Raw genomic sequence first — 115,343 nt, 5'->3', positions numbered from 1 at the left:
CGACCATAAGTCTGCACTAATTAAAGTAATTATACAACATTATAAAAACGATAAAAAAGAATAGTATATTACCTCACGTATCATGAAAACGAGTGGAAACGTTTTGTAAAAACGTCATCCACTCGTTTTTAATACTTAACTTTTCTCGATATTCCGTTGGTATACAATAATAAATCTTAATATCTATAAAAAAATCATTATTTATTCTTTCATCTTAGGACTAAAAATTAATGAAGCAAGATACCCAAAGATAAGTGCAGAGGATATTCCCACAGCAGATGATGTAAAACCACCTTTAAATAGCCCAATAAATCCTTCCTTATCAACCGCTTCCTTAATTCCTTTAAATAACACATTACCAAACCCAACCAAAGGAACGGAAGCTCCTGCTCCCGCCCATTCTACAAACGGCTGATAAACTCCAATCGCTCCTAAGAATGCACCTAAACATACAAGAATAACCATAATACGGCCTGGCATTAATTTTGTATTGTCCATCACAATTTGTACGATTGCGCAGATAGCACCACCAACTAAAAATGAAATCAAATAATCCATGTCTCCTCCTTTCTAGCAAGATTCCAACATCACTGCATGTGCGATTCCAGGAACACTCTGTCCCTCGTTGTAGCTTACCGTAGAAAGAAGTGCACCGGTTGGTACAAACAAAACTCTATTCCAATCTTGTTTTCGTAGTTTTTGTAAAATATATCCTGTTAAAGTGATTGCACTACAGCCGCAACCGCTTCCACCAGCATGAGTATCCTGTGCTTCAGAATCAAAGATTTCAATACCACAATCCATGTGATTACTACTGATGTCATATCCCTTTTGCTTTAATAAATCAATTAGTATATCCTTACCAACCACACCTAAATCACCGGTAATAATACGATCGTAGTAATCTGGTTGTATCTTAAAATCCTTTAGATTTTGTGCAATCGTTTCACACGCTGCTGGCGCCATACAGGCACCCATATTTAAAGAGTCCTTTAATCCAAAATCCACGATTTTTCCTATGGTAACACCCTTTACTTTTATCATAACCGGAGAAAATTGCTTTGCAAATTCACTGTCTTTTTCAGGTTCCTGTCCTAAGATCACTGCACCACTTCCTGTTACTGTCCATGTTGCTGCCTTTGGCCTTTGGCTACCATAAGCAAGCGGAAATCGGAATTGTTTTTCAGCACCAGCAAAATGGCTGGATGTGATTGCGAGTGTTTTATCCGCAAATCCACCATCTATAATCATGGAAGCAACAACGATAGATTCTCCCATCGTAGAGCATGCTCCATAAACTCCCAGAAGAGGTATCTCAAAATTTTCAATACCAAAGCTTGTAGCAATTAATTGTCCTAGCAGGTCACCACCAACTAAGTAGCGGATATCTGACTTTTTTAGTCCAGCATTGTGTATTGCTACATCAACTGCCATCCCTAGCATCTTACTCTCTGCTTCTTCCCATGTTTTTTGCCCAAACATAGGATCTTCTTCCACTACATTAAAAAATGCACCCAATGGTCCCTCACCCTCTTTTTTTCCTGCGATGGAGGCACATCCAATAATAGCGGGTGGATTAGAAAATTGTAGGCTCTGCTTACCTACCATTTTCGATTGTTTGGCTGACGTTTGAGTCATAGGCTGTCCCTTCTTTCTATATAATTTGTTAGCAGGCTGTTAAGCACTATAAATTGTATTCCATTTTATTTCTGAAACAATGTAAAGATATAGTATACAACTCCTAATAGCCAAGAGGAGAAGATACCATATAATATTACAGGACCTGCTATCGTAAATATCTTACAGCCTATGCCAAACACCTGTCCCTCTTTCTTAAACTCGATGGCTGGTGCAGCCACTGAATTAGCAAATCCAGTAATCGGCACTACACTACCTGCTCCGGCAAATTTTGCAATCTTTTGATACCAATTAAAACCGGTAAAAATGATGGCTAGTAAAACCAATGACATTGTAGTATAAGCACCTGCTAATTCTTTTTCAGCACCATAAGAAGAGTATAGATTGATAAATCCCTGACCAATAGCACAGATAATACCACCAGATACAAATGCTTTACACATATTCGCAAACCAACTATGTTTTGGTGTCACCTGTTTTACATACTTATTGTAAAGTTTATCACGTTCTTGTTGATTTTTTTCATTGGCAACCTGGGATGCTGAAACCTTATTCTTATCGTCTGCCATAAAGACCTCCTATATTAAATTTGTCTATGCAGATAAATGTCCCTTCAAATACTTGTTCTGTATTCTGGGTATAATAACATACACATCCTACAACAATTGCAACTGCAAGTAATATAAGTGACATAACACATATTTTTTTCGCTTTCATTCTTACTCCTCCTAACCAGATGTCCAAGCGAATTTCACAATTATTATTCAAGAAAATAGGCTGTTGCAAACCGCTCTTTAAGGTATAACAACAGAACAACTTTTAAGTTCTATCGTATTCCATTCACGATTTGCAACAGCCTCCCTTTATTAAGTGATCTGTTACTATTATCTCTGATTCTATTTATAATATGCTGGTAAATAGTTACTTCTTTAACCTAACATACGTTCTCTCATTGTTCTTAATATTTTTCGTTCCAACCTAGACACCTGTACTTGAGATATCCCTAGTTGCTTTGCAATCTCTGTTTGTGTTTTATCTTTAAAATAACGTAATCGTATGATATCCTTTTCTTTTTCATCAAGTGAATCCATTACTTCCCTTAATGCCATATGATCTATCATTTCTTCACTTGTATCATCGGTTTGCTCGATTTTATCAATTAAAAAAATTGCATTGCCATCACCTTGATAGATTGTTTTATAAAGTGACTCTACCTCAGCACCTGACTCAAGAGCCATAACAACTTCTTCTTTTGCTATCTCTAAAGCTTCCCCAATTTCCTCAATCGTTGGTTCCCTTCCATTTTTTGATTCTAAGGTTTCTCTCATAAGTCGTATTTTCCCTGCTGTTTCTTTTAATGACCGGCTTACCTTGATCATACCATCATCTCGAAGAAATCTTTTTATTTCCCCCGTTATCATAGGAACCGCATAAGTTGAGAATTTTACTTCATAGCTTAAGTCAAATTTATCAATTGCCTTCATAAGCCCAATGCTTCCAATTTGAAATAAATCTTCTGCTTCATGGCCTCGCCCCATAAATCTTCGGACGATACTCCAAACTAAGCCAACATTTTCAGTTACTACACGGTCTCTCGCTGCTTTATCTCCCTGTTTAGACAAACGTATTAAATCCAGTGTGTCCACAAATGACCTCCCTTCTACCTAATCGGCAAAAGAATTTATGTAGTACTGATCCTTTTTCTCATACGGACTGTCGTCCCTATCGAAACCTCAGAATTTACAGTTAGCTCATCCATAAAGGCATCCATAAAGGAAAAGCCCATTCCGGAACGTTCTAATTCTGGCCTGGAAGTAAACATCGGTTCCATAGCAAGTGGTATATTCGCAATCCCAACTCCATAATCCACTATTTCAATCATTAGTTCATCTCCTGTTATGGTACAATGAAGTTTTATCTTTCCCTTCTTGTTATCATAACCATGAATAATACAATTGGTTACTGCTTCCGAAACAGCAGTTTTTATATCTGCAAGTTCCTCTATTGTCGGATTCAACTGAGCTGTAAAGGCGGCAACAACGGTACGAGCAAAACTTTCATTTTTAGAAATAGCGTCAAATTCCAATACCATCTCATTGTCACATTCCATTTCTATGTTATTCCTCATTTCTTTATTCTGTAATTCCTGATCCATATATTTACACCTCCATAAGAATTATCACTCTGCTTGTGACATACGGAAAATTACATACAGTTTAATGCTTCTTGCATATCCTGATATCGGCTCATAATCTTATATAAACCAGAGAGCTTTAGAATACGGTCAATCCGATCAGTTACCCCTATGACAGCAAGGGCACCTCCTCCAACATGAAGCAATTTCTTATAACGTCCCATAATCACGCCAATGCCTGAACTGTCCATAAATGATACTTTACTAAAATCAAAAATAACATTTTTGACATTTTTTTGTTCTATCAACTTGTCCGCTTGCTCCCTGATAAAAATGGCACTATGGTGATCCAAATCCTCCTTCATATGAATAATTAGCGTAGATTTTAGAATTTCAAAATCTGCACAACCAACTTTTTGAAAATCCAACCACATAAATTCGTCCTTAGAATTCATACATAAAATCTTTCCTTTCCATTATTGTAATTTTTTTACATCTCGTACTCAGAAAAAAAGACACTCCTAATGAGAAATGTCTTTTTGTATCTTTTATCTGCATGCAACAAAAAAGCGGTTGCCAATCGTTTCTTTCTTATTCTAAATCTCTCAAACGTTGTTTTGCATATTGCACCAGTGAGGAATTCGGATAATCCGTTAATAGCTGGTTATAATACGTTTTTGCTTCCTCGTATTGCTCTAACTCTTGATGAGTCTTCCCTAAATAATAGAGGGTAGAATCATCTGGATCACCAAGTGAATAGGCCTGTGTTAACAAAGTTAATGCATTCTCGTACTCCTTTTTATCAAATGCTGCTCTTCCCTGCTGGTATGCTTCTTTGGATGCTATAGGAGCTATTTCTTGCTTTACCATCTCATATAACTTAACAGCATCTTGATTTTCTAACTTTGCTGGATCAACCTTTGTTAGCAAATCAGCAACTTCAAGAGAATTTTCTGGAGTCAGACTATTCGATGATTCCAATTCAATATAACGATATACAGCGCTTAATACACTATCGTACATATTTTTATCGTATTCTGGAATCTCGATACTATCTAGTTCTTTCTGCTTTTGGGCAAGTTTTGCTTTTAAGTCTTCCACTTCTCTCTCACTGGAGGTAAGTTTGGTACGATACACTAGAAGTTCGCTATCAAAGTCACGTTGCTTTTGCATGTATTCATTCTGAGCATTTTTCTTTACTGTTGGAACAATTAAGAAAAAGAGTACAGAAACACCAATGATAACGCCTAAAATAAGATTAATAAAGAGCCAAACATTTGGCTTATCTTCCTTATAAGAGGATATTGGAGATATTGGTCTTCCTAATGGTTCTGGATTTACCTCACCATCACTCCAGTATGGCGCAGACGTATTCTCCCCACCACTTACCAACTGATTTAATTCATTTAAGTAGCGTAATGTTGTAGTATTCGCTAAATCTATCTTGTTTGCTTTTACTAAGCACCTTCTTGCACGTTCAAACTCATTGTTTTTCATATAAATCAATGCTAATAATTGAAGTGCACGGATAAAGTGCGGATTTAAGTTGATCACCTTTTTTAATTGAAGAATCGCTAGATCATCGCTACCTTGCTTTGCAGAATCTAACGCAATATTATATTTTTTAATGGCTTGATTCATCGAGTCCAATTTTGTTGGATTCGCCTGCACTGCACCAATATAGACATCGGCATCGTTGTCTTTTGCCTGAAAATGTTTACTAATAACCCATTCACTAAGTGCTGCTACTGTCTCTCCCATCTCAAAAAATACAAGCCCAAGCAAATTTCTAGCATTGGTATTTCTTTTATTCATCTCTAGGCTCTTCTTAAGCATAAGTACAGCACCGGTCAAGTCCCTAACTTTCGCCTTTTCCAACCCTCGATTATAATAAGTGTTGGATATTAGGTCAGCTTTTCTTGCTATCGTTAGATCTTTCCCACAAAATTCACATCTGTTTCTTCGAACTGCGACCACATTGCCGCACTTTGGACAATTCATCGTATTCCCCCCATGGTCCGCTTCTTTGCTGGCTTGCATTTCTTTGCTTGTCCAGCTTGTGACTAACGTCACGTTGTACTAATTTCTCTATCCCTTTTTCTCATTCAGAATAGACTCTATCATGTCTGTGATATCCGTCAAGTCATTATTAAAAATTGCTTCTTCCGCTTGATCTACTTCCAGACTCGGTTGAAATTTCGCTATTTCTTCATCAAAATTAATCATAGGATACCTCTTTTCAACAGAACATTGACTTTTCTTTGATTACATATAATTTCTGCATTCTAGTACTATCATACAGAGAAGACCACGAAAAATCAAGTAGTTAGTGTGAAAATAAAGCATTTTTCACACTTTTTATTTTTAGCAGTATCATATCTACTTTAGAATGTGATATGCACGGGGATTTATGGGAAATAGGACGACTTTTTCTTTATTATAGTATACCTGTCCATGATTGCAATCTTTTTCCATCGCAAAATATTACAGCATTCGTTTAAACTAACGGTATCATCTCTATCTTATCACCATTACGTTGAAAAGATGTGAGAGCGATCTCATCCTTAATTTCCATAGATAAACCATTCACAGCAAGCTTACAACCTGGATACATTAGTTTTTGAACAACGATTTTTGCTTCTTTGCTATTCTTAATAAAGTCCATTAAGTCGCTCCACTCATCTACTTTCTCTGCAATCTCAGAATTTATGTTTATTTTTGTTCTGATTAATCTCAATTTCTGTTCCCGAAGAGGACTAATGCTATCTGGTAGATCTCTCTCTGTAATCATTGCAATTGCTGCTTCTACTTGAGAAAGCCGTTCCTTAAGTTCTTTGATTTCCCCTTCTAATCGTAGGAACTTCTTATGAAAAGCTCCTCGTGCTCCCACTACTAATTCTGTCTTAATGGATGCATAATTACCGATGATGGAAGCTGTTATTTTCTTTCCCGCATAGGCACTACCTCCCAGTAATATTCCTCTTCTCCCTGTCACTATGATTTCATTCCCAGCAATCATCGTACAATTCATTATCGTGTTCGCTGTTATATTTTCCTTTGCCTTCATCAGTACTTGCTCAAAGAATTTACCAGAGATGGAACCTCCACAACTTATACTTCCTTTCCCTGCTCCTTGCATTCCGCTTTCTAAGATAACGTCTCTTCCTGCCCTTATGGTTGCACCCTCTACATGTCCTCGAACAACAATACTACCCTCTGATTCCACAACCTTACCAGATGATATATTACCGTAAATCACCAGATCTCCCTTGAAGTGAATATCACCTTGTAAATAATCGATATCTTCTTTAATCTCTAAAACATTACTAATCGTAATACGATCTCCAAAAAGCTCTATTTTTCCTGTAATCAATGCCGTATAGATTAGTCGATCTTCTGATAACTTAATCCCTTTTACTTTTAGTGGCGGTAACTCCTTACCTTTCTTCGCCTTTCGAAGATACCCACATACATCAATTCCATCCATCCCCTCAATTGCTTTGTGATATCTTACTACAATCTCTCCTTGAGAAACTGTAACAATTCTAGTCATTGCATAATAATCTACAGTACCATCCTCTAAGATTCTAGGTTTGGTATCAACACTTGTATCAAAAAAATAGACAAAGTATCCATCACTTCCATCTACCTCTTCCTTGCCTTTTGCTATTAACATTTCTTTTCCATAGCAAGGTTTTTCGCAAATCCTGTCAATTACCTCATCATCAATACCATAGATAACATGATGGTAGCGTAGAATCTCATATATCATTTCCTTTGTATAACGATCTTTACCCACTGGTGCATATAGAGTAATATATGCTTCCAATTTATTATTGCGAAAATCTACTTTTGTATTTTTAAACATCAATTCTTTGGTTGGTTTTGACCAATCATTCATCATCAGAAAAGGACCCCCTAAGTACCTTCATAAGATTTTTAATAATATATCGGATAAGAATTTAAAAAGCATCAGAGCAATAAACTAATCTAATTGCTCTGATGCCTAATATAACTCTAACGAACTACAATTTAAACTACTTTACAGTATATGTCTTAGTATTGCTCTTATTTCCCGCATTATCTTTCGCATAGACTGCTATCTTATTACCTTTCGTCAATTTGGCTACTTTCAAAGTAAATGTATTATCATCTCTTGCAATAACAGTTTGAGTTTTTGAACCTATTTTGACAAAAACCATAGTTCCTGCATCAGCTTTTCCGCTAATAGAGGTAGCATTTACTTTATAACTTTTTAGTTCTGGGGTTGTTGGCTTTCCTTTTACCACAAAGTAAATTATAGAAAATTCCTACAGGCTTTTATAATTTTATTATTACAATTAAATACTTGATAAGTGTTATGATCTGATTCTAAACATCTATATTATTTCTGAAAATGAGCCAAACGTTCCTCCACCTGAACCATCATAGAATTATATTTCTCTAACTTCGCTCTCTCTTCTGCTAATTTTGCTTCTGGTGCTTTATTAACGAAGTTTGGATTCGCAAGCATTCCATTTACTCTCTTTAGCTCTCCAGCTAAACGCTCTTTTTCCTTATTTAGACGTTCGATTTCTTTTTCTATATCTACTAAGTCAGCGAATGGAATATAGATGGTAGCTACAGCTGTAACAACAGAAACCGCATCAGAATCAATACCATTCTTATCGCTCTGAATAACGATTTCACTTGCATAACCTAAGGTTGCAAAAAATACCTTACTGTCAGCAAAGATTTCTCTTACCTTTTCGTTATCAGAAACAACAATAACTTTTGCTTTTCTACTTGGTGGTACATTCATTTCAGTACGAACATTACGGATTGCCTTTACCGCTTCCTTAATGATTTCAACCGCTTCCTCTTCCTTCGCAAAGTTAAATTCTTCCTTGTACTCTGGCCACTTGGAAACCATAATAGACTCATCCTCAGACAGTCTTCCTTCCATTTCCTTTAAGGTACAGAAGATTTCTTCCGTGATAAATGGCATATAAGGGTGAAGTAACTTTAAGGCAGAACTTAAAACTGTTCTTAAGGTATAGATTGCCGCGGTCTTTGTTTCCTTAGCTTCTCCGTATAATCTAGGTTTTACCATTTCGATATACCAGTCGCAGAACTCTTCCCAGATGAAATCGTAAACTTTCTGTGCTGCAATACCAAGCTCGAACTTTTCGAGATTTTCTGTTACATCTTTAGCCAAAGTATTCACCTTAGAAATAATCCACTTATCCGCGTCTGTTAAAGTAGACATATCCACAGAAGTTACCTTAGCATCCATTCCTGCTTCTTCCATCTGTTGCATGTTCATCATGATGAAACGGGAAGCATTCCATACCTTATTAGCAAAGTTTCTTGCTGCTTCCACACGTTCCATATAGAAACGCATATCATTACCAGGTGCATTTCCTGTAATTAACATAAAACGGAGCGCATCTGCACCATACTGGTCAATAATCTCTAATGGATCAATACCATTTCCAAGGGACTTACTCATCTTTCTTCCCTGTGAGTCACGAACTAAACCATGGAATAATACCGTCTTAAATGGTTTTTCATTCATCTGTTCGTATCCAGAGAAAATCATACGGATAACCCAGAAGAAGATAATATCATATCCAGTAACTAAAACATCGGTTGGATAGAAATATTCTAAGTCTTCTGTTTTATCAGGCCAGCCAAGAGTGGAGAATGGCCATAATGCAGAACTAAACCAAGTATCTAGGGTGTCTGGGTCTTGTGTAAAGTGATCATGTCCACATTCGCAAGCAGTTGGAGCTGTCTTAGAAACTACTACCTTTCCACACTTATCGCAATAATAAGCTGGAATACGATGTCCCCACCATAGCTGACGGCTGATACACCAATCTCTGATGTTATCCGTCCAGTTAAAGTATGTTTTCTCCATACGCTCTGGTACTAACTCAACTTCTTTATTCTTAACGGCTTCCACCGCTGGCTTAATTAACTCCTCCATCTTTACAAACCATTGCTGTTTGATTAATGGCTCAATTGTAGTCTTACAACGGTCATGAGTACCTACATTATGAGAATAATCTTCTACTTTCACAAGTAAACCCATCTCATCTAACTCTTTTACGATTTGCTTTCTCGCAGCATAACGATCCATACCGTTAAACTTGCCACCATTTGCGTTAATCGTAGCATCATCATTCATGATATTGATTTCTGGAAGGTTATGTCTCTTACCAACTTCAAAGTCATTCGGATCATGTGCTGGAGTAATCTTAACAACACCTGTTCCGAAATCTTTCTCAACATAGCTATCTCCGATGATTGGGATTTCACGGTCAACAAAAGGAAGTTTTACCTTCTTACCGATAAGGTGCATGTAACGCTCATCTTCTGGATGAACCGCAACCGCTGTATCACCAAGCATAGTCTCTGGTCTTGTAGTTGCAAAACAAAGATACTCATCTGTACCTACTACCGGATACTTAATATGCCAGAAATGACCTGCCTGATCTTCATATTCAACCTCAGCATCAGAGATAGAAGTATGGCAAACCGGACACCAGTTAATGATACGAGAACCTTTATAAATCATTCCCTTCTCATACATCTTTACAAATACTTCTTCTACTGCCTTTGAGCAGCCTTCATCCATCGTAAATCTTTCTCTGTCCCAGTCACAGGAAGAACCTAATTTCTTAAGCTGTTCAATAATACGTCCGCCGTATTCGTCTTTCCACTCCCAGGCTCTCTTTAAGAAGCCTTCTCGACCAAGCTGGTCTTTATCAATGCCTTCCTTCTTTAGAGCCTCAATAATCTTAACTTCTGTTGCAATGGAAGCATGGTCTGTACCTGGCTGCCAAAGTGCATTAAAACCTTGCATTCTCTTAAAACGGATTAAAATGTCCTGCATGGTATTGTCAAGTGCATGCCCCATGTGAAGCTGTCCAGTGATATTTGGTGGTGGAATCACAATCGTAAATGGTTTCTTTGTCTTATCAACTTCGGCATGAAAATACTTCTTTTCCAGCCATTTCTCATACAATCTGTCTTCTATGTCCTTTGGAGCATAGGTTTTTGCTAACTCTTTCTGCATAAGAATCTCCTTTCCTATCGTTCAAAATTATTCAACTTAATTTACCAATAATATAAACTTACTCTAAACATTAGCTTTCCACAAAGATACTCACATAAAAAAAGGTTCTTCGCCGATAAGGACGAAGAACCGTGGTACCACCTTAATTTGTGAACTAGAACTATTTCTAACCTTGTCACCGATTGTGACAATAAACTATTCTAGAATTCACCTCTTTCGCGTCTTCTAACAAAAACGCTCGTCTATAACGGGACTTCCCGGCATTTCCTACACGCTACTTAAAGTTTCAGAAACACTGTTCCGGAGCTACCTTCGATAAGTACTTCTTGAAACAACCTTACAGCCAATGGATTGTTCTCTCTGACAAGGTTACTTATGTAATCCTCTCCATCACTACATTTATCCTATGAAATTATGACAATTTTTTAGGAAATTTAACTATTTCTTATCATATGCAAACTTCTCTTAATTGTCAAGGCTTTTTCATTATCAGAAGTAAAATTTGCTCCTGAAAATTTTCCCAGAAAAACTATTTTTTCGTTGGAACAATCTCTAACCAATAACCATCTGGATCTACAATAAAGTAAATGTTCATGTTAGGATTTTCATAAATCACACAATTCATTTCTTTATGCTTCTTTAAAGCTGCTTCGTAATCATCAACCACAAAGGCCAAATGAAACTCATTTTCTCCTAAGTTATAAGCTTCTTTGCGGTCATGAAGATAGGTTAACTCGAGGCTATGTGTTGTACTTCCATCTCCTAAGTAAACTAGTGTGAAATCTTTTGACTCATGTCTACGCACTTCCTTTAGTCCTAGCGCTTCCTCATAGAATGCTAATGATTTTTCTAAATCTAATACGTTAAAATTATTATGTGCAAATTTAAAATTCATAAAATCTCCTTTTCCCATTTCTGAATGATCGTTATATTATGGTTCTAATAAAAAAAAGCCTGACTTTTATTAATGTGTTAGCACTCAAACACTTGTCCTGGTTCCACCACATCTAATATTCTATCTCTATAATCTTTCGAAACATCCATCTCTTTTAATTTCTTAATAGCCTCTGGTTTTTCCCAATAATGCATAGGAAATGCATTACAAACCTTCGCTTCTCGCATAACATGATCAAATCCTAGATAAAATCTTTCTTCCTGTCTTCCATCCAGTGGTAGAAATGCAAGATCAAGATGTCGTCCCTTTAGTTTCTTTATTTCAGTTAAGAAACGGTTCGTCATATCCTGATATTCCTCTTCGGTCTCCCCTTTCCAGGTCCACCAATTTAAATCGCCTGCAAAGTAAATGATCTTATCAAATAATGTTACAACAAAAGCTACCCCCTCATCCGTAGAGGTTAAGGTTTCCACCTTTAGATCCTTAGATATCTGATGGGTTTCATTTTTATGCATATATTGTATTTTATCTCTTGCTTCTTGTGGGATTTGAATTCGCTCCATATATTTTTCGTTCATTTTAATGTCATTTGATAATAAAAATGAAATATTCTTATAATCCTTAGCAAGTTCAAATATCATTCTGTTAAAATGATCCGCGTGCTTATGACTGGAAAAAACATAAATCTTCTTCTCATTATCAAACTGAGGTAAGTCACCTTTGAAATAGTCAAAAATTAATACAACATCCTGTTCTTCCACTGTAAAGCAACTGTGATAAATATAGGTTACTTTCATAATTTCTCCAATCTGTGGCATTGACATCAAACCCAAATGATAAGTAGATGCCTTTACTCACACTTAACACTCCAATGCAGCAACTATAATTCTAGGTTTATTATAACTTGTAACTGTAACAAAAAGCAAGACTATAAGAAAAGAGCTAAAAGGTAGAGTTCCAATAATTTGCATGCTCTACCTAATACCTCTTTTATATTACTGTCATTTACGCTGTATATTATTCTGTATTTTGTATTTACGTTGTATTTTGCTTTGTATATTCCCCTATTTTTTTGTTCTTCTATTCTGCCTACAGAAAACTACTTTTTTACTATACTTCATCCACTTTAACCACGACTCATATCACAGGTCTATTTCTATCCCACTATTTTTATATAATATACAATATCTTACTCTCAGGTATCTTCCTCTTTATTACTTCCGTAAAAAACTGCTCCATCTCCTTTAATTGATCTTTGGTGTATTTGTATTTTCCATATCCGAATTGACCATATTGAAATACTCTGTCTTTTTCTTCCATAGGCAACTTAGTTTCTGGGAAAACCTCAAAAATCCTATCTTTAGCTCTTAAGGTATATCGATGAGAAATAACTTCAAAGGTCAGCGTGGAACATAAATTCTTAGAAAACTGTTCACTTAAATAACTAATTAGGTCAGTATACTCTTCCTTCCAGTTTTCATATAGGAAAACCGGTGCAATTAAAAAACCAACCGGATAACCACTTCTTGCTACCTTTGCTGCTGCCTCAATACGATGGACTGCTTTCGGTGTATGATGTTCATAATTTTGGATTATTCTCTCTGTGTTGATACTAAATCTTATTTCCGTATGTCCATTATGTTTTAGCTTAAGAAGGGAATCCACATCCGTATACTTGCTTACAAAACGAAACCTAGTCAGTTCTTGCTCCCCAAAATAAGTGATGCATTTTGAAAGTGCATTCGTATAGTTTTCAACTGGAACTGGATCTGAAGTCGCTGATCCTTCAAATATTGTGATATTAGGTACCCGCTCCCTCGTATATTTCATCGCTTGCTCTAAAATCTCCTCAATATTTACATGGACTTTTACAAAAGGTTTATCACCCAGTTGTGTATTTAAATAACAGTATTCACACTGACCCATACAACCACTAACAATCGGTAATTGATAATGGGCAGAAGGCTTACAGGTTTGAAATTTTAAACTTTTCTTAACACCAACAACTAAGGTTTGCTTTCCCGCACGGTATTTATCAAATAATCCCGCCCCTGGGATATGCGTGTTAATCCGATTCCCAGCTGCTTCATATAGCTCTACCTTGGACTCTGTCAAAAAGCTTTGATAAAGCTTTTGCCCTAAAGGGTATTGTAGGGCTTCTTTTTCAAAAATCACTCTTTCTGGCTGAAACATGTACACTTACCTACCTAACATCATCTATTATAAATTACAATAATCTCTGTTATGTAGTATCTAGGTTTTTCACTATGGTATTCATGGCAGTACGGAATCTTTTCGTAGATTCAATACTGCCATGAAAAAATAATTATTTATGAAATACTACCTTGTATCAGATTCATCTCTAAAGGTTTCGGAGGGTTACAATGCGTGGTTAACTCAACAAAAGCTTTTGTCTTCTGACTGGTATGCAAAGCATGCATAATCTCTAACACATGACAAGCCAATTCCCCACTGGCCCGATTATGATCTGTTTGATTTAATACGCAGTTTGCCATATCTGATAATCCAGCGCCACGGCTATTCATGTTATAGATACTGCTTAAAGGAAAAGCTTCAAAGGATTTGGAAAAATACTGTTTCATAAGAACTTCTCCATCAAAACAATTTGGATCAGGTACAATTAAACTACCTCTCGTACCATAAACTTCAATTCTCGGTAAAGTGGATCCCCATACATCAAAGCTTGTAATGATATTACCAATTGCTCCATTTTCAAAGCGCAGCAACCCAGTAACATGCGTTGGAACTTCTACTGGGACTACCTCTCCAAACTTTTTCTCACTCGTTATTGTTCTAGTTGGAAACGTAATCGAATTCATTCCAACTACTTCTTTCACAGGTCCAATCATGGAAACCAGAGCAGTTAGGTAATATGGCCCCATATCAAACATCGGTCCACCACCTGTCTGATAATAAAACTCTGGATCTGGATGCCAGCTTTCATGTCCATGACACATCATAAATGCTGTAGCTCCAATTACCTCTCCGATATAGCCATCGTTAATTGCTTTGATGCAAGTCTGGATACCTGCTCCGAGAAAAGTATCTGGTGCACATCCAAGCAATAATTTCTTTTCTCTGGCTAAGACGACTAACTCCTTACCTTCTTCTAATTTCAACGAAAGAGGTTTTTCCACATAGACATGTTTTCCAGCTAATAGCGCATCTTTGCATATGGAATAATGACTTTTCGGTGTCGTTAAATTTAATATCATAGTTATTTCTGAGGAATGTATCATTTCCTCATAGGTTAGTACATGCTCTATTTGGAACTTTTCAGCCGCTACCTTCGCTTTCTCTTCGTCCAAATCACAAACCGCATAAAGATTTAAATTGATAAAAAGTTTCGTAATATTTTGCATATAAATATTACTAATGTTTCCACAGCCTATAATTCCAACGTTAACTTTCTCCATGATAACCTCCGATTCCTACTTGTTTTCTAAGAGTAACTCTCTATAATTCATTGCTTATATGAAATTCTTCTTGTTGCTACTGTCTCGCTGCATAGCAAAATCCACGTCTCATAATCTCATACGCTTCTGGAATATCAAATATATCCGCATGATGTCCGAGTGAGGTATAGAATACTTTTCCTTCTCCAAACATCTTTGTATAAACAACAGGCATTTCTACATTTCCATTCGCAGCATGAGGTCCATCCACTACTGGAAATGTGGTGGTAGCATAGATTTTGATCGCTGGATCAACATGAAGATAATATTGTTCAGAACAAACTTTAAAATCAGAAAGTCCTTTCGTAAAGTAGTCATCATTTGATACATGCACCATGTACTCAACACCATCATTTCCAGGATGAGCTACCCACTGAGCGCCCGTCATAAACTGCCACTCCACCTCATTACGAAACGCATCACACATTCCACCATGACATCCTGCAAGTCCAGTACCTGAGGAAACCGCTAATGATACATTATGTACATAAGAAGATGGAATAGTTCCCATTGTCCAAACTGGAACAATTAAGTTATAACTTTTTAACTTTTCAGCATCTGATAAACATTCTAGGGTATCGTATACTTCTACCAAAAAGCCTTCCTCTTCTAACATTTTTCGAAATACCTTACTAACTAAAACTGGCTCATGACCATCCCATCCACCTTGAACTATTAATGCTTTTTTCATCGTTACTCCTTTCTGCGTGCTCTTGCACGTTTACAACTTGGGAGGTTTAAAATTAGTATCTAATATTTTAGCCTTACCTCTTTTCTACGTTTTTTCGCTACTCATAATATTAGCAATCTTGCCTGCGAATACAAGTAACGATTGACTCCCTTGATTAATTCTTAGTGTAACAATAAAAGGAAATAAGTGAAAGAAAATAGCTTAGATAAAGTAGTCATATTTTTACCTATAAGACATTGTAAGTTATTTAATATTTCTGTATAATATAAATAATAGATGAGCATATAGGGAGGATTATCAGTGAAACTATTTTACGAAAAGAAGTCACAAATGATTAATTTATATGAGGGTACCGATATGACATTTCCTCCTCATCTACATAAGGAAATCGAAATATTGATCTGTAAAAAGGGGGCTGTAGAAGCCACCTGCAATCAACAAACATATATACTACAAGAATCTGAAATAATGGTTGCTTTACCAAATTCAATCCATTCCTATGAGACACCAGATAACTGCGAATATATACTCTGCATTATATCTCCGAGTACACTGCCTATGTTTAAACCTTATTACCAAAAAGAATTTACTTCACCTTTTTTTCAAAAGGAACAGACAAAAAAAATAACACCTTTTATTCAGATGCTATTAGAAGAATGGAGAATCGACCGTAATCAAGAGTTAATGTTAAGTTATCTCTCCGTTATTTTCTCTCTTATCCTAAAACAAGCAACCTTTACAGAAAAAGCAACTTCTCCTTGTTGCGATATCCTCCCTTCCCTATTGCTTTTTGTAGAAGCGCACTATTTAGAACAGTTTACTCTGAAGGATTTGGCTTCCCATTTAGGCTTCCATCCTTCTTATGTGTCACGGTTATTTTCTGAGCGAGTTCATTGTACCTTAACTCATTATGTAATGGAATTGAGAGTTAGTTATGCAAAACACTTGCTTCAAAATACAGAAAAAACTATCACCGAAATAGCATATGAATGTGGGTTTGCTACACAACGTACCTTTAATCGTGTGTTTTTTCAGCTAGTGAAATCATCACCACGGGAATTTCGAAAGGATTTTTTATAACTAGAACGCCTCTCTAGAGTCAATTTTAAACTGCATATCTAAAAAATCTAGGAATAGAACTTATTTTACTTGTCACTCTGCTGTAACGGCTTTATTTCCTCTGCATATCATATTACTGATAAGCTATTCTTTGGAGGCACTTCCTTGGAAAATAATCATCTTAGTATCGGTATGACTGCACCGGATTTCAAAGCAGTAACAACCTTTGGTCCAATGAAAATGTCTGATTATAAAGGACGTTGGGTTATTTTATTTTCTCATCCTGGTGATTTCACCCCAGTATGTACTACTGAATTTATCGCATTTGCACAGCACGCTCCAACCTTCGATAAACTAAATACTAGTCTGATTGGACTTAGTATTGATAGTAATCCATCTCACCTTGCTTGGGTGAATAACATTTACCTAAATACTGGTGTTCAGATTCCATTCCCAATAATAGCGGATCGCTCCGGCGATATCGCAAGGTTATACGGCATGATCGCTCCTGATGTAAGTACTACTTCAACTGTCCGTAATGTATATTTTATTGACCCAAAACAAGTTGTTCGCGCTATCTTAATCTACCCACTCACGAATGGTCGCTGTATCGCAGAAATTATTCGTTTATTACATGCACTTCAGACTACAGATGAATTTAATGTTGTTACACCTGCATGCTGGCACCCTGGCGATCCAGTTATGGTACCCGCTCCTGCCACTTATGATCAATTGGTAAACAGAGAAAACAATCCAACAGGAGAAGGATTAGAATGTAAGGATTGGTATTGGTGTTATAAAGATATACAGTAAATCGAACATAATTGTTCATTCTCCTAGCATTTAAAGCCTAACTAACAATCCGTGCTCTTTGTTATCTACTTTATATCTTATTATGAAATACTTCATCTATGTGAATGCCCAGTAGAATACTATATCCACTTATTAGTAGTATTCTACTGGGCATTTTTTAAACCATAAGTTCATTCACTATCTTTTTATATTCCTTCTGTGGCTCCTCCCCATCATGTAGCGGTTTCCATACTTGCGCAAAAAATGGATCTACCATTGCCCTCCTTCCATAATTCCAACTTTCTCGTTCACATACAGGACACCAGTGACCTCCCTCTAATATAAGCTTTGGACTAGCTTCAAAGGTATGTCCAAATGCACATGTATAGGTAAGCGGAGTACTTAAGTCTCCCTGTTCCATGCTAATTGAATCCAGTTTTCCTCCACGAAATATGGCAGCTTCACTCATATCACTAAGTTTTAACTTGTTCTTAGGTTTTTCTTCGTCATATCCATGGTCCAGCACTGTTATTTGGTTCCAGTCTTTTGGTCTTACCAAGTCATGAACCGATTCTGGTATCTGCTCCCACTCACTTTTACTTCCCCAATATGCAGCAATTTGATTCTCCATATGATTCTCTATAAAGTGTATCGTCCCATGTTCTGTTCTTGCCATCTTTAAAAAAACTTTCTTTAAGATACCTCCCATTAACTTCTGACCACCTGGCAGCTTACAGATAACTTTTGATATCGATGCTGTTATCCCTAAATTCTTAATATACTCTTCATAAAAATACGTCATGGAATCTTGACGAAAATGAAGAAACTCCTCAAGCTTATCTGAATCCAAATAATATTGACCATGAAAATTTTTCGTAGCAAACCATTTTGGGCTAATCACATAATCTAACTCTTTTATCCCAATAGCACCAAATACATCTTGAAACATTGAATAAGTATCAACACGACAAGTCTCACCGCCACCAACATTGTAGATATGTTTCCAAAACTCTGGACTTAACTCTCCTTGATGTTCCATCATACAAAGATTTCGCAGTAACCTCCCCGAATCACGATCAGAAACATATTCCAATACATTATGAAGTCCATTATGGAATAGGATTGGATCATTGATTTTACTCATTGCCGCCCCCATGATCCCAGTTTGTCTAAGACTTACCCAGTAAGTTAATCCTGACTCAATCACAATGCGTTCTGCTGCGACCTTTGACACTGCATAATAATCAAAAATACTTGGTTTTATCGGATCACCTACTCTTCCCCAATGTATCGGAGGCCTTCGATCTCCCGTCTCTGCGACTGTACCAATATACACAAGTTTTGCTTCTGCTAAACGATTTTGCTCCTTGATTGCAGTTAGTATATTTTTTGTGGAACCATAGTTGGTTTTCATTGCAAGAAGTGGATCATAATCTGCTGCCGGTGAAACAAAGGCAGCAACATGTAATATGATATCTGCACGTTTCACACAAGCGAATACCTCTGCATAATTTGTTAAATCTCCCCAATATATTTCCACACCACTTACTTTCTCGTAGGGCTGTATTAACTCTTTCCTTGGATCCATGTGGCGGACCATTAGTATTAACTCAAACTTATCTAGCTCCTTCACCAGTTCTTTCAGAACACTGTATCCCATAGTGCCAGTAGATCCAGTTAATAAGACTCTTGTCTTTTTCATGCTTACCTCCGTTCTGTCGCAATCCTGCGAACTTGGGTAACAGCTCAAACTCGTGTGAGAAAAAATTAGTTTTTCACACGAACTCCTTTTTGTATGCTTTAGCACACATGTCGATAAGCTATTTTTGAATGTTTTATTGTTTCACATCCTCTAATTGAACCCTGTTGACAGTTCCATTTATTTCAACTATCATAAATAGCAAAGAATTTATTGTTACGATTTGATCGGTTATCTTATTACTAATCATATCTACACTGTGTTGGATTAACAACCATCAGTTTAACTTCATCTGTTGTTATCTCAACAAATATTCTGCAGATGTCGTATTACGAACAAAAATTATTCTTTTTGTATGGAGGATTCTTGCATGGCAGAAAAAAGTAACCAAAGAGTGAAATTATCAAAAATGTTATTAAAGAATAGCCTTATAGAAATAATGCATGAGAAACCCGTAGAAAAAATCACTGTGAAAGAGCTCTGTGAGAATGCAGGTATTAATCGCTCCACATTCTATCTTTATTATACTGATCCAGTTTCCTTGTTAGTGGAATTAGAGAATGAAGTTTTAGATAATGCCAAAGAATTTCTCGGAAAAGTGGATTCTAATCAAGATACTCTTCCTTATCTAATTACATTTTTAGATTATATCAAAGATAACTCCATGATTTTTAATACACTATTAAGACCGCAGGAAAACTTATCGTTCCAGACAAAATTTATGAAGGACATCTTAGCTCATCTAAATGCTGCTGTCATGCTAAACTGCCCTCCTGATATCTCAGAATATATCTATAATTTTGTAATTATGGGAAGCTTAAGTGTCATTCAACACTGGATTCAGTGTGAATATAATATTAAAAGCAAGGAAATGGCCTCACTTATTTATCAATTATCAAATACTGCCATTATGAACTATAGAAATACCAATAAAGGTTCTGTAAAATAGCATCATAGAAAAAAATACAAAAAATGCGTCTTAATATAAAGTGAATCCCTTTCCTTAGACAATATCGTTTGTCTGATAACGGAGTTCACTTAATTTTAAGACGCTTTGTTATACTGTTAATATAATCCTTTGTAACAAGTACTATCGCAGATCCATTGTACGACAGCTGTTATTTTCCTATATCATTTCACTCTCATACCCAGGATTTCTAGTTCGTATTCCTTCCAATGAATTACGAACTAAATCCAGTTGTTTCGCACATAAATCGATACGCTCACGAAGCTTTTGTCTACGCACATTAAGTCGGTGACGAACCTCAACCATCTCTTTTTTATCAAGTAAGGCATCTGCTTGATATCCCCAGACTTCTGCATCATCTATCCCATGCTTTCGAAGTTCCTTCACTAACTCTTCTTGATAGTAACCCAATAGTTCGGTATTTTGCTCTAATCGCTCTAATTCTTCCCTCTCTTTTAAAAACAATTGATATCTAACCATAAGCTCTTGGTATCCAGTGGTATGGTATTTCTCATAAGAATATTCTAAGGTTGCAGTACAATTTACATACTTTAATTTTACTTTATTAATTAATGCAACCGCACGATTTAATTTTAGTTCTGCCATCTTTAGCTTATAGGAGCATCTTCTAGTATCGTAGATGATATAGGCAACGAGAAAAACTCCAAAAAAACCAGTCATTATTATTGGCAACGATAAATTAACCTCTACCTTACTATCCAATAAGAATAATCCTGCAAATAAGAAAAGAATCATAATAAAGCCCCAACTTGCTAATTTTTTTAGAAATTTTGTTTTCGAAATTGCCTGTTCTCTGTCGTAATTTAATACACCTTTCTCTCCCTCAAGCTGACGAAGATCTTCTTTAATCAGTTGCTGATATTGTTCCTGCTCCCTTAACTTTGGAAGTTCTCGCTTAATATCCTCCTCCAACCTGTTCATCTCTGCAAACTGAGATTCTGATAGCTTACGATCGATGTTTAGATACATCTTTCTCTCTTTTTCAAAGTTGATTATTTTATTAGCCGCATCCAAATAAGGCTTTTTTTGACCATCTGGAATTTGCTCAATTTTTTGAATATCAGAGAGATAGGCAGTCACTGCTTCATACTCTTGTTTCGTTTCTTCTAGCTGAGCAGTTAACTCAAGTATCTGGCTTTTATGGTCCTTAATCACATTTCCGATGTCTTCCTCTTTTAATTCACCTTGAAATGGATTCAAGCCTTTTGTTTCTAGTAGCTTACTATTTTTCTTATTCTTTGCCTGCTCTTTTTTCCTTTTCCTCTTCTCTCGAAAAGAAAGATTCTCCTCCTCAATAAGATCTTGAGATTGATCCAGGGAGGAACTTGCATACTTTTTTAACGCCTCCTCCACAGACATCTGAACAAAATCTGTAGTTTCTATTCGTTCGTCTTCTATATTCTTCTTTCGAGATGAAAATAAACCCATATCATTCCTCTTTTCTATATACTATCCTTGCGGTATTCTGTTTTTAGCTGAGTAATAAGCTCGTTCAAGCGTTCATAAAACTCTGTGAACTTACCACTTTCTTTTAGCTCTGAAAGTCTTATCACCTCGGCATAAAGTCCAGTATATTCCGAGGCATCCAAGGCATGATAAAGCTCTTCTTCTATTTGTTTTAATAATTCTCTATTATCCACAAGCAATTTAATTTCTCTTTCAAACAAAGCATCCTGATTACTACACCTTAATGCATAAAGATATTGTTTTAGCGACATCTCATTATGATTTCGCTCGTATGCCTCTCGGAATTTTTCTGCAGCTACTTTAAAAGCACCAGTTCTCGTATCTAAGACTCCCAAATTATGAAGGATATCTCCATATTCTTCACTAGTTAACTCCGTAAACTCCCTACTATTTAAAATAGCCATGTATACTTTTCTCGCTTCTTTATACTGATGATGGGAGATACAATAATCCGCTTGTCTTTTTTTTCTTTGTACTGGAGTTAATCGAAATAAAATATCAATTTCAGCAAGTAGTTGATTTATCTCGTTCTTATCATATAAGTCACAACTACAAAGAATACTAACCACTAGATCCTTAATACCAGCTTTCTTTCGCAGCAATTCCTCAAGAAAATCTGCCCTCTCTTTTAGGCCTAATTCTTCTCTAATAAAGACGATTAACTCCTGATTAAATAGTTCCTCACTAATCGTTTCCAGATTATGACAGATATAGTAGCAAAGCTCTTCAATCGTATAGACTAGAGTACCTGTTAGCTTGAAACAATATGGTTCTTTTGCCGTATCCCCTGTACAAAGAATTAATTTTCCCATCGCTATCCTCCTGTCTATAAGGTAAGCATTTGCTCCCAAATACGATAATTTGTCTCATAAAAAACGCCAAATCCAACATCACGAACAGTAACAAGCGCTGTCAATCGATCTATAAAGTGAACCGTTATCGAAAGACGAATCGTCTTATTTTCTCTCTCTAAGAGTCCGTCCAATGATAGTACCTCATGAAGTGGCTCCCTATTTAAAAGATTGGTTACTGTAAAAGATAATTCCTTCGTCTGATCAAGTATAACTGTAACTGTTTTGTTTGCTTTCCACCATGGAGTTCCCGCTTTTACCATTACATAATCTATTTCTTTTGCATTCTCATATAGTCGTAAAGAGATAGTAGATGTAATCATCTCGTCACTAAGGAATAAATAATTTGAGAAGCTATCATCAATAAATCCCTTCGCAGCTAGGCATGCTCCCTTTGCATATAAATTCTGTCCTATAAAAACACGGCGTGATTTACTTAAACGAATTAACACCTCACGAATCCAGTTTCCTTCAAATCCCTTTCCTGTTACAAACACAGCACTTGTTAAACGTTTATACAACACTTGATTGATTAACTTTTCCAGACGGTACACAACACGCTCTAGCGGTTCTTGTTCTAATAGCTCTGGTGTCAGTTCATTACTTAAATCCATACGATTCACAATGATGGCGTATGGCTGCATTCTTCGATTAACGGTTAGATTATAATAAAACAATCCTGTTTCATCGTAAGTAAACAATGAAACATCATGTGCCCAAATTTCCGCCTTCTGGCTAAGTACATAATACATATAGCTTTGCACTTGACTTATAATATGTACCCTACACTTAAGAAGCCCTAATTCCTCTAAGCTTTGATAAATAAGTTCTGTCATGGTCGGTGTAAGATTAGGTACGGTAATTACTAACTTTTGTATGCTGCTATTTAGAAACTGTTGCCTTACTACCATGAATGCTCTTTTAAAAAACTTCGTGAGTAGCATTTCCGGGGTGAAGGTTGCTCCGTAAACTGTTACACTTTCCTTGTTTTCTGCTTTATGAAGTAAATTATCAATTAAGGCTGCCCCCCCAAGATCAAAAAGACGCAGTGCCTCTTCCCCTATCATCCATTCCTTTGTGGATTCCTTGACTGCTAAGCAGGTAGGAAACAATGGATTGGATTGGTTTGGTGTCATAAAAATAGGAATAGCATCTTGGTTCTGCATCTGATAATAATAAATTTGTGAGGTTTCATTGGTAATCTCAAAACCAAGTAATAATTGTTTTCCTTCCCCCATGGTTTCCTCCTCTCTCTAGTGAATAGGTCCGAATAATGTATCAATTGTATATTTTTGCTTTATATAAGTATCTAAAAGTTGCAAAACAGTTGCCTCATCCTTTAACTCTCTCGCTTCGATAATATGATTTAGCCACGTATAACAGTTTTCTTTCGTTGTCTCTTCTTCAAGATTTCCAACTAAAGTTTTACTTTCTGTTATCTCTTCTCCTTGTTCAGTAATTTCTGTAATATAATACTGCAATTCTTCGTTATAGAACAGTATAAATTCTTTAACGTAGATACCATAACACTGATTTTGCATTTCTTCTGTGATAAAAGCATCTTCTCCATTCTCATTTCCATAAGAATAGTGTATCATAACGCGATGTTGGGGATTTGTACGATATTCTACATAACATTTATCAAACATCTGCTGAGGAATGCTCATATTTCTTTGAAACTCTTTAAAAAATGGTAGTACAACTCCCTTCTGAACCAATCTACTCAAATGATAATCAATAAATTTCACTTCATTATCTGTTAACTGTTCCTTCGTGGAATAGTGCTTCAATATTGCAAGTAATGCTACGTCATTCTCCTCATAATTTAGTTCTTTTCGGATAACCTCAAACAATTCTGTTTCTGTAACACGGTCACGTACCAGATATTTATAACTATAAAATGAAAGAAATGCACGGATTAACTTCTTATTACAGCCTTTATTATAATAGGATAAAAATACCTGCATCGCATTCCCAACATAGCTTTCTGCAAATAACATTTGTCCCAAAAGGCGCTCTTCTAAATCAAGGGTATCTATGCCATTTTCTTTAGCTATTTTCCATAATTCATACATCTGGGCTGTCGTGCCATAAAAATATTTCACCAAGTAAGAAAGGCTTGCTTCTTCATACTTCCCTTTCTTAAATAAGTAAAATGTTATTTGCAATAAGATCTCTTTATTTTGCGGTACACCATCTGCATTCGTTAGCAAACGATAACATAATTTCTGAAGCTTCTTTAGCTCAACGCCTTCATACCCTAGCTCCTCCATCGCATGAAGTGCAATTGGATATAATTCACGCAGTATCATAAAATCAATCAACTTATACCGACTTTGTTGCTCAAATACCTTTAAATCAATATTCTTTAGATAACTTTCTAAGATTTCACCTTCAAAATTATCATAATAGTAATGTATTAGCGTTTGAACAAAATCTCTTCGGTATTCCTTGGTTAACGTTGAAAGCTGTGCTACTCTCTTTCTTAGCTCAATTGTATACTCATCAAACTTTTGATAAAATTGTGCTTTCTCTGATAAATATAAAATTAATTCCGCTTGATCAGGGTTTATTGAATAACAAGTTTCTAATAAAGGTGTTAGATGAGTCAACTTCTTTAAAGTGTACGAAATCAAAGTATAATAACGCTTCTCGCTATAATCAATGAAAAATATCTGCGCTTGATCTGTATAGAGATTCACAAAAGCATGACCCTCTATTAATGGAACAATACATTCCTCCTGTAACTCCTTGTGAACAATAGCAACACTCTTAATATTGGGATTTTCACAAGTTACTTCATGAATAAACGCAATTTTAGGTATCATTTCAGCAAGTTCTGTGTCTACTGGTGTATTCGGAAGTAATGCATCTGCCAGAACCATCAGATGGCGATTAAATACACCCGCAAGCAGCTGACGTTTTAAAAACTGTAATATTTCCACGCGATATTGTTCTAAAAAAGACAAATTATCACTATGTTTGGTTAGTAAACAAGCATAATAGAACGCTTTTTTTCTATCTGGAAGCTTATTCTCGTAAGAAAAGTATGAGATTACTGCAGGATGTATCTCTTGATACTCCTCTCCCATACTATAAATATAGTATTCTGGAAGTTCAGTAATTCTTAGCTGCTGTTCCATTCCAAGCTTATAATAACGATGATAGTGAGTTTCTCTCTTATGCCCTCGTATCAAGATACTTATCATCGCATAGAGAGCATCCTTTAATTCAAATTGTTCATAGATCTGGTTCAATATTTTAAGTAAAAGTCTGTGAGGAACCTTACACTTGCTTGCCAAATAAGCTACCGTAGTTGCAGTTTCTTTCTTCAAAAAGTGATTTCTGAGAGCAAATGAGATTACTTGTAATTCAAACGTTTCTAACTCTCTTAACAAAAGAGTATCCTCACGAAGTAAAAGGGCTGCTTCATAATATAAGATTGGGCTATGAATCCCTTGCTCAAAACGCTCCTTCATATCTTTGAATTTTTCTGCCGAATTTGTAGTATACGACTTATTTAAGTATAACTGACACCAAAAGAGAAACAATTCTTTTGGATATTCATCCGCCAATTCCCTTACCTCTTGAAATATACTAAGAGTATCCTGATTTGTTTTTTTGCGTAATGTTGTTAAATATAGAAAAATTCCATATGCCACTGGTTCCGTCTTCTTAAGTTCCTCTTTCTTTTGCTCCAGTGCCTCAAAAGTTGCGGTAACCATCCCTTCTTTTCCTGAAATTAATTTAAGATGAAGGTGGTATAATTCAAAAAGTATATTTTCTTTTTCTCCAGATAGTAAGTTAAGTAACATACTCTCTGCTTCACTTACATATTTCGATGAAGAAATCCTGTCCAAGCGAAAGTTTAAGTAATTCTCTGTCAGCTTTACATAGCAAGACTTCTCTTTTCGTAAAGCAGTTCGCCTACCTACATTTTGTCTGCTACATCGAACGCTAACTTTTATAACAAATCGCTGCAAAGCGACATCGACATAGATGTTGCCACAATGTATCCCTTCCTTCATTCCTTCTGTTTGTACAACAAAATTAAGTTCTGCTTCACCAGCTGTAAAACTCTCTGTTGGTAGTGTATTACTCTGAAGTTTAAGAAATTTCGCATCTGTAGCGACAATAGCTTCAGAGTGCCCCCAGCCTTCCTTTTTGATCATGATCTTATCCATAAAGTTATATGGACCTGCATCATAGCTAAGTTCTGTTTTATCTACCTGATATACAGCAGGTACTTTTTTGTGGGTAGCAATTAGAAACTCTTCGAGTGCTTGGCTGGCAGAACTACTCTTTATGAGTGCTTGATAGAGTGATAGATATTGGTTATCATAATAAGCTATCACTTGTGCGAATTTCTCTGATTGAAAAACATCTTTCGCTTCTTCCCAATTTGTCTGCGCTAGTCCAGCAAATTCAAATAAGTTCTTTATCTTTCCTATGGAAGATTCACAACTTGGCGAAGTGATATGTATCGTAACCGGAAGTACAAATTCACCACAATCTGAAATTATATGAATCTCTTCCTGATAATCGCTAAGAGTCTCCTGATACATAGCTGTAAAACAATACTGAATTGTTGTTACTTCACCAATAAACCGATCATTCTCGATATGTAAGTTTCGATTGGTAGAATATAAGACACCTTTCATCCTAGTATTATGACTATTACGTATAATAAAGGTCCCACTATAAATACTCCCACACTCAACATTGAGTTCTAGCGATTCTTCTGAGAGGATAATCTCAGGTAAATTATAGACAAATACACCCTTTGCTAATTGCTCAATCTTCTCTTTCATCGTTTCACCCCATGCCCTTTTTACCATATCATTATTCCAATAATTATATCATTTTGTGACAATCTTTTCAACAATCATCATCTTTACTATGAACCATATATCATTTTTATCATGAATCATATATCATTTTTATCATGAACTATATAAGAATCAGCACCACCAGTGTGAACTGGTGGTTTGCTCTGCCCCTGTAAGGGGCTATTGCCGGCATGGACCTCAAAGGTCCTTCGAAAGTAAAGGCCCCAACCGCACCACTTTCTCTGGCTAACCCTTACAAGGGTTTATTATTTGCCTTTTATTACTGGCTCACCCGTGAACGGGTCAATAAATTCTTTCAAACTTAGTTGATCTTCTGCTTGGTCATCCATCAACTGGCTTCTGATGTATTCTTCTATTTTCTTTGCATTTTTTCCAACTGTATCTACAAAGTATCCTCTACACCAGAATTTTCTATTTCCATATTTGTATTTAAATTTGAATGTCTATCAAATATCATCAATGAACTTTTTCCCTTCAAATACCCCATGAATTCCGAAACGCTTATATTCGGTGGTATTCTAACTAGCATATGCACGTGATCTTTGCAGCATTCAGCCTCTATAATTTCTACACCTTTCCTTTTACACAATGTACTTAGTATATTTGCAACATCTGCCTTTATACTTCCATAAATTATCTGCCTTCTAAATTTCGGTGCAAAAACAATATGATATTTACATTCCCATGTTGTATGTGATAATGTATTCTTATCCAATTGGATACCTCCTTTGTTATATTTAGTGCGGTTTGAGACCCACACTTATTATAACAAAGGAGTTTTATTATGAAAATGCTAGAAGCCATTGTGATCCACCGGCCTAGCCGGTGGTTTATTAAAGATAGCCCTACAACAAAGAAAACGAGAACAGCCCATATAAGTACTACATGAACTATTCTCGTTCTCATAGAAGGTAAATTAAGCCTCCTATATATTAATTTATTTTAGTGAAATCTGAACTTTCTTCTTCAAAACGATAAATATTCTCTCCTGAAACGGAAACATAATACATGCCTACCAATTGATTCTCTGCACGACCTTCAAATACATTAAAACAATAGCATTCTTCTCCCGCAACCACAGTAGTCCAAGAATCTGCAACGACATTATAATGTGATAGGGTATTCACTAATCCAAGCTTATCCTTTTTTACCTTCTTTAAGAGTTCCAATGCTTCTGCTTCTGTTATCGTATCTTCATTCTGATCTACACTCTCTACATTATCTAATGGAAACTTTGTAAATGCAGTTACATTCCCATCTACATCATAACTATAAAGAGTTCCACTCTTCTTATTCACAATAATAGCTGGCTCCATAGGTCCGTTGGAATCCGATACAACATAAACATAGTAGGATTCACCATCGATATTTAAATGATCATCGGATAGACCTACGCTATATTTTGAAGTATCTAGCTTTGCCAGAACAAGTTTTTGTGCTTCTTCTTCCGAAAGATCTCCTAGTGGGGTCTTCGTTGGCGTTGGAGTCACAGTTACCTCTGGTGTCGGAGATAACGTAATTCCAGGTGCTGGAGTCATTGCTACTGGTGTTGGGAGTGGTGTAGTTGTTACATTGTTACTTGCTTCTGGTGTTATAAGTGTATCATCCACTGCAGTTTGCTTATCCTTTTTATTGCTACATCCCGTAATGGTTAATACAAGTACAAAAGTAAAAAGCACCATGGCGCACTTTAACTTACGATTCCATAGGAACACTTTCTCTCTTTCCTTCTTCATATTGAATCCTCCGTTTATTCATACATATCAACTGTTATTCTCTTACTCTCACTTCTCTTTCAGTCCTTATCCCAAGATATCTAAAGAAATACATTTTCTGCACCCGCCCCCTAATCTAAGGACTTTCTACCTATAGTATAACACCTATTTTTAAACTATCCGTTAAGTTTATATTGATGATTTATTAAATTTACGTCTGTTTTCAATGTTTTTACCTTAATTCAGAAAAAGCAACTTTAATTGATTCATTGCCTTTTCTAAATAAGCTCTAGGAGTTGCAATGTTAATTCGTTCAAAGCCTTCCCCTTCTTCTCCAAACATCGATCCAGAATTTAACCACAGCTTTGCTTCTTTCACAATCTTTTCTTCAAGCTCTTCTTTTGATAACTGGTATGCTCTAAAATCAAGCCATAGAAGATAAGTTCCCTCTGGCTCAATGAGAGATACCTTTGGCAAATGCTCCTTTACAAACTCTCTTACAAAATTAAGATTTCCTAATAGGTACTCATTTAGTTCCTCTAACCATGGCTTTCCAAACTCATAGGCAGCTTTGCATGCTACCATTCCAAAGATATTTGGTTCATCATAGCCATTGCTTTTTATCTCCTCATTCACCTTTTCTCGGAGCTCATTATTTTCAATAATAACATTAGAGACTTGTAACCCAGCTAAATTAAAAGTCTTTGTTGGTGAGGTACATGTAATTGTCATATCAGAAAATTCTTTGCTAATCGAAGCAAAGCATGTGTGTACAAAACCTGGGTAAATAAAGTCAAAATGGATCTCGTCAGAAACAACAACGACACCATATTTTCTACAAATATCACCCATCGCAATCAGTTCATCCTTCGTCCATACTCGTCCAACTGGATTATGTGGGTTGCATAAGATAAATAGTTTTACATTATGTAACCTGATTTTTTCTTCAAAGTCTGCTAAGTCGATCTCATAATGAATGGACCCCTGCGACTTTACTTCTTTTAAAGGAGAATTTATCAATCTACGATTATTTTTTTCAACCATCTTTGTAAAAGGGTGATACACAGGTCTTTGTATTAAGACAGAATCTCCATCTTTCGTAAGAGCACGTATCGCCATCGCTATAGCAAATACCACTCCTGGTGTATTCACATACCACTCTTTTTTTGTTTTATAATTATGTTCTTTTTCCATAAAGGAGATAACAGTATCCCAATAATTCTCCTTTGGCATGGAGTAACCATAAATTCCATGCTTTGCACGTTCCACAAGGGCATCTGTGATTTCTGGTACAGTTTCAAAATCCATGTCCGCTACCCAAAGTGATAGCTCCTCACCAGAATACCCCCATTCCTTTGCAAAATCGTATTTAACACAATTGGTACCTGCCCGCTCTATCCATCTATCAAAATTATATTTCCCCATAGTTTAATCCTTCTTTCGTTACTTTGTACGCGTATTTTATCACGATATCCATAAAAATGCAATCTTGCTAAGAATTTGTCCACAGGATGTGAAAATTTTACGAGAGACGAGAAACATCCTCATGAGTATATTAGTAATAAAAAACTGTCTCAAAAAGATTGGATAACCTAATATGGTAAAAATATGTTCTACCTCTTAGATGATACAATGATTTTAAGACAGCTATCAAAGTTTTTTAAGTACTAGGCATTTTAAATCCTAGTTTTTAAATCTTTATAATCCTATTTTATTAATCCTTGTTTTTTATCTAGCTTTTAATCCTAATTATTAATCCTTGTTGTTAATCCTTATTTTTAACTCTTATTTTTTATCCCTATTTTTAACTCTTAAAGATTAATATTATATTTATTCACTATAAAAATCAATAACAATCCGCCCAGAACCGCCATCGATTCTTATTTCATTGTTAGCATCGCTATTTCGATCTTTATAATCATCTTCACTTTTTCCGTCAATCCATAACCCGCCAGAACCACCGTCACAATCGATACTGTAATCCTCACGTTTTCCCACTAACTCAAAGGAATTTCTACCACTACCACCATCAAGGTATGTCTCTCCAAGCAATTGACCGGAATAGGAGAGAGATCCTGAACCACCGTCAATCTCAACGTCGGTAAATATTGCGTTCTGGAGTTTTATATCCCCTGAGCCACAATCCATCTTTCCTTTTTTAAACTCCACATATTCTAGTCGGTTTGATCCTGATCCAAAATTAATATTTGCCTTTTTAGCATATAGATTGCGCCCAACAAAGCTTCCAGAACCACCATCAATAATCATATAATCCGCAGTTAAATCTTCAACCTCCATAGCAGCGGAACCACCATCAAGTTCAACTCTTCCTGCAGTAAAGTCACGCGGTACCGTCACAAGGATCTCCATATCATGGTTCCAATCCCCTGCTAAACCGAATATCCAGGAAATATAAAATCTATTCTTATCTTCGATTACGAGTGTACCATCAGAAGTAACCTTTACCTCTAGAGTATCTGGTACATTTTTCACTTCTACAATGACCTTCTCGGTATCACCACTTACTATGGTAAGCTTCTTATCATGATTAGAGATATTTAGATTTTTTACATTGTCAAAATCCTTAGTAAAACTAACATAATTCTTATTATCTTCATAGGAGTTAAATCCGTAACCAACTCCGGATACTACAGCAACAATGCTAGATAAAATACCTACCATAAGAAATGCTGCAAACCCCATAGCAAAATACTTAATCACTCTTTGTAAAGGACTCATCGGATATCTACACCTCCAAACATACAAGTCGCATTAATATAGATTGTTGGTACTTCTCCTGATACTCGTCTGCGGTGATTACTTACTCCACCGAAGAAGGAGCTGGAAGATACCTTAACACGAATATTTTCTGGAACATAAATATCAATACCACCAAAGATTGAGGTTGCATCAATACAAACATTCTCCTCAATAATAGCACTTCTTAAATCAAGTTTAACGCCTCCAAAGATAGAATTTAACTCTGCTCCTTGAAATCGTTGGTTTGAAAATTGCACCGTATTCCCACTAAAGGTAGCTGCATAACTACATTCTTTTGGTATCGGTATCTTCACTTTGCTGCTTCCATTAAATGCAGTACGTACTAAAATATTAAGTCCGATAATAATTAAAACAACAGGAACAATAAGCTTTCTTACGGTATCTGCTAAGAAAATACCCTGACTGTTTAACAGTAACATAATACCAACTACCAGACCAATGAGAGAAAATCCTCCAAATCCATTACTGATGATTGAGATACCACAAGGAACGATTAAAAACAAGGTCCACCATCCTGGGAAAAATAATGATACATCCCACCAGTGAAACACATTTCCTGCAATTATAACACCAAGAGCCATCCAAAATAAGCCCCATAATACATTCGATATCCGATGCCGCATAACAAACCTCCTCCTTATTATTTTCAGGCAATTACTTCATGAATCTGTTTTCCCTTCGCCTGACACGATCTCTCTTCTTATGTAATCATATTATTACAGCACCCCTTTTCTTGCAAGTTAGAATTCTATTAGAATCATTAAAAAGCGAGAACACTCTTGATTTCATAGGAAGCATATTTGCCTCTTATAGAAGTATCAAGATGTCCTCGCTAATTGTATTAAACCTACAAATTATTCTCTTTCCTAGAACTTCTCATCCTAAACTACATGATAAGTAGATGAGATTTGCCCTATTCATTTTCCTTAGCTTCTGCTTGAGGATTCGTAGTTTCCTTTGAAGTAGCAATTTCCTCTGAACTAACAGTTTCCATAGAAGTTACAGATTTCACCATTCCTACTTTTCTGGCTTTATTTTTTCTAAGAAATAAAAATATTATTACCCCAGCAGCTCCCACTAATGCCACGACGATAACAACTACGATAACATAAAACAATACATTCGCTTTTTCTATTGCTACCGAGACCGAAACAGTTCCTCCATAGGTTGATATACTTTCTGTATAATATCCATTCTTCTGAATTCTTTCCGTTTCTTTTCCTGTAAGAACTTTCTCGTTGGAATGGTAGTACGTTACCTTTAGAGAATCTGGAACCATTATCTTATAATTAACTTCACAATCATCCATTGGAACTAAGCCCGATAACATAAACACATGATCAAAAGTATAAACCTTAGTTTTACGGTTAGAAAGAGAAGACTCCTTCACCTGCAAAACGTTAGATTTATCACTATAACTTTCCCCTTTATCGAATTTCTTGGTAAAGGTAACTACCACAGCGTCTCCTTGCTCTTGATAAGCTATCTCCTGATCTAGGTCTTTATAAAACTCTTTACATTTCGCCTCATCAATGTCACAGCCATTTGGTAAAAAAGAAAACTCAGTTGTTAGCTTTCCGGACATATCATCTTCTAGGATACATTTGACATCAATATCCTTAACCATAACAGACTGCTCTGCTTCAAAGTTACTGCTAAAAGAACTATCATAATAACAGGCACCTTGATAATTATATTTTGCATCCGCTACCTCACTAGCAGCCTGGTAAGAAGTAAAATCATACCAGTCATAGTTAAGATTTTCTGGCACTGACAAATACACATCAATATAATCGGTATCCATCCTTAATGCTTTAAAAAGATTACCAAGGTTATAATATTCCTCTAACTCATAAGAGAAAGCAAAAATAGAAGAATCCGTAACTGATAACTTAACCGGTGGCTCTGACACATCATTTTCTCCGTCTGAATTCATAACGGATAATAAGAATTGATTTATCTTTTCAAGATTATCCAAACGATAAGTTATCGTACCTGTTGTAGCATTGTATTCTACATTTTGATCAAATTTTTTAAAATAGGAAAGTATATCATCTTCTTTTATCCCTACGAGATCCTCAGTATTTAGGTATATTTCTAATGTCTTTCTTGCATTGGAATTAATATCATACTCCGAAAAACACTTAACCTTTGATACACCTACAGTTGTCGTCTTCTCCATGGTAGGTTCCTGATATCCAGAGTAAACTTCTTCTCCATCGTAATTTAAATAACGATAACCCCAGGAATATATCTCAGAAGAATCATAACTGCAAATTCCTGATTCATCAATAGCATTTAAAGCCCAACCAATAAAAAGTGCTTTATCGGTTAAATCCTTATATATTATCTTATGTGTAAAATAATCGGAAGTATCTGTAAATTCTGCGAGACCTTGGGTTCCAAACAGTGTAGCTATCTTATTATTATAGTCATTTGAATCCTTAAATGCTATTTTATAAGAATACGTATAATCAGAATTGGTTTCATCATAAACTACAGATAGCTCAAGCCCTTCAGGTGCCTTATCTAGCAATAATTGATTTAATGCATCAAAACCACCATTCAGGTACTCTGCTTCGGAAGAGGAAGCTACCGCAGTTACGATAAGCTCTCCAGAACCATCTTTATTGATATTCGTCGTTGTTGTGATTTCAGCACCACAGGCAGAAAGCACAAGCATACAAAATAGAGATACTAAAAACAATTGTATTTTTTTCATATTGATATCAATGCCCCTTTCTAAAGTTGGAAAGAAATATATTCTTTCCAACTTACCCCTCAACTTTTTTGTTTGATGTTAGATAGCGAATCTGAGTGGAGATATTCGTCAATTCTGCTTTCTCTGCATCATAGAGGTAGTAATCCCCATACTCAGTAAAGGTCACTAAAAACTTAGTTCCTTCCCTATTGATTGCTTCTGCAGAGACCATATCTGGAAGGGGAACAGGGCTTTCCTTCCCATTTTCTATAATGACGCAATAGGATTCATACTCTCTTATCATATTTCTAACATAATATCTGATCTTGGTATCTCCAACCGGTGAAACTAATTTACCTGCATCCACCAAATAAAGTTTTGCTGTGAAATCATCTTTAGAATCTAGTATATATTCTGGTGTCTGTTCCTTCACTACTTCCATAGTTTTTGACTTAAGATTGTAGCTACGGATAGAACTATCCACTAGATACAGATTCTCATCTGATTCGTCGAAATAAAAATCGGCATATTCATAATTCGTTATACCATCTAATACAGTAAAATTATTCTCTTTTTTATCATATAACGTGACATCTCCATCTACTAAAAACACTAGTTTATCAAATTCAGTGGTAGCACAAAGTAATTGATCAAAGCTGACCTTTTGCTTATATAGCTCTTTCCCTTTACTATCTAATAACATAGCACTATTCTGACTAACTTTTAATATGCGTTCGGATGTCTTGGAGAAATGATAATCAGAATCGCTAAAATATGATTCCTCATCAAGACTAATTTTTTTCACCTTACCTTTTTGGTAAGCGTATATTCTGCTATAATCACGAAATACGAATCCGTCGGAAAAAACATCGATATTTTCCGGGTCTATCATGGTGTAAGCTTCTTCTTTGGAATAGTTCTCTTTTCCAGTAAAAGAGCCACTTTCCACAGAGCCAGATTGCTTCTTCGTCATTACAAGAAATGTAAGACATACAAGGATCGATAATGCTATCAGTACTGACATATTAAGATGCTTCCATGTTCCAACTAATAATACTTCCTCTTTACTGCCCTTTTTATAAAGCAAATTCGGGAAGTAATAAGCACAAGCTGCAGCTCCTACGGATACTAGAACCAGTACGAATAAACTTAAGAGAATATTTACTTTAATTCCTACTCCTACCTCTGCCTCTCCCAACATGCTTAGTGATATACTCACTTTTGAGATATAATAAAAAGCAAATTGTATTACTAGGATAATTCCAGACAAGATTCCAACATTTATTATGTAATTCTTCTTATTCGATTTGTCGAATTTTAGATAAGTCTGATAGAGCAGATACCAAAGGAAAATACACCATGTAAGTGCCAATAAAATAGAACATACAACTTGAACTCCACTTAATGAGCTTCTTAAGGTATCTACCTCTCCTCTGTTAATTGTCTGAATTCCACCAAAAGATAATGAATTTGCTGCAATAAGAAATATATTCGGTAGAGAAAGCAAAACAGTCCCTATTTGTTTCCACATATTAGAACGTATTACAGTTATCAGAATAATTAAGATAGATACCACGATAACCCCAATACTGTATTTCATATAATATTGCTTTAAGCTCCACAAAACACTTCCTGCTGTCAGTATTTTTCTATCTCTTAGTTTTAAGATTCCAGTAATGATGTAACACGATATTAAGGTAACCAAGATTGTTCCAAAAATGGAGCTCAGTGCGCCATAGGATAATTTCATTGCAAATAATTCGTTCTTCGCTACATTCACCCGGATGAAGGATGTTGCAAAGTATAATATAGCTAAAACCAAGCTAAAATTCAGTGTTATTGGTAATACTTTTTTAGTTTTAAAAACAGGTTCCTCAGAAAATAAAAATTTTAAGGAGGACCTTATCGACTGATGACTTAACAGTTTCCAAGCGATAAACATTGATGCAAATGGAATCAATGTTAATATCAAAATATGTACATTCATACCTAATACTACACTTCCGCCCATCGTCGACACAGATAATCTTAACGTATGTAAATATGACATTCGTAAAAGTCGATAAAAGGTTAGGAATCCTCCTTTTGAGTCTTCCACATAGGAACCTACCATCTGACCCCACAATAAATTGATCTGATTCTTTAATATGAGATTCGCGATAATTGCTATAACCACCGATAATAATGTTGATAAGATTAATGTTGCAACAAGTAAAAACGCTGATTCTTTTATCGTTGAAACACTTATCATTTCTTTTCCAGTACCTTTTACGAAATCATTTAACTTCTGGATTCCAAATTGTTGGAAATTTTTTAAACTTGGAGAGAGAGCTTTTTTTAGACTTGTATTATTTTCGCCTTGCTTCTCTTCCTCTTTGGATGATTCATTTTCACTTAATTTCTCTTCTATTACTGATTCTTGTGTCTCTACGAAAATCTCTTGCTTCGCTGATAATATTTCTTCTGTTAATTCTTTTTTTGTTATCTCTTCTTCTGTTACCTCTTTCTCCTCTTGTTTTTCCACTATCATTACTTTTGGTTCTTGTGTGTTATCCGCTAAATCCCGTGATTCTTTTATCATTTCATTTGTTGCCTCTAAGGTATCACGGCACGTTTCACAGACCCCATCGACATTCTCTGTGAATTTCCCACAATGTTGACAATACATAGAATTCCCTCATTTCCATTTTTTATTATACGCTACAGTGATAATATACTATTTTATAACATAAATGTCAATTTGTGTCATATCATTTGCTGATTATAAAAATCATACATGGTAATAAGAGAAAACAGAAACATGATTACTGTTCCAACAACATAATGTTGCCAATTAATTCCGTGAAAGCATCTTACACTATCTGTATTTGTATTTTTGTTGGAGATATGAGTAAACATTTCTCAAAGAAACTTAATACACAAAAAAAAGAAGAAGCATTTACAACATAACTATGAAAGTTATCTTGTAAATGCTCCTGCTCTATAAAATCACCGAAGTGTATTAAGCTAATTTAGATTTTGCTACTTCAACTAAAGCCTTGAAGCCTTCTGCATCATTTACAGCAAGTTCAGCTAACATTTTTCTGTTAACAGAAACCTCAGCTAACTTTAAGCCGTACATAAATTTGCTATAAGAAAGACCATTCATTCTTGCAGCTGCATTGATTCTTGCAATCCATAACTGTCTGAACTGTCTCTTTCTCTCTTTACGTCCTGCGAAAGCGGAAGTTAAAGCTCTCATAACGGACTGCTTTGCTACTCTATACTGCTTACTTCTGGCACCTCTGTAACCTTTTGCAAGCTTTAATACTTTATTATGCTTCTTCTTAGCGTTTAAGCCGCCTTTAATTCTTGCCATCGTCTATTCCCTCCTTGTTACCTAATCTTAGAGATATGGTAAAATCTTCTTCATGTTCTTTTCGTTACTTGGATCCATCATTGTTGCTTTTCTAAGATTTCTCTTTGTTTTGTGGGACTTCTTAGTCAAGATATGCTGTTTTCCCGCCTTCATTCTCTTTAATTTACCTGTACCGGTTACCTTAAAACGCTTAGCTGCAGCTTTGCTTGTCTTTAATTTAGGCATGATATTTCCTCCTTAAAATTCGGTTGCACATAATGCACTAACCTTTGATTTTATAATGACAATAGGGTTACACCATGTGCTCCTATTGTTCTATCGTTTTTCAGTCAAAAACATAAAAATGCTTCTGCCTTCCATTTTTGCTGGTTTCTCAACAACTGCCACGTCCTGAAGCATCTCATAAAAACTGTCGAGAATCTGTCTTCCGGAGCTAATGTGAGCCATCTCTCTTCCTCTGAAACGTAGAGATACCTTAACCTTATCCCCCTTGGTGATGAACTTTCTTGCTTGATTGGCTTTTGTGCTCAAATCATTGTCATCGATGTTCGGCGTTAAACGGATTTCTTTCACGTCAGTCACTTTTTGCTTCTTCTTGGCTTCTTTTTCTTTTCTAGCAAGCTCATAACGGTACTTACCGTAATCAACAATTTTACATACTGGTGGCTTTGCTGTAGGGGCAATCTTTACTAAGTCAAGATTTGCATCCTGCGCCATCTTCAATGCGTCCTTTGCTGACACTACACCAAGTTGTTCTCCATCTTCTCCGATAAGACGAACCTCTCTGTCTCTGATTTGCTCATTAATCATTAATTCGCTAATAGTTCTGCACCTCCATAGGATTATAACACTTGTTACGGTTTATTTTTCCTTAACATAAAAAAAGTGAATAGCATGCTATCCACTTTCAAATCTCTTAAACGATACAATGTATCTAAGAACCTAGTTCTATCATTGTATACTTTAGAAAATTGTAACCCGTTCGCCTACTTGCTTGGGGTGAGAGTGGATACTCTACTTGCTATGCTTGATACTTTCTTTCCGTATCAAAGCTTTTATATTATATAACAAAAATTCAATACTGTCAATGTTATTTTTTATTTTTTATTACCTTATATAGTATTTTTATTTTTTTATTACCTTATGAATACTGGTTATCAATCCCCTGCATTTCGTTTGCTTACTCTTGGCTGGATCTAATTACTCATAATAGTATCCTGATCTCTCCTTTTTTCTCTTCTGGTATAAAGTTTAGCCACAATAAATAATGCCACAAGTTCCATTATGATGAGCTCAACTCTATTTAAGGAGCAAATCCTTGCAATCTGCCCTGAAAAAGCAATCATACCAACCGAAATAATTTTTGAAATTACTGCAATCCCCATAAACACAGAGTATTTGATACCAACGAAAGGAGAACCAATACAAATTATTTCATCAGGTAAAATTGGAACAATAAACAAAATTCCAATGATATATATTTTATATCTACAAACATACTCTTGAAAGAGCGCTACTTTTTTCTCGCATTTCATTTTACGAATAAGAAAATTTGAACCTTTCTTCGCAATCCAGTACATAACACCGATGCCAAGAATTGCTCCAACTACCCCTAAAATAAAACTTTTTATCGGACCTATCTCAACACTTCCCCATAATACAGTCACCATCTCTGGAATAGGGAGGCAGATTGGTTGTAATACGCATAGGATAAAATACACCACTTCCATACTATTCTTCCTCCGTAATTATACTTACAACAATTACGATAAGGTTTCACGTATCTATTCCCATGTTCCATGAAAAACTATTGATATAAAGCTTATCTCCCTACTATAGCTATCTCATTATACACTACAGCTTATAGAAAAAAAAGCATTACTTAATGAACCAGAATGAATTTAATTATTGCTTCTTAAATATTTTATATTAAAATAAGAAATTAAAACTCCAAACTATCACCTGTATGGAAATATTGCAATTGCTCCCCTAACTCTTCTTTTAGTAAGACGAATGCTTTATCACCTGTGCAATGACAGGTATAGATATTTTTCACTCCAGAAGATAAAAGTTCTTTTCCAAGTTTCCTAACTTCCTCCTCACTAAGACGCATCGTGTTAGGTCCAAGCAAGCCCATTAGATGAAACCCTCCTATTACAGCTAGTATCTCTTGATTAGGGAAAACCTCTTTTACTTCCTTTATAATATTTTCTATTCCACCGTGACTGCAGCTATTTAGAATCACAAGTCCTTCCTCGCTTTCAAATACCAGGCTCTGCTCATGAGAAAAATCATCTAACTGATAATGGCTATTTACCTTTCGGTACATATTCATTGCCTTTCCACGCTTTTCTAAGTCTTTCGTCGTATGGGCGATTAGTGTAACTCCCTCATCTATCTTGTGATACCCTGTTACATAAATAAAACGGTTCGGATATTCTGATAATAAATCCTCTGGTAATCCAATGTACTTTTTAATCCATAGTTTCTTGATATAATATTGCTCCTTTGCCTCTTTCCTAAGATAAACTTTTGCTTTCTGATTGCACTTAAAAAAAGCCTTATATCCACCAGAATGGTCCATATGAGCATGAGATAATATACCTGCATCTATCTCATCTAGGTCGATATTTAATGTCTTTGCATTTGTTATAAATAAGTCAGATGCTCCGGTATCTAATAAGTAGTTCTTTCCCTTATAGGAGATATGCACACATAACCCATGCTCATTTAATAAATCCCCCTTGGAAGTATTCTCTATCAATGCTGTAATCTTCATATTTAACCTCAATTCTGAATTATTTTTTTCTTAACTTTTCCATTGCCTGCTTAAAAATATCTTTTTCCTTCTCTTCCTCTTTACCACCCATAACATGATAAGAGATTAACATCCCAGCCTCCATTGTATAGGTTACTCCTAAGATTTATATGTATTTTTTTATACTTCTTATCCATTTCCTCATTACTAGCTTTTGAGGAAAAATTTTAGACAGGAAATGCATGTATTTGACATAGAAGGTACACACAGACATATCTCTTCCCTTCTTTTTCTAACCCATATGGATTGCTCTGCTATAGCTTCTTTCGAACACCTTCGTTGCCGCATATAAATTGAGGTATGCTACTGGCTGTTCCAATTCCACCACTGGCACCGGTAACAATAGCTATTTGCTTCTTCATACAATCCCCCCACAATAACAATTACATCTAGTTTACCATTTATTATTCTTCCTGTTAAGTTAAAGTTCGATTAGAGTACATTACAGCAAATGGGGCTTGGGTAATATAATTAGGTCAAGCTTATAGGTCATCATCTAACCTATGTAAAATTGGAGTGCCATACTTAGTATGACACTCCAACATGCATCACTATTCTAAAACTTACTCGAATAGTTCTTATTTCATTTATTAGCTTAACACTCACTATTTAGAGTAAAAATTCTGTGTTGCATAATTCCCATACGAACCACCTAATGCATATCCTACTCCAAGATACGTAAAACTCTTGTTTAACATATTGGATCTATGACCACTGGAATTCATCCAACCATTGGAGGAAAACAGCGCATTACCATACCCGCCGATAATATTCTCTCCATTGCTTCGATAGCTAATTCCTTGTGCTTTCATTCGATCCCCAGGGGTAGAACCATTACGTCCTGTATGACTAAAGTAATTATTTTTTGCCATATCTTCACTGTGAAGTCTTGCTGAAGTTGCGGCAGCATCTGACCAACTTAAGGCACTTAAACCATTACGTACGCGGAAAGAGTTTGTTAAGTCGAGAATTTCTTTCTCCCAAGCTTTTAACACAGTATTTGTGGTACTCCCTTTAGAAACATTACCATCAAACACAGAAATTCCATCGATGGTACCGTCTCCTATACTATCCATAAAGAAGGTTATTTTGTTTCCACTATCTGAAACAGAAATCGTACGGTTTAGCGACGCGCTCTTTCCAAAAACAGAATTGATGGAAGAAACCTTAGATGAGGTGGTAAGCCCTTGGTAAGAAAAGTCAGTAGCATCTGTATACCATCCAACGACCTTACCATCAGCAATCGCAATCATCATAAACTTCTTATAATTATCATTATAAACCATAAAATCATAATTATATTCCGTCGCATCTGTTCGATTTGGTGTACCATAAGCACTTATAACTTCACTTTTACTATCTCCAATAGATATCGTCTCCCCACGAACTGAAATACTATCAGCTTTACTTACATTCGTAGGCGGAGTTACGGTAGGTACCTTAGTTGGTACTGGAACATTTGTTGGTTTTGGCGTAACAACTGGTACTTTGGTTGGTGTAATCGTTGGTAGCTTAGTAGGTTGTGGCGTTTTGGTCGGCACCGGTGCTTGGGTTGGTACTATGTCTGGAACCTTGGTTGGCTTGATTGTCGCCTCAGGGGTTACAGGTATATCGGTAGGTGCTGTAGGTATATCGCTATCTCCTTGGTTTGTGGAATCATTTCCTATGGATGGAGATTGATTTCCAATGTTACCTTCGGAGGAATCTTCTGTCTGGGAATTATCTGTTTGTGAATTTATAGAGTTGTCTGATTGTGAATTTTTATATGATGTAACTTCGTCGGGCAAATTTCCGTTATTACCTTCTCGTTGACTTTGTACCGAAGGTATGTCCTGATTTTCACCCGGAAGATTTTGTGTTAATCTATCGTTATCGGATTCATTTGTGTTCTGATTTTCTTGTTCCTCGGTGACTTGTTGATTCGTTTCATCAAAATTGTTTATTATCTCTGCATCCTTTGATTGTTGGGCATCCGAAATTTCCTTACTGGTCTTTTTCGCATTGCCGCATGCTGTCAAGAATATCAATGCTAACACAGAAATAAGAAGCAGCTTTTTACTCATGTTAACCTCCATGTGTTACAAATTGCCTGCTATTTTTTGCAAACTTTCTGTAACGTATCTGTTCTCATCTTCATAGATCGCCTTCATTCTATCCTAATTTGTCGACAATAAGGATACGATTAGTATATCGGAAAAAATCTACAATTTCAAGGAATTCCAGTGTTTACCTAAGTTAAATCCCTCGTTTCACCATGTAAAAAGGTAAGAATATCTGCTCTTTTTGCTGTTTTTTTTGGACTCAGTCCAAAGGCTGGAAAAAATAATCTTCTTGATACACTTCTCAACTTCTATGTACACACTCCTCATTACATTTGCATCTCTGATGCTAAACTCTCTTTTGAAATCATCTATCATTTGATACACCTTTCCACTCAATGTGTGTTTTGAACACGAAACATATTTTAAGTAGCTACTTTTATCCAGCAAAAAGAACGCACTATGGATTTATATTAAGTATATAAAGCAATTGCAAAATTGTTCTGCTCTACATTCATTTTCAACCGGAATATCATAGATAGAGCAGAGTTTTGCCTTAAGTTTATAACGATTTTCGATAAAATCATCAACCAACGAATGATTCTTAATTTCAATACTTTTTTCACATTATGATCATCAAAAAACTCTTCTAAATCTTCCTCGGAGAAGACCCATTGTCCCTGTATCTTCTCCCCTTTTAATCTTCCATCTTTTTGATAGGTTCTGATTGTTCTTTCAGAAAGCATCGTCATCTGACTTATTTCCTTTCTTGAGTATGAACTTCTCATAATTTACCTCCTTTACTCCTCCACAATTCTGCAAAAAATCTCCCTTCGGTGAGTTTCCTCTCCAAACACTAGATCATAGATATGATTCAGTGCCTCGCTCATTGTCTTTTCACTTGGCAAACCTTGAATCTTTAAATACAACAAAATCATATCCACTCCAAAAAGCTTTATATTAATTTTAGTTTTTGTCAGTCCATTACGCAAGTAGAAAGCAATCCTACGTTCACAAATCTGCTTTTCTTTTTCTGTTTTCGAATCAACACCACTCTCAACCTCAAACAGAATTCCTTGGTAATCTTTTAATTCTTTTTGCAGCAACTTTAAGAATCTACTTCCATATCGTTTCGAGCGATAATTTTTACAAACAGCAAGATAATCATGCAATAAATAATCTATTGTCTCAGGTTTTGCAAAAAATGCATAAGCAACAAATTCCTCATTGTCATACAATCCATAGCAACAATATATTTCTTGCTTTTTTAAGGTAAGTATCATCGGTAATGGTTTTAGCTCTTCCGGTGGAAAATCTATCTTTACATGTTCTTCATAAATCTTACAAATTTCTTTTTCATCTAATATTTTAAGCTGTATCATAACATCACTCCTTTACTTCCATACCATCTTTTCTTTCTTATCATCTTCTCTTTGTTACCATCTTTTTTTGTTACCATCTTTTTTATTATCAGCTTTTTTATTATTAGCTTTTTTATTATCAGCTTTTTTATTATCAGCTTTTTCCTATCATATTTTTTATTATCAGCCTTTTTGTTATCAGCTTATTTTCTTATCATTATTTTCTTATCATTATTTTCTTATCATTATTTTCTTATCATTATTTTCTTATCATTATTTTCTTATCATTATTTTCTGTTTCCACTAGCTATACTATTATCGCATTTTGAGTCTCTTTCTATACCTTAGTAACTTTTAAAACATATGGAGCTAGAACAAAGTGACTTCGCCACTCAGGCTTATCAAGTCTTATACTTAGAGGCGAAGGTACTTTTTCGCGCCGAACCCATAGGGTGAGTGCGCATCCCTCGGAGAGTTTTTAATAGATAGGAAATTGCGTTGCAATTTCCTATCTATTAAAAAAGAGACACCTTTAGTAAATCTCTAAAGATGTCTCTCACTACGTCAAACAAGAAAAACTATAACCTGTTTACTCTTTTCTCAATGCTCTCCTGCTAATTGCAATTCATATAATTTTTTATAAATACCGTTATTTTCTAGCAATTCTTGATGAGTTCCCATTTCTCTGAGTTCTCCCTTATGCATTACAATAATCTTATCGGCATGCTGGATTGTAGATAAGCGGTGTGCAACCATAATGGTAGTTCTTCCCTGCATTAGTTTTTCCAATGCTTCTTGAATTAATTGCTCTGTTTCTGTATCAATATTAGCAGTTGCCTCATCCATAACTAAAATGGAAGGATTATAAGCTAGCGTTCTTGCAAAGGACAGTAGCTGTCGCTGACCTGCAGAGAATGTAGCTCCGCGTTCTGTAACCGCCTCATAATAGGTATTACTTAAATTTTCAATAAAGTGATCAGCATTCACGTATCTAGCTGCTTGAATTGCTTCATCTTCCGTTATGTTATCGCTCTTTAATCGAATGTTACTCATAACATCTCCAGTAAAGATAAACACATCCTGCTGCACCTGTCCGATTGCCTTACGCAAATCTTCTTTCTTTAATTCCTTAATATCTATGCCATCCACAAGAATACGTCCTTTTTGAATATCATAATATCTTCCGATTAAGTTTAAGATAGACGATTTTCCCGCTCCGGTCGCACCAACAAAGGCAACACTTTGTCCAGGTTCAATTACAAAGCTAACATCCTTAAGAATCCAATTCTCACCTTCGTAGGCAAACCAAACATGATCAAATTCAATACGCCCTTTGATTTCCTCCACCAATGTTGGATGTTCTGGATTCTTTACCGTAATTGGCTCATCTAATAAGGTGAATATCTTTTCTGCGGAAGCCATGGCAGATTGTAATGTACCAAACTGCTCTGCAAGTTCCTGAATTGGCTCAAAAAAAGAGGAGATATACTGAATAAATGTATATAGTGTACCTACAGTAACAGCACCCTTTATCACACTATCACCACCAACCGCCACAATAATTACTAAAGCGATGATGGATAAGATATACATCAATGGACGAAAGATTGCAAATACCATCATTTCACGGTAATTGGCACGAAATAATCCTTTGCTCTTTTGTTTAAATTCTGCATTTTTTTCTTTTTCCCTCGCAAATATCTGTATTAGCTTCATCCCAGATAAATGCTCCGATAAATAGGTATTGATTGCGGTTATTCTAGTTCTTGTAATGCGGTAAGTTAATCTAGAGGTTCTTTTAAAAATCCAGGTCAAAGCAACAATAAACGGTAACAAACTAAAACCAAACAAGGCGATTCGAACATTCATCGAAAGCATTACAATTGCTAACCCGATGATTTTTACAATATTTTTTAATAGCTTCACTAGGATATTGGCATACATTTCATGTAATGCCTCTACGTCATTGGTCACTCTCGTAACAATCTTACCCACTGGTGTGATATCAAAAAATCGTAACGATAATTTATGAATGTGTTCAAAGAGTTCCTGACGAATATTATAGATAATATTTTGCCCAGTTAGCTGTAATATCCATGTTTGCAAAAAGTTAAATACAAAACTTAATAGCAACGCAACACCGTATATAATTGCTGTAAACTTAATATCATCCATGGTTCCATCCATTGTAAATAAATCAACCGCTCGGCCAATCAAAGCAGGGCGTAATAACTCAAGCCCTGTTAATGCCAGTACCAAGATAAATGCCAGAACCATCATCGGAAGATATGGAATTGCATACTTCATTAAACGGAGGAACACACTTCCATGAATTGATTTTTCGTATTCTATTTCTTTTCGGCTCATCTTCTACCTCATTTCTGCGTTGTACTATTAAGTTTGTGGTTGCAACGCAATCACAACATGCAGAGTGAACGATTTATTGATCACTCTACCCACTTATTCTTTCTCTAATTGTTTTTCCAACTGCTGCTTTTCATAAAGTTGTGCATAAATACCCTGTTCTTTCATCAGCTGCTCATGACTACCATATTCAGCAACCTTTCCTTCCTCAAGCACTAAAATGTTGTCTGCATTTTGAATGGTTGAAATACGGTGCGCAATAATAATCGTTGTCTTATTCTTGCGATTTTCTTTTAAATTGCGTAGAATTTGCTCTTCTGTATTGGTATCAACCGCGGAAAGTGCATCGTCTAAGATTAGTATTGGTGCATCCTTCATTAAAGCTCTTGCAATGGAACTACGTTGCTTTTGTCCACCAGAAACAGTTACTCCCCGTTCCCCAACCATCGTAGAATACTGTCTTGGAAAGTCCATGATATTCTCATGAATACATGCTGCCTTCGCAGCTTCCTGCACCATATCTAAATCTTGATAGATGCTATCTGCTTTGCTCTCTGTCTTCATGAAGTCACTTTCCAAGTGAGCTTCCAGTCGTTCCTTTCTTGAAGGGAATAGCTTCATCTTCTCTTCCTCTTCTATATCACGCAGTTTACGTACACCAAACGCAATATTGGTTTGAATCGTATCGGAAAATAAAAAATTATCCTGAGGAACATAAGCAATCTGCTCTCTTAATACAGAAAGCGGAATCTTACGGATACTATTTTTATCAAATGTTATCATCCCATCTTCAACGTCATATAAGCGAAGTAATAGATTCGCTATTGTGGTCTTTCCACTACCGGTACGACCAAGGATTGCAAGGGTATTCCCCTGAGGAATCTTTACTGAGATATCTTGTAAAACAGGAGAACTACCTTCCTTATAGGCAAATGTGAGATTGTTTAAAGCAATTTCACCATAAAGTTCCGTAATTTCGTTGTCACACTCAGGTCCATCAATAATTTCCGGTTGTTCCATAAAAATTTTACGTATACGTTTCATCGAGGCAAGCCCCTGAGAAAGCATGTTAATACTATCTCCAGCCGCTATCATTGGCCATACAAGCATTCCAATATAAGAATTAAATGCAACAAATTTACCAGGAGTAATTGCACCATCAAGTACAAGCTTACCACCATAAAGAATTGTAATAACACTAGAAATACCAATCAGTAAATCAAGTAGTGGTAACACAGTTGCCTGAAGTTTCACGACCGAAAGATTAGCTTTCTTATTATTTAAGTTTGTCCCAGCAAAGGATTCTATTTCTTTTTCTTCTTGAACAAAGGCCTTTACTACCCTAACACCAGAGATACTTTCCTGTACCTCATCTGTCATCTTAGAGAAAGCTTCCTGCTTCTTCGTAAACCTTTTTTCCACCTTACTACCAAAATAGATACCACCAATCATAATAAAAATCATCGGGATACAAGCAAGCAAAGTGAGACGAAGGTCAACATAAAATACCATCTTTACTACTACCATGACCGTCATAATAATCGCATCAAATGTAGTAACCACCGCAGGTCCGAGTGCCATACGGATTGCAGAAAGGTCACTCGTAAAGTGAGCCATAAAATCCCCGGTCTTATTTTCGTTAAAATAACGAGTAGAAAGTGTAGTAAGGTGCTCAAACATATCATTTCTTAAAGCGTACTCTATTTTTCTTGCTCCACCAAAGATAAAAATTCGCCATAAAAAACGCCCGAGGGCCATTAAGCCTCCGACCGCCAGAATCAAGCCTATCATATGTAGAACACCTTGGAAATCCATTGTTTTATATTTCAGTCCATCGGTGATTCTACCAGTATACTCTGGAATAAGTAAACCCAACAGGTCTACTACAAATAAAGTTATAATACCAAGGAGATAACTCCATTTATATCTCTTGATGTACTTTCCTATCATATCAACCTCTATTCTGACGCTTTAGCGCCCTCTTATCACAAAAGCAACTTTGTCGATTGGTTCAATAACAGCCAGGAAGATTTGCTTTCACCATTTTTCTTCCCATGCCCAAATACAAAGTGTATTTCCATCATACACCAGACTATAAATAGATTCAAACCTTTTTTTAAATTACTTTACCGATTAGAATGTTTGTGCTAAACTCAGTTTCTATAATAGAGTAAGAACAAACGACCGAAAAGATCATATTCTAGTCAAAGCTGATATCCGCAAACCGCTTACGCTACTTGTATAACAAATAGATTATATGTAATTATGAAAGGGATAACCATGAAAGAATTATATAAAGCGGATAAACTGGGTTTCTATCTATGAGTTCATACCCTCTCATTAGAAGATTCCATTGTCATCCGCTTTACATACATCTATATATTTTCAACACCTTAACTTTTTATTTCGGTACAGAAGAAAGTAACTGCTTCGTATAATCATGCGTTGGATTCTGAAATACGTCTTCGGTTCTTCCTCTTTCTACGATCTCTCCCTGGTACATCACACATACTCGGTCACACATGGAATGAATCACACCCATATCATGAGAGATAAATAAATAGGTTAGTTTAAATTCTTGTTTCAGGTTTTTAAGCAACTCCAAAACTTGAGCTTGCACAGTAACATCAAGAGCAGATACTGGCTCATCTAGTACGACAAATTTAGGATGTAATATCATCGCTCTTGCAATTGCAATACGCTGACGTTGCCCTCCACTTAAATCTCTTGGAAATCGATTTTTAAACTCAGTCGGAAGATTTACTTTCTGTAAGATTTCCTCCACCCGTTGCTCTCTTTCTTGTTTCGATAATCCTTTTTGTAACTTTAGAGGCTCTTCTAATAACCACCCAATCCGTTTGCTAGGATTTAAGCTTCCATACGGATCTTGAAATACCATCTGAGGTTTTTGCTCCTTCCGTAATATCTCTCCTTCTATATCACTGATAAGCCCTGTAATTGCTTTTGCTAACGTAGATTTCCCACAGCCGCTTTCTCCTACGATTCCAACACTTTCTCCTTGCATTACCTCAAGAGAAATTCCTTTCACCACTTCTTTGCGCTGCTTCTTTTGAAATATTCTTTTTCCACTCTCTGTATAATAAACCTTAAGATCTTTTATTTCTAGAATCGCATCAGAGACTGATGAAGTGATAGAAGCTCTTCCTAAAGAAGAATCATGCACGATTTCTGCTGCGGCAAGTAGTTTTTTTGTATAGTCTTCCTTCGGATTTTGGAATATGTCCCTGCTCTCTCCAGATTCTACTATTTGACCATCATATAATACAATAAGTCTGTCACACAAATTTCTTACTACCGTTAAATCATGAGAAATAAATAATATCGTCGTTCCATGCTTTTGATTCAATTCCTTTAGTAAAGCTAAAATCTTAGCTTGGATGGTAACATCGAGGGCGGTAGTAGGTTCATCCGCAATTAGTAATCTTGGTTTACATATCATCGCCAACGCAATCATAATACGCTGTCTCATACCACCAGATAACTGATGAGGGTATTTTGAATAAATTAGCTCTGGATTTTTTAGTCCTACTTCTCTCATCATCTCGTAGACAGCGGTTTTTCGTTCCTCACTCGTCTTCTTTGAATGAAGAAGTAGCATTTCTTCTACTTGTACCCCAACGGTTAATACTGGATTTAGTGAAGTCATAGGTTCTTGAAATACCATCGATATCTCATCCCCTCGAATCTTAACCATCTCACTCTCTGACAATTTGGTCAAATCCATACCATCAAACCAAATACAGCCATTCGTAATTTCCCCACCTTCCGCTAATAAACGAAGGACCGAGAGAGCCGTTACACTTTTACCAGATCCGGACTCACCAACAACTCCAAGAATTTCTCCCTGTTTCACGGAGAAGGATATTTTATGAACAACTTCCTTTTTCTTTCTTTCACCAAAACTAATACTGAGATCTTGTATCGATAAGAGGTCTGGTTTTTTATTCATGCCAAGCACCTCCCTCATTTAATAAACTAAAGCCAAGTACCGTAATCACTATCATTAAACCTGGTGCTAATGCCATCCAAGGCGCTCCAAATAAATAGGTCTGAGATTCTGAAAGCATTCGCCCGAGACTTGCATCCGGAGGTTGAACACCTAAGCTTAAATAACTCATTCCCGCTTCCGCAAGAACAGCATTATTAAAACCAATCGTAATAGCAGAACGTAATATAGCTTTCGTATTCGGAAAGATATGTAGAAATATAATCCGAATGTGGCTTGCTCCAAGTAGGCTTGCGCTCTTAACATAGTCCATCTCTTTTTGTATAATAAATTCGCTCCTTATGACACGTGCAAAACTAGGAATGAATAGAATACCTAGCGCTAATATGACATTATATTTTCCAGTTCCAAGTATACTAACAAAAACGAGAGCCAGTAAAATACTAGGAAAAGAAGCCACCGCATCATTGATTCGCATCAATATCTCATCAACGATACCTCCAAAATATCCAGTAACCGCACCTAGGATACTTCCGATGGTAGCACCAATGATTACTGTTGCAATACCAACAAAAAATGTGGTAAACGCACCTTCCATTACCCTACTAAGGATATCTCTCCCCATATAATCTGTTCCAAAAAGATGGGAAAGACTAGGTGCTTGATTTTTTGCCAGAACATTCATTTCATTGGGGTCATAAGGTGTATAAAAGATACCTACGATAACAAGGAGCAAAGCAAACGATACTAGGGATATTCCAACTATAAAATTTAATCGATTCTTTTGTTTTCCCATTTCCTTTGCTCCTTTTTATCGTCATGAAATTCTGACACGAGGGTCAACCTTTTGATAAGTCATATCTACAATAAAATTAATAATAATGACAATACCTGCTATATATAATACTGCTGCACTTACTACGGAGAAATCGCGATTTGCTATTGCAGTCACTAACATACGTCCCATTCCAGGTAGATTAAATACCTGCTCAACTACAATACTACCCGCCAATGCATCTGCAATTAGCATTCCGAAAAAAGTTATAACAGGGATTAAGGCATTTTTAAGAACGTGCTTCGTCATGATCTGTTTCTTTTTCAGTCCCTTACTCCTAGCTGTACGTACATAATCAAAAGATAGTTCTCTAAGTAATGATGTCTTTAAAAACTTAGTCAACATCGCAACCTTTGGTATACTTACTGCGAATGCTGGAAAGACCATATAGCTTAAAAATCCACCAAAGTCCTGTGAAATTGGTATAAATTTTCCTGGAATAAACCATTTTAGTACAATCCCAAAGATCAATGTGATAATAATTCCTAGAAAAAAAGGTGGGACCGCCATGAAGGTTTGACTTAAAAATGTTAGGAATCGATCCAAAAATCCATTTTCTTTCCGTGCACATAATAAGCCTAATGGCAAAGATATCACTACCATAAAAAGAACAGAAAGTGCAGCTAGCCAAGCTGTAACTGGTAAACGCTCTGATATTAAGGATCCCACACTCACATTATATTGAGTAGAAGTACCGAAATCTCCAGTAATTGCATTTTTTAAAAATCTTCCATATCGCACAAACATTGGGTCATTTAAACCCATTGATTCTCGAAGTTCAAATAGCTGTTCCTCCGTTGCATCCATACCAAGCTTTGCAACCGCACTATCTCCGGGAATTACTTGGAAGGCGAAAAACGTGATAAATGATACGAATAACAAGGTAATAATGAGAGTTATCAACTTTTTTATATAAAATTTCATAGCGCCATCTCCTTTCCAAGTAAATCTCGTTCTGATTCTAAATTCTAAACATCGAAACAAAGGCAGATCCTTTGTTATCCTCATATGCTCTTTGCATTTAAAGAGGAGGTCTTACTTGATTCGGTTAAATTCTTTTACTCTTACTTATAATATACGGTAGACATATCCTGTACATAAACAGGGTAGAATTGATAACCTGCCAATTTCTTGTTAACTGCTACTAAATTTGCTGGGTCTTGAATATAAACAGAAGCTACATCCTCCGTTAGTATTCTTTGCAATTGATGATAAAGTTCAACTTTTTCCTCATCATTAACTGAAGCTGCTGCTTCTTGATATAGGTCATCAAACTGTTCATTGGAATAATTTAAAAAATTATTTCGTGCAGTGGATACATAACGTTTCACAATATCACTAGGAGAAAGGTTGGAGTCAAGACCTACAATCGTTGCTTCATAGTTCCTTCCTTGATATACGTCAGAAATCCAACTTGCCCATTCTACTAACTTGATTTCCGCAGTGATCCCAACCTTCTTTAGTTGTTCCACTATCACCTGTGCCGTATCCACATGTGCTTGATAGTTGGATGGTACCGTTATTGTAAAATGAAATCCGTTCGGATAACCTGCTTCATTAAGAAGTTGCTTTGCTTTTTCTGTATCATAAGTGTAGTAACTTGCTAAGGTTTCATCGTAGTATTTACCGAATCCAGGAAACATATTACTTCCGATAATCGTACCGCTGCCACCTGCAACTATGTCAAGTATCATCTGACGATCAATCGCATAGCAGAGTGCTTGGCGGACTTTTAGATTATCAAACGGTGCTGCTTTGTGATTTAGAAACAGCCCTTGTACCAGATTCATATTACCAATCTCAATGTTGTACAAATCCTTTAACTGATTCGATTGTTCGTAGGTTAATTGCTGAAATATATCGATGGTTCCAGCTCTTAACTCCATAAATGCAGCATCAGTATTTGCAGAAATCTTAAATGTTACTTCATCAAGATAAGGAACTCCTGCGACATAATAATCAGGATTCTTTTCCATCACGATGCTTACCATCGGCGAATAGGATACAAAACGAAATGGACCTGTCCCAACTGGCTTAGTCGCCTGCTCTGTGTAATCTTTTGGTATAATACTAATGGTAAAATAGGAAAGAAGCTCAATATTCGGTTGATTTAACTTCACTTCTACCCCTTGTTTTCCATCCTCCGTGGTAATCGCCTCGATTGATTCCACACATGAAAATACCGACTCTACTCTCACTTCTGGATCGGAAGTTTCAAGCAGGCCGGTAGCACGTTTTAATGAATATATGACATCATCTACCGTTACAAGCGCACCATTGTGGAATTTGACACCTTCACGTAAAGGAAACGTATAGGTCATTCCATCCTCCGAAATCTTATAGTCGCTTGCTACAGCAGGAACTAATTTTCCATCTTTATCAGGCTTTACTAAGCCTTCGAAAATATTAAACAAAACTTCCTTAGTTCCTGCCGCAACTGCTTTGTGTGGGTCAAGACTATCCAAATCGTTTGTTATACCTACAATAACAGAGCCACCATTTTTTGAAGCCTCGCCGTTTTCTGCTTCTTTTTGTTCATTTCCCTCGTTTTCTGTACTGCCACTGCATGCGCAGAGTGCAATCATACAACTTAGGAGAAGACCTAAAAAGAATAACCGCTTTCTTCTTTTCATAATATCCTCCATTCTTAAAGTTTGTACCTAAATACTGAACAAACTTTCTAGTTGAAAATATTTTTTCAACCTTAGATTTTAAAATGATATTCTCTCATTATTATGATGCAATGCCAAATTCGTTATACAACAAGAAAAAGCTCTCATAGAGATTTTTTCACTGTCATAGAGGAAGACAATGCCTTTGTATAAAAAACGCTATATTAAATCATAGCGTTTTTATCATATACTTAAAATTTAATTTTGGCAATAAAAATTTTAATAAATTGAAGATTTATACAGTAAACTATCTATTTATTTAGCGAAAGAGAGTGCCCTTTCGGACACTCTCTTTCGGATAGGAGAATCATACAATGAACTACTTGCAATGCAAATACTTCATGCGACTAGTAAGCATTTTATTATCCTAAGGTGACTACTACTTTATGTTCTAATCCGTCACCAAATAACGGAATGATATTACCCTCCACCTTTTTACCATCAACAACTAGTTTCTTAACTCCTTTTGATACATGGTCTGGGTTTACTATTGTAATATCGAATCTATCTCCACGGAATTCACGCATTACTTGATATTCTTTCCAATCAGTTGGAATTGCAGGATCAATCATTAAACCGTCATATTCCGGCTTAATTCCTAGGATGTATTGTGATATTGCAACAAAATTCCAAGATGCAGTTCCAGTTAACCAAGAATTTTTTGCTTCCCCGAAACGTCTGGCATCCTTTCCTGCTACCATCTGCGCATAGACATATGGCTCTAACCGATGAATCTCTGAGTACTCTTCTGTATAGGCTGGCGCAATTCTTGTATAATAATCAAATGCCTTATCACCACGCCCTACAACAGCTTCCGCACACATGATCCATGCATTATTATGACAGAAGATTCCTGCATTTTCTTTATATCCTGCTGGATAGGTAGATATTTCACCATACTCCACATAATAACGTGTAAATGCTGGATTATTCAGTACCAATCCATATTTTGTACCTAAACGCTCTTCTACAGAATCTAAAGCTTTTAGTGCTTTTCCATCGTCTAGACCACATTTACCCATCACACAAAAGCCTTGTGACTCGATAAAAATCTTTCCTTCTTCACATTCATCACTACCAATTTTTCTTCCAAAATCATCGTATGCACGTACAAACCAAGCTCCATCATAGCCATGCTTCATTATTACGTCACGCATGTTCTCAACTTCCTTCATAGCACGGGTAGATTCTTCGTTATTTCCTACCTTCTCCATGAGGATTGCATACTCTTCCCCAATATAAGTAAACATTCCAGCTATCATAACCGATTCCGCAACTTTACCGTCCTTGCTTGTTGCCGTCTGGAAAGATTCTCCTGGTTCCATAGAAAAACAGTTTAAATTCAGACAATCATTCCAGTCTGCCCGGCCAATCAATGGTAATCCGTGCGGTCCAAGATTCTCAATCACATGATTAAAAGCTCTCTTTAAATGATCCGACAATGGTTTCGCAAGTTCTAACTTGTTATCGTAAGGAGTATTCACCTCTAAGATATCATAATCCCCCGTCTCCTTAATATAAGCAGTAACCGCTAAGATAAGCCACAATGGATCATCATTAAAGTTTCCACCAATTTCATCATTTCCTTTTTTTGTTAATGGCTGATACTGGTGATATGCTCCACCATCTGGTAACTGCGTGGAAGCAAGGTCAATAATTCTCTCTCTTGCACGATCTGGAATCTGATGAACAAACCCAAGTAAGTCCTGATTAGAATCTCGAAAACCCATCCCTCTTCCAATACCGGATTCAAAGTAAGAAGCACTTCTTGATAAATTAAAGGTAACCATACACTGATATTGATTCCATATATTCACCATTCGGTTTAATTTATCATCGTGAGACTTTACACTATATTTCGATAGGAGTTTCTCCCAAGAATCTTTCAGTTCAAGGAACGCCTTGTCAACAGCCTCAGTGGTAGCATATTTTGCTATCATCTCTTCTGCTTTCTTCTTATTAATAACATTCGTACCATTTGGAGCCAAAGAAGATAGTAATAACCCCTCCGTATCTACCTTACCAACCTGATACTCCCATTTTTCTTCTAATTTATTTTCAACATAACCAAGAATAAATACTAATTCCTTGCTCTCATTCGGCTGTAAGGAGATTTCAACACAATGAGAGGCTATTGGAGACCAGCCATCTGCAATAGAATTATTTGATTTTCCGCTTGCAACTACCTGTGGATTATCAAATCCATGATAAGTACCAAGAAAGCTCTCACGATCAGAATCAAATCCGCTAATTGGAGCATTCACAGAGAAAAAGGCATAATGATCCCGTCTTTCCTTATATTCCGTCTTATGATAGATAACGGAACCTTTCACTTCTACTTCCCCTGTTGAGAAATTCCGTTGAAAATTAGCGGAATCATCTTGTGCATTCCATAGACACCACTCAAGAAACGAAAACATTTTCACATTCTTTACTTCATTGCTTGTGTTGGTAATTGATACTTTATGTACTTCACCATTATAGTTTAATGGTACAAAGAAGGTCACCTTTGTTTCGATTCCATTTCTTCTTCCTGTTATTTTCGTATAGCCCATACCATGACGGCATTCATAAAATTCTAGCTCTTTTTTTGCAGGTGAAAAACCTGGAGACCAAAAATCACCATTATCATATAGGTAGTAATAACGACCACCGCCAAGGTCTAATGGTACATTATTATAACGGAATCTGGTGATTCTACGAAGTTTTGCATCTTTATAGAAGCTGTAACCTCCAGCTGTATTCGATATCAAGGAAAAGAACTCTTGCGACCCTAAATAGTTAATCCAAGGATACGGCGTTTCAGGAGTTGTGATAACGTATTCTTTGTTTAAATCATCAAAAAATCCAAATTTCATGCGAATTCTCCTTTATTGTTCTTAGTAAAAATGTTTTTGTAAGTTCATGAAAGTTGTTTACGAAACATTTTAGTTAGTGTGATTGCCCTTATCTCATTATATAACAAGATTACACAAGAGTAAATTGAATTAATCCACAAAAACAAAGGTGTTTCCTTGTGAAAACTACACTAATATTTACGAAATTTTCGCCTGTAATCATTTCAATCCTTATTTTAACCTACGAAACTATTTCGTTCACAAAAGAAATCTATTAAATTTTCGAAGACCGCAGTTGAATTTATGAAAAATTCAAACCTTTGTTTCACACATGTTACATATAAATAGTCTACTTCCTTAAAGAAAGCAAAACTCTTAATCCTTTATTTTGAGTATATTGTGGAATGTATAAAACAATTGTATATGACCAACCTATCCTCTCTACAGTATCCTATCACCCACTAAAGAGGAAACAAGCCGGCCTAGTCGTGTTAAAATAATATTATTTTCTGAACTTATTGAATTTCGTTTATAATTATCGTTCTTTTTTATCAATTTTCTATAATTTTTCATCTTTAAAAATTCTCATTTTTTCAGTTGACAAAGAATATCAGATAAGCTACTATAGTCTACGGTACATACACCGGCAACATTTTCTGATGATTAAAGTTTAGGAGTTACTTATGCAAAGCGTGTTTTTTTGTAAAAACAGAATACCGAATCTTAGTTTAGGGAAGTCGATTTGTCGGCATTTTTAAAGTCTTTCATTTTCTTTTAAATGATAGGCTTATTTTTATGTCCCAAACACCCTTAACAGGGCGTTTTTAATAATTCAATTCAAATTACTTATGGAGGAAAAAGAAATGACAAAAGAACAAAACACCATTGGTACCGTTGGAATCTATGATGCAAAATCACTTGGTATCCCAAAGATGATACTTCTCGGATTACAGCATGCCTTTGCTATGTTTGGTGCTACTGTGCTCGTACCATTATTAACTGGACTTAGTGTATCTACTACTCTTCTAATGGCAGGTCTAGGAACTTTATTATTCCACATCTTAACAAAAGGAAAGGTTCCTGCATTCTTAGGTTCTTCCTTTGCATTCATCGGTGGCTATACTGCGGTTGCTCCTATTATCGTAACTGAAGTAAATGGTCAGATAATAGAAACACCAAATGCAGAACTTTTACCATATGCTTGTGGTGGTGTTTTAGTTGCTGGTCTTGTATATGTTCTCTTAGCAGCTTTAATTAAAGTATTTGGCGTAAATAAAATCATGCGTTTCTTCCCACCAGTAGTTACTGGTCCAATTATTATATCCATTGGTTTAATTCTAGCACCAACTGCAATTACCAATTGTCAAAAAAACTGGCTCTTAGCGATCGTTGCTTTAGCTGTTATAATAATCTGCAATATCTTTGGTAAAGGAATGGTTAAAATCATTCCAATTATGTTAGGAATTATTGTATCTTATATCGTAGCACTTATCATGGGTGAAGTAGACTTTACTACAGTTACTTCTGCTGATTGGATTGGTAACCCAGTCCCTGTCAGTGGATTTGCTAAATTTAGCGTTAGTTCCATCATCTCAATCGTACCAATCGCATTAGCTACAATGATGGAGCATATTGGTGATATCTCTGCCATTAGTGCTACTACCGGAAAGAATTACATGGCGGACCCTGGACTTCACCGTACCCTACTTGGAGATGGCCTTGCAACCAGTCTTTCCGCAATGTTTGGTGGACCTGCTAATACAACCTATGGTGAAAACACTGGTGTTCTAGCACTTACTAAAGTTTACGATCCTAAGGTAATGCAAATAGCTGCATGTTTCGCAATTTTCTTATCTTTCTTCCCTAAGTTTTCTGCTATTATTAATACGCTACCAGTAGCGATTATTGGTGGAGTTTCCTTAATATTATACGGAATGATTTCTTCCGTTGGTATTCGTAACGTTGTTGAGAACCGTGTAGATTTTACCAAGAGTCGTAACCTTATTATCGCTGCCATTATTCTAGGATGTGCACTTGGTTTTAATGGAATCGGTGGTTTAACTTTCACCATCGCATCTCATACAATTGAATTATCTGGACTTGCAGTTGCTGCAATTGCTGGTATCGTTTTAAATGCTATTCTTCCAGGTAATGATTATGTATTTGATACAGAAGATAAACATGATGAATTAACATTTAAATTATAAGATTAGTGTTAAATCGTACGTTCCACACGAAATAAAAGACGCATGGTATCTCACTGATACTTATAAGAAGTTAAAATTTTTCTTTTATCAATGAATTATAAGAAGTTAAATCTTTCTTTTTATCAATGAATTATTAGAAGTTAAATCTTTCTTTTTATTATTCATTGATAAAATATTAATTTAGAGAGAGGATAAACCATAACCAACAATCAAATTACTATTGTCGGTTTATGGTTTATCCTCTTCTTCTTTTCATTCTAGAATCTATGCCATATTTCCTATTTATCTATGTTATATAAATTCTTTAATTAACTTTTAATCCAGTTTCATTGACATTCATTTAACTATCCTCTATAATTTCATTAGCCTTTCAAATATTCCCATTATTTTTTTGGAAGAAACGATTTACACCAGTAGACAAGATTTTCACAATGAAACTAGTCTACTATTTTTCAGCGTATCATATGGTAAAAGGAGAGAAATTATGTCAGATTTAGACGAGAGTAAGGTTACAAACGAAATACCACGCAATACCGTAGAGCAACCAGAGTTTGAGACTGTTACTAATGAAACACCAAATTCCGCAGTGCCACCTACATTTGAATCTTCAAGTTACAGCACTCCAACTCCTCCGAAGAAAAACAAAAAAATAGGAGGCATCATTGCCTTAGTTGCAGGGATTGCTGCATGTGTTGTAATCGCTGTATTTGCAGTACCTAAGATAATAGAAGCTGTATCAAGAAGTAGTTCTTCCCCGAAAGAACGTTTCGAATCCGCTATTGAAAACTTTTTATTAGAGGGAGCAACCTCCTATGAAGAAGGATTATCTAATAAAGTTTCAACCGATCTTAATAATAGTACCATCTCTGTAGATTTTAATGTTACTTTAAATGAAATGGTAACTTCGATGCTTCAACAAACAGATCCTGAACTATTAGCCGACTTAAAGCTTGATAATATTGGAGGCTCCCTCGTTATTAAGAATAAAGAAGATAAGCATAATGTAGATATGACACTTTCTGCAAACGATACGAAACTTCTCTCTTTAGAAACCTATTTTGAGAAGGCTGCAGATACCTTGTTACTTCGTATCCCAGAATTATCTACTGATTATTTATCTACTCCTCTTGACTTATCAGTACTTGAGGACGAAGCATCTCTTCCACAATTCAACTTTGGAAACTATCAGTTTCCAGATGCTAAGGAGATCAAAAGCTTATATATCGACTCCGCAGAAATACTTACTAAGGATATCAAGGATGTAACAGTAACAAAAGATGTGGATATTGTTGCTTCTGATGTGACTGCCACTTATGATAAATTAACTGCAAAAGTTTCCGAACAGGATGCAAAAAATATTATCATAAATTTAATTAAGAGAGTTTATGAGATAGAAAGTTATAAAGACATTTTAGATGCAGCCATTTACAATACAAATATGGAAAATTCAACAACCTATACTTATGATGAATTCTTATCTATATTAGAAGATATGGAAGTTACAAATACTACTGCCGCAGACTTTTCCATATTTGTAGATAAGAAAAATGAGCTTAAAGGTTGCGAGATTTCCATGTCAGTAGATGGATCTAATATGGTATTTTCATTTTTAACTGTACAGGGTAATAAAAATGGTGTAGAATTTTTTGCAGCAATTGATGATATGAAACTTATATCCATTACCTCAAACTATACAACATCTTCAAGCGGTAATACAGGATTTATTAAACTATTTGTCAGTGAATTGGAATCTACCTCTTTATTAACTGACGGTGACTTATCTTTTACTATTGATTTTGAGAATGTTAAGCTTGCAGATAAAAAGAATGGTTATTACACTGGTTCTTTCTACATTACCTCTCCACAGCTTAGTGGTGCATCCATCGATTTAATCTTTGGTATAACCGGTGATAGACAAGAAGTTACCTTTAATGTTTCAGCTGCTAGCATGTCCTTCTTCTCATTAACTGCATCCTATCAGATAACAGAAGGTGCTGAAATCGTTACTCCTAGTGCTGATGCAACAATCTATGATACAGAGACTCAAATAGAAGATTATATGTCTAATGCAGCAATGGGTCTTCTTGGATTGATTGGCACCGTTGGTGATGCACTTGGTATCGATTTAATGTCTTTGATGTATGGTATGTAATGCTTAACCATAAGAAAGTAATTTTTAATCATAAACAACTATAATTGTAGGTTCTGTATATTTGGATATATACTAAAAAAGCTTGCTAGCTTATCCTACAATCATAATATAAAGCAAAAATAGTGCACAGAAATGTGTGCTATTTTTGCTTTACATTATTCACAGTAATTTATAACATATTTAATAAATTGTTTCTTTCTTTTCTAAACCTTGTATGCTAAACTGAATTTAGAATTTTTCGTACTAGTTTTGATAGAAAGAAGGTAAATTATGACTCCTAAAGAAACTCGTTTGGATGACAGCGCAGAAATCTACAAGAAGCGTGAGAAAATGACAGAACGTCAAAAGTTAAGTGACATGAATACTTCTGAAAAGTGGGAGTACTTCAAGCAATATTACCTGAAAAAATTAATTTCCATCTTAGTAATCGCCGGATTTGTTGGATATCTTTTATATGAAGTCCTTTCACCAAAACCAGATACTGTACTAAATGTGGCAATGGTTAACTATCCATTGAATGAGGAAACATTAACCCAACTCGAGAATGATATCAAAGAGTTACTTAACGTAAATCCGGAAACTCAAAATATCGTAATCGATACAGGCTATGATTTAAAGAATCACGATTACGCCTCCGCCGAGAAGTTAACAACTTATGCTTTTGCAGGGGAACTTGATCTCTTTATCGCTCCAGAGTCACAGTTTATAAAATATGCATTTTCCAATTCACTAACACCATTAACAGACGCCTTGCCAACAGATGTATACAGTGCATTATCCGATCGATTGTTTAGTTGTAGAACTCGTCTAAACGATGAGGAAGTCCCAGCCGAAGCACAAGGTCCAGAAGGTGTATATGGAATCTATGCCGAGGATCTTCCAATGTTTGAAGCATACAAAGGTTATATGCAGGATCCACCAGTCATTGGTATATTCGTAACATCAAAAAATACAGAAAATGCTGTATCTACAATTCGTCATCTGTTTGGACTTGATAAATAGGACAAGCATTCTATGGAGTTATAAAGATTGAAATTATAGAATGAAAAGGGTGTACAGCCAACTTCACTAAGAAGTAATATTCCTAGTAGAAATTGGTTGTACACCCTTATTTATAAATAGAATCCATTTAGTGATTCACCTTTAGATAGCATCAAACTCTATTCACACATACTAATTTAAGGTTTTATTTCGCCTCAATATACCCAAGAGCTTTTAACAGTTCTGCACTTAATACGGCTCCACCTGCAGCTCCACGTACTGTATTGTGTGATAAGCCAACGAATTTATAATCATAAACCGTATCTTCTCTTAAACGGCCTAAGCAAATTCCCATTCCATTCTCATAATCACGATCAAGTGTAACTTGTGGACGATTGTCTTCTTCAAAGTATTTGATGAACTGCTTTGGTGCACTTGGAAGATCTAATTCTTGTGGAAGTCCTTTATATTCTTTCCAAGCTTTTATAATTGCTTCCTTCTCAGGCTTTTTCTCAAAACTTACAAATACTGCTGCAGTATGACCATCCGTTACTGGAACACGAATACATTGTGTCGTAATTAGAGGAGACTGTGCCTTTACTATCTCACCATCAATAACCTTACCCCAGATACGAAGTGGCTCTTGCTCGCTTTTTTCTTCTTCTCCACCGATGAATGGAATTACGTTATCTACCATTTCAGGCCAATCAGCAAAATTCTTACCTGCTCCGGAGATTGCTTGATATGTGGTTGCAACCACTACCTTAGGGCCATATTCCATTAATGCATCTAGTGCAGGGGTATAACTTTGAATAGAGCAATTTGGTTTTACAGCAATAAAACCTCGTTTTGTTCCAAGACGTTTTCTCTGACTAGCAATTACCTCAAAATGATCTGGATTAACTTCCGGTATAACCATAGGAACATCAGGAGTCCAACGATGAGCGCTATTGTTGGAAACTACAGGTGTTTCAGCTTTCGCATAAGCTTCTTCGATTGCCTTAATCTCATCCTTAGTCATATCTACAGCACTAAATACAAAGTCAACCGAAGCTGCAACCGCTTCTACTTCATTTACATTCTTAACAATCATAGACTTCACAGCTTCTGGCATAGGTTTTTTCATCTTCCAGCGATTTCCCACTGCTTCTTCATATGTTTTTCCAGCACTTCTTTCGCTTGCTGCCAAAGTCGTAACCTCAAACCAAGGATGATTCTCAAGTAATGAGATAAATCTCTGACCAACCATACCAGTAGCACCTAAAATTCCAACTCTTAACTTACTCATAAACTGCCTCCTCTTATCCTATAATCACCTTATTGTGTCCCATACTTATGAAGCATTTATGTTCACTCCTGTATGCATCAATGCATCCCTCCCTATCCCCTGAGAGGTCCGCGTGGACATTTTTGAAAAAATGTTTTTGTATGGCGCACATTTGTCTTTCTGTAATGTATGTTATAACATTATATTCAAAAAAGCAACTATTTTCTGCCCTTCTTATGGCTTTTTGTGAATAATGACAAAGTGTACCATATATTTCTACCTGCGTTTGTCACTATTTAATGTCTCACTATCCAAGGTTATTCATCGTATTTATTCTACTGTAAACTTAATCTCCGGTCGAATATAATTTTCATCCGTTCCGATACCTGAGACAAAGCTTGCTTATCTTCATCCCACTATCGTGTTCAAAGATAACCCGTATCCCTTTTATGGGGCGAAATTCTGCTTTTTCTTCATGATATCTTCCCCCATGCTTAATAAGACGTATCAAGGTAAAAAACCAGCCTCTTAATACAACCCACGAGGATAAACTTTATTATCAAAACATCGTTATCCAACGCTACGATAATTTCGTATAAAAATCATCTCATTTATCCCTTATTTTAGTTTCCAAGCATTTCTTCATATTTCTTCATAAGGATTACCAAGTCACTATAGGTCTCTATCTCATTCACTTGATTTCTTAATTTTGCTGACTTTGGATATCCCATAGTGTACCAGGCAACATGCTTTCTCATCTCATGCATTGCAGTAAATTCACCTTTAAGCTCTATTGCTAACCTAGCATGTCGCAACATCATTTCGATTACTTCAGGAACTTCCGGCTTTGCTAACAACTCACCTGTCTTTAAATAATGTTTTGCTTGGGAAAAAAACCATGGATTCCCGCGAACTCCTCGTGCAATCATTACAGCGTCACAACCAGTGTAGGACATCATCCTCTTTACATCCTCTGGTGATTGTACATCTCCATTACCGATTACAGGTATGGATACTGCCTCTTTGACTGCTTTTATGATATCCCAATCAGCTTCCCCGTTGTAATATTGCTCTCTGGTTCTTCCGTGTACTGCAATGGCAGCCCCACCGCTTTGTTCAATTACCTTTGCAACCTCAACTGCATTTATATTGTCTTTTGTAAAACCTTTTCTTATCTTCACTGTTACAGGCTTCTTGATTGCTTTACTGATTGCACTTACGATTTCACCAATTCTCTCAGGCTTTAACATTAGTGCTGATCCTTCTCCATTATTCACTACTTTAGGAACCGGACATCCCATATTAATATCGAGAAAATCAAAATTACGATGTTCAATCTTTTTAGCCATCTCACTCATAATATATGGATCTTCTCCAAATAGTTGTAAAGCAACAGGACGCTCTTTTTCTTCAACCTCAAGAAGTACTTCTGTATTTTTATTATTATAGTAAATTCCTTTGGCACTGACCATTTCTGTATAAATCAAATCCGCCCCTTGCTCTTTACATAAGAGACGAAACGGCAGGTCTGTAACACCTGCCATTGGCCCTAATACTAAGTTACCGTTTATTTTTACATTTCCTATGGTAAAACTCATTTTTTCCTCTTTCTAATCTGGTGAATAATCTGCTAACAATAAACTACTTAGCTATTCTTTAGATAAATATATCTCAACCCTTTTAAGGTTAAATTAGGATCGTAGATATCTATCATGTCCGTGGCGTCTGCAATAATTTTACCAAGTCCTCCAGTTGCGACAACTTTCAGATTCTCTAACTTAGACTCTTGTTTCACTTTCTTTATAATATATTCTGTCGCACCAATATTACCATAGACAAGGCCAGCTTGCATACTGCTTACGGTATCTTTCGCTAAGATGGAGTCTGGCTTTAGAATCTCAATTTCAGGAAGTTTCGCTGTATCACTCCATAAGGCATTGGCACTCATTCGAATTCCCGGGCTTGTAATACCGGCTGTAAATTTTCCGTCTTCCGTCACCAGATCATAAGTGGTTGCTGTACCAAAATCGATGACGAAGACTGGCCCGCCATATTCCTCGTAAGCAGCTACAAGATCTACTATTCGGTCTGCCCCTACTTCTTTCGCATTTGCGGTTAGAACTTTAATTCCTGTTTTTGTACCAGCTCCAACAATTAATGGCGTTATACCAAGGTACTTTATAATAGCACTTGTTAACGAGTACATAATAGCAGGAACTACGGATGCTATGATAACCGAATCGATACAGGTTCTATCAATCTCTTTTACATGCAATAAATCACAAAATAAAAGACCAAACTCATCTGAAGTTCGTGGGATTTTGGTTGTTATTCGGTAAGTACCTACTATCTTTTCCTTATCAAATACTCCTAAAGTTATATTGGTGTTTCCAACATCTATTACGAGTAGCATGTAGTAATCCTCCTTTAGATAGTTTCATCATAATTTACATTGAATAAATCCTAGCTGAAAATTATTTCCCGCATAAAAGCCTAACTTTACCTATGAAACTTACTTTTTCATACAATTGTTATTTTTCCATTGGGATCATAATCTTCATTATATCTCCTCATGTAAAAAGAAGACTTTATAATACGTCTCAAGTGATTCTAACAAATCACGTTTGGAATGTTGGAGCTCTTTAATCTTTAAGACACTCCCTATCTCATCAAACAGATAATCACATTCATCATTGGTTACTTGGAATATTAGTGTTCCATCTTCTTCGAATTCTAAAGTCAGAATACCACCAACATCCTCTGTATATAATACACACATAATTTTAAGTTCATCTTTTATTTGCTGGGGAAGTCCTGCAAAATTCTCGTCTAAATAGTACTTCCTATCATAAGAATTACTGCCACATAAGATGACATTTCCCATTCCTGTACCTACCTTTCTATCATTGTTTACAAGTAAAACAAAAATTCTTATTCTATCTATAAGTTGTTTACCAAAAAATCAGGGCTGTTAACTAACACGCTTGGAATCTGTGTCACTTAACAGCCCTGTATCATTTTAGTGTTATCATGTACTATTTTACATCGATACCGCCTAAAACACAAGTTGCATTCAAATAGATTGTAATCGTTTGTTCATTTGCCCCCAATGGTGTAATGGTCTTATTATCAACACCACCAAGAATTGGATTACAATTTACTACGACTCTAACATAACTTGGAACATAGATATCAATTCCACCGAGAACCGTCTTACACTCAATAACAACATTCTCTCTGATAATAGCATTTCTTAAGTCAAGCTCAATGCCACCTAATAAAGCGGATAACATTGCACCTTGGAACACTTCATTATCAAAGCGTAAATCCCTACCGCTTAAGATAGCGGAGCATGCGAATTGTCCGGTTTGCCTGGCACCTTGGTAGGTATTTTGGTACCCACTTTTTGTATCGTTTGCTCCATCTGCATTTTGTGTAAAGCCGTTACCAGCTGATGTCTGCTGACCACTTTCTGTACCATCAAAATTTTGTTCATACGTATAAGTTCTATCGTATGTCTGATCAGTGCTTCCATTTCCTTGATAAGTCTTATAATTTTGACTATTATAGTTTTGGTCTTTATTTTTTTTTGGTAGAATCATACTTAACCCGACAAATACTAAGATTGCTGCTAAACATAACGGTCCAAACATTCTCCATGTAATAAACTCTTGTGCCGATAACAACATAAAGATACCAATTGCCAAACCTATCATATAAGCAGTTTTATCACCACCATGATTAAATAAACCTATAAAACATGGTATAATTAAGAATAATGTCCACCATCCATCAAAAAAGATATCAAATGTAAAAATATTTAGTGCTTTCCCTGCTAATAATACTCCAAATAACACGAGTAAGCCGCCCCATACGAAACTAGAATGATTCTTTTTCATAAGCCAACTCTCCTTTCATTTCTTACTTCTCTCCTACTATAAATTTTACTCTTTATAGTATGTCTCGTGATGCTTTGCATTCACCTTGCGAGGTATTAGCGATAAGTCTTTCTCATTTCTCATCGCTTTGTATGCTTCTATCATACCTTCTTAGTGAGAGAATTTCAAATTAATATTTCATTAGAGTTAGTCTATAAAAAACTAATCTTTTTAATATAGTAATAGCTGTTATTTACTCATTTCCAAGGGTCGCAACCATTACTGCTTTTATTGTATGCATACGATTTTCTGCTTCATCAAATACGATGTCTGCAAACTGTTCAAATACTTCTTCTGTTACCTCGTTTCCTTTTACCGCAGGGAGACAGTGGAGGAAAACTGTACTATCTTTTCCTGACTTCTTCATTAACTCTGTATTTACTTGATATGGTTTTAATAAAGCAATACGTTCTGCTGCCTTATCTTCTTCTCCCATGGAACACCATACATCAGTGTAAATCGCATCTGCGCCAGAAACTGCCTCTAAATCCTCTGTAATTGTTATGATACTACCTGATGTCTTTGCATAACCAAGACATAAAGATACTAAATCTTCTTTTGGCCATAAGCTCTTAGGAGCTAAGATTGTAAAATGAATCCCCATCTTACTAGCACCTATCATTAAGCTATTCGCCATATTATTTCTTCCGTCTCCGACAAACACTAGCTTTAGACCCTTCAAGGTATGAAACTGCTCTTTTAACGTTAAGAAATCAGCCAAAATCTGGGTAGGATGATATTCGTCGGTTAGACCATTCCATACCGGAACTTTGCTGTATTTTGCCAACTTCTCAACAGTGTCTTGAGAGAATCCACGAAACTCGATTCCATCAAACATACGTCCTAATACTCTTGCCGTGTCTTCCACACTCTCTTTATATCCAAGTTGGATATCATCTTTTCCGAGATACTCTGGATGACCACCCTCATCAATACATCCAATGGTGAATGCACATCTGGTACGGGTCGATGGCTTCTCAAAAATCAACGCTATGTTTTTTCCTTTTAATCTATTTCCAGTGATTCTTTGTTTCTTTTGTTCTTTCAGTTTGGCTGCTAAATCTAATAGATACATAATTTCTTCAGGTGTAAAATCTTTTAATGTAAGAAAAGAGCGTCCTTTTAAATTCATATTCCCTCCAATTCTCCCCTGATGGATAAAACATCTCATCAGTATGGGTTGTATAATTATACATATATAGTTCCTTTTTATACATTATACGTTATGAATTGGAAAAGTCAAGAAATAATTTAAATATTTACTACTTTTTTCCTAATAAATATACTTATCTAAATGTTATTCCCGTATTGTTATAAATCCGAGTGCTAGTTGCACAAATGTCGGTATCTCCTTGGAATCACGCCTTTTCTTTCGAAGTTCATATTTCACTCTTATCTTATCCACCAGTTCCTGTTCTGTATAAATATAATATTTTTGAACATGCATATATTTAGCACATAGTTCTAGTAAGGCAAGATATAAATCTAGATAGCTCCATTCCTTCGATAACTTTAATTCCTCAGCAACCAAAGGTAAGATTATCTCTAACATTCCTCTAGTAAAAAGTTCTTCTTTTGAGTAGTCGAGTTTATAATATTCATGATACGCCATTGCAACACTTTTATTACATTCTAAAAATAGTTCTAAGCATTCTCTTTCATTAAGCCTTGAATCCACATAATAGATTTTTCCCTTTAGGGATTTAAACACTCTCATCGCATCATAGTAGCCGATGGTAATATTACGCCCAGTCTTTTTTCCATCAAATTCTAAAATACTACCAAGCTCCACCCTCGGAGCAATTGTTGTTACAGAAACATCCTCTGGAATCTTTACTCGTTTTTCTATCCCAAGCCCATAGATACGAACTACAATGATATCTTTATAACCATTCTTAATTAGTGTATCAATAGGTACATTATTCATAACTCCGCCATCAACATAACTAAGCCCATGAAGTTTTTCATTCTTAAATGCCGGAAAATAAGCACTTGCTAAAAGATAATCCTTTAACCTCTCTGGTTCTGCTTCCTTAGCACAGATTTCTAATTGCTTCATATCACTAATGCAAAACGTTCCTAAATAAAATTCTATGTCAGAATTACGGATTCTATCTTCTTCTACAACCTCTTCTATCATACTTTTTAATGGTGTAACATTAAAACCACGTGAAGCAAGAACTTTCATTCCAGTCTTCGTTAAATCAACCAGTTTTAATTGCTTTAATTCTCGCTTCATGATATGTTCCATCTGTTCATTATCTACTTCCATAACTCTGTCGTAAGTTATGCTCTCCCAAAGCTTTATAGCCTTATCAATATCTCCCATGCAGATGAGGGCACCATTTAATGCTCCAACAGAAACTCCGCTGATTCCCTTGATTTTGATACCAAGCTCCCTCATGGCTTTCCAAACCCCAATTTGATAAGCTCCTTTGGCTCCTCCACCCTCCAGCACGATTCCATATTCTTTTGAGAAATCGAATCCTTCCATCAATAAAATCCCTTCCTTTATGTATACTTCCTTATGAGTATAGTATTTATATTATAAATTTGTTTTATATTGAATATTCGCAATTCCTAGTTAGAAAAGGAAAGCGTATCTAACGCTATAGTATTTACCAATAATGTTATTTCACTCGTAATAGCTTATTATACAGGATTAAATTACTTTTGTATATTCCACTTCCCCATAAATATCCAAATCAATTCTTCTGTTACACCTAGAAGGATATTAATAAAATATAGACTATTGCAATAACAAGAGTAATTATCAAACTATTTATCTACCGAAAAGAATATACAAATTTTTATATAATAGAAAGAGACTGTTCAATCAAACAGCCTCTCAAATGCAACCTACAATCTTTTATTTATTAAACAGTAATTTCACAAATTCAATCTTACTGTAATCTCTCTTGCAGTCTCTTACTTAATTCTTCAAAACCTGGTTTTCCAAGTAACGCAAACATGTTCTTCTTATAGCTTTCAACCCCCGGTTGATCGAAAGGATTTACACCAAGGATATATCCGCTTACTCCACAAGCAAATTCGAAGAAGTAGAATAACTCACCTAAGCAAAACTCAGACTGTTCGGCAATATTAACAATAAGATTCGGTACATCACCATCTGTATGTGCTAGCAAGGTTCCCTTCATAGCACTCTTGTTAATAAAATCAACACTCTTTCCTGCGAGGTAATTAAGTCCGTCTAAGTCAACGTCTTCTTCCTCAAGTATCACTTCACAAGTAGATTTTTCAAGATTCATAACAGTTTCAAACATGGTTCTTTGTCCATCCTGAATAAACTGCCCCATAGAATGTAAATCCGTAGTTAAATCAACACTTGCTGGGAAGATACCTTTCTTGTCTTTTCCTTCACTCTCGCCATATAACTGCTTCCACCACTCACCAACATAATGGAGTGCTGGCTCATAATTTGCAAGGATTTCAATACTCTTTCCTTTTCTTAATAAGATGTTTCGAATACTAGCATAGAGTAGAGAATCATTATCTTCAAAATTATTATTTAAACAGCGTTCTCTCATACTAGCGGCACCATCCATCAATTGCTTGATATCTGCACCTGATACAGCAATTGGTAATAAACCTACCGCAGTTAATACAGAAAAACGTCCTCCTACATCATCTGGTACAACGAAACTTTCATAGCCTTCTTCCGTAGCTAGATTCTTTAATGCACCTTTGGATTGATCCGTAGTAGCATAGATCCTCTTTGCTGCTTCTTCTTTACCATACTTCTTCATTAAAAGTTTCTTAAAGATACGAAAAGCTATCGCTGGTTCCGTAGTAGTCCCTGATTTACTAATGATATTAACAGAAAAATCACGTTCTCCAATTACTTCAATCAAATGAGTTAAGTAAGTACTGCTAATATTATTACCAACATAATAAATCTCTGGGGTTTTACGTACTTCTTTCGATACAGAGTTATAAAAACTATGGCGCAAAAATTCAATAGCAGCTCTAGCACCAAGATAAGAACCACCAATTCCAATTACAAGTAATACCTCAGAATCTGATTGAATCTTTTTCGCTGCTGCTAAGATTCTCTCAAACTCTTCTTTATCATAATCCACAGGGAGGTCAATCCAACCTAAGAAATCGTTACCTGCACCTGTTTTCTCTAATAAAACCTGTTTTGCAGCTTCTGCTGTTGTCTTCATGTATCTTAATTCTTCGTTACTAAAAAACTGTTTTGCAATAGAATAGTCAAAGGTTACTTTAGCCATAATGAACAACACTCCTTACTTATGTAATTACAGAATCAACTTCTTTTACCATCAATTGACCTCTGCGAAGCATTCATATCTTACAAGATTTTCTATGCCCCATGAAACCTGTATTTATATCAATGCTCTAGTATAAACATGACTATTCTACCATTCCTATAGCACGTTTTCAAGGTTTTCGTTAATTTTCACAAATAATTTCTAAATATTTGCTTACATGAAAAACTCTCTTAAAACTTCCTCTATTAACTCGTCATCTTCTTTGCTTGTTGCTAAACATTCACTGACTTCCTTATCGATTTCGTTTGCTTTCTCTATTACATGAAAAAGCTTCGAGTTTTCTTCTTTCTTTTGCTTTACAATCTCATCAATGATATCCTGCGCAGCTTCATAAGAATTAGTTTCCTCTAAGTTTATATTATTTTCTCTATTAAGAGTTTTTATCCTTCTTTCTTCTTCCAGTCGTTTCAAGTTTTTTTGTTTTTCTTCCTTTAACCTCATCTTTTCTATATAAGCTTTTTGAGAAACCTTCGGAGCATTCGATTTTTCTTCATTTTTCATGTCTACTACATTCCAATTTGTAGCTCTCGCTATTTTTTCTTGGAGTTTAGATTCTTTTTGCTTTATCTTCTCTTGTTTATGAACATATTTTGAAATTTTAGCATCCTCTTTTGCCTTAACTCTAGCAAGGCGATTTGCTTCTTTATCATCAATTTTTTTCTGCTTTAGAGCAGCCTTGTTATCTATTTTTGCTTGCTTTTTCTCTTCTTTTTCTTGCTGTTTTTCTAGCAGAGCTTGCTTTTTTAACGCTTTTTTCTGATCCTTTTGCTCTTTGTTAGCAGCAATTGCATCGACCTTTGCTTGCTTTTTTCTTAGCTTATTTTGATTCTGCTCTTCCTTTTTGGAAAGCTTATCTTGCCTTTCTTCCTCAAATGCCTGCAATTTTGCCTGTTCTAGTTCCTCTTTTTTTAGAAGCTTTTCCTGTTTAAAAGATTCTTTGGCTGCTAATTTAACGTTTTTATAATCAATTTTAGCAGCTTTTTTATCTTCCTTCTTCTTTTCCTTAGAGGACTCTTTCGACAAAGCATCTAATCTTTTCTTTTCTTCGCGAAGTTCTTTTTCTCTTTCAGCCTCCATAGTTTTTAAGAGCTTCAATTGCTTTTTTTGATCTTTATTTTCAATTTTGTTTTCGATTTGATTCTCAGCTTTTAATGGTACACTTTTAGAAAGAGCTTGTTTTACCACCACTGGTTTTGGATTTATAAACTTAACTGGTGTCACTTGTAAAGCTTCTTCAACTTCTTTTTTAGCTTCTTCTAAACGTTTTACTAACTCAGTGTCTTCTAAGGCAGCTGCGGTTTGTGTTGTAGCACTATTCGTTATCTCATAGAGATATTCTCGTCTCGTTTGTTTGCGCATTTCAGTATTTAGATGTTCTTGTTCCATACGAGTCTTTAGATAGTTTTCAAAATAATCCTTCAGATTTATCCTTAACAATTGCCTATGAGCAGGGATATTCACAACGTTATCCACAATATTCACAATAATTGCTGTCCAAGCGCCAACAAAGAATGTGAATAAAACACGTCCTGTTCCACAGTTATAGACAAGTCCTGAAACGCCAGCAAACGTGCCAATCGCTAGACATAACGTGATAGTTTGTCCACTTAAATTCTCCCATGTGGATAATAATATTCCACAGAATTTACTTCTATTCACATGCTTGTCCACAAAAATATCCACGTTATTCACACCTATTTTTAGTTGGTATGATGTTTCAAATCGTTGTTTCATGTTCTTCATCCAATTAGTATTCGTCGTTGCCATCGACTCCGAGGCTCGAATTAACTTTACGTACCCATAAAGCAGGCAGCATTTCATCAGTACTCCAATGCAACATATCCCGCCCATGATATACAAGAACGTATAATTATCGTAAAAACTCATGATGATCTTCATGGTGGTTTGTCCTTTCCATTATTTTACATTTATTATATCGAAAAATTCGCTCTTTGAAAAGGTAAACCGCTAGTCACAGTTTGACAAAACGTGACTACTCCATTATCCTAAGTACAAATTATAAGTGAAAGATTCATAAAATAGGACCATCTGCCATAGTTTCAACAGGCTATTTGTTAAAATAAAAATAGCCCCACCTCAAGTAATGGAGCATAATTGATAACAATTATCCCCCAAAACTTGACATAGAACCTGAAAAAGGAGCATTCCTCTATAGATAATTCCATATCTATAGAGGAAGCGCTCCTTCTAAATCTGTAACAAATAAGTATTCATACATTTCTACCATAGGTAATACTAAAACTTTATCCGTTTCGAATTTGTCGATAAGATTCATACATCAATACAGCGGCTGCAATTGCTGCGTTTAGGGACTCTACATTCCCCTCCATTGGTATTTTAATTCTTTGCGTAGAAAGTGAGGTTGCTGTTTCGCTTAGTCCATTCGCCTCATTACCAATAAGAATTGCAGACTTTCCTTGGAATGAAACTTTATCATACCATACTGCACCTTGCAGGTGAGCTGCATAAACTTCTATTCCCTCGTTTTTAATTCGATTAAGACATGCAAAAAAATCTTCTGCATAAAGGAAAGGTACTCGAAATATTGCCCCCATGGTAGAACGAATTACCTTTGGGTTAAACATATCAACACTATCTTTACTAAGTACAATACCAGACATTCCAACACCTTCTGCTGTTCTTACCATCGTTCCTAAATTTCCTGGATCTCTGATATCTTCTAGTAAAAGTAATCTGATGGAATCTCCAGAAATCATATCGCTAAGAGTATAGGTTGGCTGTTTTACTATCGCTAATATTCCTTGGGGTGTAATAGTCTCTGATGCTTCCTTCATCACTTGATCTGATACCACTTCAAAATCCAGATCCTTTAAGTATGCTGGATCTTGTTTCATATATTGATGATAACAACTCTCTACTAGGTACACCTTCTGAATAAGATTACGCCTTTGGCTAGCAACTTCTTCAAACATTTTCTTTCCCTCACAAACAAATACCTCCTGCTCGTTCCTGGCCTTACTCTGTTTTTGAAGTTTCATTAGGTTTTTGATTTGACTATTGGATGAACTAGTAATCATATATTCCTCATTTCTACACTGTTTTAGCGCCTTTTTAGCGCTAGTAACTTTGTGTAATGGCACAAAGTTCTGTTTGAAAGCTGTATTTTTACATCCTAACTAAAAAGAAAGTTTTGTATATTTACTGATTCGCTAATTTATTTAATATCTCATTCTTAGCTATAATAACTAGAACATCGTTTCTTTCTAGCGGCATATCTGCATCTGGATTGATGTTAAGCTGATCATCTCTTTTAATTCCGATAACATTTATCTTATTTTTAGCACGTAAATTCAACTCACGCAAGGAGTGTCCTATCCACTCCTGTAGGATATCAAGTTCCATCATACTAAACGTAGAAGATAACTCAATTGCATCAAAGAAGTTGCCCATCATTAAATTGTTTGCGATACGAATTCCAGTTTCTTTTTCTGGAAATACCACCATATCAGCTCCAACCTTCTTTAGTACTTTCGCATGCAACTCATTTTGAGCTTTAGCAAGTACATATGGTACACCTAACTCTTTTACAAGAATCGTTACCATAACGCTTGCCTCTAAATTTTCTCCAATAGCAATAACTGCACCATCAAAATTACTTAAGCCAAGACTTTCTAGCGCTTCAGCTTCTGTAACATCTGCACGCACCGCATAGGTTACGTAATCAGCTATTTCATGAATTTTATCCTCATCATTATCTACAACCATTACTTCACATCCGCCTTCTGCAAGTGTAGTTGCTACACTTTTACCAAAGCGACCTAATCCAAATACAACAAATTCTTTTCTTGCCATAACTTCCTCCTAATAAAACCTCGTTAACACCTACCGCAGTACTCATCCATTCCTTGGTGCAAGTTGCTCCTACAGTACTGCCACAGCATGGCCTAAAGTGTGATATTTTTCACACTACCCTACCAAGACTTTACCTTCTGGTAAAGATTTCTCACCGTGATGTTTACTTGCATTAATTGCTAACGCCATCGTAATAGGACCGATTCGTCCTAGGTACATTGTTATCATAACTATAATTTTACCTGCGGTCATAAGACTTCCTGTCATATTTCTGGTAAGACCGACTGTTCCAATGGCTGAGGTTGTCTCATAGAGCGTGTCTAAAAAGCTACTATTTTGTATTGCAGATAAAGAAATGGTTGTTACAACAAGTACCAAAAAGCTAACCATAACTACTGCAAGACCTTTCTTTAAATACTGATCCGAAATTCTTCTCTGAAAGATTTCAATGTCCTTCTTGCCACGTACGATTGATATCGTAGAAAGTAAGATAACTGCCACCGTGGACGTTTTTATACCACCTGCTGTACCAGAAGGTGATCCACCTATAAACATCCAAACTAAGTATAAAATACTCGTGGTGTCTTTAAAATTTTGCTGTGGAATTGTTGCAAATCCTGCTGTTCTGGTTGTAACCGATTGAAAGAGTGAGCTTAAAACCTTCTTTCCAAAGGATAATTCACCGATAGTTGCTGGATTATTAAACTCTAAAATTAAAGTTAAAACCGCCCCCAGCATAATCATACCAGCTGTGAAGGTAATAACAATTTTAGAATGCAGGGATAACCTACGAAACATAGAACGAACCTTAATTTCTTTCTTTACTGCCTGCTTTGATATATGAAGTACATCCCACCAAACCGGAAAACCGATACCTCCAAGGACGATTAGTCCCATGGTCACTAAATTAATCCATAGATTATCTCGATATGGAACAAAGCTGCTATCACCTATTAAATCAATTCCGGCATTGCAAAATGCCGATACTGCGTGAAAGATGGAATACCATACACCATCCACCAGCCCATACTCAGGAACGAACTGAAAGAGATAGCAAAACGCTCCCAGCCCTTCCACAATGAGGGCAAACTTGATTATTTTCTTCGTAAGTTTTACCAGACCAGACAAGGTATCAATGTTATACGCATTCTGAATTACTAGTCTGTCCGACAATTTTACTCTCTTCCCGAGAAGTAAAAATATAGTTGTAGTGAAGGTTACAACCCCCAACCCTCCAAACTGTATTAAAAACAGGATTACAAACTGGCCAAAGAAACTCCAATGTTCTCCTGTTGTTACTGTTGTCAGTCCGGTCACACAGATGGATGTTGTCGCTGTGAAGAAAGAATCTTCAAGCGGTGTTACAATTCCAGCCTTCGTGGCAATCGGTAAAGATAGCAACAAGGTTCCTAGCACAATTCCTGCTAAGAAACCAAAAGCAATCATTCTAGTTGTTGAAAACCTTCTTTTTTTCTGAAACATAGCTGTCTCCTATTACAATTAACCTCTTTTGAGTTTAATATTCTCCTTGCATATTGGAAAGCTTCGCAGCTTGATCTGCTGCAATTAAACTATCGATGACTTCTTGCAAATCACCATTCATAATATCATCCAAACGATGGCTAGTAAGTTTAATTCTATGATCGGTACAACGTCCCTGTGGGAAATTATACGTACGTATCTTTTCGGAACGGTCTCCTGTTCCTACCTGGCTTTTTCTTGCCGCTGCTTCTGCATCATGAGCTTTTTCAAGTTCCAATTCGTATAATCTAGCACGCAATACCTTTAATGCCTTATCACGATTCTTTAACTGAGACTTTTCATCCTGACAAGAAATTACAATACCTGTAGGCATATGAGTTAAGCGCACTGCAGAGTCGGTTGTATTGACGCACTGACCACCATTACCAGAAGAACGAAACACATCAAATCGACAATCATTCATATTAAGTTCTACGTCTACTTCTTCTGCTTCAGGCATAATAGCAACGGTTACTGTTGAAGTATGAATTCTTCCACCGGATTCTGTTACTGGAATTCTTTGTACACGATGAACTCCACTTTCATACTTAAGCTTTGAGTAGGCACCTTGGCCATTAATCATAAAGATCACTTCCTTAAAACCACCAATACCATTTTCATTTAGGTTCATCATATCAATTTTCCAACGCATTGTTTCTGCATATTTGGAATACATACGGAAAAGTTCTGCTGCAAATAAAGCAGCCTCATCACCACCAGCTCCTCCTCTGATTTCAACAATAACATTCTTGGAATCGTTCGGATCCTTTGGCAATAATAAAATCTTAAGTTGATCTTCGATTACTACTAGATTTGCCTTGCTTGTTGACAACTCTTCTTTCGCAAGTTCACGCATTTCTTCGTCGCTCTCTTCTTCTAATAGCTCCAAGCTTTCTTCAATATTTTTCTTCGTTTGCTTATATTCAAGATATTTATCTACAATTTCACCAAGATCATTTTGCTCTTTCATTAATTTACGAAATCTTGCTTGGTCGTTCGTTACGGTAGGTTCATTTAATTCATTCTGGATTTCTTGAAATCTTGTTAATAGATCTTCTAATTTATCAAACATGTTAACCTCTATTCTAGCGCTCTGCGCTTTTTATTAACGCTGGCATATTATGTGTCTGCACATAGTACCAGTTCATAATCTTCCATAGTCATAATATTATAGCTTATCAGAAGATGCAAAGCAGATTCTGATAAAAGGTGCGTTTTTAGCACCGCAAATCCGATTATTGAAACACGTTCTTTGTTTCAATAATATTACTTATGAGAAATTGCAAAGCAAATACTCATAAAAGATGCGGATTTTACACCGTCAATTGGATGCTTGAAACAAGGCTTTAGTTCCGCTCATATAGACTTCTTCAGTTTTATAGTATAAATATGATTCTTCAGTAAGGTTTTTGATATATTAGCTTTCGCAGCTAGAGAAAAACCATCTCTATACACCTAATATTTTTCACTAACATCTTTTAACTCCTTTTATTAGATTTCACCCTCATACACTGCGCTTACCACTCGGTCCAAACCTGCATAGTCTTTTACCACGTTTATTTGGGTAAATCCATTCTGAATTAGTAATTCTCTTACAGCTGCTGCTTGATTACAGCCAATTTCTAGGTATATTCTTCCATTTTTATTTAGAAATCTTCCAGATTCTATAGCTAAAACTCGATAGAACTTTAATCCATCTGTATCGCCATCAAGGGCAATTCGTGGTTCATGATCTTTCACTTCTGGCATTAACCCATCGATAACTTCTGATTCTATATACGGAGGATTTGAAACTATCACATCATAAGTTCCAAAAACATTAGTGAACATATCGCTCTGAAGGTAGGTAACCGAAACATCGTTAGCTACCGCGTTTTCTTTCGCTATTTTAATTGCTTCTTCTGAAATGTCAACAGCTACTGCATTTTTTAACTCTCCAAGCTTAGCAAGGCTTATAATAATACACCCAGAGCCAGTACATAATTCTAAGATATCCTTATCCTTACTTACTTTTAAAACCTCTTCCACTAATCGCTCGGTATCTTGCCTCGGAATTAATACCGATTCATTGACATGAAAAGAAAGCCCCATAAATTCCTGGCTACCAGTAAGATACTGTAGCGGAATATGCAAGGCTCTCTTTTTCAGAAGTTGCTGATAGTTTTCATACAAATCTACCGGCATATCTTCTCTAGCCCGAATCATATAATCAACTCGTCTAAGCCCAGTCACATGCTCAAGCAAATACCAGGCATCTAATTCTGCATCACTGATGCTTTCTGCCTGAAGGAGGTTACTTGCCTCCCTCAAAGCATTCTCATAGGTTATTTTCGACATTCTCATTCCTTAATATTATCTATCCTTAATACTATGCATCTTTCCCACTAGAAAAATATTTATCAAGAGCACGTAAAATTTCGTCCTCTTCCTCCTCAGTAGGCTCAAGCGAAGCTGCAATTTCTGTTGAACTTAACACTGCCTGTTCTGGTATACGTGCACGTTCTTTTAACTTGCTTTGCTTTTCTTCCACTGCTACTTCAGATCTTTCATATAACAGTTTATCCAAATTTGTTAATTCTTCGATTGAAGTGTCTTTCGCAGTAAATATTTCGTTTTGAGCGCTCATATCAACTTGACTATCCTGATTGCTTGCCATTGTATGAGTAACTTCCTCTTCTTTAATTTCATTCTTTACTGCCTGACTATTTCCATTGGACTTATTCTTTGAAACCTTATTCGTGTTTGAGGCACCTTGCTTTTTACTCTCACTCTTTTTCGTTGCTTGATTGCTCTTATTTATTTCAGTTTCACTTTCTGTGTCAACTTTTGCAGCAATCACTTCAGCTTCGATATCCTCTGTGTCATTTTTTACTTTTTCTTCTGGTTTTCCTTGCTTTTTTCCTTTTTTATTGGAATGTTTTCGTTTGGAACCTTTTTGCTTTATTCCGTCTAAATATCCTTGCCAGTCAAATACTGCATCTACTGAGGCAATCGCTACCTCTATCATGCCATCGTCTGGTTCTTTCGTCGTAAGACGTTGCATTAACATACCTGGTGCACTGATTATAGTAACGAAGGCATTGTCATGACTTCCTGCATATCGTATTAATTCGTAGGAAATACCAGCCACCACTGGGATTAACAATACTCTTAGAATGACACGTAACCAAATTTGGTCCACTCTGATAAATAAAAATACAATAATACTGACAAATGCTACAAATAAGATAAAGCTGGTTCCACATCTTTTATGTTTTCTTGACTGCTTTCTAACGTTTGATACCGTTAAGTCATAACCACGTTCAATGCAGTTAATCGTCTTATGCTCTGCTCCATGATACATAAAGGTACGATTAATATCCTTCATGAAGGAGATTGCTACAATATACCCTACTAATAATAATACTCGAATAATACCTTCTATAACTCCAAGAAGAATAGTAGATGATATAAATTTTGAAAATAATTCAGATAAAAACATTGGAAGTGCTACAAATAGGCCTATCGCAATACAGATGGAAAATAGCACAACGAAGAAAGAAAGTAATCCTTCCTTTTTCTTAGATTCGTTTTTAGTTTCCTCTTCTTCCTCATAAAAGGAAGCAGAATATGTTAAAGCTCTAACGCCAAGAATCATAGAGTCCGCAAATGCAATAACACCTCTGATAATTGGAGCCTTAATTATCTTATTTCCATTTCCGATTCCTTGGTATTCCTTAATCTCAACAGCGATTTCATTGTCGGGTTTACGAACTGCTACGGCGTATTGCTCTTTATTTTTCATCATAACGCCTTCTAAAACAGCCTGACCACCAATACCTGATGATTTCATTCACATCCCTCTTTCCTGCCATGTTTTTACCTGAGTTTGGCATCCCATATATTTACAATTTAAAAATAGGTTGAGATTATACAACCTCAACCTGATTTTATGCATTATTATCTCTAAAACTAGTTGTTTAAACCGTACTTACGATTGAACTTGTCAATTGCACCACGAGCAGCAGCAGCTTTCTGCTGGCCTGTGTAAAAAGAATGGCACTTTGAACAAACTTCCACGTGGATCTCTGGCTTAGTAGATCCAGTTACGAACTCATTACCGCAGTTACATGTAACCTTTGCCTGATAGTACTTTGGTTGAATAGCTTCTTGCATTATTTTCACCTCTCTATATCCGATTCCTATGATAGTTCCTCTTCAACAAAGAGGAAACTTGTTCATTCAAATAAACAGCTTTCTTATTATAGCATACGCATATTAAGATTGCAATACCTATTCTGTATTTTATTGTCTACTGAACAAACTTCATATACTTTATAAAACTATCTTGCTTATATTTTCGTCTTCTTAATCATTTCGACAAATTCTGCATTATTATTTGTATTGACAAACATTTGAATAATTCGTTCTACTGCATCTTCTGATTTAAGACCATTTAGAGCTTTCCTCATAAGATAATTAGCCTCCATCTCAGCTGGATTTAGTAAAAGATCATCACGACGGGTACTTGACTTTGGTAAATCGATTGCTGGGAAGATTCTTTTCTCAGATAAACTACGATCTAACACAAGTTCCATATTACCAGTTCCCTTAAACTCTTCAAATACAACGTCATCCATACGGCTACCGGTTTCAACTAATGCTGTTGCCAAAATGGTGAGACTTCCACCCTCTCTCATATTTCTTGCTGCTCCGAAGAACTTCTTAGGCATATGAAGCGCTGCTGGATCAAGTCCACCGGATAAGGTACGTCCACTAGCTTGTACCGTTAAGTTATAGGCTCTTGCAAGTCTTGTAATACTATCTAATAAGATAACAACATCTTTCTTATGCTCTACCAGACGCTTTGCACGTTCTATTACCATTTCAGACACTCGTTTATGGTTTTCTGGCAATTCATCAAAGGTTGAATAGATTACTTCGACATTACCACCTTCAATAGACTCCTTAATATCCGTTACTTCTTCTGGTCGCTCATCAATTAATAAAATAATTAAATGCATCTCCGGATGATTTCTTGTGATAGCCTTTGCAACCTGCTTTAATAAGGTAGTCTTACCTGCTTTCGGCTGGGATACAATCATACCTCTTTGTCCCTTACCAATTGGTGAAATTAAGTCAACCATACGCATAGCTACCTGACAACCTGGAGTTTCTAGATGGATTCTTTCGTTCGGAAAGATCGGTGTTAAATCTTCGAATTTCTTCCGTTTTACTGCATCGGAAGGATGTAACCCGTTAATGTACTTGATGTAGAGAAGAGCACTGAATTTTTCGTTCTGATTACGTATTCTAGTATTACCTACAATAATGTCACCTGTTTTTAAATTAAATCTTCTAATCTGTGCGGGAGAAACGTAGACATCATTTTCACCAGGCAAGAAATTATCACATCGGATAAAACCATATCCATCTGACAATACCTCTAAAATTCCTTCTTTCGTTTCACCAGAGTCCAATTGTTCCATATCAATAGGTAACTTTTCTTCCTGCTGATTTGCCTGAGAAAGAAAACGATCAGAAGAAGACGTATTATATCCCATCTCTGCAGTTTGGTTTCCAACATTCTCTACTGATGGGTTTATTCTAACTACGCGATCTGATTCGGTATATCCGCGATTTTCATTAAATCTGCGATTTTCCATTGGCCTACGATTTTCCATCGGTCGACGGTTATCATAATTTCTTAGCATCTCATTGTTACGATTGTCATTATTTCTATTATCATTGCTTCTATTTTCATTATTTCTGTTTTCATTATTTCTGTTTTCATTATTTCTGTTTTCATTGTTTCTGTTTTCATTGTTTCTATTATCATAGCTTCTGTTTTCATTGCTTCTGTTTTCGTTACTTCTATTTTCATTACTTCTATTTTCTGAATTACGGTTATCCATACTTCGACCTTCGTTGTTTCGATAGCTCTCACTCATTCGGCCATTATCATTTCCCTTAGATTGTTCCGACACTTTTGTCAATTCTTGTTGACGACTCTGTTCTAAACGATTTTGCTCAGGAACTCTACGAATCCCTTTAGTTCGATTTTCTTGCATACGAGAGGACTCCATGCTACGATTCTCACCATTGTGCTTTGACTCTTCTGTTGCCTTTTTATTTTCTTCCGGTCCAGTTTTTTTAGGTTTATCATCCGTGCTTTTATTTATGGAGGATTCTGATTCTTGTCTGTTCTCCAATGTATTCAATGCATCAATCAATTCCTGTTTGCGTAATGCGGTAATACTTTTCATTCCTTTTTCCTTCGCAATATCACGCAATTCAGAAAGCGACTTTGTTTCATACAAATTACTCATTCATTTTGCTCCTTTTATTAAACTAATCTATCTTAGGATTGGTAGAGAAATGATATAGAAAAAATGATGTGTCCTAGAGACATTTCTTATGATAGCTTTATTATACACTATTTGTTAAAAAAGAAAAGTATTATTTTACAACAGCCTTTACCTACACAAGATTGTGCTATTCTCATTCCTTAGCTTTCAACTTGATTTAACCAGTACTAAGTGTTATTATTATGAAAGTATAGCCCCATAGATTTGGGAGTATGATAGGCTTATAACCTATCACTCATAAGAATGAATTTCATAAAGTCTGGAGGAAGTGTTATGACGCTTAACGAAAAAGCACTTAAATTGCACGAAGAATGGAACGGGAAATTGTCGACTACTGCTAAATGTCAGGTTAAATCTAGAGAAGATTTAGCACTTGCCTATACTCCTGGGGTTGCAGAACCTTGCAAAGTTATCGCAAACGATACAGAGGCTGCTTATAAATACACGATCAAAGCAAATACTGTTGCAGTAGTTAGTGATGGTAGTGCCGTTCTTGGTCTTGGTAATATTGGTGCTCACGCAGCAATGCCTGTGATGGAAGGAAAATGTGTCCTTTTTAAAGAGTTTGGTGGCGTTAACGCATTTCCTATTTGTTTAGATACACAAGATACCGAAGAAATTATTAAAACTATCGTTCACATCGCTCCTGCTTTTGGCGGTATTAATCTTGAGGATATTTCTGCACCAAGATGTTTTGAAATTGAATCCAGATTAAAAGAACTGCTCCAGATTCCTGTCTTTCATGATGATCAGCATGGTACCGCAATCGTTGTGCTTGCTGGAATTATCAATGCCTTAAAAGTTACAAATAAAATAAAAGAAGATTGTAAGGTTGTAGTAAATGGTGCGGGTAGTGCAGGAATTGCTATTGCGAAACTTTTATTAAATTATGGCTTTTGCCATCTCACTCTATGTGATAAAGTTGGAATTTTATCAAAGCAAACAGAAAATCTAAATTGGATGCAAAAAGAGATGATGGAGGTAACCAATCTAGAAAACGCTACAGGGACACTCGCTGATGCCCTAAAGGGTGCTGATATCTTTATTGGAGTTTCTGCTCCTAATATCGTCACACCAGAAATGGTTTCTAGTATGAATAAAGATTCCATTCTTTTTGCTATGGCAAATCCAGTTCCTGAAATCATGCCAGACTTAGCCAAAGAAGCTGGTGCAAAAGTCGTTGGAACCGGAAGAAGTGATTTTCCTAACCAAGTTAATAACGTAATCGCTTTCCCTGGTATCTTTAAAGGAGCTTTGGAAGGACGTGCGACACAGATTACCGAAGAGATGAAACTTGCTGCTGCTAATGCGATTGCTGGCTTAGTAAGCGAGGAAGATTTAAATGAAGATTTTATTATGCCAGAAGCATTTGACGAACGAGTTTGTGAAGCAGTAAGTAATGCTGTGAAGGCTCATATTAAGAAGTAATTATATAATAGGAGCAAAAAAGCATGTCCTATCTCGGATTTTTATTTATTAAATTTGTTCCCTCTACAGAAAACCTAACTAAGTATGTTCCATTAATATAAAGGATGATGTTATGAATTTATGGCAGGATAAGCGTTATTATTCCTTAGATACCTATTATAAAGAACAATTTGGTGATAAGGTATACAAGCTTTCATTAAATGGTAATATGACCTGTCCGAATCGAGATGGGACTTTAGGGACTGGCGGCTGTATCTTTTGTAGTTCTGGTGGATCTGGTGATTTCGCCGCTTGTAATAAACTATCCATTACCGAACAAATTGAGGAAGCAAAAGAACGGGTGGCAAAAAAGGTAAAAAGTAACCGTTATGTTGCTTACTTTCAGGCATATACCAATACCTATGCTCCAGTTTCTTACCTACGTTCTATTTTTACAGAAGCGATAGAGCATAAAGAGGTTGTTGCTTTATCCATTGCAACCAGACCAGACTGTTTGCCTGAGGAGGTCTTAAATCTCCTTGCTGAATTAAATAAGAGAAAGCCTGTCTATATTGAACTTGGTCTCCAAACCATTCATGAAAACAGTGCCAGATTAATACGACGTGGCTATTCCCTTCCTATTTTTGAAGAAGCCTTAAATCGTTTGTCTGGCATTAATATTCCGGTTATTGTTCATGTAATCCTTGGTTTACCTGGTGAAAATAGAAAAATGATGGTAGCTACCATAGATTATTTAGCAAAGCTACCAATACACGGAATCAAGTTACAACTCATGCATGTTTTAAAAAATACCGAATTGGAAACGCTTTATTTATCAGACTCAAAGCTATTTTCACTCTTACAACTTGAAGATTATATTGAACTTCTTATAGAATGTTTGGAGCACCTGCCACCAAGAATCGTGATCCACAGATTAACTGGGGATGGTCCAAAAAATCTATTAGTAGCACCAATATGGAGCGGTAATAAGCGACTCGTTCTAAATACGATTCAACAAGAATTAAAGAAACGTGATTCTTACCAAGGAAAATACATTCGAACCAATCTCGAATAGAAGGGAGAACAACAATGCAAGCGGAAACACTGATGCTTTACAAATTAATTGTACTATATATCTTAGACAAAGTGGATTTCCCACTAACCAATGGTCAATTAACCAATTTTATATTAGAAAAAGAATATACAAATTACTTCAACATTCAGCAGACTATCTCCGAGCTAATTGACGATCAATACATTAGTGCTGAAACAATCCGAAACAGCTCTCTTTATCAGATTACAGATTCCGGTAAGGAAACGCTTTCCTTCTTTTGCAATACTATTGCGCAAGCGATCCGCGACGACATTGATATTTATCTCAAAGAACACAAGTACAGTTTGCGTGAAGAGGTATCCACTCTCGCTGATTATTATGAAGTAAAAAAAGATGAGTTTATTGCACACCTTCGTGTTATGGAAGGATCCAGTGCAATTATCGATTTAAAATTGTCTGTTCCAACGGAGAGAGAGGCAAACCTCATTTGTAATAACTGGAAGCAAAAAAGCTCCGATATCTATACCTATGTTATCTCCTCGCTTCTTGCAGATTAAATTTGGCAGTACATCCTATGTTTGCAGAAACGTATCCAAAGGTTATGAAACAAGAAAAATCACGCTTCACAACTTATCCTTAACAGGAATGAAACAAAGAGCCTAATTTTCCATTGCCCTTTGTTCACATATATATTATTAGGAGGACCCACTATGTTTGACCCAAATTGTTCTTACTGTGCCGAAGGCGAATTAGTAGCTAAATTCGGTATCAAAATCTGTGAATTACCTGCATCCAAGGTTTATCTTTTCAAAGAGCAAAGCCATAAGGGAAGATGTATTGTTGCAAGTAAATTTCATGTAAGTGAAATGATTGAATTATCAGAGGAAGAGCGTAATGCATTTTTTGCAGATGTAAATAAGGTAGCTAACGCTATCCATCATGCTTTTCATCCAGATAAGGTAAATTACGGTGCATACGGTGATACCGGACATCATCTTCATTTTCATCTTGTTCCTAAATATAAGGATGAGTTTGAATGGGGTGGCATATTTGCCATGGACCCTAAACAAAAAACTCTTACCGATCAAGAATATGAGGAATTAATTGAAGCTATAAAAGCGAGCCTTTCCTAACTCCCCCTCAGAAAGATAGAAAATCAGGTCATCATCAAGAAAAATGCGCTTCGTACTTTTTTCTTGATAAAAGATAAAAAGTGCATCAAGATGATTAGAATACATTTCTACTCCTCTTTGATACACTTTTTTAAATTTTAATAAATGTTATTTTAACCTATAATAAGACAAATGCATTCTAGTTCTTCTTTCTTCGGCTATTTACTAAACATTCTCATAAATCTCTCCAACATAATCTGAAATACTCCACTCTACCTTGAACGATATTTTAAGAAGTATAGTTTTCATTCTCTCGATAGTACTGTGCTTGCTTATTATATAACATGGCATAAAGACCATCTTCCCGTACTATTAGCTCTTTATGATTACCAGACTCAGCTATACTCCCTTCCGATAATACGATAATTCGATCACAGAATTTACAAGACGACAGTCGGTGAGAAATATAGATTGCTGTTTTTCCACCAACCAATTCATGAAAATGTTCATATATTTCACTTTCTGCAATCGGATCTAGTGCTGCGGTAGGTTCGTCTAAAATTACAATTTTTGCATCTTTATATAATGCTCTTGCTATTGCTATTCTTTGCTGCTCTCCACCAGAAGGTTCAAACCCATCTTCTTCAAAATAGTGATAGATTGCTGTGGTTACGCCTTTTGTCAATTCTTCCATCCGCTCTTTCAAATTCACTTTTAAAATGGCATCCAATAACTTCGTTTCATTTCTTTCCTCTTGATTTAAGGTGATGTTCTCACCAACAGAGAAGGCAAGAAGCTTAAAATCCTGAAACACAACGGATAATAATTTCATATAATCTTCGTACCGATAGTTCTTAATATTAATTCCTTGCACTAGGATTTCACCATCAGTAACCTCATAGAGACGGCATAAGAGTTTAATCATTGTTGTTTTTCCTGCTCCGTTTACTCCGACAATAGCAACATGCTCTCCAGGTTTAATTTGAAATGAAATATCCTGTAAAATCAACTGATCACTTCCTGGATAAGCAAATGATACATTCTTAAATTCAATGGTAGGTATTTCTGTTAAGTCACACTCGATATCACCTAGATATAAGTGTTCCCTTATTGACATAAACGTCACGAATTCAAGCATAAAGAAACTCTTTTTTATCAGTTCCTGCCACTGAGATAACAAGGTATCTGCAGAACTTCCAAAGGTGTCGCAAGCATTTAAATACATGGTAAAGTCACCAATACTGATGTTTTTTTTAATCGCAAGGTATCCAAGATAAAGATAAGTGATACTGTTTCTAAACGTTGTAACCATACGAATGCCAAGGTTATACTTTAAGCCTTCCTCCGCTTGGTTTTTCCAAACCTTTGTCATACTTTGATTATACTGATCTGCATTACAAACCATCATCTCTTCTGCTTGATAGAGACGAATATCCTTCCCATAACGAAAGTCAGATAGCTTATAAAAGATATATGAAAACGCACGGTTTAAATTCGAAAATTGACCGAAATACTTTCTTTGCAGCGCATTTTTTTTCGCATTCCACAAGGTATTTAAACTGGTGTTAATAACAATAATCAGTAAAAGAAGCGGTGAACCAAACGCTAGGATTCCTACCACACCTATAAGCGTCAGAAAAGAAGATATCATAAGCGCCAAAGTTTCTGTAATACCTCCGATTCCTCCTGCCCATGACATTCCTGTCTTCGCTTTTTCAGCACGCTCTAGCATCTCTTTATTTTCAGTGTTCTCATAATCCATCTTCATGATCTTACGACCAAGTAAAGCATCAAAATGCTTGGTAAAATCATCTTGATAGGTTTTTGTTAATGTCTCAGATGTCATTGATTTGATAATGGATATTAAGAAATTAAAACCAACCATCAAAGAAACTATTAAAATTAAGTTTGAGATTCGTCTCTCATTTAGTAATTCATCAATCAGATATTTAGGAAATACTATCATAAGAAACGGTTGAACGGCACGACATATAATATCGATAAGATAAAGGAAAAAGTATGACTTCCGGTATTTCCATATCTCTCTATATAGGTACCCTATCGTAACTTTCGCTGCTTTTCCTGCAGAGATTGGTTTATCCGAATTCATATGCTTCCCCCTCCTCTGCTGTTTCTTTATAATACTTTGCTTGAGCATCAAATAGCTTCGCATAATCCCCTTTTTGCCTTATCAATTCTTCATGAGTCCCGTATTCCGTTAGTCTTCCATCAAAAAACAATGCAATACGATCACAAAATCTTGTAGAAGCCAATCGATGAGAGATATAGACTGCTGTTTTACCTCCAATCAAAGAATCAAAGTCTTGATATAGCTGATACTCTGCTAACGCATCAAGGGCAGCAGTCGGCTCATCTAATAAAACCACCGGAGCATCTTTATACAAGGCACGCGCCAGCGCAAGTTTTTGCCTTTCTCCACCTGATAAATCAGTTCCATTCTCTTGAATAATTTTTAGAAGCTGTGTATGTACTCCTTCTGGCAATTCATCTAGCTTTTTCGTTAAGCCTGCTCTTTTAAGCATTTCCTCTGCCCTTAACGAATCTGTCTCCTCTGGTGTCTTCATCGAAACATTCTCTGCCATCGGAAATGCATATAATTCCACATTCTGAAATACCGGTGAAAACAGAGTAAAATAATCCTCTTTATCAAATTCCCTGATGTCAATCCCGTTTAATAAAATCCGTCCTTCACTCGGTTCATACAGACGGCATAATAATTTAATCAGAGTTGACTTTCCAGCACCGTTAACTCCGACAACAGCTAGTCTTTCACCGCTCTTAATCGTGAAGCTTACCTCCCGCAAAGCATACGTTTCTTGTCCTTCATAATGAAACGAAACCTTATCAAATGTAAATTCGAGCTGTTTTCCTGCCTGAGAAGAAAGCACTTGTGCTACAGTTCGTAGAGCTTTCCTGCTCTCTTCCTCATACTCAAGGAATTCTCTAAAATCATTTACTTCTGCTGACTGATTTTTGATAACTGCTACCTTCCAGAAGAACTCTTCCACCGCCATGGTAAAGCTCTTAACCGAGGCAAGATATAAAGTAAAATTAGCTATGGAAAGATTTCCATATAAGACACTATAGATTAACCAAGTATATAAAATGCCTTCTTGAATCATTTTAAGAATCTGAAGGATAGAATGGCATCTAATCCAAAGATTGCGGGAGTATCGCAGTATCCTTTGCATTGACTTATTCACATCGCACCAACGTTCATAAATCCAATCAGCCATTTGATAGATACGAATGTCTTTTGCATACTCGAAATCTTTTGTCATCGTGTTAAAATAGTGGAGTTTTCTAAAATATGGTGATAGAGCGTCCCATACTTCTTTCTTATCTTTCTTCTTTGTTCGGTCAATCGGGAGAAATTGAAGCAAAACAATTCCAAACATAATTAGGACAAGTAGGGGATTTAAGGTTGATAATATAATTGCTGCTACCAGTGCCTGAAGAAAAAGAATCCCTAGTTTTAAAAAACTATGTATCATTCCTTCTATCCCTTTATTTTCATCATTCACAGCATTCATCGCCCGGTAATAGCCATTTAATACGTTTGGATTCTCAAGCTTTTGATAGTCCATTGTTAATGTCTTTCTCATAATTTTAGTTAAGAAGCGCATACGACAATGAATAATTCTCCACCATCCCTGACTTTGTAATACCCCGTTGATAAACTCGAGAAATAAGGTGACACCGGTATAGAGTAAAATCATGATGAGTAAGTTCCAAATCCCACGGCTTAATTCGATTTGTTCAATCACAAGTTTAATCAATATCGGTACGAAGAAGATGCTGATTGCACTAAATAGCATATGAAACAATAGCATAGGAATCAAGGGTCTCTGCCACTGCTTCATACCTCGATACAAAAATAAGATATTCTGATCTACACGGTAATTCTTTCGTTCCCTCATCTTAACCTCCATGTACTGCCTCTCCTAACATAAGTTACCTGGTTATGCAAACTTACCATCAAGTCTATATTCTTAAGCCTGCTGATATGTCTATATTCTTCAACCTACTGATATGTCTATATATAAAATCTCATCTTCTTACCTACTAATTATTTATTTCCAGCAATCTTGTTACACTATCTTCTATTTCTGCAATCGTTTCATAGGCATCATAGGATAGGGCTTCCTCTCCTAAACTAATCCCAAACTCTTCTTCCAGACGCACTATAATTGTTACATAGCCAAAGGAATCAATTCCGTATTCCTCTATTGGTGTCATTTTTGAATACTGCGTTGCAGGCTGTTCCATAACGTCTTGAAATATATGTATAATTTTGGTGAGCGTACTTACAGCTTCGTTCTCCTCTTTTGTAGCTGCAGCTTCCTCTTTTTCCACCAATCTATACCATTCTAGCATCTTAGAGCGGTCTTTTTTACCGCTGTCATTATACTTAAGCTCAGATACCTGCACTATGATTTTGGGTACCATATAGCTTGGAATATAATCCTCTAGGGACAGCTTTAGTTCTTCTATATTTAGCTCAGAATCCGAGATTAGAAACGTAATCAGCTCTCCGCCATTTTCCTTTGGTTGGTAACAAGTCATTGCATTACGAACCGCCGGAAGGGAAAGTAGTGCATTATCGACCTCCTCAAGTTCAATACGATGTCCCCGTACCTTCACTTGATTATCTTTCCGTCCCAAGTAAACAATGCGCCCATTGTCTAAGTACCTTCCGATATCACCGGTACAATAAGCCCTCTCACTCATTCCAAAAGGTAAGGTAATAAACCTTTCGTTCGTAAGCTCCTGTGCATTTCGATAACCGTTTGCCAATCCCTGTCCAGTAATAGCAATCTCTCCACTTCCTGATGTAACTTCGTAATGCTTTTCATCCAGAAGATAAAGCTTCGTAAAATCCAGAGGAAGCCCTATATTTATTATGGATTCCTCCGTAAGATCAGCGACCGAGGACCATATTGTAGTCTCTGTTGGACCATACATATTGTAAATCTTTGCTCTGGTGTTATCTCTAAGTGCTTGCAGCAATGCTTGCGGAAAATCCTCACCACCAACCATAACCGTATGAACCTTTGATAAAAAGCTAAGATTTCGATCAGCCAACCAAAGCATTTGTAATGCAGAGGGTGTCATCTGTATTACATTCACATCCTTTTTTATAATCAAATCTATCATAAGCTTTGGGTTTGTTCTCTCTTTTTCTGCCGCTAGAACTACGGTAAATCCACTATATAAAGCCAATACGGATTCTAAAAAGAAAATATCAAATGTCATCTTGGTAAAACATGCTATTCTAACATCCTTCGGAAATTGAATCTGTTTTGGCATGGAACATAAGAAATTCTCCAATCCACTTCGTAACACTTCTACTGCCTTTGGTTTTCCCGTAGAACCAGAAGTATATAATAAATATGCAAGATCTTTCTCGATATCCCCCTGCCGGTTCCCATCTTCTGAAGATCGGAAGTTTTGTCCGGAAGATAATGAAGAATGGAATTTTTTTTGCTCCGTTAAAGAATCTGTTCTTTCTGTGATTTCTTCTTTAGAGCTAAGAAGCAGGGGAATCATAATGTATTCCAGCTCTGTTTCGTGGTGGCACCATGGCTCATCAAGAATAACTTTTCTTATATTGGCATTGACAAGCATATACTCCAAACGTTCCTTTGCCTGATTACCATCCACTGGAAAAAAAGGAATTCGTAATTGCAGTAAAGCAAAAATTGTACACACCATAAGTGGTGTTCTTGAGAGAGAAAGAGCAATTACCTCATCTTCCACAACCTCATAATTACTTAACAGATTGACAATCTTTTGCACAGTCTGATTTAAGTACTCCGTATCGTAAAAATCATCAAGAAATATTATATTACCCTGTATTCTTATATCCATCGTTACACCTATTCCTTCACTCTGATACGTATTCTAGCATTGGTCTGTCAAAGCGGATATTCGCAATCCGCTTCTCTAGCAACTCTACTTCATAGTATATAAGTCCCTTTCAACGAATTGTTCCAGCACAGTTTGAGTAATACTTCAACTGGTCTTGATCACTCGTAATTAAAACAACATATTCTGTCTTTTTTCCAACAGCTCTACGAGAAACTCATGCTGGCTTGGTGCGCGATTGGTTAAATCATTCAGGTAGATTAATGCTCTTCTAATGACATGCTGCTCTACCTCGCATATAATTTCATCCGGTTTATAAATTGATTCATTAACCAAACAGGAGTTATGATAACAATCACCACCGCATAAATATCTCGCCCAACAATTCGAACAAGGATCATTCGTTTGAATTGTTAATTTAAGAAATGGATTTTCTTTCTTTAATTCCCCATTGATATTACCAAGCTTATATTCTTCCATACCAACAAAGCTATCACAAGGATATAAATCACCATTGGCAGCGATACTAACCTTACTTTTCCCTGCCTGGCATCGATTTTGTACGACATAACGGAGTAACAGTCGGCGGACTATTTTTCCAGCAAAATCATTGTCATTTAATATCATTCGAATATACTTCACCGAGTTAGTATTAAGTTCTTCATGGAAGAAATCAAACAATTCATCATACTTTTGCTTTAACTCCGGTAAATTCTCTTTTGTAATTGCATACTCGGAGTCTTTCTCTAACCGAACAATTTTCATCTGAACATTCTTTAGTCCAATGGATTCATGATGCTTTAAAATCTCAACCAAACTTTTTGTTTTGCTCGTAATAACCACTAGTCCCCAGATGTCTTTTGTGTGACGTGTCAGCTCCTTGTTATTTTTGATTCTGGCAATGTTATTTACTATCTTTTGATAGGTACCCTGACCAGTAACATCCCGCCTGATTAAATCATGCTGTGATTCATCCCCATCCAGACTGATTCCTATATTAATATTGTTTTCATCCAAATACTTAATAATCTCGTCGGTAAGCAAGGTTCCATTGGTACATAACCATAATTCCATTGGTTTTTTGGACTCTTCATAAAGTTTGTCGCTGACTTGCTTTACATGACGAATCACATCAAAATTCAGTAAAGGTTCTCCGCCACTCACAAAATCAATACGATACTTCTTATAATCTTTCATGTAGTTATAATAAATAAATCGTAAAGTCTTTTCTACTTGCTCCAAGGTAAAGCTTCTTTCTTCCCCGTGAAATACCTTTCCTTGGTCAGCAAAGCAATAGGAACATTGCAGATTGCACTGATGTACTGGTGGTAGGGAGATAAGACCTTTATTGTAATCCTCTAAAAATTGGTAATTCACTTCGTCTTTACTAAAATAATATCCTTCTTCAAATAATTCCTCTAACGAGGTGGTTGCTTCTTTTATTTCATCCTCAGACCATTTTTTCAACAAGTTATCATAGGAAGTTGTTTCTTCATAATAATCAAAGCAGTCATTGTACAATTCATCCAACTCTGCCAATGCCAGATGTGCATAATCAAACGCATAAACAGAATCCTTTTCCTTAAATCTTTTCGTATAATTAAATGGATATTTCATCACAGTCTCCTTTCCTGCTTTCATACAATTCCATTAAGCTCTTCCCATAACCTTCTTCCTTCTTTCTGATAGAATCAAGGCTGAAAGTTATATTCGATACATTTTCCTTGGACCACTTCACGCTATTTTTCATGATAAGAAACAATACTTTCTCATAATCAGATAATAGTAATGTTAGGTAGGTTAACAGGTTTGACTTTTCTATATTTTCTATCTTAAGCTTTTCTTCTTCCTCTTTCCTATCTTCCTCTAAATATTGATGAAAATAGAAGGCTTGAAGCTTTCTCGTAATATACAAGATAAAGATATCGTTATGTAATTTCCGGCACTGCTCCCTTCCCGCAGGACTATCGGTAAGTAGGTCAGGTACCATTTTCTCTAATTCTTTGAAGGCATCCAAACCGTAAAAGACATTACTCTTTGTAAAGCTAACTCTTTTTTTATAAAAAGTTTGATATATCTGCATTATTCCATATAAAAAAACCTGTTCCCTATCATATTCTTTTAAGAAGGGATGCAAGAGGTAGGTTGCTCTCTTTATCTCCTGGCCGCTAAAGGGATTGTTATCCCATTGATTTTTTGAGCCCCTTGCCTTTCTCAGAAGCTCCTCCTCTAAAAGGCCTTTATAAAAATGAGGCTCATACCAATCGATTAGCTGATATTGATTGTCTATAAAATCCGTTAGGATTATGGCATGAGAGCCATGATACTTTTGATAAGTGCTGCGATAAGGCAGAAAAAAAGAATCTACCGCCACGATGACAGGTCGTCCTTTTTCAAGCAGCTTCCTAACATAGGACACAGATTCTTCTTCGTCTTCAAAACAATTTCTCTCTAGATATTTGCGAAATGGCTCCCAAAGATTTTGATAAGGTGCACTCATCTGTGTCTCGTATTTTGTTAAACCCACTTTGTGAAGGAGGAGGTCACAAGAAACATCAATATAAAGAAATGCATCCCTCACTTGATTGTACTCCAACAACTGCCTTAAGCAGTTTTTTAAACAATGATAATGAAAAGCCTTATCATAACTAATCTCTTGATTTATAATTTTTTCCATTCGAACACCCATAGTATCCTTAATTTCCTTAAGTACACGTCAAATTCTATCTAATATATATGTAAATACTTCCTCTATACTTTCATATGGGATCGGTTTTATGTTTAAGTCCTGAAAGAAAGTAAAGTTATCAAAATACGTTTTATCTAAAGCCTTTGCCTCAGTAAATAATCGATATGGATTTAAGTAATGTAATTCAGGGAACTCCTGCAGCGGAAATTTCCTGACCTCTTCTTCTAAACTATAATAACCCGTTGAAAATACAGTATTCCAAAGGTTTTGATCAGACAGATACTCAAAATCCATCAATCCATTGATAAAATACAATTGATTGCAATTGATATTCTGAGAAACTATCGCTGCCAATGTACAGCTTGTTAATCCATTCATACTGATAAATGATAAATCTCTTAAGTAATTTGATTTCACAAGATATTGACAGCATAACTTCATCGCTACCATATTCGGTATCCAATAAGCGATACCTAAATTGTGAAATCCGTTTTCCTCCTCTGTGTCATAGTAACTATGTTTTGCCAATATAACCCTAGTACCTAGTTTTAACAGTTTTTGAATAAAAGTATCTTCCTCGCTGCCAAATCCCAATTCGTTTTGAAAGTTCAACACAACAATAGGAGCCGGACGATAAGCAAATCTTTTTAGTATAAGATCTCTTATTACAATTTGATCTTTCCCGGATTTATAATACACTTCATTCACTCTAACATCCTCTTCAGTTTTCTCTTCTTCTTTAAAAAAACTCACCTGACTCAATTCTTCCTTAATATAGCTTTCATAAAAAGTTGTCATACGTTTCTCCTTATAATGGTATATGATTATGCATAAAATTTTTAAAGCATCAGAAACAAGTAAAAGCTAACTCTCTAACACCCAACTACTGTGTAGGTATTACAACAACTTGGTATATAAGTATTGCAGCAAAAATTTCTTTCCCCAGCTTTCGCCTTTGCTAACCTTATCACTTTCATGCTAATTCCTCTTAGCATCCTGTTGTTGTATATGTATTACAGCAAGCACCTGTAAAAGTGTTACAGCAGAAATTCTTTTCCCCAGCTTTTGCCTTTGCTAATCTCGTTACCTTCATGCAAACACCTCCTATTCTTAATTAGCACTACCAAAATGCAGATTGCATTCGGTAACTATTTGCTAATAATCTTCAAATTTTAGCATCCTGTTGTAGAATATGTATTACAGCAACCACCAGTAAATGTATTACAGCAATAATTTTTCTCACCAGCTTTTGCCTTAGCAAGTCTCATAACCTTCATGTCAATTCACCTCCTAATACATAACCACATACCATTCTTTCAAGAATATTGCTATTCTAAAAAGCATTATGAACCATATCGAGCCAAGAAGTAGTTTTTTGCCATCGCAGAGTGTGTTAATTTAAGACAATATTGCTCTCCTAACTGGTGAACTGTTTTGGTAAAGAAGCATCCTCCAGCACAGACACCAACCAGACTACAAGAGTAGCATTTATCCGGTATGTCATGCATGCCAGGCCGTTCCTTATAAAAACCGCCAGCATTGACATCACCTACTTCATATCCTTTCAGTCCAGCAAAGGATGGGCAATTATATAACTTACCATCCGGGCAAAGTACAAAAAAATCCCTGGTACCATGACCACAGAACGTTTCCCACAAACGAAAATTAAACTTCTTTTCCTTAAGCTTCTTATAGATTGGTTCTAGATATTTCATTGTATGAGCAGTATGTCCGGATATCGCTTCGTTTGTGATTGGAGGATCCACCGGTGCGATTCCCAGTACCGCACTTTTTTGAAACCCTTTCTCTTCTAAAAAATCAAGCAGCTCACAAATATAAGGTGCATTCTCTTGATCTATATTAATACGAATAATTAATTCAACCTCTTTCTCTTTTAATATCGATATATTTTCAATAATCTGGTCAAAGGAACCTTCTCCATTTGCTAATATTCTACGTTTATCATGAATTTCTTTTGGCCCGTCTATGGTACACTGAATACTCTTTAGACCATACTGAGCCAATTCTTCTATCTTTTTTTCCGTAAGTAGATAGCAATTGGAAATCATATGTATCGTTAGCTCTATTCCTTCCTCTTTTAGCGTACTTAGTTCTTTTAGAAAAATTAAGTTTTGCTCATGACCTACCATCGGCTCTCCACCAAATAATTCAATCGTAAGCTTTTTTAATCCTCTTTCTAATACATATTCCTTAAGCCAAACAGCCATGGTTACGACATCATCCGCAGAGGCTATCTCAGAATGACACTCTGCTTCGTGTTCCGTGGACTCAACAATACAGTAAGGACACCTGAAATTACAGCTAAAGGTAGGAATAAAGTATACTAAACACTCACCGCTTGCATCTCTGCCTTCTCTGACTTTTCGGAATTCCTCCTCTTCCTTTTCTTCCTTTAGTACGATAAATTTATCTACATAGAGTTCTGATATAATATTTTTTGTATCTACATCCGTAATTCCATCCCGAAGATAAGCATTGATTTTCTCTAAATCTTTCGTCATTATTTTATTTACAGCACGATTTACACTATGAAACAGAATCACGTCATCGTTGCTGTTATAAAAGTTCACATACTTGGACCATCGTATTTTCATATAATCCCCCGTTCTGCCGTCGCATATTGAATTGTTTCATTTTTCCTAACCTTCTGGTTCATACTTTAATTTTAATAATTCCATGAGATACTGTTTTCTACAAACCTTTTTGGGCTGTCCTTGTGCTTCTTGAATTTTATCTCGATTTGGACATCCGCCACTGCACAAACCAGCTAGTTCACAAGACAGACAAGTATCCCAAGGTTTTAAAGAGATCTGCCTTTGATACTCCTTATTAAACTCTGCATCTCTTATGGAACCCACTGCATATTCTTTCTCACCAACAAGGGACGGACACTTATAGATAAGACCATCTTGATTAATCATGAACCATGCTTCACTCATCATCCAACAATGATTTAACTCTCCATAAGCAATTTGAAAACCCAGTTCCTTTGCCAACCTTAGAATATGAATCACTTCCTTTAATATAAAACTGTTTTGACCTGAATCCTTTAAGATCGTATCATTAATACAAAGCGCCGCGAATCGGTGGAATTCCATACGGTGTAACAAACGAAGTAAAATTGGTATGTTCTTATAATTTTGCATATCTATGTTCATCCGTATCACCAGACTTACGTTCTCATCCATTGTTACAAGGCTTTCTATATTTTTCAGTATTACATCAAAAGTGCCTTCTCCATCAGCGAAACAGCGTCTGGAATCATGTAGATTTCTCGTTCCATCTAATGTAATTTGATAGGAATGAAGATTTATCTCCATACATTCCTCAATGACTTTAGGAGTTAGGAGAACACCGTTTGTAATAATGTCATAGCTAACCTTTGGTATCTTTTGATTTAGTTGCTGTGCTATCTGCTTTATTACTTCCATGTTTAATAAAGGTTCTCCGCCCATAAAGGTTAACGATAACTCTTTTGCTGCACTCTTAACGATACGGTGTATCAACCAATCAACTGTTTTCCTTGCATTTTCCATTGACATATTGGTTTCTTTTTTTAACAGCCCTCCCTGTTCCCAACAATACGGACAGGTTAGATTACAATCATTACTCACGAATACCCAACAAGACAGACTATTGGTATCTTGATTCCTAAATTCGAGTGACTCTTTTAAAAGCTTTACTTCATCAAGCTGATCCTTAACCAGAAAACCATCAAGACAAAGCTGTTCCACACTTTTGATTGACCTATAATCTTCTTTTAATCCCTGCAATATTTTATGATTTAGAGAATTATAAGTCACTATAGTATCTTGATCACTCTCCCACTGCATATTATATCTTGACCACTTCATCCTATTCACCAAATAACCTTTGACTAGCTGCTTCTATTTCAAGCTCTCTTTCTCTTTGTATCATAAGTTCTTTTTTAATAAATTCTACAATGTCTCTCATCTGTATAAACTTCATTACCTCTTCATTGGTAACTGCAATTTTATAATGTTCTTCCAGCATGATAATAAATTCCACAAGCTCTAATGAAGATAGTCCGATAAATTGTTCTGAAGCATTTTTTTGATCACCACGTACATAAAAAGATTCTTCTAACATAGTTTGCTCTTCTGTTATTTCACCCACTAACTCTGAACACACCTTTAGTATCTCTTTTTCTTCCATACTCTCATCCTTTCATAAAAAAAGTTCTAGTTATTTCCATAATTTTACTATTTCGTAAATTATATCATAACCAGAACTTTTTGTTATAAAATTTGCATATTTTGCATTGTTTTTGACATATTTTGTATATTCTTACATAATACTCTCGCAAACTGTAATACTTTCCAATTCTTTTTTACGACCACGGCTGACGGGTATGATATCACCATTCTTCATTACAATCTGCTTATTTCCATACTCTTTTATATACTTACAATTGATTAGAAAAGAATTGTGAGCCCATATAAATGCATATTTACTTATCTTTGGATAAATATTAGAGAGTTTTTCATAGAATATTTCCATTCTAATTTCCATTCCTACGAAATCCTGCGAATTAGGGCGACAGCACAAATTCGTGTGTGAAAAATCTTGATATTTCACACTATCTTCATATAAAAATAATTTAACTCGATGGCCATAAGATTCGAAATATAAGATATCATTTAGATTTACAAACTTTATCGTATTCCCACTCTTATAGCGAAATACTTCTTCTACAATTCCCTTTATCCTAATTGCTCGCTTTAAATCAGTGATAATTTTACGGGAATCTATTGGTTTTAATCTAAAATTTAATGGTCTTAATTCAAATAAACTCATACAGAATTCTTTTTTATTTGACATATATACAATCTGGATTACTTCATTCTTTAATTTATATCGTATCCAATGACCAATCACTATTCCATTCATTGTATCTCCCTTAAATTCAATGTTTAAGAATATCAAATCAAATTGTAATCCTTCTTTATTCTTCAATTCTTGATATAGATCTCTACAATGAAAGAACAGAACCGGTTGAATATCCAAATAATTCGTACTTGCAAACTCATTAATAATCTCAGAAAGCTGATTGCATATAGTTTTATCATCATCACAAATTGCGATTCGATACATAATATTATCCCCTTTATTAACTTCATTCCCCCCAGAATGAGTTAGATTGCTTTCTTACTTGTAAGATTGATTTTGCAACTTTTTAACTACTTTCTCCATCACCTCTCTTTCATTTTTCATTTTATAAACTTATCTTCTTATATTTTATAAAATACCTCCTTTCTGCTCTTATAAGAACATATCTTATCTCTTATTTTATCATAATTTGTAATAAATTTACAATCGTGGTTTTTATTCTTATTTATCCTATATTTTTTTACATAAAACACCTACCCAGTATAAAACTCACCACAAAAACCTTGATCTAAATAAAAAAAGCATGTTTCGCATACTTTTCCTTGTCATAAATAAAAGAATCCTATCAATAATGGGCAAAATTCCCTTTATGATAGGATTCCTAGATCTTCATTGAAAAAATTGAGAAGTTCACTGTATGCAGGTTTGGCTGATTTAGGATGTTCTTCTTGTTTATTTTTTCACACCCTTTATTTCTTAGTTCCTAATTCGACTAGCTTAATATAATGTGGTATATCCTCAATTTTAGGCTGCTGAAAACGTATAGCAGGATCGCAGCAAGCACAACGCCAGTATATTTGTCCGTCCATTTCATAACTAACACCATGTTTACAGGTACCATCTTTTCGTCTTTGACACCCGCTATCACTTTTATCGATAAAAATTCGTTTCACTGAATCAGGACAGCTTTGTAAATATTCCATACATTTATAAATATTTCTTATTCTCAATCCAAGCTCCAATTTTTCAGACTTTATTTCAGAATGCCAAGGATTATATGTATTTATATTAACTAACCTAAATAAACAAGGTGTTTTTTGCTTTAATGCTTTCTCATTTGCGTAATAATACCCCAAATCACCACGCACCATTCCTAAAGAAAGGAGTGTTTCGTCCACCCTACCTACGTAAGATGCCTTTCTAGTCTTATTCCTCTTGAATACTTTGGTAGTGAACTTTATTACTGCTTCTGTTTTAACTTACAGATACTTTGTGTCATAGTACCCATAGGACAATAGACACACCAAGATCTTGGCTTATAGAGTAGCATTGTCACAAGCCCCAAGATAGTGGAAGTGAGCATAATACTGTAGAATCCAAATCCAAATTGCACGATCCATGGTGATGCATAAGTATACTGTGCAAAATTCCAAGGCAGTTTAAACGTCCAAAGGATCTTAATCACTTGCTTTAAACTCTCTGCTCCCTTCATTACGAGATAAGTGTTCATAAGCATATTGATAAACATAGTTAGAAAGAATATTAAAAAACCATACCGAAAATAATTGGAGCGCATCCACTTCGGTGTAGGTTTATTTCTCGATAATTTCAAACGATCGCCTAACAAGGTGAGTAATTGACCTCTTCCACAATAACGATTACAATATGCTTTATTTCCTTTCAACATTGAAATTAAGAGGGGGATAAAAAAACATAATAATCCTAACCATGCGAATAGAATGTTAAATGGTGATAATATAAGATAAATTATGGATGCAATCCAAAGTTTTTCATACCATCTTGCTTTTTGTTTTGTTTTCAATTTGTTTCCTCCCACTCCATCATCTGAATCGTTCCTGCTGGACAAGCCTTACTACATTTGCTGCATCCAATACAAAGTTCTTCACTTACTATTGCATGGATTCCATGATAAATTGTTATCGCAGCTCTCGGGCAAACGTTTACACACACTCCACAAGCAACACAATGAGTTTTCTCTACCTCTGCCTTTTTCTTTTTTTTGGGTACCATGATCCCTGCTCCTTCCTTATCAATCGCTTGATTGCATAGTTGTATTAGGATGATACCAAAGAAAAACGTTTCAGTATGTAACTAGGTCACAGGAGTCTCACTTCCGTTATATTCATATCACTAGTGATAAAGGTTGATTTGTCCTGGTGTAACATCATTTCTAAAAAGAACAACCCGAATAACATTCGAAAGCATGTACTCTCAAAATGATATTCGGGTTGTTCTTGTTTCCTATGTAATATTAGTTTTAATTTTTCACCTTTTAACTCAAGTAATAAAATTAGTACCTCACATCTGGCTACATCTTGCTTCATAACTCTCTCTTCTCTTTCTCCTTGCTGTTATGATTGCAGCACCTAAAACTCCAATCTCATACAATAACGTTAGAGGTAATCCAAGCATAATCTGAGAAACAACATCTGGTGGTGTTAGAATTGCTGCAAGGACAAATAAAAAGAAAATTACATACTTCTGACACTTCATTAACTGAGATAAATTGACTATCTTAAGTTTCGTCAATATTAGGATTACCAGTGGTAACTCAAATGTAATGCCAAAAGGAATCATAAAACGAATCATAAATCCAACATAACTTTGTATTGATATCATTGGCGTCGCAAGCTCACCACTTGAAAATACAAAGAAATTGATTGCCATGTGAAATACCACCAGATAAGCAAATAAAATACCAATAAAAAATAAAAATAATGCCAGTAAAAACACTCCACCATAAACCAACTTTTCTCTACGGTAAAGTGAGGGAGCAATAAACATCCATAGTTTTCCTAACACCAGTGGAAAGGTCAAAATGACAGCAAATAAAAATGATACCTTCATCTGTGCTGTGAAAGATTCTGCAAGTGCTGTGTATACGATAGTAATATTTCGATCCGTTAGTGGTTGTGCTATCACATTAAGTAGCCACTCCGAACAGCTAAGCCATATCACAAGAAAACATACCGTAATCACTACTACACTAAAGATGAGAACCTTCCGAAAGTCTAATAGATGTTCCAAAAGCGTTTTTGGTTTTCCAAGTTCCTTCGAATTGATGTAATTCTGCATTCGCTTTTTCATCCTATTCGTTTTCATTGGATGAGCTTCCTTTCGCTTTCGATATGGAATCTTCGCTATGTACCTCCTTTTTAAACTCTTTTATACTTGTTCCAAGCGCTTTCCCTACTCCTGCTAATTTACCTCCACCAAAGATTACTAACGCAAGTGCTAAGATTAATAGTATTTCTGTTGTACCAAGTCTCATAATAATCCTCCTTTTATCTAAAAGATTCCTTCTTTGTTACTCCACTAATGTTTTCACATCCCCTAGGGTGCTTTCCACGTCCTTAAGGTCTTTTTTAGCCTCATTCATTACTTCAGCAATATCCTTACTCGATTGTCTTGCTTCTTTTGTAATGTCTTTTAGTTCCTCACAATCTTTTTTCGCTGTCTCTATTTCTTCCTCAAGGTTAAGAATTTCTCCGAACTCATTTTTCAAGTTTCCTAAATATTTCACGCCTTTCCCAAACGCCCTTGCTATTTTGGGAAGATCTTTCGGTCCTACCACAAGAAACGCAATAAATAACAGTAATATGAATTCACTCATTCCAATATTAAACATGGTTACCTCCTAACCGTTTCCTTCCTAGTCCGTTAGGTATAATGAGTTGCGGAACCTGCTGCCGCTATTCCACCGAGCGAAGTTTCCTTAAACTCTTTAGGCATTCCCTTTCCAACTTGATACATCGCTTCGATAACTTCGTCTGGCGGAATCAAACTTCTTGCTCCTGATAATGCTAAATCTGCACTAAGCAAAGCATTGATTGCACCAGATGCATTTCGGAAAGCACAAGGCACCTGAACCATACCAGCTACTGGGTCACAGATTAAGCCCATAATATGAATGAAAGCAAACGCTGCAGCATGTACCATTGCCTCATTTGAACCAGAACGCATATGAACTAAGGCTGCAGCTGCCATAGCTGCGGCTGAACCACATTCCGCCTGACAACCACCTTCTGCTCCTGATACCGTTGCATTCCTCGTGATAATTGCTCCAATGCCGGAAGCTATTAAAAGTCCTTCTAATGTCGTCTGAAGCGTAAGCCCATATTCTTGTGAGATTCCAATCAGGGTAGCCGGTAATATGCCGCAGGAACCAGCGGTAGGAGCAGCGCATATCTTTCCCATTGTCGCATTCACTTCACTACAAGAAAATGCCATTGACATAATCTTATTTAGCCTCTCGCCACATAAGGTATCCTGCTTACTGTATTGATACTGTTGATATGCTAGTCCATCGATCAGGCTCTCTTTGCTTTGCTTCTCCTTCTTCATATATCTCTCTGCGGATTCCTTCATAATTTGGTATCGCCTGGATAGCTCTGCAAAGATTTCTTCTTCTGTTTTTTGAGTTAGCTCCTGTTCCTGAGTTAAGATAACCCGCCATAGTGGTTCCTTCCTATCCTCTGCTGCTTGTAACAACTCCTTGATATTATGATACATCTTCGTTTCCTTTCTAGTAGCTGCCCTCATTAAGTGTTAACGATTTTGCACGGATAATATGATCTAACTTCCCTAGTTCCGTGTCGACCATACTAGGGATTGCCTCATCTGTCTCAATGATGCAGAAGGCAGCTCCACCTTTCGTACTCCGAGACACTTTCATGGTGGCGATATTGATCTCATATCTCGCTAGAACTTCACTGATGTCTCTTATCACACCTTTTTTATCCCAATGGTAGATAACGATAGTTGGTGAAGAGAAGGTAATATCCGTAGAGAATCCATTTACTTCAAAGATTTTTATTAATCCTCCCCCTAAGGAAGAACCAATCACTGTTTGTTTTGTACCATCTTTTTTAAGAAATTCTATTTTGACAGAATTCTCATGAACATTTCCTAAGTCAGCTTCCCTATAATAAAAATTGATTCCTTTTTCTTTTGCGATGGAAAAGGAGTTTCGTAATGCCTCATCATCCTCTCGTAATCCTAATACCCCAGCTGCTAAGGCATAGTCTGTCCGATGCCCATGATATGTTTTAGCAAATGAGCCATGAAGAAAGAAGGTTACCTCATCAAACTCCTCCCCTACGATAAAAGACGCCATTCTTGCTAATTTTGCAGCTCCTGCCGTATGGGAACTGGAAGGCCCAATCATTACTGGTCCTAATACATCAAATATGCTAAGTTCCATTCTTACCTCCATTCAGTTACAATCCTGCGGACTTTTGGGATAGCATGTGTAAAAATTCTTGATTTTTCACACTATTTATCATCTTTCGCCTGACAATAATTAAGATACCTATTTCAAGTTAGCAAGCATCTAAAATCGATAAGTAGAGTGGTAACGGAAACCACTTACGAATCTCATTTGATTTTTCTTCTACTTGCAATGCAGAAAGTGGCGAAAGCAATAATTGCATCGCTTCCTTGCAGGTGTATGCTGGGAGATTTTTTAACTGATCCTCTCGTGGCACTCTCTCTTTCTTTACTGTTTGGCATCCTCCTTTCACACAGATTCTATATAGTTCGTCCTCAATATAGAAGCTTGTTTCCCCATCCACTATTCCTTCTGTTTTCTCCAATAGATTAAGATAAGCACGAATTACTGCTTCAAAATCGAAGATGTGAAACGAATGGTTACACGCTATCTCATAGGTTTCACAAAGATTTTGCAAGTCCTTAAGTCCTTTCACCTCTGGTATGGAAAAGACAAATTCTAGCGTTTTAACTTCGCAGCAATCAATACAAAGATGGCAAATTTCTGTGAGCGAAATGGAATTATCCTTCCTATATAGCTCTCGTACACGTCCAGTTCTTCCGTCTATACTAATGCTAAGGTATCCTTTAAACTCGCCCTCTTTATAAACCACATAGGGGGTGCTTCTCCAGGACTGTAACAGCTCATAAAAGGAATCTTCCTCCCGTAATGTCCTTACTGGTAAGGACGAAAATAGTGTAAATGCTTGTTTTTCTTCCGCTGTCCCTTTTCTTAGCAACTCAATTGATATGCCACTATCCTCTGGCTTTGTTAATAAGCAATGCTTTAAATTTGTTTTGTTAACGATGCAACGAAATTCCAATCCTCCAGGTTCGTACCCAAAGTATTCATAACGTTGGCGCTGTCCGCCGAGAATACTAAGCACCGTCTTCTCTTCTTTCATTTCTTTCATCGCCTGTTCCAGTAATAAAGTCATATAACCTTTTCCTCTGGCACTTTCATGAACTGCGACAAGACCTATGTACCGTATCGATAACATTTGATCATAGATTTTTAGGTGAAGTGGCAGGGAGAGTAACATCGCCTTTAACTCCCCCTCCTCCTCTATGACACGGAAGTGCTCGGGTAAACTCCTAACCTTCGTTAACTTTGGAAGTAAACAGTCAAATCCTCCAGGTAAAACCTCATCACCAAATACTATATTGCCAAATTCAATGAATCTCTCAATAGGGTAACCGCTTCCTGTTTTATATTCCATGACTTCTCCTACTTCTTTACCGTTCTGAATTTCTTTTCATAATCCGAAATCTCAATCGTTTCCCCTTGAAGTCTTGATTCTTCCGCAGCAAATGCCATGATATGGCTATGAACGGACTGTGAAATTGTATTGGTGTTCTTTCTCACTCCTTTTAGAATCGAAACAAACTCCTCCATAATACCTTCATCACCACCACTATGACCAGTGTCTCCTGGAATCAACGTGTAGACATTTGTAGTTCCTGTCATAATTCCTTGACCAAACTCCGTCACTTCTATCGTATTCTTATCCATGCTGGCGCGAATCTCACCCTTTGTTCCCATAAACTTTATAGTTCTATCGCAGGCATTAGAGAATGCACACATCGTAAATGCCACGGTAACTCCATTTTCAAATAAAATAGAGGCAACCTGATGATCCACAACATCATTATCATTATGAAATACACAAACGCCATAAGGTCCTTCCTGTAAAGCTTTCTTTCTAGCCTCATAGCTGGTATCTGTTCCAAGACAGGAGGTTGGCCATTTCGTATCCTCTGTTAAGTAAATCTTTGGTGCATAATATGGACAGGTAGAACTATGCGGACAACCATCCGTACAACGTTTTGGAGAACCAGCCGGAGCATTCTCTTCTTTAAAATATGTTAAGTCTCCATAGGAAGAAATACTTTTACAGCGGCTGTTTAATAACCATGCCAAGATATCCATATCATGGCAGCATTTTGCAAGTATCATTGGAGAAGAATCTTCTCTTTTATGCCAGTTTCCTCTGACATAACTATGTGCATAATGCCAATAAGCCACATTTTCCGTATGGGTAATTGATACGACATTCCCTATCACACCAGATTCTATAATTTCTTTTATTTTTTTATAGAATTTGGTATAACGCATAACATGGCAGACTACAATTGTCGTCTGATGTTTTATTGCTAGCTCCTCCAATTGGATACATTCCAGAGGATCTGGTGATATTGGTTTTTCCAGTAAGATATCATACCCCAATCGAATTGCTGTACAGGCATAATCAAAATGATCTTTATCTTGAGTACAAATAAGAACTGCATCTGCAATCTTACCTTGGGAAAAGAAGTCCTCAGCATTCTTGTAAGCATGTTCCTTTGAAACGCCATAATCCTTACAGAACTGCTCTCTTCTCCCAAGATCCGGCTCCGCTACTGCAACGAATTCTACCTCATAACCATGCAATTTTGCATAAGGTGCATAGCTATTCTGACCACGCTCTCCTGCTCCCACTAATGCTAGTTTTATTTTTTCCATCTTTTATCCTTTTCCTATTCAGAATCTTCTATATAGCCATAGCTTCCTAAGTAAGAAGCAAACTGAATAGTTTGTTTCCTTTCTTTTATATTACTGTTATCAATCCAGCCGATTTCTAATACATTGACATCTTCGCAGCATACGAAGCGCTTATCTCACAGATGAGAGGTTTATCCTCTAAAAAATTATGAATATCTGCAATCACACATGACGTTACAGATAATCTACGGTCGATGGTTGGTCCTCCCATATGTGGAAGTAATAAAGCATTTTCACACGCTAACAACGGATGATTTGGAGGCAATGGCTCTGTCTCATAGACATCAAGAGCAGCATAAATTTCCTTCTTATTCAAAACCTTAATCAATGCCTCTTCGTCAATAATAGCGCCTCTGGCTGTATTAATTAATAAAGATCCCGGTTTCATGCAGTTAAGCAGCTCTTCTGTTATCAAATGATGATTTTCTGGTGTCATGCCACTATGGATAGAGATAATATCACAAGTACTAAAAATCTCTTTTAAAGTTGCCTTTTCCATCTGATGCTGCTCTAACTCTTCGTTGGCAATATGACGGGAAAATACTTTTATTCCACAATGAAATGGCTTTAACATCGAAACTACATAACGTGCAATCATTCCATATCCAACAATACCAACCTCTCGTTCTAATAACCCACGATTATAAAACTGTGCTGGCCATATTCCCTGCTTTAGCTCAAGAGAAAACTTAGGAATATCTCTTAATGAGGCAAGTGCATAAGCTATCACACCTTCTGCCACACTTTCTGCAAAAACCGAATTACCGCTAACCACACGAATTCCTCTCTCATAGCAGGCATCCGTGACATAAGGCTTTACGGAACCACCCGTATGAGCAATAAATCGAAGACGATTCGCAGAGGCTAATACTTCTTCGTCCATCACAGGAGTTCCCCAGCCAGTTACACAAATATCAATATCGTTCAATTTTTCCGCGAATTCTTCTTTTGTAAATTGCTTGTCAGAATCATTCCAGATAACATTACCAATGCTTTCAAGTTCTTTTCTTCGTTTATCGTCAAAAAATGTTGGGAATACTGCACTTAATTTAGGGATTGTAACTAATATATTTAACATATGGGTACCTATCTACGCGTTGCGACGCGCTAACAAAACTGAAACAACTCTAGTCTCAATTTCTATGAAATGTTGAAACGCTTTTTATTCAACATTCCTTTCCTTCTTTGTCTATTGTATTTATGATGTTCACTTTATTGTTAACCGCTGCTTCACCTGTCGTTGTAATTTCAACACCTTCCATAAAATAACTGTTTTCAATCACAACAGGACGTTTGGAACGATTGGAACGCTGTGTAAGGATTAACCGATCCGCCTCACACCCTCTCACCTGAAGACCATCTGCATTTAATAGAAGATTTCCACATTCCTCATACTTTTCTGTCTTTCGTATCACTACATCCTGTAAGGTTAAATCGCTGACCTTTGCAAAAGCAAGCCCCCAACAGCCCACATGGCGTATTACTGTAATTCTCTTTGCGCTGGAACCCCAGGTTGGTCCACTATTGGCAAAGGAAAGAAGTCCGGAATTTCCAATATAGGTAAGGTCGTGCTCAAATTGCCCATGAGTGACAAAAGCACCATGGAAATCACCGTCACCGTGACAGTTCTCCACCATACAATATGCACTGCCGGTAAAGTCATTTAAGTGTCTTGCATTGCTTGCTTCACAATCTCTGACCTTTCCATAAAGACAATGTATTTGTTGTGTCAGATAACCAGTACCTCCAACTACTACCTCGATAGGATTATGTAAGGAGCACTTCTCAGTAACATAGCCTGTGTTATGCCGGCGCAATATTACTGGCCAATAGGTAAACTTTGCATGAATGTTATTCGCATTGCAATTGACTGCATATTCAAAAGCTAGTGGTTCTACGCCAGTTTCTTCTCCATCCTGATTTCCATGAAATCTCATATTACTAACTGAAACATCAACGATGGGCTTTACTTTTTGGTAGGTTAACGTTCTACCAGTTTCAAGGGGCCATCCCATCTTATAATTAAAGCGGACATGAGTCTTATCAATGATTTCTGTTACCTGTAGCATTTTATCAATTTCTTTTTCTTCTCTGCCGATTAAGGCATTACAAGTAACAATCCACCAAGAATCTAGTTCAAACTGGCTAGAATCATCCACTTCAAAAATATCATAAAGCTCCTTAAGCGGATGAGATAAACTGACACTTCGTATTTCACTAAGCCTCTCCCCGGCAACATGAAATAACGCAGAAAATGGGTCGTTATGTTTTGCATGCTCGATTCCAATTGCGGTTACCATATTTCCATGAAAATCAAAGGTAATATTATCACGTTTTATATGATGTCTTTTCGTAAAATTAAGTGGCGTATACGCATGAATTACTCGAATTTTCTCATCTGCAAGCATCTGTTCCAATGCGCTATCTGCCGGGACAGATGCATCTAGTATTCCGTATCTACTAAAGTCTGTCTCAAAGGCTGTCATTTCTTTCTGCATATTCTATCCCTCATAAAGTTATTTCTTGGACTACATCGGTAACTACTGTGACTCATTTCGATTGGTCAAAGCGGATATCGAATAAAAAGGCTACTGAAAAATGAATATCCTTACGTACTATTTCATCTCACAGCAGCCTTATCTTAAATTTTTACTTCATAGCCTCATTCCATCTTGCTAAAGCTGCTCTCTTGATTTCTAATAGCTCTGGAAGACCTGTCTTATTTAATGTATCAATGTATTCATCAAACTTATCGATGCTTACTTCACCAATGATAAACTTAGTAGTCATCATTGTTACATAGGTATATAAATCATTTTCAATTACATTACCTCGCTCGGATTCCTCTGCTGTAAATCTAGCATTAATAGGGTAAGCAGTAGTATAATAAGGTTTCTGCATCTTGTTTACTTGTTCTACCTTCATCTCCATCAATGGATTTCCAGCAGGGCCAGCAGTAAAGTTTAAGTATCCTGGTAATTCCATATTGACTGAGATGGATTTATTGATATCACCAAATCCAGTGATTGGATCAATCCATTGATAATGCTCTTTCGTGTCGTCAGTGTATTTCCAATGTTCACCTTCCCATCCAAGGAATAAAGTCTGACCGGAAAAGCCTTCTACAGCATTTTCTGGAGTTGCGTAGAACATATCAAGTAAGCGGATTGCTGCTACTGGGTCTTTACATTTATCTGTGATAAATCCTCTGGCTGGATATAAGTTATCTGGCTGAATAGCTACCTTCTTATCATTCGAACTGCTTGTTAATGGAGGAAGAGATAACTGCTGCGTAGTTGTCACTTCTGGATCCAATAAAGTTGGAGAAGCGGAGTATATTCCACACATATCTGCTTTTACCTTAGCCTGCCACTGTTGGCTTGTTTGTGTTGAAAACTCTGGATCAAGTAATCCCTCGCTATAAAGCTTGTTTGCATAGATTAAAAACTCTTTATACTCTGGTAGAGCTGGTGCATATACAACTTCACCATCTTTGATATCAAATCCTAAACCTTCTGCAGTACCCGTAAATGCTGGTATTAAAAGACGACGAATTGTTGTATTTAAACCGGAACAGCTAAATGGAATCTCATCATTAGGATCACCATTTCCATTCGCATCCATTTCTTTAAACTTCACTAACATATCATATAATTCATCTGTTGTTTCTGGAACCTTTGTGATCCCTACGTTCTCCATCCACTTAGAATCAAAGAATCCAGTGTGCGCTTGTGTTGTTGCTGTCTGGAATGCATATGGTAATCCATAAATCTTACCATCCATAGAAGTAATCGCTGCTTTAATGTCAGGACGCTCCTCTAATAATGCTTTGATATTTGGAGCATACTTATCAATTAAATCTGTTAAGTCTAGGAATACTCCTTGTGGTCCATAAGTTTCTTCGTCCGTGATAGAAGAAGTATCTGCACGTAAAATTAAATCTGGATATTCACCACCCACTAATGCGATATTCTTTTGTTCTACGAAGGTATCACCTTCTGATAATTCAAACTCAAAATTAATGTTAGTGATTTTTGTTAAGCGTTTGAATACCTCAAGTTCACCCCAATCCGTAGCTCCTGGATCCTTACGTCCCATAATCGTAAGTGTGATTGGCTCTTTTACAATTGGATAAACACCTACCGCATTCACATTTTCTGGCATATCATCTTTTCCAGTGTCACCACCAGATGGATTACTTTGCCCCTCTGTTGGAGCCACCGTACCATTATTATTTGCTTGATCATCATTCTTCTTACCGCATCCAGCTAGCATAGATACCGCCAGACATGTGCAAAGCCCCATTGCTACAAGTTTCTTAAACTTCATAATGAATCCTCCTCTTATAATAATTTCACTTGGCTAAATTATATCACGATTTGTGTAGTTTTGGTTAAAATATCACCCTTTTACTGCACCTACCGTTACGCCCTTTACAAAATACTTCTGAATAAATGGATAAATTGCCATTACTGGGAGTGAAGCAACTACGATTAATGCATATTTAATCTGCTCTGCTGCTTTTAGCTCCTCTTGTAATAATCCTGCAGAATCACCACCTTGTTGTAACATCTCCGCGTTAAACTGACTCCTCATTAAAACTTCTCTCATTATAATTTGAAGTGGCTTATATCGATCATCACGAATGTAAATTAATGCTGTAAAATAACCGTTCCAGTGATTTACTGCAAAAAACAGAGCCATTACAGCGCAGATTGCAGTGGATATTGGTAACACGACCTGTAGAAAGAGCCTTACGTTTCCGCAGCCATCAATTTGAGCTGCTTCATGTAACTCATTTGGAATATTCGTCATAAAAAACGTTCGGCTAATAATAATATTCGTCATGGACGTTGCACCGAGTATTACCATAACCCATGGATTGTTGTATAAACCAAGGTTTTTTACTGTCATAAAGGTTGGAATCAACCCACCAGAGAAAAACATGGTAAATAGAAACATCAGTGTAAAAAACTTTCTTCCTACAAAATCTTTTCTAGACAGTGCATAAGCCGCTGGTAATGTAACCGCTAGATTTAACAAAGTGCCTCCACCTGTATAAATTAAGGTATTGATATAACCTCTAATAATACTTTTGTCATTAAATAGGTTTTTGTAACCAGTAAAACTAATTTCTTTTGGAAGCAACCATACCTTTCCTGAATTTACTAGGTCTGGATTACTAACTGATGAAATAATAACAAACCATAGAGGGTAGAGACATAACAGTAATATTACAGTTAAGAGAGTATAATTGATGATAACAAAGATCTTGTCTCCTCTGGATTGTTTCATTCTATTCTTTCGCTTCATGTATCCCCCTCCTTTCTACCATAATGAGTTTTCGCTGACTTTTCTTGATATTTTATTGACAGTTACTAATAAGATTAAGTTAATTACATTATTAAATAATCCGACAGCAGAAGATAAACTGTACTGTGCCCTTTGAATACCTAATTTATATACATAGGTAGAGATTACTTCCGACACCATCATGTTTCCATCCTTTTGCATCAGTAACACTTTTTCAAAGGAAAGGTTCATGATACCACCGACCGTCATTATCAACATTACTACAATGGTTGGCATAATCGCCGGTAAATTGATATGTCGGATTCGCTGCATTCGCCCTGCACCATCCATAATAGCTGCTTCATGAAGTTCAGGCGAAACACCACTCAATGCGGCAATGTAAATTACTGCACCATATCCGGTAACCTGCCATACACCACTCCACACATAAATATCATTGAACAAGCTGTCCTTCATCAAAAACATCGTTGGTTCCGAGTTAAATAATGCTCCTCCGATTTGATTGAATAATCCATTTCTTGAAAGAAAAAGATCAATCATACCAACAAGTACTACAGTTGAGATAAAGTAAGGCATGTATGTAATGTTTTGTACTGTCTTCTTAAAATACTTATTCCCAACTTCATTAATCATTAAGGCTAAGATAATTGGTGTTACAAAACTAACTGCCATATAATATAAGGAAAGGGTGATCGTATTCATAAATATCTGTGAAAAGTTAACCGAACTAAAAAACGTTAGAAAATGTTTAAAAATCGGATCTGCCCAAGGGCTTCCCCCAAATCCTTTTGTAGCAATAAAGTCTTTAAAGGCAATCTGTACTCCATACATAGGTACATAAGCAAATATTAGAAAATACAGGAACGCAGGTAATATAAATAAGTACAGCGCCCAGTTTCTTTTAATTAGTACTTGGTTTCGATGCCTTATTCGCGCTCTTACCTCTTTACTGGGTCTGGCTCTCCCTTCTTTTCTTTTATCCTTTTTCATCCCCATAAGGATATACCTCCTTCTTATTTCGTTTCAAACCCTAAACTTTTTGTTCTGTCTTCTTATGTATTGTTGAGAACGTATGTCCTTAGGCTTGCTTTGTAATTTTATTATATCTGCTGTAGCCGCAACTTAAAATTGCCACTACTTAATCTAACACTCACAAAAATTAATCTAGGCATAATACATGTCCAACATTTAGAACTAACATTTTTAAGGATTTCCTATCAAAGTTTAAACTTTATACTTTGTTACCTTAGGCTTAAATACTGGCAATTTACTATATTTTTATGGTCTTTTATACTGAAACTACACAAAAGGCAGTAGAACTTCTATCTGCGGTTTTCACTGTCGTGAATTAAGAAAATTCCAAGGAGGAGTACCTATGTGGACTGAAGAAAGATTAGATACGTTATTGACCAACCCGTCAAATGCGCTGATCGAAGATATGAAAAAGATTACTGGTGATATTATGATTCTCGGTGCTGGTGGAAAGATGGGGCCAACGCTTAGCTTACTTGCAAAGCGTGCCTGTGAGATGGCAGGTGTAAATAAGCGAATAATCGCTGTATCGC

96 protein-coding genes, 2 pseudogenes and 1 other annotated feature (2 of these 99 running past the window's edge) are annotated in these 115,343 nt (G+C 36.1%); of the genes and pseudogenes, 12 read left to right on the top strand and 86 right to left on the bottom strand.

The window, feature by feature from the left end:
- Positions 1-9 carry the end of a transglycosylase domain-containing protein gene (locus CC92_RS0102180; protein ID WP_051650631.1) on the top strand. 2,718 nt of this gene lie to the left of the window's left edge, so the window shows 9 of its 2,727 coding nt (coding positions 2,719-2,727); the start codon falls outside the window, past its left edge; its stop codon occupies positions 7-9.
- Positions 10-201: 192 nt separating this feature from the next.
- Here the strand turns inward: CC92_RS0102180 and spoVAE are convergent, their stop codons facing one another.
- The 17 genes from spoVAE to CC92_RS0102095 form a co-directional block, all read right to left on the bottom strand.
- Complete coding sequence (gene spoVAE / locus CC92_RS0102175) at positions 202-558, bottom strand: stage V sporulation protein AE (protein WP_029502061.1); 357 nt, start codon at positions 556-558, stop codon at positions 202-204.
- Positions 559-570: 12 nt separating this feature from the next.
- Complete coding sequence (gene spoVAD / locus CC92_RS0102170) at positions 571-1,638, bottom strand: stage V sporulation protein AD (protein ID WP_029502062.1); 1,068 nt, start codon at positions 1,636-1,638, stop codon at positions 571-573.
- 65 nt (positions 1,639-1,703) lie between these two features.
- A complete protein-coding gene (spoVAC, locus tag CC92_RS0102165; protein ID WP_029502063.1) occupies positions 1,704-2,207 on the bottom strand; it encodes a stage V sporulation protein AC in 504 nt (167 codons plus the stop codon).
- On the bottom strand, positions 2,194-2,355 hold the full coding sequence (locus CC92_RS22385; RefSeq protein WP_155998284.1) for a hypothetical protein: 162 nt from the start codon (positions 2,353-2,355) through the stop codon (positions 2,194-2,196). Before CC92_RS22385 ends, spoVAC begins: the two co-directional genes overlap by 14 nt.
- Positions 2,356-2,567: 212 nt before the next feature.
- The gene (gene sigF, locus CC92_RS0102155) at positions 2,568-3,284 is read right to left on the bottom strand and encodes an RNA polymerase sporulation sigma factor SigF (RefSeq protein WP_029502064.1); all 717 of its coding nucleotides are present in this window, start codon (positions 3,282-3,284) and stop codon (positions 2,568-2,570) included.
- 35 nt (positions 3,285-3,319) lie between these two features.
- On the bottom strand, positions 3,320-3,793 hold the full coding sequence (gene spoIIAB, locus CC92_RS0102150) for an anti-sigma F factor (protein ID WP_051650632.1): 474 nt from the start codon (positions 3,791-3,793) through the stop codon (positions 3,320-3,322).
- A 50-nt stretch (positions 3,794-3,843) separates the two neighbouring features.
- Positions 3,844-4,227 carry an anti-sigma F factor antagonist gene (spoIIAA, locus tag CC92_RS0102145; RefSeq protein ID WP_051650633.1) on the bottom strand — a complete coding sequence of 128 codons (384 nt, stop codon included), beginning with the start codon at positions 4,225-4,227 and terminating at the stop codon, positions 3,844-3,846.
- Positions 4,228-4,363: 136 nt separating this feature from the next.
- A complete protein-coding gene (locus CC92_RS0102140; protein WP_029502067.1) occupies positions 4,364-5,773 on the bottom strand; it encodes a tetratricopeptide repeat protein in 1,410 nt (469 codons plus the stop codon).
- Positions 5,774-5,860: 87 nt separating this feature from the next.
- Complete coding sequence (locus tag CC92_RS22765) at positions 5,861-5,998, bottom strand: hypothetical protein (RefSeq protein WP_012198505.1); 138 nt, start codon at positions 5,996-5,998, stop codon at positions 5,861-5,863.
- 271 nt (positions 5,999-6,269) lie between these two features.
- On the bottom strand, positions 6,270-7,676 hold the full coding sequence (locus CC92_RS0102130; protein ID WP_029502068.1) for a DUF342 domain-containing protein: 1,407 nt from the start codon (positions 7,674-7,676) through the stop codon (positions 6,270-6,272).
- Between the two features lie 133 nt (positions 7,677-7,809).
- A complete protein-coding gene (locus CC92_RS0102125) occupies positions 7,810-8,061 on the bottom strand; it encodes an Ig-like domain-containing protein (protein ID WP_029502069.1) in 252 nt (83 codons plus the stop codon).
- A 95-nt stretch (positions 8,062-8,156) separates the two neighbouring features.
- Positions 8,157-10,835 (bottom strand): valine--tRNA ligase, encoded by a 2,679-nt coding sequence (locus tag CC92_RS0102120; RefSeq protein WP_029502070.1) that lies wholly within the window; start codon positions 10,833-10,835, stop codon positions 8,157-8,159.
- 114 nt (positions 10,836-10,949) lie between these two features.
- Positions 10,950-11,238, bottom strand: a binding site (T-box leader).
- Between the two features lie 126 nt (positions 11,239-11,364).
- Positions 11,365-11,730 (bottom strand): VOC family protein, encoded by a 366-nt coding sequence (locus CC92_RS0102115; protein ID WP_029502071.1) that lies wholly within the window; start codon positions 11,728-11,730, stop codon positions 11,365-11,367.
- A 77-nt stretch (positions 11,731-11,807) separates the two neighbouring features.
- A complete protein-coding gene (locus CC92_RS0102110) occupies positions 11,808-12,527 on the bottom strand; it encodes an MBL fold metallo-hydrolase (protein ID WP_029502072.1) in 720 nt (239 codons plus the stop codon).
- A 373-nt stretch (positions 12,528-12,900) separates the two neighbouring features.
- Complete coding sequence (gene splB / locus CC92_RS0102105) at positions 12,901-13,923, bottom strand: spore photoproduct lyase (protein WP_029502073.1); 1,023 nt, start codon at positions 13,921-13,923, stop codon at positions 12,901-12,903.
- A gap of 137 nt (positions 13,924-14,060) precedes the next feature.
- The gene (locus tag CC92_RS0102100) at positions 14,061-15,167 is read right to left on the bottom strand and encodes a Gfo/Idh/MocA family protein (protein ID WP_029502074.1); all 1,107 of its coding nucleotides are present in this window, start codon (positions 15,165-15,167) and stop codon (positions 14,061-14,063) included.
- Between the two features lie 76 nt (positions 15,168-15,243).
- Complete coding sequence (locus CC92_RS0102095) at positions 15,244-15,897, bottom strand: ThuA domain-containing protein (protein WP_029502075.1); 654 nt, start codon at positions 15,895-15,897, stop codon at positions 15,244-15,246.
- 300 nt (positions 15,898-16,197) lie between these two features.
- Here CC92_RS0102095 and CC92_RS0102090 point away from each other — a divergent pair, with 300 nt between their 5' ends.
- Positions 16,198-16,977 (top strand): AraC family transcriptional regulator, encoded by a 780-nt coding sequence (locus CC92_RS0102090; protein WP_029502076.1) that lies wholly within the window; start codon positions 16,198-16,200, stop codon positions 16,975-16,977.
- A gap of 144 nt (positions 16,978-17,121) precedes the next feature.
- A complete protein-coding gene (locus tag CC92_RS0102085) occupies positions 17,122-17,769 on the top strand; it encodes a peroxiredoxin (RefSeq protein WP_029502077.1) in 648 nt (215 codons plus the stop codon).
- Between the two features lie 157 nt (positions 17,770-17,926).
- Here CC92_RS0102085 and CC92_RS0102080 read toward each other — a convergent pair whose 3' ends face one another.
- A complete protein-coding gene (locus CC92_RS0102080; RefSeq protein ID WP_029502078.1) occupies positions 17,927-19,450 on the bottom strand; it encodes an NAD-dependent epimerase/dehydratase family protein in 1,524 nt (507 codons plus the stop codon).
- Between the two features lie 367 nt (positions 19,451-19,817).
- On the opposite strand from CC92_RS0102080, the gene CC92_RS0102075 reads away from it, so the two are divergent.
- Positions 19,818-20,396: a TetR/AcrR family transcriptional regulator gene (locus CC92_RS0102075; RefSeq protein WP_029502079.1), complete on the top strand. Its 579-nt coding sequence runs from the start codon at positions 19,818-19,820 to the stop codon at positions 20,394-20,396.
- 177 nt (positions 20,397-20,573) lie between these two features.
- Here the strand turns inward: CC92_RS0102075 and CC92_RS0102070 are convergent, their stop codons facing one another.
- The 26 genes and pseudogenes from CC92_RS0102070 to CC92_RS0101930 form a co-directional block, all read right to left on the bottom strand.
- Positions 20,574-21,863: a hypothetical protein gene (locus CC92_RS0102070; RefSeq protein WP_029502080.1), complete on the bottom strand. Its 1,290-nt coding sequence runs from the start codon at positions 21,861-21,863 to the stop codon at positions 20,574-20,576.
- A gap of 14 nt (positions 21,864-21,877) precedes the next feature.
- On the bottom strand, positions 21,878-22,714 hold the full coding sequence (locus tag CC92_RS0102065) for a hypothetical protein (RefSeq protein ID WP_029502081.1): 837 nt from the start codon (positions 22,712-22,714) through the stop codon (positions 21,878-21,880).
- 14 nt (positions 22,715-22,728) lie between these two features.
- Positions 22,729-23,991 (bottom strand): DUF5716 family protein, encoded by a 1,263-nt coding sequence (locus tag CC92_RS0102060; protein WP_029502082.1) that lies wholly within the window; start codon positions 23,989-23,991, stop codon positions 22,729-22,731.
- 15 nt (positions 23,992-24,006) lie between these two features.
- Positions 24,007-27,564, bottom strand: a complete 3,558-nt coding sequence (locus CC92_RS0102055; protein ID WP_155998286.1) for a DUF5717 family protein — start codon at positions 27,562-27,564, stop codon at positions 24,007-24,009.
- 284 nt (positions 27,565-27,848) lie between these two features.
- Positions 27,849-28,318: pseudogene (gene tnpA, locus CC92_RS20650) on the bottom strand (IS200/IS605 family transposase).
- Between the two features lie 217 nt (positions 28,319-28,535).
- Entirely contained in the window at positions 28,536-29,339 is an 804-nt protein-coding gene (locus CC92_RS0102045; RefSeq protein WP_029502084.1) for a hypothetical protein, read from the bottom strand.
- A 216-nt stretch (positions 29,340-29,555) separates the two neighbouring features.
- Positions 29,556-30,743 carry a MalY/PatB family protein gene (locus CC92_RS0102040; RefSeq protein ID WP_029502085.1) on the bottom strand — a complete coding sequence of 396 codons (1,188 nt, stop codon included), beginning with the start codon at positions 30,741-30,743 and terminating at the stop codon, positions 29,556-29,558.
- A 405-nt stretch (positions 30,744-31,148) separates the two neighbouring features.
- The gene (locus CC92_RS21345; RefSeq protein WP_051650634.1) at positions 31,149-32,057 is read right to left on the bottom strand and encodes a DUF4097 family beta strand repeat-containing protein; all 909 of its coding nucleotides are present in this window, start codon (positions 32,055-32,057) and stop codon (positions 31,149-31,151) included.
- A complete protein-coding gene (locus CC92_RS0102030) occupies positions 32,054-32,722 on the bottom strand; it encodes a LiaF domain-containing protein (RefSeq protein WP_029502087.1) in 669 nt (222 codons plus the stop codon). Before CC92_RS0102030 ends, CC92_RS21345 begins: the two co-directional genes overlap by 4 nt.
- Positions 32,723-33,012: 290 nt before the next feature.
- Positions 33,013-34,821 carry a hypothetical protein gene (locus CC92_RS0102025; RefSeq protein ID WP_155998288.1) on the bottom strand — a complete coding sequence of 603 codons (1,809 nt, stop codon included), beginning with the start codon at positions 34,819-34,821 and terminating at the stop codon, positions 33,013-33,015.
- 52 nt (positions 34,822-34,873) lie between these two features.
- Positions 34,874-37,468, bottom strand: a complete 2,595-nt coding sequence (locus tag CC92_RS0102020; RefSeq protein ID WP_029502089.1) for a hypothetical protein — start codon at positions 37,466-37,468, stop codon at positions 34,874-34,876.
- Between the two features lie 333 nt (positions 37,469-37,801).
- Positions 37,802-38,158, bottom strand: a complete 357-nt coding sequence (rplT, locus tag CC92_RS0102015; protein ID WP_012198480.1) for a 50S ribosomal protein L20 — start codon at positions 38,156-38,158, stop codon at positions 37,802-37,804.
- 27 nt (positions 38,159-38,185) lie between these two features.
- A complete protein-coding gene (gene rpmI / locus CC92_RS0102010; protein WP_029502090.1) occupies positions 38,186-38,383 on the bottom strand; it encodes a 50S ribosomal protein L35 in 198 nt (65 codons plus the stop codon).
- A 90-nt stretch (positions 38,384-38,473) separates the two neighbouring features.
- The gene (infC, locus tag CC92_RS0102005; protein ID WP_029502091.1) at positions 38,474-38,968 is read right to left on the bottom strand and encodes a translation initiation factor IF-3; all 495 of its coding nucleotides are present in this window, start codon (positions 38,966-38,968) and stop codon (positions 38,474-38,476) included.
- A gap of 386 nt (positions 38,969-39,354) precedes the next feature.
- Positions 39,355-39,888, bottom strand: coding sequence for a TVP38/TMEM64 family protein (locus CC92_RS0102000; protein WP_051650635.1), 534 nt, complete (start codon positions 39,886-39,888; stop codon positions 39,355-39,357).
- A gap of 212 nt (positions 39,889-40,100) precedes the next feature.
- Entirely contained in the window at positions 40,101-40,937 is an 837-nt protein-coding gene (locus tag CC92_RS0101995) for an MBL fold metallo-hydrolase (protein ID WP_029502093.1), read from the bottom strand.
- A gap of 644 nt (positions 40,938-41,581) precedes the next feature.
- A complete protein-coding gene (locus CC92_RS0101980) occupies positions 41,582-43,039 on the bottom strand; it encodes a CAP domain-containing protein (protein WP_029502094.1) in 1,458 nt (485 codons plus the stop codon).
- Between the two features lie 449 nt (positions 43,040-43,488).
- The gene (locus tag CC92_RS0101970; RefSeq protein WP_029502095.1) at positions 43,489-43,803 is read right to left on the bottom strand and encodes a helix-turn-helix domain-containing protein; all 315 of its coding nucleotides are present in this window, start codon (positions 43,801-43,803) and stop codon (positions 43,489-43,491) included.
- 12 nt (positions 43,804-43,815) lie between these two features.
- Positions 43,816-44,397 carry a GNAT family N-acetyltransferase gene (locus CC92_RS0101965; RefSeq protein WP_051650636.1) on the bottom strand — a complete coding sequence of 194 codons (582 nt, stop codon included), beginning with the start codon at positions 44,395-44,397 and terminating at the stop codon, positions 43,816-43,818.
- A 579-nt stretch (positions 44,398-44,976) separates the two neighbouring features.
- A complete protein-coding gene (locus CC92_RS0101960; RefSeq protein WP_029502097.1) occupies positions 44,977-46,743 on the bottom strand; it encodes an ABC transporter ATP-binding protein in 1,767 nt (588 codons plus the stop codon).
- Positions 46,744-46,836: 93 nt separating this feature from the next.
- The gene (locus CC92_RS0101955; RefSeq protein ID WP_029502098.1) at positions 46,837-48,690 is read right to left on the bottom strand and encodes an ABC transporter ATP-binding protein; all 1,854 of its coding nucleotides are present in this window, start codon (positions 48,688-48,690) and stop codon (positions 46,837-46,839) included.
- Between the two features lie 451 nt (positions 48,691-49,141).
- The gene (locus tag CC92_RS0101950) at positions 49,142-50,710 is read right to left on the bottom strand and encodes an ABC transporter ATP-binding protein (protein WP_029502099.1); all 1,569 of its coding nucleotides are present in this window, start codon (positions 50,708-50,710) and stop codon (positions 49,142-49,144) included.
- Complete coding sequence (locus CC92_RS0101945; protein WP_029502100.1) at positions 50,703-51,503, bottom strand: ABC transporter permease; 801 nt, start codon at positions 51,501-51,503, stop codon at positions 50,703-50,705. Before CC92_RS0101945 ends, CC92_RS0101950 begins: the two co-directional genes overlap by 8 nt.
- 21 nt (positions 51,504-51,524) lie before the next feature.
- Positions 51,525-52,466: an ABC transporter permease gene (locus CC92_RS0101940; RefSeq protein ID WP_029502101.1), complete on the bottom strand. Its 942-nt coding sequence runs from the start codon at positions 52,464-52,466 to the stop codon at positions 51,525-51,527.
- Positions 52,467-52,606: 140 nt separating this feature from the next.
- A complete protein-coding gene (locus CC92_RS0101935; RefSeq protein ID WP_029502102.1) occupies positions 52,607-54,175 on the bottom strand; it encodes an ABC transporter substrate-binding protein in 1,569 nt (522 codons plus the stop codon).
- 401 nt (positions 54,176-54,576) lie between these two features.
- On the bottom strand, positions 54,577-57,072 hold the full coding sequence (locus CC92_RS0101930; RefSeq protein ID WP_029502103.1) for a GH36-type glycosyl hydrolase domain-containing protein: 2,496 nt from the start codon (positions 57,070-57,072) through the stop codon (positions 54,577-54,579).
- An 842-nt stretch (positions 57,073-57,914) separates the two neighbouring features.
- Between CC92_RS0101930 and CC92_RS0101925 the strand changes: the two genes are divergently transcribed.
- The 3 genes from CC92_RS0101925 (at position 57,915) to CC92_RS0101915 (ending at position 62,412) form a co-directional block, all read left to right on the top strand.
- Positions 57,915-59,258, top strand: coding sequence for a uracil-xanthine permease family protein (locus CC92_RS0101925; protein WP_031420089.1), 1,344 nt, complete (start codon positions 57,915-57,917; stop codon positions 59,256-59,258).
- Between the two features lie 484 nt (positions 59,259-59,742).
- Positions 59,743-61,410, top strand: a complete 1,668-nt coding sequence (locus CC92_RS0101920; RefSeq protein ID WP_029502105.1) for a hypothetical protein — start codon at positions 59,743-59,745, stop codon at positions 61,408-61,410.
- A gap of 270 nt (positions 61,411-61,680) precedes the next feature.
- Complete coding sequence (locus CC92_RS0101915) at positions 61,681-62,412, top strand: hypothetical protein (protein WP_029502106.1); 732 nt, start codon at positions 61,681-61,683, stop codon at positions 62,410-62,412.
- Positions 62,413-62,596: 184 nt separating this feature from the next.
- Here the strand turns inward: CC92_RS0101915 and asd are convergent, their stop codons facing one another.
- From asd to rho, 17 genes and pseudogenes are all read right to left on the bottom strand, one after another.
- Positions 62,597-63,679, bottom strand: a complete 1,083-nt coding sequence (gene asd / locus CC92_RS0101910; RefSeq protein ID WP_029502107.1) for an aspartate-semialdehyde dehydrogenase — start codon at positions 63,677-63,679, stop codon at positions 62,597-62,599.
- 602 nt (positions 63,680-64,281) lie between these two features.
- On the bottom strand, positions 64,282-65,256 hold the full coding sequence (gene dusB, locus CC92_RS0101905) for a tRNA dihydrouridine synthase DusB (protein ID WP_029502108.1): 975 nt from the start codon (positions 65,254-65,256) through the stop codon (positions 64,282-64,284).
- A 47-nt stretch (positions 65,257-65,303) separates the two neighbouring features.
- Entirely contained in the window at positions 65,304-66,071 is a 768-nt protein-coding gene (locus CC92_RS0101900; protein ID WP_029502109.1) for a type III pantothenate kinase, read from the bottom strand.
- 147 nt (positions 66,072-66,218) lie between these two features.
- Complete coding sequence (locus CC92_RS0101895; RefSeq protein WP_029502110.1) at positions 66,219-66,542, bottom strand: DUF6145 family protein; 324 nt, start codon at positions 66,540-66,542, stop codon at positions 66,219-66,221.
- 151 nt (positions 66,543-66,693) lie between these two features.
- On the bottom strand, positions 66,694-67,557 hold the full coding sequence (locus tag CC92_RS21340; protein WP_051650637.1) for a LiaF transmembrane domain-containing protein: 864 nt from the start codon (positions 67,555-67,557) through the stop codon (positions 66,694-66,696).
- A 232-nt stretch (positions 67,558-67,789) separates the two neighbouring features.
- Positions 67,790-68,728 carry an ornithine carbamoyltransferase gene (argF, locus tag CC92_RS0101880; protein WP_029502111.1) on the bottom strand — a complete coding sequence of 313 codons (939 nt, stop codon included), beginning with the start codon at positions 68,726-68,728 and terminating at the stop codon, positions 67,790-67,792.
- 165 nt (positions 68,729-68,893) lie between these two features.
- Positions 68,894-70,090: a patatin-like phospholipase family protein gene (locus tag CC92_RS0101875; RefSeq protein ID WP_029502112.1), complete on the bottom strand. Its 1,197-nt coding sequence runs from the start codon at positions 70,088-70,090 to the stop codon at positions 68,894-68,896.
- Between the two features lie 409 nt (positions 70,091-70,499).
- Positions 70,500-71,849 (bottom strand): glucose-6-phosphate isomerase, encoded by a 1,350-nt coding sequence (locus CC92_RS0101870; RefSeq protein WP_029502113.1) that lies wholly within the window; start codon positions 71,847-71,849, stop codon positions 70,500-70,502.
- A gap of 213 nt (positions 71,850-72,062) precedes the next feature.
- Positions 72,063-73,808 (bottom strand): hypothetical protein, encoded by a 1,746-nt coding sequence (locus CC92_RS0101865; RefSeq protein ID WP_155998290.1) that lies wholly within the window; start codon positions 73,806-73,808, stop codon positions 72,063-72,065.
- Between the two features lie 365 nt (positions 73,809-74,173).
- Positions 74,174-74,968: a TrmH family RNA methyltransferase gene (locus CC92_RS0101860; RefSeq protein ID WP_029502115.1), complete on the bottom strand. Its 795-nt coding sequence runs from the start codon at positions 74,966-74,968 to the stop codon at positions 74,174-74,176.
- Positions 74,969-75,089: 121 nt separating this feature from the next.
- Entirely contained in the window at positions 75,090-75,743 is a 654-nt protein-coding gene (locus CC92_RS0101855; RefSeq protein WP_029502116.1) for a potassium channel family protein, read from the bottom strand.
- 114 nt (positions 75,744-75,857) lie between these two features.
- The gene (locus CC92_RS0101850; RefSeq protein ID WP_029502117.1) at positions 75,858-77,225 is read right to left on the bottom strand and encodes a TrkH family potassium uptake protein; all 1,368 of its coding nucleotides are present in this window, start codon (positions 77,223-77,225) and stop codon (positions 75,858-75,860) included.
- Between the two features lie 34 nt (positions 77,226-77,259).
- On the bottom strand, positions 77,260-78,336 hold the full coding sequence (gene prfA, locus CC92_RS0101845) for a peptide chain release factor 1 (RefSeq protein WP_029502118.1): 1,077 nt from the start codon (positions 78,334-78,336) through the stop codon (positions 77,260-77,262).
- 419 nt (positions 78,337-78,755) lie between these two features.
- Positions 78,756-79,601, bottom strand: coding sequence for a peptide chain release factor N(5)-glutamine methyltransferase (prmC, locus tag CC92_RS0101840; protein WP_029502119.1), 846 nt, complete (start codon positions 79,599-79,601; stop codon positions 78,756-78,758).
- 613 nt (positions 79,602-80,214) lie between these two features.
- Positions 80,215-81,096, bottom strand: a pseudogene (locus tag CC92_RS23570) (DUF1385 domain-containing protein); the annotation flags it as partial.
- 119 nt (positions 81,097-81,215) lie between these two features.
- On the bottom strand, positions 81,216-81,419 hold the full coding sequence (rpmE, locus tag CC92_RS0101830; protein WP_029502121.1) for a 50S ribosomal protein L31: 204 nt from the start codon (positions 81,417-81,419) through the stop codon (positions 81,216-81,218).
- 176 nt (positions 81,420-81,595) lie between these two features.
- The gene (gene rho, locus CC92_RS0101825) at positions 81,596-83,572 is read right to left on the bottom strand and encodes a transcription termination factor Rho (RefSeq protein WP_029502122.1); all 1,977 of its coding nucleotides are present in this window, start codon (positions 83,570-83,572) and stop codon (positions 81,596-81,598) included.
- Between the two features lie 312 nt (positions 83,573-83,884).
- Here rho and CC92_RS0101820 point away from each other — a divergent pair, with 312 nt between their 5' ends.
- The 4 genes from CC92_RS0101820 (at position 83,885) to CC92_RS0101805 (ending at position 87,205) form a co-directional block, all read left to right on the top strand.
- Positions 83,885-85,039 (top strand): NAD(P)-dependent malic enzyme, encoded by a 1,155-nt coding sequence (locus CC92_RS0101820; RefSeq protein WP_029502123.1) that lies wholly within the window; start codon positions 83,885-83,887, stop codon positions 85,037-85,039.
- Between the two features lie 112 nt (positions 85,040-85,151).
- Positions 85,152-86,093 carry a TIGR01212 family radical SAM protein gene (locus CC92_RS0101815; protein ID WP_029502124.1) on the top strand — a complete coding sequence of 314 codons (942 nt, stop codon included), beginning with the start codon at positions 85,152-85,154 and terminating at the stop codon, positions 86,091-86,093.
- A 14-nt stretch (positions 86,094-86,107) separates the two neighbouring features.
- Positions 86,108-86,629: a DUF4364 family protein gene (locus CC92_RS0101810; RefSeq protein ID WP_029502125.1), complete on the top strand. Its 522-nt coding sequence runs from the start codon at positions 86,108-86,110 to the stop codon at positions 86,627-86,629.
- A 153-nt stretch (positions 86,630-86,782) separates the two neighbouring features.
- Positions 86,783-87,205, top strand: a complete 423-nt coding sequence (locus CC92_RS0101805; protein WP_029502126.1) for an HIT family protein — start codon at positions 86,783-86,785, stop codon at positions 87,203-87,205.
- A 268-nt stretch (positions 87,206-87,473) separates the two neighbouring features.
- Here the strand turns inward: CC92_RS0101805 and CC92_RS0101795 are convergent, their stop codons facing one another.
- The 25 genes from CC92_RS0101795 to CC92_RS0101655 form a co-directional block, all read right to left on the bottom strand.
- Complete coding sequence (locus CC92_RS0101795) at positions 87,474-89,294, bottom strand: ABC transporter ATP-binding protein (RefSeq protein WP_051650638.1); 1,821 nt, start codon at positions 89,292-89,294, stop codon at positions 87,474-87,476.
- On the bottom strand, positions 89,281-91,137 hold the full coding sequence (locus tag CC92_RS0101790) for an ABC transporter ATP-binding protein (RefSeq protein WP_051650639.1): 1,857 nt from the start codon (positions 91,135-91,137) through the stop codon (positions 89,281-89,283). Before CC92_RS0101790 ends, CC92_RS0101795 begins: the two co-directional genes overlap by 14 nt.
- 133 nt (positions 91,138-91,270) lie before the next feature.
- On the bottom strand, positions 91,271-93,076 hold the full coding sequence (locus tag CC92_RS0101785) for a non-ribosomal peptide synthetase (RefSeq protein ID WP_029502129.1): 1,806 nt from the start codon (positions 93,074-93,076) through the stop codon (positions 91,271-91,273).
- 168 nt (positions 93,077-93,244) lie between these two features.
- Positions 93,245-94,690, bottom strand: a complete 1,446-nt coding sequence (locus tag CC92_RS0101780) for a radical SAM/SPASM domain-containing protein (RefSeq protein WP_029502130.1) — start codon at positions 94,688-94,690, stop codon at positions 93,245-93,247.
- Positions 94,674-95,750: a BtrH N-terminal domain-containing protein gene (locus CC92_RS0101775; protein ID WP_162175508.1), complete on the bottom strand. Its 1,077-nt coding sequence runs from the start codon at positions 95,748-95,750 to the stop codon at positions 94,674-94,676. Before CC92_RS0101775 ends, CC92_RS0101780 begins: the two co-directional genes overlap by 17 nt.
- 39 nt (positions 95,751-95,789) lie before the next feature.
- Complete coding sequence (locus CC92_RS0101770) at positions 95,790-96,560, bottom strand: hypothetical protein (protein WP_029502132.1); 771 nt, start codon at positions 96,558-96,560, stop codon at positions 95,790-95,792.
- 545 nt (positions 96,561-97,105) lie between these two features.
- On the bottom strand, positions 97,106-98,377 hold the full coding sequence (locus CC92_RS0101750) for a radical SAM/SPASM domain-containing protein (protein WP_029502133.1): 1,272 nt from the start codon (positions 98,375-98,377) through the stop codon (positions 97,106-97,108).
- Positions 98,378-98,422: 45 nt separating this feature from the next.
- On the bottom strand, positions 98,423-99,637 hold the full coding sequence (locus CC92_RS0101745; protein ID WP_029502134.1) for a radical SAM/SPASM domain-containing protein: 1,215 nt from the start codon (positions 99,635-99,637) through the stop codon (positions 98,423-98,425).
- A 1-nt stretch (position 99,638) separates the two neighbouring features.
- Positions 99,639-99,959: a phosphopantetheine-binding protein gene (locus CC92_RS0101740; protein ID WP_029502135.1), complete on the bottom strand. Its 321-nt coding sequence runs from the start codon at positions 99,957-99,959 to the stop codon at positions 99,639-99,641.
- 132 nt (positions 99,960-100,091) lie between these two features.
- Entirely contained in the window at positions 100,092-100,898 is an 807-nt protein-coding gene (locus CC92_RS0101735; RefSeq protein ID WP_029502136.1) for a LytR/AlgR family response regulator transcription factor, read from the bottom strand.
- A 485-nt stretch (positions 100,899-101,383) separates the two neighbouring features.
- The gene (locus CC92_RS0101730) at positions 101,384-101,812 is read right to left on the bottom strand and encodes a hypothetical protein (RefSeq protein ID WP_029502137.1); all 429 of its coding nucleotides are present in this window, start codon (positions 101,810-101,812) and stop codon (positions 101,384-101,386) included.
- Between the two features lie 62 nt (positions 101,813-101,874).
- The gene (locus tag CC92_RS0101725) at positions 101,875-102,456 is read right to left on the bottom strand and encodes a 4Fe-4S binding protein (protein WP_029502138.1); all 582 of its coding nucleotides are present in this window, start codon (positions 102,454-102,456) and stop codon (positions 101,875-101,877) included.
- Positions 102,453-102,665 carry a 4Fe-4S dicluster-binding protein gene (locus CC92_RS0101720; RefSeq protein WP_029502139.1) on the bottom strand — a complete coding sequence of 71 codons (213 nt, stop codon included), beginning with the start codon at positions 102,663-102,665 and terminating at the stop codon, positions 102,453-102,455. The genes CC92_RS0101725 and CC92_RS0101720 overlap by 4 nt, the downstream gene beginning before the upstream one ends.
- Positions 102,666-102,953: 288 nt before the next feature.
- Complete coding sequence (gene tatC, locus CC92_RS0101710) at positions 102,954-103,757, bottom strand: twin-arginine translocase subunit TatC (protein WP_029502141.1); 804 nt, start codon at positions 103,755-103,757, stop codon at positions 102,954-102,956.
- Positions 103,744-103,926, bottom strand: coding sequence for a twin-arginine translocase TatA/TatE family subunit (locus CC92_RS0101705; protein WP_029502142.1), 183 nt, complete (start codon positions 103,924-103,926; stop codon positions 103,744-103,746). Before CC92_RS0101705 ends, tatC begins: the two co-directional genes overlap by 14 nt.
- 36 nt (positions 103,927-103,962) lie before the next feature.
- Positions 103,963-104,283 (bottom strand): Sec-independent protein translocase subunit TatA/TatB, encoded by a 321-nt coding sequence (locus CC92_RS0101700; RefSeq protein WP_051650640.1) that lies wholly within the window; start codon positions 104,281-104,283, stop codon positions 103,963-103,965.
- Between the two features lie 32 nt (positions 104,284-104,315).
- Entirely contained in the window at positions 104,316-105,167 is an 852-nt protein-coding gene (gene sdaAA, locus CC92_RS0101695) for an L-serine ammonia-lyase, iron-sulfur-dependent, subunit alpha (RefSeq protein WP_029502144.1), read from the bottom strand.
- A 13-nt stretch (positions 105,168-105,180) separates the two neighbouring features.
- On the bottom strand, positions 105,181-105,858 hold the full coding sequence (gene sdaAB / locus CC92_RS0101690) for an L-serine ammonia-lyase, iron-sulfur-dependent subunit beta (protein ID WP_029502145.1): 678 nt from the start codon (positions 105,856-105,858) through the stop codon (positions 105,181-105,183).
- A 118-nt stretch (positions 105,859-105,976) separates the two neighbouring features.
- Entirely contained in the window at positions 105,977-107,143 is a 1,167-nt protein-coding gene (locus CC92_RS0101685; RefSeq protein ID WP_029502146.1) for a GNAT family N-acetyltransferase, read from the bottom strand.
- Between the two features lie 8 nt (positions 107,144-107,151).
- Positions 107,152-108,426 carry a Gfo/Idh/MocA family protein gene (locus CC92_RS0101680; protein WP_029502147.1) on the bottom strand — a complete coding sequence of 425 codons (1,275 nt, stop codon included), beginning with the start codon at positions 108,424-108,426 and terminating at the stop codon, positions 107,152-107,154.
- A gap of 115 nt (positions 108,427-108,541) precedes the next feature.
- Positions 108,542-109,543 (bottom strand): hydroxyacid dehydrogenase, encoded by a 1,002-nt coding sequence (locus CC92_RS0101675; protein ID WP_029502148.1) that lies wholly within the window; start codon positions 109,541-109,543, stop codon positions 108,542-108,544.
- A gap of 88 nt (positions 109,544-109,631) precedes the next feature.
- Positions 109,632-110,963, bottom strand: a complete 1,332-nt coding sequence (locus CC92_RS0101670) for a hypothetical protein (RefSeq protein WP_029502149.1) — start codon at positions 110,961-110,963, stop codon at positions 109,632-109,634.
- A gap of 151 nt (positions 110,964-111,114) precedes the next feature.
- On the bottom strand, positions 111,115-112,794 hold the full coding sequence (locus CC92_RS0101665) for an extracellular solute-binding protein (RefSeq protein WP_029502150.1): 1,680 nt from the start codon (positions 112,792-112,794) through the stop codon (positions 111,115-111,117).
- Between the two features lie 72 nt (positions 112,795-112,866).
- The gene (locus CC92_RS0101660; protein ID WP_029502151.1) at positions 112,867-113,778 is read right to left on the bottom strand and encodes a carbohydrate ABC transporter permease; all 912 of its coding nucleotides are present in this window, start codon (positions 113,776-113,778) and stop codon (positions 112,867-112,869) included.
- A 15-nt stretch (positions 113,779-113,793) separates the two neighbouring features.
- Positions 113,794-114,774, bottom strand: a complete 981-nt coding sequence (locus CC92_RS0101655; RefSeq protein ID WP_029502152.1) for an ABC transporter permease — start codon at positions 114,772-114,774, stop codon at positions 113,794-113,796.
- Between the two features lie 379 nt (positions 114,775-115,153).
- On the opposite strand from CC92_RS0101655, the gene CC92_RS0101650 reads away from it, so the two are divergent.
- Positions 115,154-115,343, top strand: the start of a protein-coding gene (locus CC92_RS0101650) for an NAD-dependent epimerase/dehydratase family protein (protein ID WP_029502153.1). The gene runs 827 nt beyond the window's last position; the window shows 190 of its 1,017 coding nt (coding positions 1-190); the start codon lies at positions 115,154-115,156; its stop codon lies beyond the right edge, outside the window.

It is taken from the genome of Lachnoclostridium phytofermentans (assembly GCF_000733755.1).
Lineage (GTDB): Bacteria > Bacillota > Clostridia > Lachnospirales > Lachnospiraceae > Lachnoclostridium > Lachnoclostridium phytofermentans_A.
The sequence above is the reverse complement of the archived record's forward strand: the minus strand, read 5'-3'. Positions and strand labels throughout refer to the sequence as shown.

What these genes read in the sequence shown, in the direction of transcription:
- spoVAE (WP_029502061.1), bottom strand. Translation starts at nt 558, where the DNA reads ATGGATTATTTGATTTCATTTTTAGTTGGTGGTGCTATCTGCGCAATC.
- spoVAD (WP_029502062.1), bottom strand. Translation starts at nt 1,638, where the DNA reads ATGACTCAAACGTCAGCCAAACAATCGAAAATGGTAGGTAAGCAGAGC.
- spoVAC (WP_029502063.1), bottom strand. Translation starts at nt 2,207, where the DNA reads ATGGCAGACGATAAGAATAAGGTTTCAGCATCCCAGGTTGCCAATGAA.
- CC92_RS22385 (WP_155998284.1), bottom strand. Translation starts at nt 2,355, where the DNA reads ATGAAAGCGAAAAAAATATGTGTTATGTCACTTATATTACTTGCAGTT.
- spoIIAB (WP_051650632.1), bottom strand. Translation starts at nt 3,793, where the DNA reads ATGGATCAGGAATTACAGAATAAAGAAATGAGGAATAACATAGAAATG.
- spoIIAA (WP_051650633.1), bottom strand. Translation starts at nt 4,227, where the DNA reads ATGAATTCTAAGGACGAATTTATGTGGTTGGATTTTCAAAAAGTTGGT.
- CC92_RS0102140 (WP_029502067.1), bottom strand. Translation starts at nt 5,773, where the DNA reads ATGAATTGTCCAAAGTGCGGCAATGTGGTCGCAGTTCGAAGAAACAGA.
- CC92_RS22765 (WP_012198505.1), bottom strand. Translation starts at nt 5,998, where the DNA reads ATGATTAATTTTGATGAAGAAATAGCGAAATTTCAACCGAGTCTGGAA.
- CC92_RS0102130 (WP_029502068.1), bottom strand. Translation starts at nt 7,676, where the DNA reads ATGATGAATGATTGGTCAAAACCAACCAAAGAATTGATGTTTAAAAAT.
- CC92_RS0102120 (WP_029502070.1), bottom strand. Translation starts at nt 10,835, where the DNA reads ATGCAGAAAGAGTTAGCAAAAACCTATGCTCCAAAGGACATAGAAGAC.
- CC92_RS0102115 (WP_029502071.1), bottom strand. Translation starts at nt 11,730, where the DNA reads ATGAATTTTAAATTTGCACATAATAATTTTAACGTATTAGATTTAGAA.
- CC92_RS0102110 (WP_029502072.1), bottom strand. Translation starts at nt 12,527, where the DNA reads ATGAAAGTAACCTATATTTATCACAGTTGCTTTACAGTGGAAGAACAG.
- splB (WP_029502073.1), bottom strand. Translation starts at nt 13,923, where the DNA reads ATGTTTCAGCCAGAAAGAGTGATTTTTGAAAAAGAAGCCCTACAATAC.
- CC92_RS0102100 (WP_029502074.1), bottom strand. Translation starts at nt 15,167, where the DNA reads ATGGAGAAAGTTAACGTTGGAATTATAGGCTGTGGAAACATTAGTAAT.
- CC92_RS0102095 (WP_029502075.1), bottom strand. Translation starts at nt 15,897, where the DNA reads ATGAAAAAAGCATTAATAGTTCAAGGTGGATGGGATGGTCATGAGCCA.
- CC92_RS0102080 (WP_029502078.1), bottom strand. Translation starts at nt 19,450, where the DNA reads ATGAAAAAGACAAGAGTCTTATTAACTGGATCTACTGGCACTATGGGA.
- CC92_RS0102075 (WP_029502079.1), top strand. Translation starts at nt 19,818, where the DNA reads ATGGCAGAAAAAAGTAACCAAAGAGTGAAATTATCAAAAATGTTATTA.
- CC92_RS0102070 (WP_029502080.1), bottom strand. Translation starts at nt 21,863, where the DNA reads ATGGGTTTATTTTCATCTCGAAAGAAGAATATAGAAGACGAACGAATA.
- CC92_RS0102065 (WP_029502081.1), bottom strand. Translation starts at nt 22,714, where the DNA reads ATGGGAAAATTAATTCTTTGTACAGGGGATACGGCAAAAGAACCATAT.
- CC92_RS0102060 (WP_029502082.1), bottom strand. Translation starts at nt 23,991, where the DNA reads ATGGGGGAAGGAAAACAATTATTACTTGGTTTTGAGATTACCAATGAA.
- CC92_RS0102055 (WP_155998286.1), bottom strand. Translation starts at nt 27,564, where the DNA reads ATGAAAGAGAAGATTGAGCAATTAGCAAAGGGTGTATTTGTCTATAAT.
- CC92_RS0102045 (WP_029502084.1), bottom strand. Translation starts at nt 29,339, where the DNA reads ATGAAGAAGGAAAGAGAGAAAGTGTTCCTATGGAATCGTAAGTTAAAG.
- CC92_RS0102040 (WP_029502085.1), bottom strand. Translation starts at nt 30,743, where the DNA reads ATGGGGAAATATAATTTTGATAGATGGATAGAGCGGGCAGGTACCAAT.
- CC92_RS21345 (WP_051650634.1), bottom strand. Translation starts at nt 32,057, where the DNA reads ATGAGTCCTTTACAAAGAGTGATTAAGTATTTTGCTATGGGGTTTGCA.
- CC92_RS0102030 (WP_029502087.1), bottom strand. Translation starts at nt 32,722, where the DNA reads ATGCGGCATCGGATATCGAATGTATTATGGGGCTTATTTTGGATGGCT.
- CC92_RS0102025 (WP_155998288.1), bottom strand. Translation starts at nt 34,821, where the DNA reads ATGAAAAAAATACAATTGTTTTTAGTATCTCTATTTTGTATGCTTGTG.
- CC92_RS0102020 (WP_029502089.1), bottom strand. Translation starts at nt 37,468, where the DNA reads ATGTATTGTCAACATTGTGGGAAATTCACAGAGAATGTCGATGGGGTC.
- rplT (WP_012198480.1), bottom strand. Translation starts at nt 38,158, where the DNA reads ATGGCAAGAATTAAAGGCGGCTTAAACGCTAAGAAGAAGCATAATAAA.
- rpmI (WP_029502090.1), bottom strand. Translation starts at nt 38,383, where the DNA reads ATGCCTAAATTAAAGACAAGCAAAGCTGCAGCTAAGCGTTTTAAGGTA.
- infC (WP_029502091.1), bottom strand. Translation starts at nt 38,968, where the DNA reads ATGATTAATGAGCAAATCAGAGACAGAGAGGTTCGTCTTATCGGAGAA.
- CC92_RS0102000 (WP_051650635.1), bottom strand. Translation starts at nt 39,888, where the DNA reads ATGGAAGTGGTGTATTTTATCCTATGCGTATTACAACCAATCTGCCTC.
- CC92_RS0101995 (WP_029502093.1), bottom strand. Translation starts at nt 40,937, where the DNA reads ATGAAGATTACAGCATTGATAGAGAATACTTCCAAGGGGGATTTATTA.
- CC92_RS0101980 (WP_029502094.1), bottom strand. Translation starts at nt 43,039, where the DNA reads ATGAGTAAAAAGCTGCTTCTTATTTCTGTGTTAGCATTGATATTCTTG.
- CC92_RS0101970 (WP_029502095.1), bottom strand. Translation starts at nt 43,803, where the DNA reads ATGAGAAGTTCATACTCAAGAAAGGAAATAAGTCAGATGACGATGCTT.
- CC92_RS0101965 (WP_051650636.1), bottom strand. Translation starts at nt 44,397, where the DNA reads ATGATACAGCTTAAAATATTAGATGAAAAAGAAATTTGTAAGATTTAT.
- CC92_RS0101960 (WP_029502097.1), bottom strand. Translation starts at nt 46,743, where the DNA reads ATGAGCCGAAAAGAAATAGAATACGAAAAATCAATTCATGGAAGTGTG.
- CC92_RS0101955 (WP_029502098.1), bottom strand. Translation starts at nt 48,690, where the DNA reads ATGATAGGAAAGTACATCAAGAGATATAAATGGAGTTATCTCCTTGGT.
- CC92_RS0101950 (WP_029502099.1), bottom strand. Translation starts at nt 50,710, where the DNA reads ATGAATAAAAAACCAGACCTCTTATCGATACAAGATCTCAGTATTAGT.
- CC92_RS0101945 (WP_029502100.1), bottom strand. Translation starts at nt 51,503, where the DNA reads ATGGGAAAACAAAAGAATCGATTAAATTTTATAGTTGGAATATCCCTA.
- CC92_RS0101940 (WP_029502101.1), bottom strand. Translation starts at nt 52,466, where the DNA reads ATGAAATTTTATATAAAAAAGTTGATAACTCTCATTATTACCTTGTTA.
- CC92_RS0101935 (WP_029502102.1), bottom strand. Translation starts at nt 54,175, where the DNA reads ATGAAAAGAAGAAAGCGGTTATTCTTTTTAGGTCTTCTCCTAAGTTGT.
- CC92_RS0101930 (WP_029502103.1), bottom strand. Translation starts at nt 57,072, where the DNA reads ATGAAATTTGGATTTTTTGATGATTTAAACAAAGAATACGTTATCACA.
- CC92_RS0101925 (WP_031420089.1), top strand. Translation starts at nt 57,915, where the DNA reads ATGACAAAAGAACAAAACACCATTGGTACCGTTGGAATCTATGATGCA.
- CC92_RS0101920 (WP_029502105.1), top strand. Translation starts at nt 59,743, where the DNA reads ATGTCAGATTTAGACGAGAGTAAGGTTACAAACGAAATACCACGCAAT.
- CC92_RS0101915 (WP_029502106.1), top strand. Translation starts at nt 61,681, where the DNA reads ATGACTCCTAAAGAAACTCGTTTGGATGACAGCGCAGAAATCTACAAG.
- asd (WP_029502107.1), bottom strand. Translation starts at nt 63,679, where the DNA reads ATGAGTAAGTTAAGAGTTGGAATTTTAGGTGCTACTGGTATGGTTGGT.
- dusB (WP_029502108.1), bottom strand. Translation starts at nt 65,256, where the DNA reads ATGAGTTTTACCATAGGAAATGTAAAAATAAACGGTAACTTAGTATTA.
- CC92_RS0101900 (WP_029502109.1), bottom strand. Translation starts at nt 66,071, where the DNA reads ATGCTACTCGTAATAGATGTTGGAAACACCAATATAACTTTAGGAGTA.
- CC92_RS0101895 (WP_029502110.1), bottom strand. Translation starts at nt 66,542, where the DNA reads ATGGGAAATGTCATCTTATGTGGCAGTAATTCTTATGATAGGAAGTAC.
- CC92_RS21340 (WP_051650637.1), bottom strand. Translation starts at nt 67,557, where the DNA reads ATGAAAAAGAATCATTCTAGTTTCGTATGGGGCGGCTTACTCGTGTTA.
- argF (WP_029502111.1), bottom strand. Translation starts at nt 68,728, where the DNA reads ATGAATTTAAAAGGACGCTCTTTTCTTACATTAAAAGATTTTACACCT.
- CC92_RS0101875 (WP_029502112.1), bottom strand. Translation starts at nt 70,090, where the DNA reads ATGGAAGGATTCGATTTCTCAAAAGAATATGGAATCGTGCTGGAGGGT.
- CC92_RS0101870 (WP_029502113.1), bottom strand. Translation starts at nt 71,849, where the DNA reads ATGGCTAAAGTAACCTTTGACTATTCTATTGCAAAACAGTTTTTTAGT.
- CC92_RS0101865 (WP_155998290.1), bottom strand. Translation starts at nt 73,808, where the DNA reads ATGAAGATCATCATGAGTTTTTACGATAATTATACGTTCTTGTATATC.
- CC92_RS0101860 (WP_029502115.1), bottom strand. Translation starts at nt 74,968, where the DNA reads ATGATTACTAGTTCATCCAATAGTCAAATCAAAAACCTAATGAAACTT.
- CC92_RS0101855 (WP_029502116.1), bottom strand. Translation starts at nt 75,743, where the DNA reads ATGGCAAGAAAAGAATTTGTTGTATTTGGATTAGGTCGCTTTGGTAAA.
- CC92_RS0101850 (WP_029502117.1), bottom strand. Translation starts at nt 77,225, where the DNA reads ATGTTTCAGAAAAAAAGAAGGTTTTCAACAACTAGAATGATTGCTTTT.
- prfA (WP_029502118.1), bottom strand. Translation starts at nt 78,336, where the DNA reads ATGTTTGATAAATTAGAAGATCTATTAACAAGATTTCAAGAAATCCAG.
- prmC (WP_029502119.1), bottom strand. Translation starts at nt 79,601, where the DNA reads ATGTCGAAAATAACCTATGAGAATGCTTTGAGGGAGGCAAGTAACCTC.
- rpmE (WP_029502121.1), bottom strand. Translation starts at nt 81,419, where the DNA reads ATGCAAGAAGCTATTCAACCAAAGTACTATCAGGCAAAGGTTACATGT.
- rho (WP_029502122.1), bottom strand. Translation starts at nt 83,572, where the DNA reads ATGAGTAATTTGTATGAAACAAAGTCGCTTTCTGAATTGCGTGATATT.
- CC92_RS0101820 (WP_029502123.1), top strand. Translation starts at nt 83,885, where the DNA reads ATGACGCTTAACGAAAAAGCACTTAAATTGCACGAAGAATGGAACGGG.
- CC92_RS0101815 (WP_029502124.1), top strand. Translation starts at nt 85,152, where the DNA reads ATGAATTTATGGCAGGATAAGCGTTATTATTCCTTAGATACCTATTAT.
- CC92_RS0101810 (WP_029502125.1), top strand. Translation starts at nt 86,108, where the DNA reads ATGCAAGCGGAAACACTGATGCTTTACAAATTAATTGTACTATATATC.
- CC92_RS0101805 (WP_029502126.1), top strand. Translation starts at nt 86,783, where the DNA reads ATGTTTGACCCAAATTGTTCTTACTGTGCCGAAGGCGAATTAGTAGCT.
- CC92_RS0101795 (WP_051650638.1), bottom strand. Translation starts at nt 89,294, where the DNA reads ATGAATTCGGATAAACCAATCTCTGCAGGAAAAGCAGCGAAAGTTACG.
- CC92_RS0101790 (WP_051650639.1), bottom strand. Translation starts at nt 91,137, where the DNA reads ATGGAGGTTAAGATGAGGGAACGAAAGAATTACCGTGTAGATCAGAAT.
- CC92_RS0101785 (WP_029502129.1), bottom strand. Translation starts at nt 93,076, where the DNA reads ATGGATATAAGAATACAGGGTAATATAATATTTCTTGATGATTTTTAC.
- CC92_RS0101780 (WP_029502130.1), bottom strand. Translation starts at nt 94,690, where the DNA reads ATGAAATATCCATTTAATTATACGAAAAGATTTAAGGAAAAGGATTCT.
- CC92_RS0101775 (WP_162175508.1), bottom strand. Translation starts at nt 95,750, where the DNA reads ATGGAAAAAATTATAAATCAAGAGATTAGTTATGATAAGGCTTTTCAT.
- CC92_RS0101770 (WP_029502132.1), bottom strand. Translation starts at nt 96,560, where the DNA reads ATGACAACTTTTTATGAAAGCTATATTAAGGAAGAATTGAGTCAGGTG.
- CC92_RS0101750 (WP_029502133.1), bottom strand. Translation starts at nt 98,377, where the DNA reads ATGAAAATACGATGGTCCAAGTATGTGAACTTTTATAACAGCAACGAT.
- CC92_RS0101745 (WP_029502134.1), bottom strand. Translation starts at nt 99,637, where the DNA reads ATGAAGTGGTCAAGATATAATATGCAGTGGGAGAGTGATCAAGATACT.
- CC92_RS0101740 (WP_029502135.1), bottom strand. Translation starts at nt 99,959, where the DNA reads ATGGAAGAAAAAGAGATACTAAAGGTGTGTTCAGAGTTAGTGGGTGAA.
- CC92_RS0101735 (WP_029502136.1), bottom strand. Translation starts at nt 100,898, where the DNA reads ATGTATCGAATCGCAATTTGTGATGATGATAAAACTATATGCAATCAG.
- CC92_RS0101720 (WP_029502139.1), bottom strand. Translation starts at nt 102,665, where the DNA reads ATGGTACCCAAAAAAAAGAAAAAGGCAGAGGTAGAGAAAACTCATTGT.
- tatC (WP_029502141.1), bottom strand. Translation starts at nt 103,757, where the DNA reads ATGAAAACGAATAGGATGAAAAAGCGAATGCAGAATTACATCAATTCG.
- CC92_RS0101705 (WP_029502142.1), bottom strand. Translation starts at nt 103,926, where the DNA reads ATGAGACTTGGTACAACAGAAATACTATTAATCTTAGCACTTGCGTTA.
- CC92_RS0101700 (WP_051650640.1), bottom strand. Translation starts at nt 104,283, where the DNA reads ATGTTTAATATTGGAATGAGTGAATTCATATTACTGTTATTTATTGCG.
- sdaAA (WP_029502144.1), bottom strand. Translation starts at nt 105,167, where the DNA reads ATGTATCATAATATCAAGGAGTTGTTACAAGCAGCAGAGGATAGGAAG.
- sdaAB (WP_029502145.1), bottom strand. Translation starts at nt 105,858, where the DNA reads ATGGAACTTAGCATATTTGATGTATTAGGACCAGTAATGATTGGGCCT.
- CC92_RS0101685 (WP_029502146.1), bottom strand. Translation starts at nt 107,143, where the DNA reads ATGGAATATAAAACAGGAAGCGGTTACCCTATTGAGAGATTCATTGAA.
- CC92_RS0101680 (WP_029502147.1), bottom strand. Translation starts at nt 108,426, where the DNA reads ATGGAAAAAATAAAACTAGCATTAGTGGGAGCAGGAGAGCGTGGTCAG.
- CC92_RS0101675 (WP_029502148.1), bottom strand. Translation starts at nt 109,543, where the DNA reads ATGTTAAATATATTAGTTACAATCCCTAAATTAAGTGCAGTATTCCCA.
- CC92_RS0101670 (WP_029502149.1), bottom strand. Translation starts at nt 110,963, where the DNA reads ATGCAGAAAGAAATGACAGCCTTTGAGACAGACTTTAGTAGATACGGA.
- CC92_RS0101665 (WP_029502150.1), bottom strand. Translation starts at nt 112,794, where the DNA reads ATGAAGTTTAAGAAACTTGTAGCAATGGGGCTTTGCACATGTCTGGCG.
- CC92_RS0101660 (WP_029502151.1), bottom strand. Translation starts at nt 113,778, where the DNA reads ATGAAGCGAAAGAATAGAATGAAACAATCCAGAGGAGACAAGATCTTT.
- CC92_RS0101655 (WP_029502152.1), bottom strand. Translation starts at nt 114,774, where the DNA reads ATGGGGATGAAAAAGGATAAAAGAAAAGAAGGGAGAGCCAGACCCAGT.